Raw genomic sequence first — 115343 nt, forward strand, 5'->3', positions numbered from 1 at the left:
CGTGAACCGCTTATAGGGGTCCGGCAGCGGCTTGCCTTCGGAATCATTGTTCCCCCACCATTTGTCGAGGCTGAAGGGTGGGTTGGCGACCACCACGTCAAAACGCATCAGGTGGTCGCTCTCGATCAGGGTGGGCGAATTGAGCGTGTCACACCAGTCAATCCGCGCGCCGTCTTGCTTGTGCAGCAGCATGTTCAACCGGGCCAAAGAGCGCGTTTGACCGTTCGATTCTTGACCGAAAAGCTGAAAATTGCCATCGCTGACTTCCTCGCCGGCGCGCAGCAGCAGCGAACCTGAACCGCAAGCCGGATCGCAGATGCGTTCCCCGGATTTGGGGTTCGCGAGCTTGGCGACTACTTCGGAAACCTTGCGAGGCGTGAAGAACTCACCTGCCTTCTTGCCAGCGTCCGACGCGAAACGCTCGATCAGGAAGATATAGGCATCGCCGAGAATGTCTTCCGAGGTATCAGAGAGATCGAGGCCGGGTTTGGCAAAGTCTTCAAGAAGGGTTTTCAGCCTGCGGTTGCGGTCTTTTGTCTGACCAAGGTTCGTTTCGGAATTGAAGTCGATGGCGCGAAACAGCCCCCCGAGTTTGCCCTCGTTCGCCTTTTCAATCGCATCGAGCACGATGTTGATTAGCTCGCCGATGTTGTCACGCGAGCGCCGCTCATAAAGGCTGTAGAAATCGCCAAGGAAGCTCTCCTCGACTTCGTTCGTCTTGGTGTTTTTCAGCTCCACGGTGGGCAGCTTGAAGCGCTCACGATCAAGGCGGCGCTGAATGCGAAGCTCGTCACCGCCGTACTCGCGCCGAAACTCTTCCACATGCTTGCGGCGCACGTCGCTGATGTACTTCAGAAACAGAGCGGTAAGGATATAGTCCTTGTAGCCGGATGCATCGATTGCCCCGCGAAAGGTATCGCACGCACGCCATACCGCTGCGAGAATGTCGTCTTGCCGAAGGGCAGTCATTGGGCACTCCTTGAAAAATTGCGTCCTGTGTCCGCCGCTCGAATTGCGCGGCTGACAGCTTCACGGCTTAAAATTGTATTGAGGTCGGCAAGCTGCTTGAGCAGCGTCGCCTCGCGCTCAAACGACTGCGCAAGTCCGGCGATTAGCTGCTGCTGTTCCATCGGAGGCAGTGGAACCTCAGTCTTTTCCAGCGCCTCTTTTGCGAGGCGAGCGAGTCCAGTGCCTTGTTTACCGCCGGATAAAGCGGCCTGTGTCGTGGGCAGATCGAGAAAGGCCGCAAGGTACTGCGGATTTAAAAAGGCTCGATTAGGTCTGACCAGATAAAGGTCCAACGAGATAAAAGCCCCGAACACCGCCTCCGTGGCAACGCAGACATCCGTGGTCACACCGCGCGCTCCGACGATCAGGTCACCCTCTTCAATTGTCAGCGCGCGCGCCACCGCAGGCGTTTCACCGATGGCAAGAGCTGGCGATTTACCCGCCCTGATGTCGGAAAGGTCGGAAAGTCGTATGAATCGAGCAGCACCATGGGCGGCCTCGCGGACCGAGACCCCAGACAGTACGTTCGCGATTTCTCTGAGTTCGAGCATGCCTCAAACTACAGAAGACCTCTGGGGCGGTCAATATGAAACTTGAGAGATTCTCTAACAAAATTCCTTCCGCCAACACGTCATGCGGTTTTGGCCTTGCTGGCTAAACTGAACGTGCCGTTGCTCTTGTGCGTCTGATCGCGCGTGCGCAGGTGTTGGACAGCGCTTCATTGTGCCGGATCAGGCTGGCAAATGTTAGATAAGTATCTGATATTACTTGTATTTTCAAGTTGATTTGGTTAGTTTGAGTTGAGGCCAACAGGAGGTCTCAAATGCCTAACCTACGTCTTACCCGCCGCGCCATTGACGACATTCCGTTCTCGGCAAGCGGCCAAATCCTTTACCGCGATACGCTGCTTTCTGGTTTCGGCCTTCGGGTCGGCAGCCGCTCCAAGGTCTATTTCGCCGAGGGGCAGGTGAACCGCGATACCCGCCGCGTCACCATTGGTCGTGCAGACCTATTTGCGCCGGAGGTGGCCCGCAAGAAGGCGCTGGCGCTGCTGGGTGAAATGGCCGAGGGCCGCAACCCCAACGAGGAAAAGCGCAAGGAGACGGTGGAGCGCGTTACGCTGGCGGTGGCCTTCGAACGCTTCTTCGAGGCGCGCAATAAGCTATCACCGCACACCGTCAGCAACTACGGGCGCACCGCCAAGCTCTACCTCAAGGCATGGCGCAAGAAGCCCATGAACCAGATCAACCGACAAATGGTGCTGGCCAAGCATCAGGAGATTGCCAAGGCGCATGGCGAGGTGACGGCCAACAATGCGATGCGGCACCTCCGCTCCGTCTACAATTTCATTGCCGCCACCCAGGACGACTTCCCACCGAACCCGGTTCTGATCCTTTCGCAGGCGCGGGCATGGTATCGCGAGCGGCGTCGGCAGACCTTGGTCACGGCGTTGGACCTGCCCATGTGGTGGAAGGCGGTCATGGCTGAGCCTGACTATTCCCGCGACTTTCTACTAACGGCACTGTTCACGGGAATGCGCAGGGGCGAGCTGATGAGGCTGCGCTGGGACAACGTGTACCTCCAATCGCGAACCTTGCACCTGCCCACCACCAAGAACGGCGACCCGTTGAACCTGCCGCTGTCGGCGTTCCTGGCGGACCTGCTGACCAAGCGCAAGGAGCAGGCGGCCGACTCGCCTTGGGTGTTCCCCGGCCCCGGCAAGAACGGTCATCTCGTGGAGACCAAAAAGTTCCTGCTCCGCGTCACCACAGGGTCAGGCGTCAGCTTCACCCTGCACGATCTGCGCCGCACCTTTATCACCATCGCCGAAAGCCTTGACGTTCCCTACTACGCGCTCAAGCGGCTCCTGAACCACCGCGCCAACGGCGATGTCACGGGCGGCTATATCGTCGTCAATGCTGAACGCTTGCGCGTGCCGGTCGAATTGGTCGCGGCCCGGATATTGGAGTTGGCCAATGTCAGTCAGTGACTCCACATACCGGACGACCTTGGGCGATGGAACAAGCGTGCTGGAACGTGTTTTGCTCGGCATCATCAATGCCCACACGGATGCCGATACCGAGGGGCGGCAGTGGGAACGGCTGAACGCCGCGATGTCTGCACTGGTCGGGCCAACGACTGCAAAAGAACGCAACCTGGAAAAGGCTTTGCTATTCATCGTGCGCGAAAGACAGAGGGACGAATGTGATGTTGAGATGCAGGCGATGTGCTCGGGGCCAAGCGCCTCGCGCGCAGAGACACGCTCCGTGCCCACGCTTGCTAGGCTTGCGGCAGTAGAGATTTTAGGCTGCGCAATGCCAGTCGAGAAGGTGCCCGCCGTCCATGCGCTCTGTGCAATGTATCAGGACCGATTTGGATTGCATGCTCGGGACTATGATGAGGTCCGCGAAGCTCTCCAATCTGAAGCTGTGCAACACATCTGCGACGAACTGGCGGAATGGGGTATCGCCACCCGAGCATAGTAATCTCAATGGCCTGCTGGCTTTTTGTTTCATTGCCGATTGCCGCAATTGAACGACGGCCAACCTTATGCAATGAAATGTGTGCGGATGAGCTGACATCCATCGCCCGGAGAAGTCCGGTGGCGAGTAACCCCAGGATTGGCGGACATCGCTGAGGCCTGACGGACCATACTCTTGCGGGAGGTTCCTCCCGGCCATGTCAAGTAGCTGAGAACTGAGAACGGGACCGATTGCCTACTCCGGCGTCGTTTTCACCCGTGCGCGCTCAGTCGCGCCATTCAGAAAGCTACTGATATGCAATCAATCAGTCAGCATCGCGCTCGTAAGGGCGCGATCGTTTCTTCGGACCAGCAACCGCAACAGCAGATGGAGCGGTTCCTGACGACCGGGCAGGTGGCCACCCTTACGGGTGTCAGCGAATCCTATCTCGAAAAGGGCCGCATCTACGGCTATGGCCCGCCCTTTATCAGGCTTCGCCCCGGCTCCAAGAGCGGCGCGATTCGCTATCGTCTCAGCGCCGTAATGCACTGGCTTGAAGAACGGCAATGCGACCCGGAGGCGGGTCATGTCTGAATCGAGCCACAAGACTTTACTCGCCTTCCTTGTCTCCCTTGCCGGTCATGGGCGAACCGACTGCTACAGCCGGTTCAACGTCCGTACCGGCAAGGGGTATCTCTTGGCCGAGGAGGCCCTGAATCAAGATGTTGTCGCCGCTCACCAAAGCGGCGAACAGCCTATAGCCATCTATCTGTTTGCGGGCGAAACGACACGACTCGCCGCTCTGGACATCGACAATCATGGATCGGAACTGAACTGGCAGGATGTGGCCCAGCGCACCCGGCCGCTTGTCGAGGATTTGCGCTCGCGGGGCATCACGCCTCTCGTGGTGCGCTCGGGAGGCGGATCAGGCATTCATATTTGGCTGGTCTGGCGAGAGCCGCAGAATTGTCGAGATGTCCGCCGACTTCTGGCGCGGATAATGCGCAAGCACGGTTTCAAGCCGGGCACGGGCGGCATCGCCAACGACGAAATCGAGGTCTATCCGAAGCAGGATTCAGTTCCAGCAGGGAAGCTCGGGAATCCTATAGCACTGCCGTTCTCACGCCGCTCCGTTCCCCTCGACGGCGATCTTCAGCCGCTTTCCCTAGATGGCTATACGCCTGCGGCCATCGAGGATTTGCATGCGCCACCTCTTGCCTTGTTGCCGATGGACGATCTTCCCCATGACGAGCGGCCCCGGCCTCCCCGCTATCCTTCGCCGCCGGACGTGGTGCTCAAGGGCGACGAGTCGCAGGCGAACGCAGCCCTTCGGCATGTTTCCGCGAATGACTACGACAACTGGATTCGGATGGGTTTCGTGCTCAAGCACTCCTTCGGTGAAAACGGCTTCCAGCTTTGGGACGAATGGTCGAAGTCGTCGCCCAAGTATCCGGGCGAAAGTGAATGCCGAAAAGTCTGGGATAGCCTCGACCCCGACGGCGCGGTCGGCATCGGAAGCCTCTTTTATTTGGCCCAGCAAGGAGGGTGGAACGGACCCAGCGAGCCGCAAATCCGTGAAATGAACGCCAAGTACGGCATCGTCACCCAAGGCACGAAAACCATGATCGTTGAAAAGCAGATCGACCCGGACGAGGACAATGCGTTCGTGTGGATTTCAAAAGAGGTGCTACGGGATCGGCACAGGTCGGAGAGTGTTCTTGTCTCAACCGGCAAGACCGTCGAACAGGTGCCTTTGCCGGTCTATTGGCTCTCTAGTTCCGATGCCGACCACTATCGGCGTATCGACTTCAATCCGGGTCTGCCGCCCGGCCGCAATGGCGATACCTATAACATCTGGACCGGCTTTGCGATTAGACCGGAACCGGGCGACTGGAGCATCCTCAAGGAACACATTGCTGAGAATATCTGCGACGGTGATTCAGAACTGAACGAATGGATGCTGAATTGGCTTGCCCTTGGCGTTCAACGACCCGGAGATGTCCTTGGAACGGCCCCCGTGCTTTCGGGTCTACCCGGTGTTGGCAAGGGTGTTCTTGCCCATAGCTATGGAAGCCTCTGGGGTCGGCACTACACGACCATAACCCAGGAATCGCATGTGAGCGGTCGCTTCAACGCGCATCTGTTCGGACGGCGCTTCATCTTCATCGACGAAGGCATATGGGGTGGCAATCGGCAGGATGCCGGAACAATCAAGACACGCATAACGGAGCCCTACATGATGCTGGAAGCTAAGGGCATCGACCCGATGCGGATTCGGAACCGAACGATCTACATGGTGGCTTCGAACGCGGCATCCATTGTTCCGGCCGACCTTGCTGACCGCCGCTGGCAAATGTTTGAAGTGAGCGACAAGCGACGCGGTGACCGCGACTACTTTACGGCGCTCGCGCAGCAGTTCGAAGCCGGTGGGCGGGAAGGAATGCTATACGACCTGCTAAATCGCGATGTCACTGCCGGTCCCGATCCACGCCGCACGATCAAGACTGCGGGGTTGTTCGACCAGATCCTTCGGGCCCAAGGACCGGAGTTCCGCTACATCTTCCAATTTCTCGACGACGGCTTGCTTCCGCAACCCGACGCACCGGGCAATGGACCTGGAGCAACGACCGTGCAGGCCATGTTCAACGAGATGCGCGCCGCACATCCTGGCGGGCAGTACGTGAACAAGGGCGACTTCGGCAAACGCATGAGAGCGATCATTCCTGGCATCAAGGATGTGCAGAGCGGCTGGTTCATAGATGGTCACGGGCCGAATGCGACACGGTCGCGGTCAACGCGGTACACCTTCCCCCCGTTGTCCCAATGTCGGCGCGCGTTCGAGGCACATGCCGGCCAGAAAGTACCGTGGTCGAACGATCTCGAAGACTGGCAGGACGGGCGCACAAGCGACCCGTTCTGACCCCACGCAGCCAAAAATGGGCGATATGGGCAGCATGGTTGCTTTGCCCATCGCCAGCCCTTGTTGCCGCCGCCCCTAAATGCCCCCTTTGCCCATACTGACCATATCAACCATATCGGTTGCACTCACTCAGCCGTTGGCCCTGTACCGGGCTGCCACCCGTGGGGCGCAACCTTATAGCCACCAACACCTCGGATGGCCTCTGAGCGGCCTTCAGAGGCCCGCTGGCGCTGCTTATGCAGTGTGTGTGGGGGGGCAACAGCCCAAAGCGCAGGCGTGCTTAGCCTACCTCGGAGGCCATTTGCAGGTGGTGAAACGCTACCCCACAAACGCCTTCAGCATTTTGGCTGCCCGGCCAAGCTGCTCTTCGTTCATCCTCGAAAGGGTGCCGTTGATCTCAGTCAACAGCCGCGCTCTCTCGCCTGTTCCCGGTACAGTGTCGGCACCGAATAGGACTGGCGCGGGAACGTCGAGCACCATCGCTATTTTCTCCGCAGTCTCGAAAAGCGGCGCGGCTACGCCTCGTTCGATTTTGCCGATGGTCTCGCGGGAGACGCCAACCTGACCGGCAAGCTGCTCAAGGGTCCAGCCCTTGGCCTTTCGGTGATGGCGCACATTCGCACCGAATAGTCGCTGAAGCTCCATTGCGCACCTCTTCCTGACGAAAGCGGCAATCGGCTGCGCAAATCGAGAAATGAGAACTTTGCATTCTCACAAACGAGAACTATAACATCTCATATTGCTAAGGTGGATGTTGTGGTTCTGTATCATGGCGACATTCGATACTCTGGGATACGTCTTCAACTGGCTCTTGCTGATCTTCTTCGGCGGGCAGGCCTTCATCTTCGTGGGCCTCGTGCTGTGGATGGTCTGGACCGACGGCATAAAGCCAAGACTGATCCCCGTTGATGACATCGCGAGCGTGGCCGACGACATCATCGCCCGCTATCCCGACCCGGAGCTTGAGGCTTTCGCCCGCCATGAGCGCGCGTGGTACGATAGCGACGGCGCAGAGCAGACCTATTGGTATCGCGTGCGGAAAGCCGTCAGGCGGCGGTTGGAAGGGCGCTGAGGCGCCTCATCCGAACAGGGGGCCGTGACCACCAGCGGCCTTGCGGCGAACCTCGTGCTCGCGTGCCTCGCTGACTTCGCGCCAGATTTCGTAAGTCTCGCTGACCATCTGGTCGAGCTGGTCGAAGCCGAAAAGCTCGACGCCTTCGTCGGTGCTCATCTTCACTGGACGCTGGTCATCAGCGGCGTCGCCAAACTGAACAATGCCGAGCCGAGCGGCGGCGAAGTCGGGATTGGCGACCCGGATATGCTCATGCATCATCGAGAAGACGAAACGCCTCGCCTCAGCCGTCAGGCGCTTGCCGCGCCTGGGATCGATGAAGATCACCAGTGGCGCATCCTCCAGCGCCGTCACCATCGGCAACCAGTACTCTACCTTCTCGCCGACGCTCAGCGACAGGGCGAAGAAGGCTTGAGAGCGGCTGCGCAGGGCATGGGAGCGCGCGAAGTCATGCAGCCCTTTGGCGACGAGCAGGTTGGCGTCGCACTCATCCTCGGACGTCGCCTTCGCCCGTATCAGTCGTTTCAGAACCGGCCATGCGGTCGGATCGGCCGATGCGAACATATCGGGCTGGACATTGAAGATGTCTGCGAACCGGGAGCGTACTGGCTTGTAGGTGATCGTTGGATGCCCGAGCTTGAAATGCTCAAGGGCGCGGCGCTTCTGGTCAGTCGGCAGCGTTGCGACGCGGGCAAGGTCGATCTCAGGTAAGCGGCGTATCTTCATCCGGCTCTCCCGCGACCGGAGCCGCGCCAACGGAAACCTTGTGATTCTTGAATCGGTTAACGATTACATCATCGGGGATTCGCAATCCCAGCGCAACCGACGTTCGCCCTTTGTCCGCAATGTAGTGCCACGGCGCGTCCTTGGCGTGGGAGATGTCCACCAGCCGTCCCGGTGATAGACGACCATAGGACGATACGATACGCGCCAAATGTCGGCGAACGGATAGGTCTTCGGGCAGACTGAGTGTCGTACGCTCGCCCGTCATCACGTTCTGCCCAGTCGCGCGGAAGTCGATAGGGGAACTGCCAGCCGTCTTAAACGCGGCGTAGGCCGTGGGATGCACCGGCCCGTACTGCCAAGCCTCGAAATAGCCGCTGACCAGAGGTCGTTTGCCTTCGATCAGGAAAATGGAATGGGCGAAGTAGAGGAGTTTTTGAAGGGCGAGATTGGTGACCTTGATCCCCGACCTGTCAGCCTCGTCCAGCATGAGGTTGGCGACGGCTCTCGGATCGTATGGACCACCGGTCATCTGCGCACTTTGACTTCCTCGGGCTGGGAAGTGGTGCCGCTTAGGTGACTCGAACACCTGACCCCATCATTACGAATGATGTGCTCTACCAACTGAGCTAAAGCGGCTTAACCCTTCACACTGACCATACTATGGCCCTACTAACTTTCACTCACCAGCCCCAACCCACTGGCTTCGAACCACATTCTCTAGCGGACCCGCCAATTACGAATGATGCGCTCTACCAACTGAGCTAAAGCGGCATTTCCGGCGGCGCGACGCGCCGAGCGGTTTGGTGCGCGCCTGATAGCTTCATTGCGGCACAAATTCAAGCCGCCAGCCGACCGAAATGCCGGCATGGTTAGGCGGCAGGCTTAACAGCCACCAGCCGACCTCTCTGGTGCAATTCCCGGTTTTCACTGGTGCAATCGCATCTGCGGCCTTCACAAGGCCGATTGTCATCGTTAGGCTTGGACGATCCAAAGCGCTTTGGGAGAGAAAATTATGCCGATACGGACCGTCGTCTGGGGCGAGAATGTGCATGAGCAGAAGGACCCGATCGTGCAGTCCATCTATCCGGACGGCATGCATGCGGCGATCGCTGCCGCGCTGAACGAGAACACGGAGATCAACGCCACCACCGCGACGCTCCAGGGACCGGAGCACGGGCTGACCGAAAAGCGGCTTGCCGAAACGGATGTGCTGGTCTGGTGGGGGCACGCCGCGCACGGCAAGGTCGAAGACGCGATCGTCGAACGCGTGCAGCAGCGCGTCTGGGAAGGCATGGGTCTTATCGTTCTGCATTCCGGCCATTTCTCGAAGATCTTCAAGCGGCTGATGGGCACGCCCTGTTCGCTGAAATGGCGTGAGGCGGGCGAACGCGAGCGGCTCTGGGTGATCAACCGCAACCACCCGATCGCCCGCGGGCTCGGCGAACATTTCGAGCTTCCGATGGAAGAAATGTACGGCGAGGCCTTCACCGTGCCGGAGCCGCTCGAAACCGTCTTCATCTCCTGGTTCGAGGGTGGGGAGGTGTTTCGCTCGGGCATGACCTTCCAGCGCGGCGCGGGAAAAATCTTCTATTTCCGGCCGGGCCACGAAACCTATCCGACCTATCACGACAAGAATGTCCGCCAGGTTCTGCGCAACGCGGTCGAGTGGGCCTATAACCCCGCGCCGGCCTGGGCATCTGTCGCCAATGCGACGAACGTGCCGGTCGACAAGGCCTTGGAAAAACTGGTCGAAAAGGGGCCGAAGCTGCACGCCCATGGCGAAGAAGGCTTCAAATGACGCAGCGGCTGCTCCTGCTCGGCACTGGCGGCATCGCTACCCACCATATCGAGGAATTCGCGGCGATTCCCGAATGTGAATTCGTCGCCTGTGCCGACGCGGTGCCGGGCCGCGCCGCCGCCTTCGCGCAAAAGCATGGCATCCCCAAGGCTTTCGCCGGCCTCGACGAGGCGATCGCCTGGGGCGAGTTCGACGCAGCGGTGAACGCGACGCCGGACGGCGTCCATATGGAAACGACGCTAGCATTGCTTGCCGCCGGCAAGCATGTGTTCTGCGAGAAGCCGCTGGCGCAGAGTTATCCCGATGCGTTGCGGATGGTGGAAGCCGCCGAAGCGGCTGGGCTGATCAACATGGTCAACCTCACCTACCGCAACTCGCCGGCGCTTCAGAAGGCGCGTGAGATGGTGGCCGGAGGTGACATCGGCGACCTGCGCCATGTCAGCGCCGAATATCTGCAGAGCTGGCTGGTCGGCAAATATTGGGGCGACTGGCGCACCGACGAAAAATGGCTGTGGCGGCTCTCGAAGGGCCACGGCTCGACCGGTGTGCTGGGCGATGTCGGCGTTCACATCCTCGACTTCGCCACCTATTGCGCCGGCGAGAGCATGGCGAGCCTTTACGCCGATCTCGCCGTGTTCCCGAAGGCGGAAGGCGACCGCATTGGCGACTATCGCCTCGACGTCAACGACAGCATCGTCATCACCGGGCGCATGGTCTCGGGTGCCCTGGCGACGGTGACGGCAACGCGCTATGCCACCGGCCACGCCAACGACCTGGTGCTGACGCTTTCCGGCACGAGGGGCGCCGTCAGGGTCGAGACAGACGGCAAGATTTCGAAGCTTTCCGCTTGCCTCGGCAAGGATGTCGACGAGAATCGCTGGAGGGAGATCGAGACGCCGCCGCTGAAACGCAACGCCCGCCGCTTCGCCGATGCGCTGATTTCAGGCAGGACCGGCGATCCGTCGTTCCGCCGCGCCGCCGAGATCCAGAAGCTTATCGACGCGGCCTTCGAGAGCGGCGAGAAGGGTGGGCCGGTCAAGATCGGGTGAGGGCGGACGCGATTCCTCTCGTTACGCGGCCAGCTTGCGTTTGGCCGCCTCGTACTCGCCGGCCAGCCGGTCGACGAGTACGGTCGCCGGAACCACTTCGCTGACCGCGCCGATACCCTGGCCGCAGCCCCAGATGTGCTTCCAGGCCTTGGACTTGTCGCCGCCGAAATTCATCTTCGAGGGATCCGAGACCGGCAGATTGTCGGGATCCATTCCGGCGTTGCGGACCGAGCCTTTCAGATAGTTGCCGTGCACGCCGGTGAACAGGTTGGAATAGACGATGTCGGCGGCTTTCGATTCGACGATCATCTTTTTGTAGTCGTCGGTGGCGCGCGCCTCGGTGGTGGCGATGAACGGAGAACCGATATAGGCCATGTCGGCGCCCATCGCCTGCGCGGCAAGGATGGCGCCGCCATTGGCAATGGCGCCGGAAAGCAGCAGCGGCCCGTCGAACCACTGGCGGATTTCCTGCACCAGCGCGAAGGGTGACAGCGTGCCGGCGTGGCCGCCTGCGCCGGCGGCGACCGCGATAAGCCCGTCGGCGCCCTTCTTGATGGCGTTGCGGGCATGCCGGTCGTGGATGATGTCATGCAGCACGATGCCGCCATAGGAATGCACCGCCTGGTTGACCTCCTCGACCGCCCCGAGCGACGAAATGACGACCGGCACCTTGTATTTCACGCACATGCCGAGATCGTGCTCGAGCCGGCCGTTCGACTTGTGGACGATCTGGTTGACGGCGAAAGGGGCCGCAGGCCGATCCGGATTTTTTGCGTCATGGGCTGCGAGATCCTCGGTCACCTCGGCCAGCCACTCGTCGAGCTGCGCCTCGGGCCGGGCATTGAGGGCCGGAAACGAGCCGACGACGCCGGCCTTGCACTGCGCCAGCACCAGCGGCGGGTGCGAAATGATGAACAGCGGCGCCGCGACGACAGGCAGGCGAAGGTTTTTCTGGAGAATGTCGGGCAGCGCCATGAAACGCGTTTCCTCGCTGGCAATAATTGACGTTTCCGTAAACGTCGCTCGTTCTAGCAGATGCCGTGGCGACCGCAACGAGGAATAAGCCGGTACTTTCGGCGACATTTCCGGTTGGAAAGACCGATCGCGGAGCGGAAAGCGTCGCCGATGACGCCGCAGCCGTTGATTGATTGCGCTGCTACGGCTAACCATCAGTATTTTCTGCGCAACAACGAGCGGGGAAGACTGTTTGGACGCTATCGAAAAGGCGATCAGGGGCGCCTTCGAAAAGGGGGATGCGGAAGACAAGGCCTTCCGCGAAAAGGTCTATCGCTCCGCTTTCGCGGCGCTTGACCGCGCCTTGCAGGCCAATCCGAACGTCACCGTCGAGACGGCGATCGCCCGCCGCAAGTCGCTGCAGGCGAAAGTCACCGAGATCGAATCGGAGTTCATTCCGGCGGTACCGGAGATCGACCCCGCTATTTTCGACTTCTCCGACGACAGCGCGGCGCCACCCGCCGTCGAACCCGGGACACGGCCGGTACAATCCGCCCCGGCGGTCGAGCCGGTTGTGCCGCCGGTCGTACAGGTCGCCGAAGCTGCGGCCACGCGTGTTGATCCGGTGCCAACCGTCGATGTCTCGCCGCCATCGGCGCCCGTCTCGGCCCCAACTGTCGACGCGCCGGCGATCGAAGCAAGCAGCAAGACCCAAGTCCCGCCGGCACCGCCTGTGGGTGTTTCCTCGCGCACGGAACCGTCCTTTGCACCGGAGCCTTCCGTCGCACCGGAGCCTTCCATCGCGCCGGAGCCTTCCATCGCGCCGGAACCTTCCGTCGAGCCGGTTGCCGGCGAGCAGGGCGAAGACCCGACGGCTTTCACGGCGCCCGATGTCGCTGCGCTCGACATGGACCCGCCGCGCCAGCCGCCCACCGAGGAAGATACCTATGAGGTTTCGCCGGACCCGGACGCAGCGGTCGTGCGCGAGCGGCGGCGGCCCTATGCGGCGATGTTCATCGCCGTCACGCTGTTCGTCGCTGCCGCAATGGGCCTGTGGTGGGCCGCCCAGACCGGGCTGCTGAAGTCGCCGGCCGAGCGCGACACCTCGGTTCCCAATCCGCCAGCGACGGCGGAAGCCGAGGATTTCATCCCGGAGGACGATGAGCCCGTGCAGGCTCCGAAGAAACCCGGCGAGACCGATGAGTTCAAGAACTGGATCACCGTCTTCAGCCCGGCGGACGCCAGCCAGGTCAGCGCGCCGAGCGATACCAGCGCGGAAGTGGTGGAAGACGACGAGGGGCCGGTGCTGCGAATCCGCTCGGGCACATCCGGCTCGGCTATCCTTTTCGATGTCGGACAGGGCGTGCTCGAACAGATCGCCGGAAAGCGGGCGATCTTCGACATCGTCGCGCGGGCCGAGGAAGGCCAGGAGACGCAGATTTCGGTCAGCTGCAATTTCGGCGAACTCGGCGACTGCGGGCGCAAGCGTTATGCCGTCGGCCATGAACGCGGTGAATTCCTGTTCGAGATCGAACTGCCGGCCGGGCAGCCGGGCGCCGGCGGCACCATCGCGATCAGCTCGGATATCAGCAATCAGGGCAAGGCCGTCGACATTTCGGAAATCAAGGTATCGGTCGAGTGATGCTCTCGTCGGGAGCATCCGCGACGCATCAATTGACCTGAGATATCCATAAGCACGCCTCTCCGTTGCCACGCTCCGGTTTTTGCCGGCCTGGCCATTGGGAGGCTGTGGTGCCTCCCGTGTAAAAAGTGTGGGGGAGGCGGTGCGCGCCTGCCGGACGGACCGACAGCGCTGTTTTCAGTAACGATGCCCGAAAGACGCGCACCGCCGGCGTTGCTGCCCCGCCCGGCTCGCCCTGTGCCAGAAGGCCGTAGGCTCACCGTACGTCGAGGGCCGGAACCTTGGAGGCATTAACGCACCCAGCCTCGCACCCGGAGCGAGGCCAGTCCCGACGCCGCTGTTCTCCCTGGTCAACCCGGTGGCCACCCAGACCCCCACAAAGAACAACACGGTCATTATGCGGGAGGCGGCGAAGGGTGTGGACAGACGATTTTTGCAGAAATCGTACAAGTCATTGAAACTGCTCGAAAGAATCTTCAAGCGAGGTCGGAAATCGCTCCAAACGGGCGGAATCTATCCACACCCTTGCGGGGCAGCTTTCTCCATGGGTGTCTGCCGAAAGCCCCCCGGCGGCCTCTCCTCACGAGGCGAACCCTGTGCAGACGACAGGAATACCGTCAGATTTTTCTTGGCCAAATGTCGGAACCGCGGTTCCCGGTACGTCCTTTGCCGGACAGCAAAGCCACAGGAGGACAAAAATGGCTATCCGCACCCGCATCTCACCGAATCTCTGGTTCGATTTCAATGCGAAGGAGGCGGTCGACTTCTACGTGTCGATATTCCCGGATTCAAAGGTGCTGCGCACGTCGCATTACCTGAAGGACAGCCCCGGACCCGAAGGCGAGATCATGACCATCGAGTTCCAACTCGACGGCCTGGTCTTCACCGCCATCAATGGCGGGCCGCAGTTCAAGTTCAACGAGTCGGTGTCGTTCCTCGTCGAATGCAAGGATCAGGCCGAGGTCGACAGTTACTGGACTGCGCTACTGGCCGGCGGCGGTGAGCCGGGAGTCTGCGGCTGGCTGAAGGATCGCTTCGGCCTGTCATGGCAGGTCAACTGGACGCCGCTGATCGACATGCTGCTCGATACCGACCAGGAAAAGGCCGGCCGCGCGATGCAGGCGATGCTCAAGATGAGCAAGCTCGATGCTGCCGTCCTGCAAAAGGCCTATGACGGAAAGTAGGGCGAGCAGCGGGCATTCAGCACAAACGGTTATCAGTCGAGCATCGCCGTCAGCGTTTCAAGCCGGTCCGCTTCATGGGCCGGCTTGTCCCAGCGCAGCCTGGAAATGCGCGGGAACCGCATGGCGACCCCGGATTTGTGCCGTGTCGAGCGGTTCAGGCCTTCGAAGGCGACTTCCAGCACCAGGCCCTGCTTGGCATCGGCGCGTACCGAGCGCACCGGGCCGAACCGTTCGACCGTATTGTCGCGCACATATTTGTCGATCTGCTTCAGCTCTTCGTCGGTGAAGCCGAAATAGGCCTTGCCGACCGGCACCAGTTCGCTGGCCTCCGGCGGCCCGGACCAGACGCCGAACGTATAGTCGGAATAATAGCTCGAGCGCTTGCCGTGGCCGCGCTGCGCGTACATCAGGACAGCATCGACCGTGTGGGGATCGCGTTTCCATTTGAACCACGGCCCCTTCGGACGTCCGGCGACATAGGTCGAATCGCGCCGCTTGATCATTACGCCTTCGATGATCGGGGGGGGTGGCGCCTTGCGCAGCGCTTCAAGCTCCGGCCAATCGGAAAAGCGAATAGTCGGTGACAGGTCGAAGCGCGACGGCTCCAGCAATTCGACAAAATCCTCCAGTCGCTGCCGCCGTTCGGCGAAAGGCAACTGGCGCAAATCCTCGGTCTCGACCTGCATGACGTCGTAGCAGCGCACGAAGACGGGAAAGCGCTCGCGGATCTTCGGCGACACCGTCTTGCGGTTCAGCCGCTGCTGCAGGTCCGAGAATGTGCCGGTCCACTCCGGCGGCGTGCCGACCAGGAGTTCGCCGTCGAGTGCCGCCTCGAAATCCATGGCGTCGACCAGGTCGGGGAAAGCGCCGGAAATATCGTCGCCGGTCCGCGAATAAAGCCGCCGCGTGCCGCCGAGGGATACGGCCTGCACGCGGATGCCGTCCCATTTCCATTCGGCGACATAGTCGGCGGGATCGAGCCTGGCGAGGTCGCTGTCCTCGACCGGATGCGACAGCATTACCGGGCGGAACAGCGCCTTGGCCGACTGTTTCGGCTTGGGCGCCTTGCCCTCCAGCCAGGCGAACAGCGACACGTAGGGCGGCGAGAGGCCATGCCAGAGTTCCTCGATCTCGGCGACATCGACCTTGCCGAAATCGGCCAGCGCCTGTTTTGCCAGCCGCGCCGAGACGCCGATGCGCAGGCCGCCGGTAACCAGCTTGATGATGGCGAAGCGGGCCGAGATGCCGGCATTGTCAAGCAGGCCCGCGAGCACCTTAGGTCCGTCAGAGCGGCTCGCCGATTGCAATTTTTCGACCACGTCGCCGAGGGTGAGGTGATGGTCGCTGCTGCTTGATGAGGTATCCGGCGAGGTACCCCCACCCCTGACCCCTCCCCTCAAGGGGGAGGGGGACTTTGGCATTGTCGTCTCACCTACGTCTTCAGTGACCTGTTTGGACATGGCCAATTCCCCTCCCCCTTGAGGGGAGGGGTTAGGGGTAGGGGTATTTTTTCTTGCATCGGCATCCGGCCAGACCAGCGAGACGGTTTCGGCGAGGTCGCCGACATAGTCGTAGGAATAGCCGAACAGCACCGGATCCATGCGCTCGACGACCAGCGCGCGGAGCATGGCCGGTTTCACCGCGGCAATCGCCAGGTCGCCGGTGATGGCGGCGAGCGCATAGCCGCGGTCGGGATCCTCGACGCCGCGGAAATAATCGGTGAGCAGGGTGAGCTTGCCGTTGCGCGACGGGGTGAGCACGAGGCGGTCGAGGAGTTCGGCGAAGCGGTTCATCAATCCCCCTCGTCCTCGTAGCCGACGAGATGGAGCGGGCGGGCCGAAATGCCGTTGAGTTCGCACCAGCGTACCAGCGCCTCCTCGCGGCCATGCGTGACCCAGACTTCGCCGGCGCCGGTCTCCATGATGGTGTCGGTCAGTTCGTCCCAGTCGGAGTGGTCCGAGATGATCAGCGGCAGTTCGACGCCGATCTGCTTGGCGCGCTGGCGGATGCGCATCCAGCCGGACGCGTAGCAGGAGACCGGGTCGGGAAAACGCCGCGCCCAGCGGTCGACGAAGGCCGACGGCGTGCCGATCACCACCGCGCCGGCGAAATCCTTCTTCGTCCCGCTCTCCACGGTCGCCGGCTCCAGCCGGCCGAGCGCGATGCCCTGGCTTTCGTAATACTCGCTGAGCCGCGCCAGCGCGCCGTGGATGTAGATCGGTTCCTGGTAGCCGAGGTCGCGCAAAAGGCGGATGACGCGCTGCGCCTTGCCGAGCGCGTAGGCGCCGATGAGATGCGATCGCTCGGGAAACTGCGCCACCGATTTCAGCAGCCGGCCCATTTCCTCACGGTCCGGCGGATGCCGGAACACCGGCAGGCCGAAGGTCGCCTCGGTGATGAAGACATCGCATTTCACCGGCTCGAACGGGACGCATGTGGGATCGGGCTGGCGCTTGTAGTCGCCCGACGCGACGATGCGGGTGGCGTTGTGCTCGACGCAGATCTGCGCGGACCCGAGCACGTGGCCGGCCGGGTGAAAGGTGACCTTGACGCCGTTGAGGTCGACGGTCTCGCCGAAGCTTGCCGGTTGTGTCGAGCCAGCGAAATCGTCGCCGTAGCGGATGGCCATGATGTCGAGCGTCTGCTGCGTTGCCATGACATGGCGGTGTCCGGACCGCGCGTGGTCCGAATGGCCATGGGTGACCAGCGCCCGCTCGACCGGCCGGACGGGATCGATGAAAAAGTCGCCGGGCGGGCAGTAGAGGCCTTCGGGGCGGGGGCGGAGCAGGTCGCGGGCGCGCATCAGGCAAAACATAGTCTTTTGCGGCCGCCAGAAAAGCCGGTTGAAAGATGCTCCTGACTCGACGATATAGCGCCCACCGGCGACATGGCCGGGTGGGGCACACTCTTGAAACCGCTAGACCGTTCCTCGGGCGACCTTCTTGCCGACCGCCGCGCCGACTATGCAGAGATGCTGTTCGGCTCCGGAGACCACGCGGCGGCAGCCGAACTGATGCTCGGCGCGCTGGAGCTGGCGCCCGGCTGGGCGATGGGCTGGTTCCGCCTCGGCGAGATGCAGGAAACCGCCGGCGCGCCCGACCGGGCGGGCGAAGCCTGGCGCATGGCCTTGAAGCTCGACCCCGCCGACCGCGCGGGCGCGGCGCTGAAGCTGGAACTGATTGGCGAGGCCCCGTCTTCGGCCGCTCCGCCGAGCCCCTTCGTCGAGGCGCTGTTCGACCAGTATGCCAAAAATTTCGACGCATCGCTGGTGGAAAAGCTCGGCTACCGCGTGCCGGAACTGCTTGACGGCGCGATCCGTGCGCAACGCGACCGGTTCGACTACGCGATCGACCTTGGCTGCGGCACCGGGCTGATGGGCGAGCGGTTGCGGCCAATGGCAAAATTCCTCGAAGGCTACGACATCTCGGCCGCGATGCTGAAGAAGGCCGAGACCAAAAGGATCTACGACAAGCTCGCCAAGGCCGATTTGCAGACGATACGCCTCGCGCCCGAAAGCGCCGATCTCGTCACGGCCGCCGACGTGTTCATGTACGTCGGCGCGCTCGACGGGGTTTTTGCCACGGTCGCCGCCGTGCTCAAGGCCGGCGGGCTGTTCGCATTTTCCGTCGAGGCGCATGAGGGGCCGGAGGATGTCGTGTTGCGCACCTCGCGCCGCTACGCGCATTCGGAGGCGTATCTGCGCCGGCTTCTGGAAAATGCCGGGCTGTCGGTCGTTTCGCTCGACCGCGCCGATATCCGCATGGACCGGGGCGCGGCGATCGAGGGGCTGATCGTGGTGGCGCAGAGATTGTAATTTGGTGCGTCCTTCGAGGCTCGCCCGCGAAAATCCGCGCCTGATTTCGATCGTCTGTGCGGGCTCGCACCTCAGGATGAGGACGGTGGGTGCTCGTTAGTCCCTAGTTCTGAGACAATCTCTCCCAAAATTCGGAAACGCCTCAGCATAAACGAGGATCTAAAACGCCCGAACGTCTCAAAACGGGGGATAACGAGCACCCACCGTCCCTATCCTGAGGTGCGAGCGCAGCGAGCCTCGAAGGACGCACGATCAGGAACTTGAAACGAGGTGACCTCGACGGGATAACGCGGGGAGCGCTTCGTAAGCCAACGCAATCAACGCTTCTTTCTTTTTGCGAGACCAGCCCTTGAGCTGCCTTTCCCGTGCGCTGGCATCCGTGATGCGATCATAGGACTCGGTGAAGACGAGTACCGCTGGTCGACGCCTTGTGGTGTAGCCATCGATCGGCAGGTTGTTATGCTCCCAAACACGTGCCTCGATTTCCTGCTTCGTCGAACCTACATAATAGGAGCCATCGGAACAGCGGAGCATGTAGACGGTCATTTCGAACTGCATATCCCGGTACCGATGTTTGAATTGTGCGTCCTTCGAGGCTCGCCCTTTGAGGCAGCAACCCATTTTGCATCGTCCGTGCGGGCTCGCACCTCAGGATGAGGGAGCTTAGCGCTAGTCTTCCTCATCCTGAGGCGCGAGCGCAGCGAGCCTCGAAGGACGCACGATAGCACGTGATCCCGTTTTGTTCTAGATTTCGCTTGGCGTCCACCGCTCCCGGCGCTACTTCTGGGCCGTGACGCAACAAGCCCGCCTCGCACCCGAAACTGCCGCAGCACGGCTGCCCGAACCTTTTCTCACCTGGTTCGCGGAACGCGGCTGGTCGCCGCGCGCGCATCAGATCGAATTGCTCGGCCATGCCCAGGCGGGCAAATCGGTGCTTTTGATCGCGCCGACCGGCGCCGGCAAGACGCTGGCCGGGTTCCTGCCGTCGCTCACCGAGCTTGCCACGCGGCCGAAGCGCAGGCCGGGCGAGGCGCATCGCGGCATCCACACGCTCTACATCTCGCCGCTGAAGGCGCTCGCCGTCGACATCGAGCGCAACCTCGGCAAGCCGGTCGGCGAGATGGGGCTACCGATCTCGATGGAAACTCGCACCGGCGACACGCCGGTGCACAAGCGGCAGCGCCAGAAGCTGGTGCCGCCGGACATCCTCCTGACCACGCCCGAGCAGCTCGCGCTGCTGATCTCGACCGCGGATGCCGAACGCTTCTTCTCCGACCTGCGTTATGTGGTGCTCGACGAATTGCATTCGCTGGTGACGTCGAAGCGCGGCCATCTTCTGTCGCTCGGGCTGGCGCGGCTGCGCCGTTTCGTGCCCGGCCTGCAGACCATCGGCCTGTCTGCCACCGTTGCCGAACCGGACGAATTGCGGCGCTGGCTGGTGCCGCAGAACCCGCCCGGCGCACTTTCCGAACTGATCACCGTCGCTGGCGGCGCCAAGCCGAATATCTCGATCCTCGATTCCGAAGAGCGGGTGCCGTGGGCCGGCCATATGGCGCGCTATGCGATCCCGGAAATCTACGATGCGGTGCGCAGGCACCAGACCACGCTTCTGTTCGTCAATACGCGCAGCCAGGCCGAGATGCTGTTCCAGGAACTGTGGCGGATCAACGAGGCGACGCTGCCGATCGCGCTGCATCACGGTTCGCTCGATGTCGGCCAGCGCCGCCGCGTCGAGAAGGCGATGGAGAACAACAGCCTGCGCGCCATCGTCGCCACCTCTACGCTCGACCTCGGCATCGACTGGGGCGATGTCGACCTCGTCGTGCATGTCGGCGCACCGAAGGGGGCGAGCCGGCTGGCCCAGCGCATCGGCCGCTCCAACCACCGCATGGATGAGCCGTCGAAGGCGCTCCTGGTGCCGGCCAACCGCTTCGAGGTGCTGGAGTGCCGGGCAGCGCTCGAGGCCAATTATCTCGGCGCGCAGGATACGCCTCCGCTGATCGACGGCGCTCTCGACGTGCTTTCACAGCATGTGCTGGGCAGCGCGTGCGGCGCGCCGTTCGACGCCGACGAGCTTTATAACGAGGTGATCAGCGCCGCACCCTACGCCCGGGTCGACCGGCCGACCTTCGATCGTGTCGTCGATTTCGTCGCCACCGGCGGCTATGCGCTCAGGAGCTACGAACGCTACGCCAAGATCCGGCTGACCAAGGACGGCAAATGGCGCATCTCACATCCGCGTTTTGCCCAGCAATACCGGCTCAACGTCGGCACCATCATCGAATCGCCGATGCTCAACGTGCGTTATGTGCGGCAGGGCAAGGGGGCCAGTTCGCGCGGTGGGGCGCCGCTTGGCAAGATCGAGGAATATTTCCTGGAAACGATGTCGCCGGGCGACACGTTCCTGTTCGCCGGGCGCACGCTGCGTTTCGAAGGCATCCGCGAGAACGAGGCCTACGTCTCCAACGCCACCGGCGTCGATGCCAAGGTGCCGGTCTATGCCGGCGGCAAGTTTCCGCTGTCGACCTACCTCGCCGACCAAGTGCGCGGGCTGCTGGCCGATCCCGAGCAATGGAAGAAGCTGCCGGAACAGGTGTCGGACTGGCTGCGGCTGCAGCAGGAGAAATCGGTACTGCCGCGCAGGCAGGATCTTCTGATCGAGACGTTCCCGCGTGCCAACCGCTTCTACATGGTGGTCTATGCCTTCGAGGGCCGGCTGGCGCACCAGACGCTCGGCATGCTCTTGACCCGCCGGCTGGAACGCGCCGGAGCCCACCCAACCGGCTTTGTTGCCACCGAATATTCGCTGGCGATCTGGGGGCTGGAGGACATGGGCGCCATGTTCAGGAAGCGGAAGCCGTCACTGGCACAGCTGTTCGACGAAGACATGCTGGGCGACGATCTCGACGCCTGGCTTGCCGAGAGCTGGCTGCTCAAGCGCACCTTCCGCAACTGCGCGCTGATTTCCGGGCTGATCGAAAAGCGGCATCCGGGCCAGGAGAAGAGCGGCCGCCAGGTGACGGTCTCGGCCGACCTGATCTACGATGTGCTGCGCTCGCACGAGCCCGACCACATTCTGCTCCAGGCGACACGCATAGACGCGGCGTCGGGACTGCTCGATGTCAGCAGACTTGCCGAGATGCTGTCGCGCATCAAGGGTCGAATCATGCATAAGGATCTGGAGCGCATTTCGCCGCTCGCCGTGCCGGTGATGATGGAGATCGGCAAGGAGGCGGTGGCGGGCGAGGCGAACGAGATGCTGCTTTCCGAGGCGGCGGACGATCTGATCGAGGAAGCGATGGGCACGGCATGAGCCAACCCGCGGTGGGACAGGCGGCAAGACCGGAGGAAATCGAGATCGCCGGCGAGCGCGCCGTCTGCGACCAGAACGGCGTGCTGTACTTCCCCGAACTCGACCTGCTCGCCGTTTCCGACCTGCATCTGGAAAAGGGCGCCGCCTATGCGCGGCGCGGCTCCTTCGTGCCGCCTTACGACACCGCGGCGACCTTGCTTCGGCTGCAGGCGATGGTGGCGCATTACGATCCGCAGATGGTGATCAGCCTTGGCGACAGCTTTCATGACGGCAAGGGTGCCGCGCACATGCCGGATATCTTCCGCGACCGGCTCACCGCGCTGATGGCGGGACGCGACTGGTTCTGGGTTGCCGGCAACCATGATCCCGATGCGCCGGAAGGCCTGCCCGGCGAAACCGTGCAGGAACTCGCCATTGGCAATCTTGTGTTTCGCCACGAGCCGTCCGCCGTGCCTGTCCGGGGCGAGATTTCCGGGCACCTGCATCCATGCGCCCGCATCGTGCAGCGTGGCCGCTCGGTGAGGCGGCGCTGTTTCGCCAGCGATGGAAGCCGGCTGATCATGCCGGCCTTCGGCTCCTATACGGGTTCGCTCAACGTGCTCGATCGCGCCTATGCCGGCCTGTTCAGCTGGGATGCCTTCATGGCCTATCTGCTGGGCGCGCGCCGCATCTATGCCATCGCCGGCTCCATGCTGCAGCCGGGGTGATCCTTTAGGGCTGCCGTAGCTTTGGAGGTGGTTTGACGGTAGTCTGCAAGGTGACATAACCAAGGACCTTGGTTTCACTCCCGCCATGGACGACACGGCTGATACCGCTCAAGTCATTGTCCGGCCACCGCTTGCGTGGGGGCTTGCCGTCATCGCGGGGTTTGCGCTCGACTGGCTCGTGCCCTTGCCGTTTCTTCCGGCTGGCCTGGCTGCAGGTTGGTTCGGAGGGCTGGTGTTTGCCCTTGCACTGGCGCTGTTCGCCTGGGCCATCGTTACCATGACCAGGGCCGGTTCGAGCGTTCCCACCAACCTGCCGACCGCCACCATTGTCGAGAGCGGTCCGTATCGCTTCACGCGCAACCCCATCTATCTCGGCATGCTGCTGGGTCTGGTCGGCCTGGCCATAGCGTTCGACAATCTCTGGCTGCTGGTGATGCTGGTGCCTTTCGCGCTCGTCATCCGCTATGGCGTGGTGGCCCGCGAGGAGGCCTATCTCGAGCGCAAATTCGGCGATGCCTACCGCGGCTACCGATCGCGCGTGCGGCGCTGGCTGTAGCGCCCCGATTGCACGGTTCGATGCCGGGTGAGTTGCCCTTCTATCGAAGGAAAGGATCAATCCTTGCGGAAGATGATGCGGCCGAGCCAGCCGGTCAGCATCGCCAGCGCCACCGCGAAGACGCCGTACAGAAAACCATAGTCGCGCGAGGCAACGAAGATCGACTGTTCGAAGCCTGCCTTGAGGATGGCAAGCTGCGCCGAGGTTTCCTTGATGAAGAGGCCGTTGCGGAACAGGAAGGCGCGCGCCTTGTGGGTGCCGACGGGCACGTTGGGCGCAAGCTCCACCGTTGCGCGGAAAAGGTTCTGCGACAGGAACTGCACGCCGCCGATGCGATGGTTGTAGAGGCCGATGGCCTGCTTGCGATCGCGCAGCGCGTCGGTGAATTCCTGGATCGTTACCGGTCCCGCCCGCTTGTTTTCCGGCTCCATGTAGATGTTGGAGGCACCCAGCGAAAGCCGCCTGTAGTTGTTCGGGCTGGTCATGTCCTGGAAGGCGCGCGTCGTCGCCACCGAGTAGGAGATGGGTACGTTGAGGAAGGTTTCCGACCTGGTGTTGATCCACATGCCGAGAATGCGATCCTTGCGGCGTACCACGACGGGCCGCGCCGGGCCCTCCAGAACGACGATGACATCGTAGCGGCCCTGGCGGCTGATCAGCGGGTCGGGATTGCTGAGTGCGCCGAAGATCGTCAGGTCGGCGCCCGCGAAATCCGAGGTGATCGAAACGCGGTCGGTGGAAAGGCCGATCTCGATGCTTTCGGGATTGGCTTCCTGCGCCAGCGCGCTTCCGCTTGCCAGCAGCGCGGCGAGGCAGATCCAGGCGAGATGCCGGAAGGCCATCAGATGCCTCCCAGTGCGGTGAGCGAATAAAGGCTCGCCGGCCTGACGAAAAGATCGAAGGCAAGCCGCAGCGCGACCGCCAGCACCAGCGCCGCAAGCAGCGCCCGCAATTGCTCGCCGCGCAGCTTCTGCCCAGCCCGGGCGCCGTATTGCGCGCCGGCCACGCCGCCGACCATCAGCACGAAGGCAAGCACTACGTCGACCGTCTGGTTGGCGGTCGAATGGATCAGCGTCGTGTAGGCGGCGACGAAGATGATCTGGAACAGCGACGTGCCGACGACGACATTGGTCGGAACCTTGAGCAGGTAGATCAGCGCCGGCACCATGATGAAGCCGCCGCCGACGCCCATGATGGCGGCGAGGAAGCCGATGCCCGCGCCGAGCCCCAGCACGGGGATGACGCTGACGAACAGTTTCGACGTGCGAAACCGCATCTTCAACGGCAGCTTGTGGATCCAGTTGTGCTGGCCGGATTTCTTCATGGTCGGCGCCGCACCCGACCGTGTGCGCTGCATGGCGCGCACGCTCTCGACCATCATCAGGCCGCCGACGGTGCCGAGCAGCACGACGTAGAGCAGCGAGATGAACAGGTCGAGCTGGCCGACGGCGCGCAACAGCGCGAAGACGAAGGCGCCGATCGTCGAACCGAAGATACCGCCGGCAAGCAGCACGGTGCCCAGCTTGAAGTCGAGCGTCCCGCGCTTCATGTGCGCCAGCGCACCGGAGAAGGAAGCAGCGATGACCTGGTTGGCGCCGGTGGCGACGGCAATCGCCGGCGGGATATTGTAGAAGATCAGGAGAGGGGTGATGAGGAAGCCGCCGCCGACCCCGAACATGCCCGACAGAAATCCGACCGCTGCGCCCATGGCGAGCAGCACGAAAACATTGACAGACATTTCGGCAATCGGGAGATAGATGCCCACCCGTCAAACTCTGAAATTAGCGCCTGCTCTCGCCCCCTGACGAGATGTAACGAACGACTAATTCGTAGTTGCGCCGACATTGCGGCGAAGTCAAACTTTGTGGCTTACTTGGTTAAAAAAATTCGCAGCACTTCCAATGGGATGACGAGCCCGGCGTCCCGAGGCGCTGGGCCGCCGCAATCATTTCTTTTCGAGCAGGAGCTTGACCAGCTTCTCGTCGACAAGGCCGGTCGCGTCCATGCCGTTGTCGCCCTGGAAGGCGGCGATCGCTGCCTTGGTCTTGTCGCCCATGACGCCGTCGGCGCCACCGGCATCGTAGCCGTTCTTGTTGAGGATACGCTGGATGTTCTGCACCACCTGCTTCATGTCGATGCTGGCGGTCTTGGCGTCACTCTCCTGCCAGGAGTCGGGAATGTCGACCGTATTCGTCGCTGCGTCGACGGCTTTCGGCTTCCATAGTTCGGCAGCGGCGCGGGCCTTCTCCAACTGTTCGGGCCGCAGTGCCTTGGCGATTTCGTCGCGCTTGGCGGCGGCGTCGCGGTCGCCGGTCTTGGCGACCAGCGCGAACCATTTGTAGGATTCTTCCAGGTTCTGCTCGATGCCGACGCCCTTGGCGGCGAGGATGCCGAGATTGAACTGGCTGTCCTTGACGCCGAACTCGGCGGCCTGCGTGAACCAGCGTGCCGCTGAATCATTGTCGGCGACGCCGTCGGCTCCCATCGCGAACAGCACGGCCAGATTATGCATGGCGCTGGCGTTTCCTTGCGAGGCCGCCATCTGGTACCAGGTCTTGGCCTTTGCCACGTCGCGGGTAACGCCAAGGCCCTTCTCGTAGAAATTTCCGATGCGGTACTGCGCCGGGGCAAAACCCAGTTCCGCCGATTTCTCGTACCACTCCGCCGCCTTTTTCATGTCGGTCTTGACGCCGCGGCCGTCCGCATAACGCGAACCGATCTCGAAGATCGCCTTGGTGTCGCCGGCTTCGGCGGCTTCGCGCAATGGCACCGGACCGGCCTCGACCGGCACCGCAATGGCGCTGACCGCCGGGGCGGTGGCGAGCGGCGAGGCTGGAGGTTCGGTGCTCGCGGTCGGCTCCATGTCGGCGCCTTCGCTGTCCTCGTCCTGAAGTTCGGGCTTGAGGTCGGCAGCTTGTGGCAGGTCAGCAGCTTGCGGCGCCGAGTCGGCAGTGTCGGCCTGGGGCTCGGCTGCTTCCTCGCCGGCCATTTCCGGCTCGGAAGCGGCCTCGGGCGCCACAGTTGCCGTGTCGTCCGCCGCGGTCTCGGGCACAGCGGTCTCCAGCGGCGAGCGCTCGGCCGCATCCACCTTGCGCACCGCCGGCGCTTCCGGCTCGGTGGCCTGCGATGTCGCGGCCGGCTCCTGCGGCGCGGCAGTTTCAGGCGCGGCGGTCCCGGATGCGATGCCGGCCGGCGGCACGTCGACGCGGGCCACTTCCCTGTCGTCGGCGAGGAAGGCCTTGCCAAGCTGCATGCCGGCGAGAGCCAGCATGATCGCGGTCGCCGACAGGAGCATCGTCTTGCGCTTCGAGCGGAAAAGCGAGCCGAGTTTAACCCGGCCGCCGCCGCTGTCGGTTTCCGAATTCTTCTTCAGCATGTCGGCTTCGGCGGCCGCCGCCTGCGCTGCCCGCCGCGCCGCGGCGATGAAGTCGGACTTCGCGGCGTCGGTATCGCTGGCTCTCGCCGGCTGGCCGCGCTCGTCGCGCACGCGCTTCATGATGGCGCTGAGATCCGGCGCGCCCGATCCTGGCTCGAGCGGCCGGTTGGCGAGTTTCGGGTCGAGTGGTTCGTCGAGGTCGACGGTCGGCGCTTCCATCGCCGGTGCTTCGGAACCGGCGAGCGCAGGCTCTTCGCCTTCCTTCTTGCCGCCGAAGGCCCGAGACAATCCACCCAGCATCGAGCGCATGCGGCCGCCAGGTTCAGCCTCCACCGTATCGTCGGTGCTGAGCGCGGCTACGGCTGCTGCGGCGGCGGCTTCCGCCGGCGAACGCGTGACGGAAGGTTCGCCCCAGCCTCTCGCGGTCATTTCCGCGTCGATGCTGTCCGGCTCGGGCGAATCCGCGGTTTCGATCGACGGGGCATTGCCGAGCGACAGCTTTTGCGCCGGCGCGGCTGCCGGGCTGGTTTCCAGCGAACCCAGCCGGTCGACGATCTTGAGCAGCGTGTCGTGGATGGCCTCGAAGGTCTTCGAGTTGCGTTCGTCGGAGCGGCGGGTCAACCCCTCCAGCGCCTTAAGATCCTCGGCGAGGCCGGCGACCGCGGCGGCGTTGGTCTTCGAGCCGGCAAGCGACTGGACCGCGTCTTCGGCGGCTTTGCGCGCAGCGGCAAGAATGGTCTCGCGGCTTCCGGCGATCGACTTCTCGATGTCGACCAGGCGGGGCGCGATGTCCTCGAACTCCGGCATTGGCGAACTCGGCCGCGCCAGATGCGCCGACAGGCCGGAAACCTGCGCTTCCAGATTGCGGATCAGGTCGGGATCGATGCCTGCGACCTGCGAGGCCGAGGTGTCGAGACGGCCCGAAATGTCTTCGAGACGGGCTTCGAGACCACGAATGGCATCGTCGCTCGCCGTGCCGCCCCGGGTTTCGAGCTTGCGCGCGAAATCGGTGAAGCGCTGGTCGATGGCTTGCATGATGCCGGTGTTGTCGAGGCTGCCGGAAGCTGTGCGCTGGTCGAGCCGGTCCGCCACTTCGTCGAGGCGGCGCTCGAGATCGCGGAAAAGCGCCTGTCCGTGCTCGATCGCATCGCCCTGGCGGCGGTCGAGCATGTCGGACAGCATGTCGAAGCGCTGTTCGATGCCTTGCAGGAACTGGTCGGAGACCGCCGCGGCAGGCGCGCGATCGAGCTTTTCGCCGATCGTCGCGACTTGCCGCGCCAGCCGTTCGACCGCCTGTTCGGGCAGGTCGGCGCGCAGGGCGAGTTCGTCGACACGCTGCGACAACAGGTTCAGCCGGTCGATGACCTCGACGTTCGGCCGCTCGTCGACGAGTTCCTCCAGCTGCCTTGCCAGCGAGGTGATCCGCGCCTCGATGCGTTCGAAGGGTTGCGGATCGAGGGTTGGGAGGTGGGTGGAAACGGCGGATGCCACGATAGCGCGGGAAATCTCGTCGAGCCGCTCCTCGATCTGGGCGAAGGCGTCCGGCCCGCGGTGATCCTGCTGGCGCGCGAAATGATCGACGGCGCCGGCCAGCATGCGCACCTTTTCTTCCAGCGACTGCAGCGACAGCGATTCCGGCAGGTTGTTCACCGCCTCGTTGATCTGCTCGAGCCGGCTGTTGAGCGCGGCCATTTCCGGATCTTCGCCATGACGCAGCGCGCCGGTCGAGATGCGGTCCTCGAAAGCGCTCCAGCGCCGGTCGAAATCGTCCCAGCGCCGGTCCACCGATTGCACGGTCTCCTCGCGCGCCAGCATATCGAGCGCCGATTTCACCTGCTCCAGTTCGAGGCGCAGCAGGTTGATGCTCTTGTCGTCGCTGCGTTCGGAGAGTTCGTGGATTGCGCCCGACAGGCGTTCGAATTCGACGCCGAGTTCGGCTCCCGCTTTCGCAGAGGCCGGCGAGGAATAGGCGAGCGCGATCTCCTTGCGCAGGCTGTCGAATTCGCGGCGCAATCCGGACGTCATCTGGTGGCGGAGTTCTTCGCGCAGTCCCTTCAGTTCGCCGGCAATCTTGCCGACCGCGGCAACGCCGTCTTCCTGGCCGCGCACCCGGTCGAGGTCGCGGGCGAGGGACTGATAGGGCTTGTCGGCCATCTGCCGCGCTGCCGGCATCCGCGGCGGCCGGGCATAGGGATCGTCTCTCTGCGTACGCGGATCAGGTCGCGGATCGTGGTTTCGCTCCAGCCGCTGTTCCAGGTTTTCGAGGGAGCGGTTCAGGTCTTCCAGCGAAGTATATGGTCGGCGCTGCCGCCCGGCATTGAGAGAATCGAGATAGGATCGCTTGCTGTTCATCGAAACGCCCGTTTGCCAAAGGATGCCGGCCCCTTCCGGCTTTCCCAAATTCCCTGCCGGGAACGAACGCGGCCGCGCGGTTCTCGCAACGGCGGAAGATGGTCTTCCAGGGCTTGTCACCCTCGATCCGAAAAGCCGTGAAGAATTCGATACAGGATAACCACGGAACACCGACATGCGCACAATTCCCCAATCGTGGTAAACAAGCCGTTAACCAAAATTACCAAGCTGCAAAGAAAGCGTTAAAAGGTGCGACACAGTTGCCCTTTCCGGTCGCTTGCGTTGCGGAAGGCCACCCACTATATGATTTACGTAAACGTAAACGGCATGCAGATCGCGCCGCTTGCGATGAATTGTCGAAACCTTGAATGGAAGCCCTGAGCCCCACGGCTTCCCTTCGTGCGTCCCTGGCCAAGCCGGGCGCCACAACCGGGCAAAGCGAAAAATGATGAAACTGATGACGGCGGCCGACGCTGCGGCCAACACGAATGAAATCGCCATGGATGCGCAGGACGGCTTCATCCGTATCGGCGAAATGGCCAAGCGGCATGATGTGACGCTGCGCACCTTGCGCTTCTACGAAGACAAAGGCCTGCTCAATCCGAAGCGCGAAGGCGCGACGCGGCTCTATTCGCGCCGTGACAACGCCCGCCTGAAACTCATCCTGCTCGGTCGTAAGGTCGGCTTCTCGCTGCGCGAAGTGAAGCAGATGATCGATCTCTATGATCCGTCGGGCACCAACACCAAGCAGCTCAAGCTGGCTCTCGACAAGTCCGAAAAACAGCTCGGCCGCCTGCAGAAGCAGCGCCAGGCCATCGACGAGGCAATCGGCGAACTGACCGAAGCCATGTCGGTCGTGCGCCACATGCTCGCCGAGCGCCAGAAGGTCAGCGCCTCGGCCTGACGGCAGGCCTGTTACGACCTTCCTCGAATTGAACGCCGCGCTTTGCGCGGCGTTTTGTTGTTGGGGAGCTGAAACGGCCAGCCGATTCCCGCAGGAAAATTTGCGCTCACCAGAAATTGACGTTTACGCAAACGTCAATATTTGCTACATGCATATCAACGGTGGCCTCATGCCTTCGAAAAGGCGTGCGGGCCGACAATGCATGTTGGAGGATGACGCATGCCGATCTACAGGGCGCCGGTCCAGGATACGCTTTTTGTTCTGAACGATGTGCTGGGTTACGAGCGCTATTCGAATCTCCCCGGCTTTTCCGACGCGACACCCGATATTCTCGAAGCGATTCTCGCCGAAGGCGCCAAGCTGGCCGAAAACGTCATGCAGCCGACCAACCGTGTCGGCGACATGGAAGGCTGCTTGCGCCATGACGACGGCTCGGTGACGACGCCGAAGGGTTTCAAGGATGCCTACGACCAGTACCGCGAAGGCGGCTGGATGGGCCTCGCCGCTCCCACTGAGTTCGGCGGGCAGGGACTCCCCTACACCGTGCATTCGGCGGTCGGCGAATACATGTCCTCGGCCAACATGGCGCTGATGATGTATCCGGGTCTCACCCAGGGCGCCATCGCCGCGATCCTGACGCACGGCTCGGAAGAGCAGAAACAGAAATACCTGCCGAAGATGGTCGAGGGTGTCTGGACCGGCACCATGAACCTGACCGAGCCGCATTGCGGCACCGATCTCGGCCTGCTGCGTTCCAAGGCGGTGCCGAATGGTGATGGCAGCTACAAGATCTCCGGTCAGAAGATTTTCATCTCGGCCGGCGAGCACGACATGGCCGAAAACATCATCCATCTGGTGCTGGCCCGCATCGAGGGTGCGCCGGAAGGCGTCAAGGGCATCTCGCTGTTCATCGTGCCGAAGTTCAAGCTGAACGGCAGCGATGAACTGGGCGACCGCAACGCGGTCTCCTGCGGCTCGATCGAGGAGAAGATGGGCATCCACGGCAATTCGACCTGCGTCATGAATTATGACGAGGCCGAGGGCTATCTCATCGGCGAGGCCAATGGCGGCCTGAAGGCGATGTTCGTGATGATGAACGAGGCGCGCCTAGGCGTCGGCCTGCAGGGCCTTGCGGTGTCGGAGGTCGCTTACCAGAACGCCGTCAGCTACGCCAAGGAACGCATCCAGGGCCGTTCGCTGTCCGGCCCGAAGGCGCCGGACAAGAAGGCTGACCCGATCATCGTCCATCCCGACATCCGCCGCGCACTGATGACCATGCGGTCGTTCAACGAGGCCGGCCGCGCGCTGATCCTGTGGACGGCGATCAAGTCCGACGTTGCCCACCGCTCGGGCGACGAGAAGGAAAGCCAGGCGGCCGACGACTTGCTCGGACTGATGACGCCGATCATCAAGGGCGTGCTGACCGACAAGGGTTTCGACCATGCGGTGATGGCGCAGCAGGTGTTCGGCGGCCATGGCTATATCGAAGAGCACGGCATGAGCCAGTTCGTGCGCGATGCCCGCATCGCCATGATCTATGAAGGCGCCAACGGCATCCAGGCACTCGACCTCGTCGGCCGCAAGCTGGGCTTGAACGGCGGCCGCGCCGTGCAGGCCTTCTTCAAGGAAGTCGGCGAGTTCTGCGAGGAAAACCGTTCGGACGAGAATATGGCGCCCTATACCAAGGCGCTGAAGAAGGGCCTCAACGATTTGCAGGCGGCCACCATGTGGCTGATGCAGAACGCGATGGCGAAGCCCGACAATGCGGGCGCGGCCTCGACCGACTATCTGCATCTCTTCGGCCTTGTCGCGCTGGGCTACATGTGGGCGCAGATGGCGAAGAGCGCGCAAGGCAAGCTGGCCGAGGGCGCCAACGGAGAATCGTCGTTCTATGAAACCAAGCTGGTCACCGGCCGCTATTTCATGGAGCGTGTCATGCCGGAGACCGCGGCGCATCTCGCCCGCATCTCGACCGGCGCCGACACGCTGATGGCGCTGCCGGCGGAGGCGTTTTGAGCAGGATTGGCAGATAGCTGACGAGGATCGATAGGTGCCCTACGTTGCCCCCCTCTGTCCTGCCGGACATCTCCCCCACAAGGGGGGAGATTGGCTGTCATGTTCGCTCCCGCCAGACTTCAACGGTGCAAGATGTGCGCCAGGAATGCGGCCGGCCAATCTCCCCACCTGTGGGGGAGATGTCCGGCAGGACAGAGGGGGGCAACGTGAAGCGCTGACCTCTGGAACGAGAGGTTTCTGAGCATGGCAACCAATCCCGCCGACATACTCGAACTCCCCAAACCCGTATGGGCGGCCGACGAAGTCACCATGCTCTACGACATGGCGTCGCGTTTCCTGTCGGAAGAAATCGCGCCGCATTACGACACCTACGAGAAGAACGAGATCGTCGAACGCTCCGCCTGGGAAAAGGCTGGCGCGGCCGGCCTGCTCTGCGCCTCGATGCCGGAAGAATATGGCGGCGCCGGCGGCACCTATGCGCATGAGAGTGCAATTGCCGAGGCGATCGGCCATGTCGGCGTCGACGGTTTCGGCATCGCCCTGCACAATTCCATCGTCGCGCCCTACATCCTTCACTACGGCTCCGAGGAGCAGAAGAAGAAGTGGCTGCCCAGGATGGCAAGCGGCGAACTGATCGGCGCCATCGCGATGACCGAACCCGGCGCCGGCTCCGACCTGCAGGGCGTCAAGACCCGCGCCGAGAAGGACGGCAACCACTACCGCATCAACGGTTCGAAGACCTTCATCACCAATGGCCAGAACGCCAATCTGATCATCGTGGTGGCCAAGACCGATCCGACCAAGGGCGCCAAGGGCACCTCGCTGATCGTTATCGAGACCGACGAGGTCGAGGGCTTCGAGCGCGGCCGCAACCTCGACAAGATCGGCCTCAAGGCCAACGACACCTCGGAACTGTTCTTCAACGACGTGCGCGTGCCAACCGCCAACTTGCTCGGCCACGAGGAAGGCCAGGGTTTCGTCCAGCTGATGCAGCAACTGCCGCAGGAGCGCCTTCTGATCGCCGGCCAGGCCATCGGCATGATCGAGCGGGCGCTTGCTGTCACCGTGGACTACGTCAAGGAGCGCAAGGCGTTCGGCAAGGCCGTGGTCGAGTTCCAGAATACTCAGTTCAAGCTGGCCGAGCTGAAGACCGAGGCCACCATCGGCCGCGTGTTCTACAATGATTGCGTCAAGCGCCACCTGAATGGCGGGCTCGACCCGGTCACCGCGTCGATGGCGAAATACTGGCTGACCGACCTGCAGTGCAAGATCGTCGACGAATGCCTTCAATTGCACGGCGGCTATGGCTACATGAATGAATATCCGATCGCCCGCATGTACCGCGACGCCCGCGTCCAGCGCATCTATGGTGGCACCAACGAGATCATGAAGGTGCTGATCGCGCGCTCTCTCTGAGCCGCCGCACCGGAACCAAGGAGCAGAAAAATGGCTGACGTATTTGTCTATGACGCCGTGCGCACGCCGCGCGGACGCGGCAAGAAGGACGGTTCGCTGCACGAAGTGCCGGCGGTGCGTCTCGGCGCCAAGGTACTGGAAGCGGTGCGCGACCGCAACGGTCTCGACACGGGAACCGTCGACGACATCATCTTCGGTTGCGTCGACCCGGTCGGCGAGGCCGGTTCGGTGATCCCGCGCTCGGCAGCCTTCGAGGCCGGTTACGACAACAAAGCTCCGGGCATGCAGATCTCGCGCTTCTGCGCCTCGGGTCTCGACGCCATCAATTTCGGCGCCGCCAAGATCGCTCAAGGGGCGGACGAGATCGTGATTGCCGGCGGCGTCGAATCGATGTCGCGCGTCGGCATGGGCATGTCGGGTGGCGCCTGGTTCATGGACCCGTCGGTCGGCCTGCCGGGCTATTTCGTGCCGCAGGGCGTCTCCGCCGACCTGATCGCCACGAAATACGGTTTTTCGCGCGACGACGTCGATGCGTACGCCGTAGAGAGCCAGAAGCGCGCCGCAAAAGCCTGGGAAAAGGGGTACTTCAAGAACTCGGTCATCCCGGTGAAGGACCAGAACGGCCTGATCATCCTCGATCATGACGAGCACATGCGGCCGACCACCGACATGCAGGCGCTGGCGTCGCTCAATCCGTCCTTCACCATGCCGGGCGAGATGGGCGGCTTCTCCGCCGTCGCCATCCAGCGGCATCCGGAAGTGGAGGAGATCAACTACGTGCATCATGCCGGCAATTCGTCCGGCATCGTCGATGGCGCCGCTGCCGTGCTGCTCGGCTCCAAGAAGGCAGGCAAGACGCTCGATGCCAAGCCGCGCGCGCGCATCCGCGCCTTCTCCAACATCGGCTCGGAGCCGGCGATCATGCTGACCGGTCCGGTCGACGTGACCGAGAAGCTCCTGAAGCGCGCCAAGATGAAGCTCGAGGACATCGACCTGTTCGAGCTCAACGAGGCCTTCGCTTCCGTCGTGCTGCGCTATATGCAGGCGTTCGACATTCCGCACGACAAGATCAACGTCAACGGCGGGGCGATTGCCATGGGCCATCCGCTGGGCGCCACCGGCGCGATGATCTTTGGCACCGTGCTCGACGAACTGGAGCGGCGTGACCTCAACACCGCGCTGGTGACACTCTGCATCGGCGCCGGCATGGGGACCGCGACCATCATCGAGCGCGTCTGAAAACGATGAGCGACGGCCGCCAGCCCTTCATGCTCATCCTGACCCTGCGGGAGGATCTGCGCGATCCCGCCAGGTGGACGGATGCCGAGCGGCAGGCGGTCGGCGCGCATTTCGAGATGCTGCAGCGCGAGGCGGCGGCCGGCAACATGCTGCTGGCAGGCCGCTCGGACGAATACCAGGCGGACGGCCACATGCATCCGGACGTGATGGGCATTGGCATCTTCCTCGCCAATTCGCGCGAGGAAGCTGAAAAATTCATCGCCGCCGATCCGGCGGTCGTCGCCGGCGTGATGAGCGTGCGGCTGCACAAATTCAACCTTGCCGTTCACGCGGATGCCGCGACTTGGACAGCACTTTCCGAACAGGACGGGAGTTCCCGATGAGCTACAAGAATTTCACCCTCGACGTCGACGCCGACGGCATTGCGCTCGTCACCTGGGACATGCCGGAAAAATCGATGAACGTTTTCAACGAGAGCGTCATCGAGGAGCTTGACCAGATCGTCGGCAAGGTCGCTTCGGACCCCGCCATCAAGGGCGCCGTCATCACATCGGGCAAGGAGACGTTTTCGGGCGGCGCCGACCTCACCATGATGCGCCGCATGCTCGACCTGTTCGAGGCGGAGAAAGCAAAGGACGGCCAGAAGGCGGTGAAATTCCTGTTCGACAATGTCGGCCGCATGACCGGGCTGTTCCGCAAGCTGGAGACATCGGGCAAGCCGTGGGTTTCGGCGATCAACGGCACCTGCATGGGCGGCGCCTTCGAAATGTCATTGGCGTGCCATGGCCGTGTCGCGGCCGACAGCGAAAAGGTGAAGATGGGCCTGCCGGAAGTAAAGGTCGGCATCTTCCCAGGCGCCGGCGGCACCCAGCGCGTGCCGCGCCTGGCGCAGCCGCAGGAATCGCTGCAGATGCTGACCTCCGGCCAGAGCCTGACGCCGCAGAAGGCCAAGGCCATGGGCCTGATCCACGAGATCGCCGAGCCGGCGAAGCTGGTCGAGACCGCCAAGGCGATGATCAGGAACGGCCTCAAGCCTGTGCAGCCTTGGGATGAGAAGGGCTTCAAACTGCCCGGCGGCCCGATCTACTCGGCCGCGGGCGCCAATCTGTGGCCGCCGGCAATCGCCATCCTGCGCCGCGAGACCTCCGGCAACTACCCGGCTGCCAGCGCCATCCTGAAATGCGTCTATGAAGGCTTGCTGGTGCCGTTCGACACCGGGCTTCGCATCGAGCAGCGCTACTTCACCGAAATCCTGCAGACGAAGCAAGCAGCGGCGATGATCCGCTCGCTGTTCGTGTCGCTGCAGGAACTGAACAAGGGCGCGCGCCGTCCGGCCGGTGTGCTCGACAGCAAGTTCAAGAAGATCGGCGTGCTCGGCGCCGGCTTCATGGGTGCCGGCATCGCCTATGTGACGGCCAAGGCCGGCATCCCGGTGGTGCTGCTCGACCGCGACCAGGAATCGGCCGACAAGGGCAAGGCGCATTCGGACAATTTGATCTCGGAGCAGGTCAAGAAGGGCCGCGCCAAGCCGGAGGAGAAGGAGAAGCTTCTGTCGCTGATCACGCCGACCGCAGACTATGCGGCGCTCGATGGCTGCGACCTGGTCATCGAGGCGGTGTTCGAGGATTCCGAGGTCAAGAAGGTGGCGACCGAGAAGGCGGAAGCCGTGCTGAAGTCGTCGGCGACGTTCGCCTCCAACACCTCGACCATTCCGATCACAGGCCTGGCGAAGAACTCGGCGCGGCCGAAGAATTTCATCGGCATCCACTTCTTCTCGCCGGTGGACAGGATGATGCTGGTCGAGATCATTCTGGGCAAGAAGACTGGCGACAAGGCGCTTGCCGTCGCAATCGACTATGTCCGGGCCATCAAGAAGACGCCGATCGTCGTCAACGACACGCGCGGCTTCTACGTCAACCGCTGCGTGCTGCGCTATATGGCGGAAGCCTTCCAGATGCTGATCGAGGGCGTGCCGGCGGCGATGATCGAGAACGCCGCCAAGATGGCCGGCATGCCGGTCGGCCCACTGGCGCTGACCGACGAGACGGCGATCGACCTTGCCCAGAAGATCATGAAGCAGACCATCAGGGATCTCGGCGACAAGGCGGTTGACAAGGAGCAGTTTGCGCTGATCAACACGCTGGTCGACAAGCACGATCGCCGCGGCCGCAAGAACGGCAAGGGTTTTTACGATTATCCGGCGAAGCCCGCCAAGAAGCATCTGTGGGCGGGCCTGAAGGATCTCTACAAGCAGCAGGATCCCGACAGGGTCGACGTCAACGAACTGAAGCAGCGCTTCCTCGCAACCATCGCGCTGGAAGCGGCGCGCGTCATGGAAGAGGGCATCGTCACCGACCCGCGCGAGGCCGACGTCGGCTCGATCCTCGCCTTCGGCTTCGCGCCCTATACGGGCGGCACGCTGTCCTACATCGACGGCATCGGCGCCAAGGCCTTCGTCAAGATCGCCAAGGGCCTGCAGAAGAAATACGGCAGCCAGTTCAAGGCACCGAAGCTGCTCGTCGACCTGGCCGACAAGGGCGAGACGTTCTACGAGCGTTTCGATCCTTATGCGAAGCAAGAGGCGAAGAAGGCGGCGTAACCAGGATGAGTTTTCCTCTCCCCGTCTGCGGGGAGAGGATGCCGCCCGGCGACAGGCTCAGGAGGCAAGTGAGGGGCGGGCATACGCGCTGGAGATGTTCGCGCTGCCCTCATCCGGTCCTTCCGACCACCTTCTCCCCGTGAACGGGGAGAAGGAAGAACGGAGTTTCCCATGTATGTCTGGGCACGCCTCGCCAGGATGGCGCTCACCGCGAAACGCCGCGGCCGCTACCGTATGGGCGAAGAGAGCCGGCTGACCTTCCGCTGCCTGCCGACCGATATCGATACCAACCTGCACCTCAACAATGCGCGCTACATGATGCTGGCCGATGTCGGCCGCATCGACATCTTCATGCGCGCCGGGCTGCTTGGCCTCGCCCGCCAGAACGGCTGGGCGCCGATGATGGGCGGGCTGCAGGCGGTCTATGTCCGCGAGATCAGGCTGTGGAAGAAATTCGAGGTCGTCTCCACCGTCGAGACCTGGGAGGATACCCAGGTCATCGGCCGCCACCGTTTCGTGCTCGAGGACGGCCGGACCGCGGCGCTGGTGATGACCACCGCAGGTATCTACGACTTCGGCAACCGCAGTTTCATGCAGATCGACGAGGTGATCGGCAGGCTCGGTCACAGGATCACGCCGCGCCCGCCGACCGAGGCGGAAAAGATCTTCATGGCCTCGCATGGCAGATTGCGCGAATTGGCGAAGCAGGGCTGAATGGTGGCTGCGGTGCGGTATGGTGCCAAGATCGTCTTGATCCCATTCAGCGACTGCTTTGCCTTGCGCGGGTATTGCAAGTGAGGACGACAATGACATTGGAAGAGACTGTCGATCTCTATTGCTCGGCGTGGTCGGAACCTGACCGGGAAAAACGGTTGGCTGTCCTGCGGGAGGTTTTGACGCCTGAGGCGACCTATGTCGATCCGCGAACAGATGTGGAGGGTCATGAGGCACTTGCCGCTCATATCGAACAGGTATTGGCGACCAGGCCTGGAGCGCGGATTGCTCGCACCAGCGTGGTTGACGTGCACCACGATCGGGCCAGGTTTGCCTGGCACCTTGTCCAGAGCGACGGGACGACACTACCCGGGATCGACATCGTCGAAATCGATCTCGCGAGCGGCAAGCTCAGATCGATCCTTGGCTTCTTCGGCCCATTGGTGGAACTGGGCTAGGATGTGTCGATATTCAGGTGCAGGCCTGCAATCCGCGCCTTTCTTTCTGGACAAGTCATGTTGGCCGCGTTAGATAGTTAAAAAGGTATTTTTTCCTGTTTTCAGGGGGAGCACAGCCATGCTCTCGCATGAGCGCGTTTGGGCTGCGATCGACGCCTTGGCCGAACGTTATTCGCTGTCGGCATCTGGGCTCGCCAAGCGTGCCGGGCTCGATTCGACGGCCTTCAACAAGTCGAAGCGGCTGTCGTCGGACGGCCGTCCGCGCTGGCCGTCGACCGAGTCGCTCGCCAAGATCATCGAGGCGACGGGTGCATCGCTCGACGAATTCCTCGGTCTTGTCGAAGGCAAGCCCCAGCAGCCCTCGGGCGCATTGCCGCGCCAGGGCCAGTCGGTTCCCCTTTTGGGTTTCGCGCAGGCCGGCGCCGGCGGCTTCTTCGAGGATGGCGGCTTTCCGGTCGGGCAGGGTTTCGACATCGTCGAGCCGCCACTGCGGTCGGGTGACAATTCCTATGCGCTGAAAGTCCAGGGCGATTCCATGCTGCCGCTCTACCGCGACGGCGACGTGCTGATCGTCGAGCCGGGAGCCACCGTGCACAAGGGCGACAGGGTTGTCGTCAAGACGCTCGGCGGCGAGGTGATGGCCAAGATATTGGCGCGGCGGTCGCCGAAAGCGATCGAACTTCTGTCGCTCAACCCCGATCATCCGAACCGTGAAATCCCGGTTCCCGAGGTGGAGTGGGTTGCGCGCATCGTCTGGGCGAGCCAGTAGGCCAGGCATGCGACCAGCCATCGCCCTTGGCGCCGTGGCGTCGATCGCGCTTCTCTGTCTGGGCATCGTTGCCGGCGGACGCCACATTTCCGACGCTGAATCGGCGACGATATCCGTCGAAGAGATCGACCCAGCAATGATGGACATGCTGGAGCCCGATGCCGAGGCGCCGGCGGACGAATCCGGCTCCGGTGCCGCCGTCGAGCAGCCGGAGGCGCAAACGCAGCCGTCGCCCGAGACCACCGCCGGGTATCAGCGGGTCGGACCGCGCAAGCCGCTGAGCGAAATCAGCCAGCCGCCACCGCCGAAAAGGCCGGACGACTGGGAAGGCACCACGCTCTATCGCCCCGTCGCCGATACTGCCGGCACGTTCGAGGCGATGGGCTATGCAGTGACCATAGCCGGAACGGACACGGTCGGTGCCGGTGAGGTGTGCGATTTCAAGGGCGAGCGCTGGCCGTGCGGAGTGCGTGCCCGCGCCGCGTTCCGTGCTTTCCTGCGCGGTCGAGCCGTAACCTGTGCCGTACCGCCGGAAACAGCGAGCGGCGCCGTTACCGCCGAATGCCGTGTCGGCAAGCAGAATGTCGGCGAGTGGCTGGTCGAAAACGGCTGGGCCCGCGCCGCTCCGGGCGGCCCTTTTGCCGAACTCGGCCAGAAGACCCGGTCGGCGGCGAAAGGCATCTTCGGCCCGCCGCCGAGTACGGCCGGTTTGCCGCCAGCCGCCACGCTGGTTCCGGCCGAGCCTGCCGTCATTCCCGAGTTGCCGGCGCAGTAGCCCGCAACGAAACGCTCGGCCTGCCAGTTCGGATCAGGCCGCGAGCTTTCCCTCCACCGCCTTGTCGATCAGCGCGCGCGTCTCCTCGATGCCGTAGAGCGCGACGAAGGAGCCGAAGCGCGGCCCACGCTCCTGTCCGATCAGCACCTGGTAGATCATCTGAAAGAAGGCGCCCGAGACACCCGGCCCGCCTTCCGGGCTCTGCTTCGAGTGATCCTGATAGCGCGGGATGGCACGCGCTACATTCAGCAACGCGTTCTGGATCACCACGCCGTCGGCGTCGGCAGGAAGACCGCCGAGCGCTTCCGACATCTGCGCCAGCGCCTCGCGCTCCACGTCGTCCGCGGCGCGATAGACCTTCGTGGGCCGCACGAAATCCTCGAAGTAGCGGATCGCATAGCCCACCAGCCGGTCGAGTTCCGGATGCGTGGCAGGCGTCACGCCCGGCGCATGCCGCGTGATGAACCCCCACAGCACGGCGCTGTTCTGCGCGTTGGAGGCGCTCACAAGGTTGAGCAGGAGCGCGAAGCTCACCGGCAGGTCAATCACCGGCGGGTTTCCGTTGTGGATGTGCCAGACCGGATTGCCGAGGCGCTCCTTCCAGTCCTGACGCGGATAGGCGGCGAGGAAGGAATAGTATTCGTCCACCGCCTTCGGGATGACGTCGAAATATAGCTTCTTCGCCTGCCGCGGGCGCTGGAACATATAGAGCGCCAGGCTCTCGGTGGTCGCGTAGGTAAGCCACTCGTCGATGGTGAGGCCGTTGCCTTTCGACTTCGAAATCTTCTGGCCGTTCTCGTCGAGGAACAGTTCGAAGACGAAATGCTCCGGCGCGCGGCCGCCGAGGATCTCGCAGATGCGGTCGTAGACCGCCGCGTTGGTCTGGTGGTCCTTGCCGAACATTTCGAAGTCGACGCCGAGCGCTGCCCAGCGCATGCCGAAATCCGGCTTCCACTGCATCTTCACTGCACCGCCGGTGACCGGCAGCGTCGTCTCGGTTCCGTCCTCGTCCTCGAAGGTCACGGTGCCGGCCTTGGCGTCGACATGCTTCATCGGCACGTAGAGAACGCGGCCGGTGGTGGGCGAGATCGGCAGGAACGGGCTGTAGGTCGCCTGCCGTTCGGGGCCGAGCGTCGGCAGCATCACCTTCATGATGTCGTCGTAGCGCTCGGCTGCGCGCAGCAGCACTTCGTCGAAACGGCCCGACTTGTAATATTCGGTGGCGCTGGCGAACTCGTAATCGAAGCCGAAGGTGTCGAGGAAACGCCGCAGCCGCGCATTGTTGTGGTCGCCGAAGGACGGATATTCGTTCGAGAACGGGTCCGGCACGCTCGTCAGCGGCCTGTGCAGATGCGCGCTCAGCATGTCCCGGTTGGGCACGTTGTCCGGGATCTTGCGCATGCCGTCCATGTCGTCGGAAAAGCACAGGAGCCGCGTCTTCACCTTGTCTTCGGTCAGCACGCGAAAGGCATGGCGCACCATGGTGGTGCGTGCCACCTCGCCGAACGTGCCGATGTGCGGCAGGCCGGACGGACCGTAGCCGGTCTCGAAAAGGACTGTTTCGGGAAAGCCGGAGCGTTTGTAGCGGTCGACGATCTTCCGTGCTTCCTCGAACGGCCAGGCGCGGCTTTCCGCGGCTGCCGCGATCATCTCGGGCGTCAATTGGATCGTGTCGGAACCGGTTTGTGGCATTCCATTCGTCCTGTTTTCCTGCTGTAGCCGGGCAGGCGCGCCTGCTTTATGCGCCGCGGCCAAAAGCGTCAACGATCGCGGCGGTTTTTCCTTGCGGCTTAAGGGTCGCGTTCCTAACTTCGGTACTTCATCCACGGGAGAAGACATGCGTTCACTGACCGCCCACGAGGCGCTGATCTATGTGATGGTCATCACCTCGGCCTCCGATCGCGACATGACCGACGACGAACTGGCTCGGATCGGGCTGGTGACGAGGTCCTGGCCGGTGTTTGTCGATTTCGACGAAGGCAAGCTGATCGCCATTGCCAAGGACTGCCAGAAGCTGCTGCATGACGGGAAGAGCCTGGACGGAATTCTGGAACGGGCGCGCAAGGCCATCCCCGAACGCCTGCATGACACGGCTTATGCACTTGCCATGGAAGTCGCCAGCGTCGATCTCGAGATGCGCATGGAGGAAGTGCGCATCATGCAGCGGCTGCGCCAGCATCTAACTCTCGACGACGAGACGGCGGATGCGATCGAGCGGGCCTCCAAGGCGCGCCATCGCATGCTGACCTGAACGGCGTGGCGATGGCTGGCCTTGCCGTATCCGAGCCGGTCATCCGCATTGCCGCGTTCCTGCTGATCTTCGGCTCGCTTGCAGCCTTCGAATTGTGGTCGCCGCGCCTTGAACGGCTTGAGATGACCGGCGCGCTTAAGACCAGGCGCTGGCTGACCAATCTTTCCATGGTGCTGATCTCGTCGGCGATCCTGCGCATCGTCTTTCCCGCGGCGGCGGTCGGGGCGGCCGTCTGGGCCGAGGTCAACCAGTGGGGCCTGCTGCGATGGCTGGGCGTCGACGGTCTTGTTGCCGGTGTTCTCTCCTTCGTCGTCCTCGACTTCGCCGTCTGGCTGGAACATGTGGCGAGCCACAAGATACCGCTGCTGTGGCGTATCCACCGCATGCACCATGCCGACACCGGTTTCGACGTGACGACCGGACTGCGGTTCCACCCGCTGGAGATCCTGCTCTCGATGCTGTGGAAGGCGGCGATCGTCGTGGCGCTCGGCGCGCCGGTGCTGTCGGTCCTGGTTTTCGAGATCGTGCTGAACGCCACCTCGATGTTCAACCATTCGAATATCAGGCTGAGCGCAACGACCGATCGGACCTTGCGGCGAGTATTGGTGACGCCCGACATGCACCGGGTCCATCATTCCAGCGAGCGCGATGAGACCGATTCCAACTACGGCTTCAACTTCCCGTTCTGGGACCGGCTGTTCGGCACCTATGTGCCGCAGCCGAAACGCGGACATGAGGCCATCGACATCGGCCTTACCGCCTATCGCGGCGCCGGGCCGGCGCGGCTTTTCTGGGGCCTGATGCTGCCGTTCAGAAAAAGCTGACCGGGAAATAACGCAGGTAGAGTTCGGCGAAAATGCCCTTCACGTTGATCTGCTGAAGCGCGTAGTCGAATGCGTGCGCAAGCAGCGGATCGTCCTTGACCGTCGCGACGGCAAGCCCGGTGCCGAGATATTCCGGCGCCAGGTAAGGACCGCCCGCAAAGCGGCAGCAGGCACTCGAATCGGAGCCGGAAAGCCAGAAGGCGAGCCGCATTCCGTCGCCGAACGCAGCGTCGATCTTGCCGGCCTTGAGGTCGTCGAAGACCCATTCCTGCTTGATGTAGGTGACCACTTTGACGTCCGGGAAATAGTCGCGCAGCATGCGTTCATGCGCCGATCCGGCGATCACGCCGACGCGCTTGCCTGCCGATCGCTGATGGACGGGTTCGGAAATCGTGGAAGCCGACGGCACCACGAAACGCGCCGGAAATTGCAGGTAGGACCGTGAGAAGCCGTATTTGGCGCGCGTTTCGGCGGTGACGGAAATGCCGGCGACGATCGCTTCGCCTTGTTTGTCGGCCAGTGCGGTGTCGAGTTCGCCCCATGGCAGCGCCTGGATCTGGCACTTGTCGAGGATGTCGAGCTCGGCGCAGATCGCGCGCGCCAGGTCGATATGGAAGCCGGTGAGCCGCCCGGAACCGTCGAGGAAGTTGAAAGGCGGGAAATCCGTGGTGGTCAGGAAGCGCACCCGCTGCACGGCTGTCATATCGGGTTTGGCCAGCCTTTCCCGCGCATCCCAGAAAACCGGGATCGACGGCTCCTGCGCCTGTGCGCTGCCGGCGAGGATGCAGGCGATCCAAAGCGAGGCGAAGAGGGCCGCGATAGGCTTCACGAATTCGGTCTCCGGGACGGCGCCAAGGCCGCTGTGGCCGGAAATCAATACCGGCAGCGGTCCGCTGTCAATGCGATGAAACGATACGACGCAAAGTTGAATTCAACGCGGCGAAACAGCTTGACAGTGTTCCGGTCATTTTACAAAACTGTAATACAGAGGGTCGGATACAGAAGAAAATCCACCAAATAAAGTATAACAACATCTCGACTTGGCGATTGCCATCTAGATGCGAAGACGGCGGGTTTGAACTGATCGGACGGTTATGTCAGGCGGTTGGGGGGCTGCCTATCCACTAATCGGGAAGAACGCTTGCGGCGATTGTGCTGCTTGGGCGAAGCGGGAGGCATGCACCTTTTGTCGTGCCTGCGACCGTATCTCGAAATCCGTCCGCCAGCGTGAGGCGCGGTCGGACTGAACAAATGACAAACACGCGGACTGCTCGGGGCTCCACCTGATCTGGAATTTGCGCGATGAGCCTCGCGGAAACCCGCATGCCGTTCGACCGGCCGGAAGGTGCAGCAGACCGGAAGCCGGCGCTGTTGGGCGATTTGCAGCCTTCGACAGCCGGCAAGCGCGCCTCCGGCCTCGAGGCGGCGCTGCATTTTCCAGAACTGGACGACTGGGAGGGGATTTTCGATCGCCTGGCGATCTCCGGGCTGACGCGCACCCACATCGCAACGCGCGCCCGTGTCAACGGCGTGCCGCTGCTTCAGGAACTGCATGCTTCCGGCATGGTTTCGGAAGCCGCCCTCTTTCGCGCGCTGGCCGACGAACTCGGTGTCACTTACGTCGATCGCATCGACCCGGAAAAACTTGTCATGCGTGACAGCGACAGCGTGGCTCTGCTCGGCCGCCAGCCCGGCGCCGCGCCGGTCGGTCTGCGCGAAAACGTCGCCATGAATGTCGTCGCCGCGATCGAACGCCTGGACGTGCCAGCATTGAAACACCGGCTGCTGCGGGCGCCGGAGCTGAGGCAGCGGCTTAGAATCGCCTCGCCCTCCGCCTTGCGCAAAGCCCTCTTCGAACGGGCATGCGCGGCACTCTGCCAGCGCGCGGTAAATCGGCTTTGGGAAACGCAACCGGACTGTTCGGCGCGGTTCGTGCTCAACTTGTGGCAATGCTTCCTGCTCGGGGTCTTGGCGGTCGCCTTGCCTCTCGCTGTGGTTGCCCATCCGGCGAGCACATTCCTCGGCTTTCATCTGGTCTCGTCATTCATCTTCATCGCCTGCATAGGCTTGCGCTTTGCCGCCATTCCCGCGCTGGCTGGTTCGCCGCCATTCGTCGCCAGGCCCATGGCTGCCGAGGACATGCCTGTCTATTCGGTGCTGGTAGCGCTCTACAAGGAAACCGAAATCGTGCCGCAACTGCTGGTCGCTCTCGGCAATATCGTGTGGCCGCGCAGCAAGCTGGAGATCAAGCTGGTTTGCGAGGCGGACGATCACGGCACGCTCGCCGCGATCCGCGCGCAGCCGCTTCGCCCTTGGGTCGAGGTGATCGAAGTGCCGGTGTTCGGGCCGCGTACCAAGCCTAAGGCGCTGGCCTACGCGCTGCCGGCGGCGAGCGGCGATTATGTGGTCCTCTACGATGCTGAGGACCGTCCGGACCCGCTGCAACTGATCGAGGCCTGGCAGCGCTTCGAGGCAAGCGATGGCAGCCTGGCATGCGTGCAGGCGCCGCTGGAGGTGGCCAACGGACACAGGAGCATCACTGCCCGCATGTTCGCGTTCGAATATGCGGCGCTTTTCCGCGGGCTTCTGCCGTGGCTTGCCGGTCAGCGGTTGCTGCTGCCGTTGGGCGGCACTTCAAATCACTTTCGGCGATCGGTGCTCGAGGAGGTCGGCGGTTGGGATCCATACAACGTCACCGAGGATGCCGATCTCGGCCTTCGGCTTGCCCGCTTCGGCTACCGCACGGAAACAATCAACTCTCCCACCTATGAAGACGGTCCGGAAGATTTTGCGACTTGGGGGCGGCAACGCACACGCTGGTTCAAGGGCTGGGCGCAAACCTGGCTGGTGCATATGCGTAATCCGCTGCGGCTGAAGCGCGAACTCGGCTTTCGCTCTTTCGCGATCGCCCAGATTCTGTTCGCCGGCATGCTGGCCTCGGCTTTTCTGCATCCTCTTCTGGCCGCCAGCGCCGTATTCCTGGCCGTCAATCTGGTGCTGGAGCGCGTCAGCGGCACCGGCCAGTCGATCATGCTCGGACTGGATATCGCAAGCATCTGCCTCGGCTATCTGTCTTTCCTGTTGCTGGGTTGGAGAACCCTGTCGGACAAGGAACGGAGGGGCTTCTGGCGCGTCGTGGCGTTCATGCCCGTCTACTGGCTGATGATGTCGGTCGCTGCCTGGCGTGCGCTCTGGCAGCTTTACCGTGATCCGCATCATTGGGAAAAGACGCCCCATTATCGCTCCGCACGCCGCCGCGCGGCTCCTTAGACAAGCCGCAGTCAATCGATGGTTGCGCAGGTGCCGCTTCCGCTTTCGGGCGGAAGCGGGCTCACAGGTTCAGGAATTCCGGCCCTTCGCCGATGATCTTCGGATCGGCGGTGCCGATCACCTTGGCGTCACGCTTGTCATATGGGATCTTCGACAGGATACGCCGGATCAGTTCGATCCTGGCGCGGCGCTTGTCGTTGGCACGGATGATGATCCACGGCGCGTGGTCGCTGTGCGTATGTTCCAGCATCTCGTCGCGGCGCTTGGTGTAATCGTCCCATTTGTTCATGCCGGCGATGTCGATGGGCGAGAACTTCCAGTTCTTCAGCAGGCTGTGGCGCCGGTCGTGGAACCGCTTCAGCTGCATCTCCTGGCCGATGTCGAGCCAGAACTTGAAGAAATGGATACCGTCATTGACGATCATGCGCTCGAAATGCTCGGCCTCCATCAGGAAGCGCGCATTCTGCTCGGGTGTGCAGAAGCCCATCACCGGCTCGACACCGGCGCGGTTGTACCAGGAACGGTCGAAGGTGACGAACTCGCCCGACGTCGGGAACTGCGCCACGTAGCGCTGGAAATACCATTGCCCGGCCTCGGCCGGGGACGGTTTGGGCAATGCGACATTGCGCGCGTTCCTGGGGTTCATGTATGCGCGCGTCGCGTCGATCGCGCCACCCTTGCCGGCGGCGTCGCGTCCTTCGAAAAGCACCAGCACGCGTTCGCCGGTCGCCTGCTGCCAGGCCTGCAGCTTGACCAGCTCGATCTGCAGCTTTTCCAGCGTCTCGTCATATTCGTCGCGGTCGAGCTTCTTCTCGTAGGGATAGCCGCCCGAGGACAGCGCGTTCTTGTCGACCCAGTCCGGCAGTTTCGGATTGTCGATGTCGAAGATCCGTTCCTTCTTGCCGATCCTGACCGTGACCACTGACGAACCGGCCGCGCCGCCGGCGCCTTTTTCATTTTTCATCGCCACATGCCTTTCATGAAGGATGCGACATGCTATTGGGTGGCCCTGACCCGGTCCAGCCGGAATTGCGGACAGGGTTATCACTGGCAGGCGGCGGGAATTGCTGATGGACGAGGAAGCCAGGAACGGTCATCCAAGGCGGGCGACAACCGTCGTCTTCGAACGGCTGTTCGAGGCCCGCTGGACGCTGGTTGCCGCAGCGAGTGTCGTCTGTGCCCTGCATCTCGCCACACGCCCGCCACTGTGGATGAGCGTGCTTGCGCTGGCCGTCATCATTGCAGTCGCAGCCCTTGCGCCGCGCCGCACCATCAGCCAGCGCCGCGCCGACCATGCCGTGGGCTCGGGCGCGCCGGCGCTCGATAACCTGCCGGTTGCCGACCTCGCTGCAGCGGTTCCCGATCCGCTCTTCGTCTTCGACGAGAACGGTCTTGTCGTCCATGCCAACGCCGCCGCGGCGGTGTCGTTCGGCAGTATCGGGCAGGGCATGATCCTGCAGATGAAATTCCGTGCGCCGGAAATGCAGGAACTGATCCGCGGGGTTCTTGCCAGCGGCATGCCGGGCGCCATCGACTATGCCGAGCGCGTGCCCGTCGAGCGGGTCTTCCGCGTGGTTGCGACACCGGTCGGCAGCGACATCGGCCTGTTCGTGCTCATTTTCAGGGATCAGAGCGAAGCACGCCGCATCGATCGCATGCGTGCCGACTTCATCGCCAATGCGAGCCACGAACTGCGCACGCCGCTGGCGTCGATCGCCGGCTTCATCGAGACGCTGCGCGGTCCGGCCAAGAATGATGCCGTCGCGCGCGAAAACTTCCTGCAGATCATGCAGAAGCAGACCGGGCGGATGGCGCGGCTCATCGACGATCTCCTGTCGCTTTCGCGGCTGGAGATGAAACCGTATCTCGGCCCCGGCAGCAGGGTCGATGTGCGCGAGACGGTGGAAGGCGTCATCGACTCGCTCAACCCGCTGGCTAGGGAGTTCGGCGTCGCCATCGTCAAGGAAATGCCTGCATCGCCGGTCGAGATACCCGGCAATCGGGACGAGCTTTTCCAGGTGTTCGAGAACCTGCTCGAAAACGCCTGCAAATACGGCCAGTCGGGCGGCAAGGTCGTCGTGTCGATCGAAGAATCGAATGCCGGGCCACAGCCTGAAGTCACGGTGTCGTTCAGGGATTTCGGTCCCGGCATCGCCGAGGAGCATATTCCCCGCGTTACCGAACGTTTTTACCGCGTCGATGTCGACACCAGCCGCGCCCAGAAGGGTACCGGCCTCGGCCTTGCCATCGTCAAGCATATCCTGACCCGCCACAATGCGCGGCTTTCCATCAAGTCCAAGGTGGGCGAGGGCGCCACTTTCACGGTTCACCTGCCGGCGGGAAAGACAGACGCAGTCAGCCGTTGAGGGTGCCGGCTGCTTCCGCGTCCGGTTTCAGACCGTCCAGGAGCTGGTCCCAGTTCTCGCGCTGGTGGCCCTTGCCCCAGATGATTTCGAACGTCGCGCGGGAGGCGTTCGGGTGGTGCAATGCCGCCGCGAAGGCTTCGGCGACATCGGCGCGGCCGGTTCGTCGATTGAGTGAAAGCGGAAGCGCTCCCTGACTTACGTCTATCTGTCTCTGATTGGCCGGGGCGTTGGACAGGAAACCGACGCGGATGATGGTGTAGTCGACGCCGCTCGCCCGGATTTCTTCTTCGGCGCGTCGCCGCCAGACGAGCGTATTTCTCTTCAGCAGGTTGATCAGCATTGCACCCAGCGATGGCGTCGTGATGCCGATCGAGTTCATGTAGAGAAATCGGCCCTTGAAGCGCTTTAGTTGCGCGGCGGCGAGAGTGTTCAGCACGCCCTCGTAATCTGTTGCCTTGACCAGGCTTTCCGGCGCGTAGCGGCCACTGCGGGCGCCTGCGGTGAAGACGATTTGGTCGACATTGTCGACCGCAGCAGTGAGCGTTTCGGGCCTGGTGATGTCGCCGGCGATCACCTCGATCGCCGGATCCAGACGTGTCGCGGCAGCAACCGGATCGCGGGCAAGAACACGAACGCGCTGTCCGCGTTTAAGTAGCAATTGCGCGATCAGCAGACCGGTGCCTCTGGTACCGCCAACGACCAGCACGCGATCGTTCGTGGCCATTGCATGCCTCCTACGGTTTCGCCCCCAGTGATTGCCTCAACATCCGGCGCATCGCTGCCAGTGCCCGCTGTCGATCCTGACCTTCCGCCACGGCGTCGGCTGTTTCATGAATGACGGCAAAGAGCAGCCGAGCCGTCGGTTCGGGATCGACGGCGGCGAATGTTTCCGCCCGCTGACCCGCACGGATGAGGCCAGTCAGCCGGTTGACTGGGTGATCGGCCGCTGGAATTGCGCGCCGCTGGGCAAAATCGCTGTGGAAGATGGCATCGTGCATGCCGCCCATTTCGACGGTGGCGTCGACGAACGCGACGGCCAACTCCTCGAGCAACACCGACCAGTCAACCGCAACGTTGGCGGTGTCCGGCATCGGATGAGCCCGGTCGAAAGCTTCGAAAATGCGCTGCCGTATCGTGTCGAGGAGGTCATCCCAGGTGGGGAAGTAGAGATAGAAGGTGCCTTTGGCGGCACCGGCCCCACGCACGACATCCTCGACGCGGACATCCGCGCCGCGCTCAATCAGCAGCCGCTCGGCGGCCTCGATGATTTCCTGTCGCCTGGCATGGGGCTCCAGACGTCGGCGTTTTGGAAACGACATGATGACTCTACTGACCAGGAGTCAGTATCTAATGACTGCCGGTCAGTGTCAAGTCCGGAGCGGATCGGGGGCCTATTTCCGCTCCCGATAAAAGACCATGCCGCCATGGTGGAGAACATCGTCGATGAACTCTCCATCCGCGGTGAAGCCGGTGTCGTCCCAGTACTCGATGCGGGTGCCGGTGACCTCGTAGCGTCCCTGGTAGGCGCTTTTTCGGCTGCCTCGGGCTTCGTCGTACCGTCCGTCCGGCAGAAGCTCCTGCCGGACGTGACCGTCGGCCGTCACCCACATGCCGATATAGGGGTGGTGGTGCACGTTCTGCTCCATCGTGGCGGCGGGCTGTCTCGGTTGCGATCTCGCTTCGCCGATTCCGGCTGCAAGGGAGATCGCCGCAGCGGCGGCGGCCGCGCAGGCAAGGTTTCGGCTCTCGGAGTATCTCATCGGTAAATCTCCTGGTTTCCGGGTTCAGTGCGGGCTGGCTGTCGGGCGGACGATCATCTCGCTGACGTCGACATCCTGCGGCTGCTCGATGGCGAAACGCACCGCGCGGGCAATCGCCGCCGGCTCGATGGCTGTCTTGCGGAAGTCGCGCATCGCCGCGCGGGCGGTGTCGTCCGAGATCGTCTCGGCCAGTTCCGAGGTGACGACGCCGGGCGAGATGACGGTGACGCGCAGACGGTCGGTCTCCTGGCGCAGCCCGTCGGAGATTGCCCATACCGCGTATTTGGTCGCGCAATAGACCGCGGCCGTCGGGGAAACATGATGGGCGCCGATCGACGCGATGTTTATGACGTGGCCCGAACCCTGCTCTTCCATGATTGGCAGGACCGCCGCGATGCCGTGCAGGACGCCGCGGATATTGACGTCGATCATCTGGTCCCACTCGTCGACCTTGAGCGCGTTCAACGGCGACAGCGGCATGACGCCGGCATTGTTGACGATGGCGTCGATGCGACCGAATTCGCTGCGTGCGCTGTCGGCAAACGCGGCGACCGCATCCCGCGATGTGACGTCGAGGGTAGCGATGCGCACGGTGCCGCCCATGGCCGTGATCTCATCGGCCAGACGCTCGAGCCGGCCGGTGCGCCGTGCGCCGGCGATGACGATGGCGCCGGCCATTGCGAGTTCCCGGGCAATCGCCTCGCCGATGCCGCTGCTGGCGCCGGTGACGAGCACGACCTTGTTTTCTATGACTGACATTTCCGTCTCCGTGGTTTGGAAATTGCTGACGGGACGGAAGCTACCGGTTCTGGAGGATCGGGCAGTAGACCGATCATACGCGAAGATTGCCTATTCCTCCAGAATACTGTCGCATGGATTGGCGTCAGCCTTGCCATGAACCGCTGCCCATGGAATGAAAGTCGGAGAGGTGAAAGCGATGGACAATATGCGATTGCTGGCGGCCCTTGCGGCGCGGAACGCCCGGGAAGATGGCGTGCACGAGACTGCGGTTCCGGGACTTGCGCTCATCCGGCAAAGCCAGCTCACGGAGCCGCTGCATATCCTGCACCATCCCGCGGTCTGCATTATCGCGCAAGGTGCGAAGCAGGTGATGCTGGCCGACCTGGTCTATTCCTACGACCCGGCGAAGTATCTCGTCGTGTCGGTCGACCTGCCGATTTCCGGGCTGGTGACGAAGGCTTCTCCCGATTTTCCGTATCTCTGCGTGCGTATCGACCTCGATCCCGGGGTGCTCACCTCTGTGCTGACGGAGAAGGGCGCTGCGGTGGTCGCCAAGGGAAGCGTCGAGCGCGGACTTTTTGTCAGCGATGTCGCGCCGGAATTGATCGACGCGGTGATCCGCATGCTGCGCCTGCTCGATGAACCGGACCATATTCCGTTTCTTGCGCCGCTGGTGCAGCGGGAGATCTATTACCGGCTTCTCGACGGCGCCCAGAGCGGCGCCGTTCGGCACATCGCCACCGCCGAAAGCAAGATTTATCAGGTCGGGCGCGCAATCGCGTGGATCAAGGACCACTACGCGCAGCCCTTCAGCATCGAGGTGGTGGCCGCGCAGGCCCGTATGAGCCCGTCCGCGTTCCACCACTACTTCAAGGAAGTGACCGCGATGAGCCCGCTTCAGTACCAGAAGCAGATAAGGCTGCAGGAAGCGCGCCGCCTGATGGTCGGACAAGCCTTCGACGCGGCGGCGGCGGGCTACAAGGTCGGATATGAAAGCCCTTCGCAATTCACCCGCGAGTACCGGCGGCTGTTCGGCGCGCCGCCGGTGCGGGACGTGACCAGATTGCGCGAGGAGGGGCTCGAACTCGCGACGGGGTAATCGCCTCGGTGGTAGGCTTGCCTGTTGCCTAAAAAACCCTGGGTGGCGCGGTCGTTCCGCGCACTACGAGTTTCAGGTCGAGCATCTGGCGGTGCGCAGGGCCGCTTTCTTCAAGGATCGCCTGCACGGCGCGGCGTCCGATCTCGGCGATGGGTTGCTCGACGGTCGTCAGCGGCGGTCTGGAGAGTGCAGCTTCCGGGACGCCGTCGAAACCGGCCACCGAAACGTCCTGCGGCACCCGCAAGCCGCGTTCGCGCAACCATTCCAGCGCATCGAGCGCGATACGGTCCGACATTGCGAGAATCGCGGTTGGCGGAGCATCGCGTCCGAACAGGTACTCCAGCCCCGGACGGATCGTCTGCGTGTCATTCTGGGTTTCGAAGATGGGAACGTCCGCAGGGTCGATGCCGAAATCCGAAAGCCCCTCGATATAGCCGTAAATGCGGTCGCTCGAGGTGGAATAGACGGCACTGCGTACTTCATTCATGGAAGCCGGCCCGAACCGGTCGTCGACAAACGGCAGCGACAGGATCGCCACGCGGCGATGGCCCAGCTCGGCCAGATGCCGCGCCACCATTCCTGCGCCGAGCTTGTTATCGACACCGATCGCGGGGATGGATTCGTCTTCAAATCCCAGGGCCAGCGCGATGAACGGCAGCTTGCGTTCACGCGTCAGGTCGACGAGGCGGCTGTCGCCTTCGAGGCAGAACAGGATGAAGCCGTCGACGATCGCGCTGTTGATGTTCCAGACGAGTTCGTCGCCGCTTTGCGCCGATACCAGCGAAATGCCGGCGCCGCCGGCGTCGCAGGCTTCGGTAATGCCGGACATCAGAACGCGGGCATAAGGATCGTCGAAGAAATAGGAAAGAGGCTCGGCTGTCACCACGCCGATGGCATTGACCTTGCCGGCCCTGAGCAGCCGTCCTTTCGGATCGGGGCCATTGTAGCCCATCTCCCTTGCCTTTGCCTTGACGCGATCGCGCACCTCCTCGCGGACGAGATGCGGGCGGCTGAAGACATTCGAGGCGGTGCCTTGCGAGACACCCGCCGCCTTGGCGATATCGGCCAGTCTGATGGGTTTTTCCGACACGTATGTCTCGCAATCAGCCTCACTTGAGTCTGTCTGTAGCACCTTGCTTGTATCGGTTCAATTTTTGCTTGACCTCCAGCCCCGATAGTATAGGATTGTATCGGTTCAAGTCGGTGCTTAATTCCGAGCTTGAATCGATTCATTATAGCCAACAATGCTGAAACCATATCGACAGCGCGCGAACCCGCGGACTGAAAGGAGAACGTCATGCTTGATATGACCGTACTGATCAGCGAGCTACTCAAATTCGACCGGCGTAAACGCAAGGATCCACTGGCCGACCCGCTCGAGGGAGCGGAGTGGCAGGGTATGCTGTGGACGCTCCGGCTCTATGACAACACTCGCGGTGAAGGCCGGGGTCAGGTGGAAAAGCCGGATCGCAGCACAGGATCCGTCGACCAGCGCCGGGCGCAATGTTCAGTCGCCCGGTGAATTCGGCCAATGGCCAGGGCAGCGTCAGGCTGCCGATACGTGCTCATTCGGCGATATCGACATGATGCACGCCATGCGGCATCGGCAGCCGGCCGACGCGTTCGAGCCTAGGCCGTTCTCCTTGCACCACCCGAAAGACCTCGAGGCCGGCTCCGGCTTTCGCGCCGGTTCCCGCATGTCCCTGGAATATGGTTGCAAGGAAGTGGCTGCCCGTCAGGTCGAATGCGCCACCTTCCGGCAGGGCGCCCTCGAAGGCATAATCGCCGGCTTTTTCGAGCCTGCCGGTTGCCGGGTCGAAGCTCAGCAGCGTGACCGATCCTTCGCGCCGGAATCGGCCGCTCTCCTGCGGCAGCGCCGTGCCCCGCATGTTCACCGTGGCGACAAGCCGGCCATTGGGACTGACGGCGAGGCCTTCCGAGGAAAGATCGGTCTCGGCGCCGCCGATCCGTTCGTGTCGCGCATCGGGAGCGTCCTGGTCGCCGAGCCGCACCACACTGATAGATGAAGGTTTTTGCGGAATGCGCCCGGCCAGCGTCGTCGCGCCGAAATCGCGGCCCCAGTCGGATGTGAGGTAATAGCTTCCGTCCGGCGTGAAACGGCCGACGAACGGATCGGCGCCAACCGTGACGATGTTGCCCCACGGGCGCAACGAGATCGCGTCGCCCATTCCCGAAATCTCGAAAAACGCCACCCGGTTCTGCGTGTTGATGTTGACCGCGATGAAGCGGCCGGACGGATGCCATTGCACGTTCGTCGCCGTCACGCCGCCGCGCGGTGCCTCCGCCTGGCCGGTCACGCCAAGTTCGGCAAGATCGAAGCTGGCGGTGCCGCCGAATCGGCCACCCGAGTAAGGCACGATCTGTACGATACTGGCGTCGGGCGTATTGGAGACGACCGCCGCGCGCTGTCCATCCGGACTGACGGCCAGGCCTTCGGGGAATGATGCGATTTCCGCCGTATCCGCCAGCTGCGGACTGGCCTTGTCGCTGAGGTCGACGGCAAACAGGCGGTTGCCGGGCGGCAGGTCGCGCACCGTCTCGGCTGTCGGCGACCGCTGCCCCAGCCGTTCGGTAACGAAAGCCGTGCTGCCGTCCGGGGTCAGTACAAGAATTTCGGGAGCCGCAGTGACCGAATTCGAGACGGGCAGCGAACCGATGGTGATCTTTTCGCCGTTCAGGGAAAGGACGGTCAGCACGTCCTGATGGCCCGCTTCGCGCGGTGCAAGGCGGCTGTCGGCGTAGCTTTCGGCGACGAAGTCGCCATCCGAGATCACCGCGATCGTGCCGGCCGAAAGCTCGCTTACGAAACCGGGCAGTTCGGCCGCCCGTGCTGTTATGCAGAGCATGGCGGTCAGGGCGACGCTGGATGTCCAGATTCGAGATTTCGTTGTCATGGTCTTCGCTCCGTTGATGTGCGCGGAGATCGCGCTTGTCGGAGCCAAGAATCCATGCATTTTTGATTGGCGTCCAATTTCAATATTGGACGCTGTGATAATCAAATTGGATCAGGTCGCTTGGATATCCGTTCCCTCGATTGTTTCATCGTGGTTGCCGAGGAGCTGCATTTTCGCCGCGCCGCGCAGCGGCTGAACCTGACGCAGCCGGCGCTGAGCCAGCGCATCCGCGTCCTGGAAGACGAGGTCGGCACGCCGCTCTTCGAACGCGACCGCAGGCATGTGGCACTGACGCCTGCGGGCGCGGCGTTCCTCGGTCCGGCGCGTTCCGCCGTCGCCGGGGCGAGCCTTGCGAAGGCACAAGCCTTGCGCGCGCTGCACGGCGAGGTCGGCAGGCTGCGGCTTGGGTTTACGGTCATTGCCTTCTACGGCCTGTTGCCGGAAGCGCTCCGGGTGTTTCGCGCGCGTTATCCCGACGTCACAGTCGAACTGGCCGAGATGAACTCACCGTTGCTGGAGGCCGCGCTCGACGGCGGCAGGCTCGATCTTGGAGTGTTGCACCCGCCGCTGTCGACGCCATCGCTTGAAGTGCGGCCGCTGCCGGACGAGAAGCTGGTCCTGGCATTGCCGGCGGCGCACCCGCTTGCCCGCGCGGTGACGGTGATGACGTCCGACCTTGAGGGCGAACCTATGCTTATCGCGCCGAGAACCGTTGGACCAAGCATCTACGATCGCATGATCGCGTTCTTCCGCAATCAGGGGTTCAGCCCCGACATCGTGCAGGAGGCGACGCCGATGACGACGCTTGCCGGGCTCGTGGCGGCGGGTGTCGGCGTGGGATTTGTCACCGAAGGCATCGCCACCGCCGTCCGGCCGGGGCTGGTCTTCCGGCCGGTTGAGCCCGAGCCGCCAAAATTGCCGCTGGCCGCAGCCTGGCGCGGGCCGGCTCTCTCGAAGAGCGGTGAGCTCTTCCTGGAGGTCGTCGCGGAACTTGCCGGCAAATGAATTGTTTTCCCGCAATCCACCGGCACAGTCTGGTTATTCCGAGCCGGTTTCTTTTTTCCGTCATCCGGCTAGCTTATGGAGTGATGAACGGCAGCGTCCCGTCTGCCGGTCAGGAGGAATGAAAGACCGCAATGCAATCGCAGCACATCGTCCGCTCCTTCGACGAGGATCTGAAGTACCTCGCCAACCGTATCGCCGGCATGGGTGGCCACGCCGAACGCATGGTCGACCAGGCCGTGTCGGCCCTCGTCAATTCCGATGCTGGCCTCGCGCGCAAGGTAATCGACGACGATCTGTTCCTGGATGAAGGCCAGCGCGAGATCGACGACAAGGCGATCGTCTTCATCGCCAAGCGCCAGCCGATGGCCGACGATCTGCGCGAGGTCATCGGCGCCATCCGCATTTCCGCCGACCTCGAACGCGTCGGTGATCTCGGCAAGAACATCGCCAAGCGTGTCGTCGCCGTCAGCGACGCCCGCCATCCGTTCAGCCTGTTTCGCGGCCTGCAGGCACTGACCGAACTGGCGCTGACGCAGCTCAAGGACGTGCTCGACGCCTATGCCTCGCGCTCGGTCGAGCGCCTCGGCTTCGTGCGCGACCGCGACGACCAGATCGACGCCATGTACACGTCGCTGTTTCGCGAACTCCTGACCTACATGATGGAAGACCCGCGCAACATCACCGCCTGCACGCATCTCCTGTTCTGCGCCAAGAACATCGAACGCATCGGCGACCATGCCACCAACATCGCCGAGACGGTGTATTACGTCGTCACAGGGGACCAGATGCCGCCCGACCGGCCCAAGGAAGACAAGAGCCACCGGGTGGTGCTGCCGACCGAAACCGCCAACTGATTGCTGCGGGCTCGAATGGCCCGCCGGAATGCGCTAGTGTGGGTCCGGTTCCGGGTCGAAGGCACCGTCTTCGGGAGGCTGCAATGGAACTTGCGCGCGACATCAAGGCATCCGGAGAAGCCGAGGCCGGCATCGTCGCGTCCAGCGTCTACGCCGCCGGGCATCGCGTCGCCGACATTCCTATCGAGGAGGCTGGCGCGTGGTCGGCGAAGGAAGGGCATTTCGTCTGGATCGGGCTGCTCGAACCCGACCGCGAACTTCTCCTGCGCGTCCAGCGGCAGTTTCACCTGCATGATCTCGCCATCGAGGATGCCGAACATCCGCATCAGCGGCCGAAGCTCGAGCAATATGGCGACGCGCTGTTCATCGTGGCCCGCACCGCACAGTTGTTCGAGGGCCGCGTCACATTCGGAGAGACCCATCTCTTCGTCGGCGCCGGCTATATCGTCAGCGTCCGCCACGGTCCTTCGACGTCCTACACATCGGTGCGCCAGCATTGGGAAAGCTGCCCCTCGGCGCTGTCGAAAGGCGAGGATTTCATCCTCTACGCCATCCTCGATTTCATCGTCGACAACTACATGCCGGTGCTTGAGCAGATCGAGGCCGAGGTCGACGCCATTGAGGACCGGGTTCTGGTCAAGCCGATGACGACGGCCGACATCGAGCGGCTCTACATGCTGCGCCGCGATCTTCTGCGCTTGCGCAACGCCGCAGGTCCGCTGGTCGAAGTCTGCCGCCGGCTGACCAGCGCCGAACTGCCGCAGATCCGCGCCGCGATGCATCCACTGTTCCGCGACGTCACCGACCACATCCGCACCGTGCAGGAGAAGATCGACAATCTGCGCGAAGTCCTGGCATTTGCCTTCGAGGCGAGCCTGCTTGTCGGCCAGAGCCAGGAAACGGCAATCGCCAAGAAACTCGCCTCGTGGGCGGCCATCCTCGCCGTGCCGACAGCCGTTGCAGGCATTTACGGCATGAACTTCGAGGATATGCCCGAGCTGAAGATGGCGTTCGGCTACCAGACCGTGCTGATATTCATCATCGCGGCCTGTTCGTTCCTCTATTGGCGCTTCCGAAAAAACGGCTGGCTATGATGCCAGCCGGAGTTTCCCGTCCAGGGAGGATTTGACGGGGTAGGCTAGCGGTTGCGCCGGCGCTCCGAGGCCGGCTGGAATGCGATGCGCGAGTGATACGTGCAATATGGGCCGGTATCGGCGGAATCATTGCCGCAGAAGCTGAAATCCTCCGACAGCGGATCGCCGTTCGGCCATTTGCAGGTGCGCTCGCTGAGCTGCACCAGCTGCAGGCGGCGCGAGATCGGCACCACGACGTTTTCCACCGGCCGGATGTAGTGGCGGGCGACAGGCTCGGCATCGAACTGCGCCTGCAGGGCGTTGTTGCCCACCGAGACCGGCATCGAACGGACCGAGGTCGAACTGCGGGTGACAGTCTTGGTCCCGGTCGATCCTTGCGAGGTCTTCTTCTGCCGTGCCGGTGCAGCGGTCGCCCGGCCGCGGCTCGACAACTTGAGCCGGTGAACCTTACCGATGACCGCATTGCGGCTGACACCGCCGAGTTGCGCCGCGATCTGGCTTGCGCTCAGGCCCTCGGCCCAGAGTTTCCTGAGAAGTTCGACGCGTTCGTCATTCCAGTTCATGAGACCTTGCTCCTGATCTAGCGTGCGACGCCGGAATCCCTTCACGACCCGGCTCTAGCCGGGGCCGTACCACATATGCTCCTGTGATTAGGTCCGCCGCACGAAATCTAGTCTTTTGTTACCCTTAAACTACCTTATTGGCTGACTCCGTGACAAGAGTCCGCCTCGCGGCATGAATCGGTTTTTTCGGTTTTCAACAACTTGCCGTCGAAACCGGGCAAATATGTCGAAACCTGTCGTGGCGAATTAGCGTTGCACGACGTTTTCGTTGACTTCATGGCCAAAAAAACTGATATAACCTCGAAAGCCGCCGCTTGAGGCGGCTTTTTTGATTTTTGGCCGGCGAAGGGATCGGCGGTATGTCGCGCCGCGCGGTCCCTGCTTTTTTCCGGAGTTATATAATGAGCGGATCGGCGCTTTACGAGACCTTCGCGCGCGCGCCCCTGGCCTTCGACCGGGGCGAGGGCAGCTGGCTGATCACCGAGGACGGCAAGCGATATCTCGACTTCGCCGGCGGCATCGCTGTCAATTCGCTGGGCCACAGCCATCCGCATCTCGTTGCCGCCATCACAGAGCAGGCAGCGAAGCTGTGGCACGTCTCCAATCTTTACGAGATCCCGAACCAGCGCCGGCTCGGCGAGCGCCTTGCCGCCGCCACCTTCGCCGACAAGGTGTTCTTCACCAATTCGGGCGCCGAGGCGCTGGAATGCGCCATCAAGACGGCGCGCCGCTACCATTTCGTCAACGGCAATCCGGAGCGCTACCGCACCATCACCTTTGAAGGCGCTTTCCACGGCCGCACCCTGGCGACCATTGCCGCCGGCGGCCAGCAGAAATACCTCGAGGGCTTCGGCCCGAAGGTCGAAGGCTTCGACCAGGTCGCCTTCGACGATATCGATGCCGCCGAGAAGCTGATCGGACCGGAAACGGCGGCGATCCTGCTGGAGCCGGTGCAGGGCGAGGGTGGCATCCGCCAGTTTCCGACCGCGTCGTTGAAGCGCGTGCGCGAGCTTTGCGACAAGCATGGCCTGCTGCTGATCTTCGACGAGGTCCAGTGCGGTATCGGCCGTACGGGAAAACTCTTCGCCCATGAGTGGTCGGGCGTCACCCCGGATCTGATGGCGATCGCCAAGGGCATCGGCGGCGGCTTCCCGATGGGCGCCTGCCTGTCGACCGACGAAGCCGCGGTCGGCATGACCGCCGGCGTCCACGGCACGACGTTTGGCGGCAACCCGCTTGCGATGGCGGTTGGCAATGCCGTGCTCGATGTCGTTCTGGAAGATGGTTTCCTCGACGAGGTCAACCGCAAGGCACTGGTCATGAAACAGGGCCTCGCCGCAATCGCCGACGAATATCCGGACGTCATCGAGGATATACGCGGCATCGGCCTGATGCTCGGCCTCAAGTGCAAGCAGCTGAACAGCAAGGTCAACGGCGCGCTGCGGGAGCACGAACTGCTCGCTGTGCCGGCCGGCGACAACGTCATTCGGCTGCTGCCGCCGCTCAACGTGACCGACGAGGATATCCGGGTCGGGCTTGAGCGTGTCCGCGCCGGTGCTGCGAGCCTCTCGCAGCATGCTCCCGAAGCCGCGCGGAAGCAGAGCGCATGAGTGCGCCCCGGCATTTCACCGACCTCTCCGCAGTCCCGGCCGCCGAACTCCGTGGCATCCTTGACGATGCCGTCGCCCGCAAGGGCCGGCTGAAGGCGGGCGAGAGGAGCCGGCCGCTCGACGGCAAGGTGCTCGCGATGATTTTCGACAAGCCGTCGACGCGGACCCGGGTGTCATTCGACGTCGGCATGCGCCAGCTCGGTGGCGAAACCATCATGCTGACCGGCACCGAGATGCAGCTCGGCCGCTCGGAAACCATCGCCGACACGGCGAAGGTGCTGTCGCGCTACGTCGACGCCATCATGATCCGCACGACTTCGCACGACCGGCTGCTCGAGCTTACCGAGCACGCCACCGTGCCGGTCATCAACGGGCTCACCGACGATACCCATCCCTGCCAGCTGATGGCTGACGTGATGACCTATGAGGAGCATCGCGGCCCGGTGAAGGGCAAGACGTTTGCGTGGACCGGCGATGGCAACAATGTGCTGCATTCGCTGCTGGAAGCCTCGGCGCGCTTCAGTTTCAACCTGAACGTCGCGGTTCCCGAGGGCAGCGAGCCGGCCGAAAAGTTCATCGACTGGTCGAGGAAGAACGGCGGTGCCATCTCGTTCACCCGCTCCGCCGAAGAAGCGGTAACGGACGCGGACTGCATCGTCACCGACTGCTGGGTCTCGATGGGCCAGGAGCACCGCGCCCGCGGCCATAACGTCTTCCTGCCCTATCAGGTCAATTCGGCGCTGATGAAGCACGCCAAGCCGGACGCGCTATTCATGCACTGCCTGCCGGCGCATCGCGGCGAGGAAGTGACCGACGAGGTGATCGACGGGCCGCATTCGGTGGTGTTCGACGAAGCGGAAAACCGCTTGCACGCGCAGAAGGCCGTGCTTGCATGGTGTCTCGGCGCCCAGGTGTAGCGACAAGCCCGGAGGGGGATTGCGACAAGCGATCTCGCCCCGGCCGCCGCTTGATCCGGACGCAGGGCGTTCCTATCTCTGCGGCATCACCTTAATCTCCATTTGACACGCGCGTTTTGGGACGCATCCTGAGACGCGGGCTGCGGGAATGATCCATTGGCTGAAACAGAACGCAAACTTGGCGAATTCGGCTTTGCCGGCGACGATCACGTCGTGCCTTTCGAGGTGGCGCCGCTCGACATGCGTGGCCGGAGCGTCCAGCTCGGGCCGTTGCTCGACCAGATTCTCGAACGCCACGCCTACCCCGAGCCCGTCGCGCGCCTGCTCGCCGAAGCCATCGTGCTGACGGTGCTGCTTGGCACCTCGCTGAAATTCGAGGGCAAGTTCATCCTGCAGACCCGTTCCGACGGGCCGGTGGATATGCTGGTTGCCGATTTCTCGACGCCGAAATCGCTGCGCGCCTATGCCCGCTACGATGACGAGCGGCTGGCCGCGGCGGTCGCGGCCGGCGACGCCTCGCCGGAAAAGCTTCTGGGCAACGGCGTTCTTGCTCTCACCATCGACCAGGGCGCCCACACGCAGCGCTATCAGGGGATCGTCCAGCTTGACGGTACCTCGATGGAAGAGCTTGCGCGTATCTATTTCCGCCAGTCGGAACAAATCCCGACCGAGGTGCGCCTTGCGGTGGCCAAGATGGTGGTGCCGGGCAAGGGTGGCGGCAAGGAGCATTGGCGCGCCGGCGGCGTGATGGCGCAGTTCCTGCCCGAAGCGCCGGAGCGGTTGCGGCTGCCCGACCTGCCGGGCGGCGACGGTGAAGGACCCGACCACGACCCGACAGACAGCACCTGGCAGGAGGTGCTGGCGCTGATGGCGACGATCGAGCCTTCCGAACTGATCGACCCGACCGTCGGTTCGGAACGGCTGCTCTACCGCCTGTTCCACGAACATGGCGTGCGGGTGTTCGAAGGCGTGGAAGTCCTCGACCAGTGCTCGTGCTCGCGCGACAAGATACGCGGCATCCTCGAAGGTTTTTCGGCCGAGGAGATCGTCGAAAGCACCGAAAACGGCGCCATCAAGGTCAATTGCGAGTTCTGCTCGAAGGAATACGAATTCGATCCGGCGGAATTCGAGGCGGCGAAGTAGGTGCCTCTTTCTTCTCCCCCTTGAACGGGAAGGAGAGAGCTAATTCACCGTCCGCGTCCGGTCCGGAATGTCGAGCGAGAACGTGGGGATGGCGATGTCGAATGTCTCGCCATGCTCGTTGCGCATCGTATAGCGTCCGCTCATGATCCCCGACGGCGTCGTCAGGGGACAGCCTGATGTGTACTGGTAGCTGTCGCCCGGATTTAGCTCGGGCTGCTCACCGACCACGCCATCACCCTGCACCTCTTCGACACGTCCGGCGGCGTCGGTGATGCGCCAGTGGCGCGACAGGAGCTGCACGAAATCGTCGGACTGGTTGTCGATGGTGATCCGGTAGGCCCAGACATAGCGGTTTTCGGCCGGTTCTGAACGGTCGTCGAGATAGAAGGGCTCGACCCTCACGGCGATCTGGCGTGTCACGGTACGGTACATAGGCGACTCGCTTCGACTTTCCCGCGATTCTCCGCCCGTATGCATGCGGCGGTCAACCACCTCCATCACTATGCGCGCGATTGTGATTTCCGCGTGGCGCGATTTCGCGTCTAATCCCGGCAAGAATCCCGAGGATATCGCATGCTGGATGGCTGGACACGCGCCCGTATAGATCCGTTTCTCGACCGCCTCGCCGGCGGGCTGGCCACCACCGGCGTCTCCGCGAATTTTATCACCCTGGCTGCCTGCGGCACCGGTCTGCTTGCCGCGCTGGCGATTGCCGGCGGACATTTCTGGCTCGGGCTTGTGCTCATGCTGGCCAGCCGGCTTGGCGACGGGCTCGATGGCGCCGTAGCCAGGATCAACGGCAAGACCGATCTTGGCGGCTATCTCGACATCGTGCTCGATTTTGTCTTTTACGGCGCCATTCCGCTTGGCTTCGTGCTTGCCGATCCTGCCGCCAATGCAGTCGCGGGAGCGGTGCTGGTCTTCTCTTTCTACGTCAACGGTTCGAGTTTCCTCGCTTATGCCGTCATGGCCGAGAAGCGGAAAATGGAGACCGCCGCCCGTGGCGCGAAGTCGCTGTTTTTCACCACGGGGCTGGCGGAAGCGTCGGAAACGATCGCGGTTTTTGCGATTTTCTGCATTTTTCCGGGGTATTTTTCGGAAATCGCGTACGTTTTTTCGGCAGTTTGCCTCTATACGGCGCTGTCCCGCATGGTCCTTGCGGCTCGGACATTCGGTTGAGGCCATGGTGACGCAGGCAGAGTTCCGCGATCTTGCTTTGAGCTTCCCTGAAAGCCAGCAAAGCGGCCATTTCGACGTGATGGATTTCCGTGTCGCCAGGAAAATCTTCGCCACGCTGCGTGAAGCCGACAGCCGCGCGGTGTTGAAGCTCTCGCCGGACGAACAGCAATTACTGATGCAGACAGCGCCCGGGATGTTCGAACCGGTCAAGGGCGCTTGGGGCCTGAAGGGGTGGACACGGGTTCTTCTGGATCGGGCGGATGCGCCAACGGTTCGCCATGCCATGGCCATGGCATGGAAATCCGTGGCGCCGAAGAAGCTTTGGTGAACCAGCGGCCCACCAGAAACTTTGCCCTCAAGAGAGATGGCCGCTAGGCTAGGCCCGGGCAGTCGTCATTGTGCCGTCATGGCAATCGGCGAGTTTCGGGGCTTCCGCAAGAGGACAACTCCGATGAAACGCATCCTGGCCGCATGTCTCTTTTCGCTGTCCCTGCCTGCCGGAGCAAGTGCCCAGGAAGGGCTGACACACCGCATCGAAGCGCTGACCCGCGGAACGCAATGGCAATTGGTGGAATCGCCTGAACTGGCGTTCGACACATTCCATCCGCAAGGCTTCGCACGCGTCGGCAATTCGCTGTTCATGTCGTCGGTCGAAATCATCGAACCCACCAAGAAATTCCCGGCCCTCCAGGACGGCTTCGATCGTGATACCGGCAAGGGGGCAGGGCACCTGTTCAAGCTCGATGGAGACGGCAAGCTCGTCGGCCAGGTGAAACTCGGTGAAGGAACCGTCTATCACCCCGGCGGCATCGATTACGACGGCCGCTGGCTCTGGGTACCCGTGGCCGAATACCGGCCGAACAGCGCCTCGATCATCTATCGGGTCGACCCGGAGACGCTGGAAGCCACCGAGGTCTTCCGCTTTCCCGATCACATAGGCGGCCTCGTCTACGATCCGCAGTCGCACACCCTGCACGGGGTCAGCTGGGGGTCGCGACGCTTCTACACCTGGAAGGTCAATGAGGACGGCAGCGTTGCGGATGCGGCACGCAAGCCCGAAGACCTGCGCACCCTCAATCCCTCGCACTATGTCGACTATCAGGACTGCGCGCTGCTGGAGCCGGGCAAGGCGGCTTGCACGGGCATCACGGAATTCCGGCTGACGCCGGAGGCCGCGCCGTTTGGCCTCGGTGGCATCGACGTCGTCGACCTGAAACAGGGCAAGCCCGAATTCCAGGTCCCGGTCCAGCTATGGACTGACAAGGGCGTCGCCATCACCCGCAATCCGGTTCTCATCGAGACGACCGAAACGGGGATACGGCTGACAGCGGCGCCTGAGGACGGCCAGACCCGCCTCTTCGTCTACGAGGCAAAAGTGCCGTAGGACGAGATCCGCTAGTCAGACCGCTGCCTTGAGCGCGGCGTCGATATCCTCGATCAGGTCGTCGACGTCCTCCAGACCGACCGAAAGCCGCAGCGTACCGGGATCGATGCCGAGCTCGGCGCGCGCCTCGTCTGTCAGATTCTTGTGGGTGGTCGTCGCCGGATGGGTGATCAGGCTCTTGGCGTCTCCGAGATTGTTGGAAATGAGGATCACGTCCAGCGCGTTCGAGAAGGCGAAAGCCGATTTCTTGCCGCCCTTCAGGTCGAAGCAGATCAGGGTCGAGCCACCCTTCATCTGCCGCTTGATCACATCGGCCTGCGGATGGTCGGCGCGGCCCGGATAGATGACCCGCCCGACCGCCGAATGGTCGGCGAGGAAATCGGCGATGCGCGCGGAGCTTTCGGCCTGCTGGCGCACCCGGACCGGCAAGGTCTCGAGACCTTTCAGCAGCGTCCACGCGTTGAACGGCGAGAGGCTCGGGCCGGTATGGCGGAAATAATCGTGCAGGTTCTCGTCGATCCACTTCTTGTCCGACAGGATGACGCCGCCGAGGCAGCGGCCCTGGCCGTCGATGTGCTTGGTAGCCGAATAGACGACGACATGCGCGCCGAGTTCGAGCGGCCTCTGCTGCAGGGGTGTTGCGAACACGTTGTCGACGACAAGCCGCGCGCCGGCCTGGTTGGCGAGTTTTGCAACTGCGGCTATGTCGATCACTTCGAGTGTCGGATTGGTCGGACTTTCGAGGAAAAACAGCTTGGTGTTGGGACGGATCGCCTTTTCCCAGTTCTCGATGCGGGTGCCGTCGACCAGTGTTGCCTCAATGCCGTAGCGCGGCGCCAGCGTCTCAACCACCCAGCGGCAGGAACCGAACAGCGCGCGCGCCGCCACGATATGGTCGCCCGCTTTCAGGCTGCACAGGATCGCTGCCGTTACCGCTGCCATGCCGGACGCCGTGGCGCGGGCATCCTCGGCGCCTTCCAGCGCGCACATGCGCTTCTCGAACATGTCGACCGTCGGATTTGCGTAACGTGAATAGATGAAGCCCGGTTCATCACCCTTGAAGCGTGCTTCGGCGGCCTCGGCGCTGTCATAGACATAGCCCTGGGTGAGATACATCGCTTCCGACGTCTCGCCGAAGCCGGACCGCAGGGTGCCGGCATGGACCAGCGTGGTTTGAGGCTTCCAGTTGCGCTTCTTCTCGGTCATAGGCACCATCCAGACACAAAAAAACCGGCCGCGAAGTCGCAACCGGTCCATATGGCCTTGCGGCCCGACGGTCCTTTAGCGACTTGTTTAACGTGGCTGCAAGCCGACCGGCCAAATCACCACGGGATAACGACCCTTTAGACCCTGCACCGACTTGCGTCAATCGGGGGCATCATTAAACCTCCACGATCAAAATCGCGGAGCACCGATTGCGCAAGACCGGCATTCTTCCCGACCACGAGATCGCGGCGCTGTTCGAGGCCGGCGCGCTGACCGCCGCGCGTCCGCTCGACGGCGACCAGATCCAGCCTGCCAGCCTCGACCTGCGTCTTGGCCAGAAGGCGTGGCGGGTGCGGGCAAGTTTTCTGCCCGGGCCCGACAAGCTCGTCTCCGACAAGCTCGACCGGCTGAAGCTGCATGAGATCGACCTGACCAACGGCGCGGTGCTGGAAACCGGCTGCGTCTACATCGTGCCGCTTCTGGAGGCGCTCGCCCTGCCGGCGGAGATTTCGGCGTCCGCAAATCCGAAGAGCTCGACCGGCCGGCTCGACATCTTCACCCGCGTCATGACCGACCATGGCCACGAGTTCGACAAGATTCCGGCCGGCTACACCGGGCCGCTCTATCTGGAGGTTAGCCCGCGCACCTTTCCGATCGTCGCCCGCACCGGTTCGCGCCTGTCGCAGATACGGTTCCGCAAGGGCAATGCGCTGCTCTCCGAAAGCGAGTTGCAGGATCTGCACCGGGCCGAGATGCTGGTCGCCACCGAGCCGCCGAACATTTCCGGCGGCGGCATCGCACTGTCGATCGACCTCGGCGGCGAGAAGGGCAGCCTGGTCGGCTATCGCGGCAAGCATCACACCGGGCTCGTCGATGTCGACAAGCGCGCCGCCCACGACGTGCTCGATTTCTGGGAACCGCTCTACAACCATGGCGCTGGCGACCTGGTGCTCGATCCCGACGAATTCTACATTCTGGTCAGCCGGGAGGCGGTGCATGTGCCGCCGCTGCATGCGGCCGAGATGACGCCGTTCGACCCGCTGGTCGGCGAATTCCGCGTCCACTACGCCGGTTTCTTCGATCCGGGTTTCGGCCATTCGGCGGCCGGCGGCACCGGCAGCCGCGCCGTCCTCGAGGTGCGCAGCCATGAAGTGCCGTTCATCCTCGAGCATGGCCAGATCGTCGGCCGGCTGGTCTACGAACATATGTTGTCGCGGCCGAAGGCACTTTACGGTGCCGACCTGAAGTCGAACTACCAGGCGCAGGGTCTCAAGCTGTCGAAACACTTCCGCGCCGCCGACTGAATCTTTTCTTCGCTCGCTTGCCGGGAAAAGCCCGCCGTGCTTGGCTGTGCGGCAGAAAAGGGGCGCCAGTGCCCGGGAGAATCCGATGCAAATTTCCAAGAAACTAGTCCGGTTTGCCGCAGCAACGGCATTCGCGCTTATCGCGGGTTCAGCTTCCGCGCAGGATGCCATGAAGCTGAAGATCGGCACCGAGGGGGCCTATCCACCCTTCAACAGCCTCACCGCCGACGGCAAGCTCGTCGGTTTCGACATCGATATCGCCAATGCGCTCTGCGCGCAGATGAAGGCCGATTGCGAACTCGTCACCCAGGACTGGGACGGCATCATTCCCGCCCTGCAGGCCGGCAAGTTCGACGCCATCATAGATCGTCGCCAAATATTTCGACTTCGACATCTACGGCAGCGACTGAGATCGGCCGGTCGTCCATAATTCAACGAGGCGGGCGCCATGGTGCCCGCCTCGTTGCCATAAAGATCAGTCCGGCAGGTTTTCCATCAGGAAGCGGATCTGGTTACCGCCCATCGCCTTGCCGACATTCCCGTTGCTGAAGCCTGCGCCGAGCAGCGCCTCGGTCACCAAGACCAGGCCTGTGGCATCGAAGGGGGTCGCCACCGAGCCATCGAAATCCGAGCCGAGCGCGAGATGGTCGATGCCGATCAGGTCGGCCACGTAACGCTGCGCCCGCGCGATCGCCGTGGCGTCGGTGCCGCACACGGCCGTCTCCCAGAACCCGATGCCGATCAGCCCGCCCTTCGCCGCGATGGCGCGGAGCTGGTCGTCGTCGAGGTTGCGATTGTTGTCGCAGGTGCCCTTGACCCCGGTGTGCGACACCACCACGGGCCGCGTCACCATGGCAAGTACGTCGTTCAGTTGGGTGGCCGAGCCGTGCGACAGGTCGACGATCATCCTCCTGGCTTCCATGCGGCGGATCATCTCGCGGCCGCTCTCGGTCAGCCCGCCCTTCTCGATGCCATGCGCCGAGCCGCCCATCTCGTTGTCGAAGAAATGGGCGACAGACATCATGCGGAAACCCGCATCGAACAGCACGTCGACATTGGCGGGATCACCTTCCAGCACCTGGGCGCCTTCGATGGCGAGCAGGCCCGCGACGATGCCCGGCTCGGCCTTGCGGCGCTGCATGAAGCGCGCCAGGTCGCGTTTCGTCTTGATCAGCATGAATTTGTTTTCCGATGCCGCCGCCATCCGGTGCAGCCGCTGGGACTGGTAGAGCGCCCGCTCCTTGAGGCTGAACCACGTGCGAAACGGCCAGCGTTGCCCGATCGCCAGCAGCGTGATGTCGTCGGACTGGTCGTCATTGCGCTCGATGTTGAGGTTCGACGGCGACTTGCTGACCACCGAGAATACCTGCAGCGCGACATTGCCCTCGTCGAGGCGCGGGATATCGACATGGCCGCGCGTGCCGCGCTCAAGCAGGTCGCGTCCCCAGAGCAGCGGGTCGGCGTGCAGGTCCGCCACCTGGATGGATCGGTGCAGGTCCGCGGCGGCCCTGGAAGCGGCATAGGGCGGCGGCTGTAGCACGCCGTTCAGCGCCGCCTCAACCTGCGCCGGCAGCACGAAGAAGAAGATTCCAAGTCCCGCCACGGCCAGCAGCGCGACCACCCAAAGTCCGATTTTGACCGCCCGCCTCATACGCCCCCACTTCCGCAAGCTCTCCCGATGGAGAGCCTGTCCGGCGAAGCGATTCGCCCAAGGAAATCATGGCTGAAAGAGCGTGGAGCGGGTAGCGAACCCGCGCGATCAGTTTGGGAAGCTGACTTTATCCGTTATGTTTCAACCGCTTAGTTGTAAAACTGATACTCGATCCGATAGAAATTTATAAACGAAATCAGTGACGCTGTAAAACTCTGAAGCATCGTTTTTGGCCTCTCGATGGGAATTGGTGAACCGATCGGCCGAACTTTAGGGATGCACGTCTCACAGCTCGCTCAATCATCCTACACCGCTCGCCAAAGGTCATTTTGATCTGAGGTGAATAGCGGTGACGCCAGGGCGCTGAAAACGACATCACCAAGCATTCGGTCAAATTCGTCGAAAGGAGTTTTCCAACGTTCTCCCTGCGCCATGGCGAAGATCAAAGCGCAGGGTTGGACACCAATGTGTGCCAGCAGCCGCAGAACAGCTATCATTGAAGCACCGGAACTGATGACATCGTCCACGACTACCACGCGGCGGCCTTCGAGCAGGGGCAGGACGCGCGGATCGAGAAAGATGCGCTTGCCGTGGGCGGGGCTGGTGATCGACGATATGGATTCGGACAGCTCGTCGCGATACCAGAACTTTCGCGACGTCCCGAGCGCCACCATCCGCTTGTGCCCAAGCCGCCGCGCAACGCCGTTAGCAAGCGGTAGTCCGAGCGTCGGCACGCCGATGACGACTTCCGGCGCGAAGGGCCGCGCCAACCCGACCATCGTATCGACGAGCGCGTCCTCGACAGCAAAGCTTGCCTGGTTGATGATAAGCGACGCCACCGCCTTGCCGCCCTCGGGCAGGACGCGGATCGGCAGCGCGATCTGTCGGCCGTCTGGCAGTTGCGCGGGGTAGAGGCCGCGAAAACCATCGGCTGGGCGGGTGTCGAAAGTTCCGGCGGGATAAATCTCCTGCCAGAATTCGTGCGGAGCGAGTGGCAATGCTGGTCTCTCTGTTGCAAAAGATCGTTTCCGAGGCCGATCCGGAATCGGCTGGAATTACCATAGCCGAGTTGCAGACGGAGATCAGGAACCATGGCATCAGTCGATAACGGCATGACGGCCGGCGAACTTGAACTGCTGACAGCGCTACGGCGCGACCTCCATGCCCATCCCGAACTGGGTTTCGAGGAGGAGCGCACCAGTGCCATCGTGCGCGACACGCTTTCCGCGGCTGGGCTGGAGGTGCATTCGGGGTTAGGCAAGACTGGCGTGGTCGGCACGCTGAAGGCCGGCAACGGGCCACGCTGCATTGCGCTGCGCGCCGACATGGACGCTCTGGCAATGCCGGAACTGGCGCAAGAGCGGCCTTACAAGTCGACTGTCGACGGCAAGATGCATGCCTGCGGCCATGACGGACATACGGTGATGCTTCTGGGGGCGGCACGACGGCTTGCCCGGACCTGCAACTTTTCCGGCACGGTGCATTTTGTCTTCCAGCCAGCCGAGGAGGGCAGGGGCGGCGCCAAGGCGATGATAGACGATGGGTTCTTCCAGCGCTTTCCGGTCGACGCCGCCTATGGCCTGCACAACATGCCGGGCCTTGATCCCGACCAGATGGCGGTGGTGGCAGGTCCGCAACTTGCCTCGTCCGACCGCTGGCAGGCGGTTTTTCGAGGTATCGGCACGCACGGCGCAAAACCGCATCTCGGCCGAGACGCGGTGACGGCGGCGGGGCAGTTCCTGACCGCCATCCATACGATCGTTGCCCGCCGCGTCGATCCGCTGCAGCCGGCGGTGGTCAGCGCCTGCGCCATCCAGGCCGGCAGCTTCGAGGCGCTCAACGTCATACCGGACGAAGTGCGCGTCGGCGGCACCGCGCGCGCCTATACACTAGACGTGCGCGACCAGATTGAGACGGAGATCGGCGAGCTTGCCCGTGGCACCGCGACGATGTTCGGTATCGGCTGCGACTATCGCTATTTCCGCAATATCCCACCGGTGGTGAACGATGCGGATGCAGCGTCGCGTGCGTTGAAGGCGGCGCGTGGCGCCTTGGGTGAGGGCCGTGTGCTCACGGCTTTTCCGCCATCAACCGCAGGCGACGATTTTGCCTATTTCAGCGCTGAGGTTCCCGGGGCTTATGTGTGGCTCGGCAACGGACCGGCGGTGGACGGCGCGCTGCACCACAACAGCCACTACGACTTTAACGACGCGGCGATTGCCTCGGGCGTGGCCTTCTGGACGACGCTGGTCGAGCAGGAATTAGCGGCCGGCTGATTTCAGGCGATCAGGCGTTTGCGGAGTAGGTCGAGCGCGGCAGGCGAATTGACGGTCATGGCGACGGAGATCTCACCGGCATTCGTGTCGAAGAGCAACGCGCCGGCATCGCCGCTGTTGCCGGTGTCGACGCCGAGGCCGAATCGCTCGCAGCCGAAAAGGTCGGGCTGAAGCGCATAAAGCATCACGCATGGATCGTGCAGAGGCCGGCTTTCGCCGCCCGTCGTCGACTGAAAATAGGCGTCGATCAGTTCGGCTGATATGGTCGCTGCAGGCTTGGCGGCCGCTCGCAACGCCGAGAGATAGGCACGGTCTGCCCGCACCTTGCGCGTCACGTCGAGCGGGATCAGCGTGACCGGCTGGCCAGACGCGAAGACGATTTCCGCTGCCTCCGGGTCGGCGGCGATGTTGAATTCTGCCTTCAGCCCGATGTTGCCAGGTTCGCGTATCGCGCCGCCCATGGCGATCAACCGGCCGATTCGGCTGGCGGAGGTGGGATGCTCGGTGAGCAGGCGGGCGACGTTGGTGAGCGGCCCAAGCGCCAGAATGTCGACGGTGCCGGCAGCCTCTTCGTCGAGCAGTTGCGCCAGCCAGGCCACCGCGTCGTGCCCGGCGGGCTGGGCGATTGGCTCCGGAAAGGAAACGCCGCCCAGCCCATCGTTGCCATGAATATCGGCGGTGTCGAAACCCTTGCGCGACAACGGCGCGTTGGCGCCCGCTATAACGGGGATGTCGCTGCGGCCGGCGAGCACGAGTATGCGGCCGGCGTTGCGAGTCGTGGTGGCAATGCCGATGTTGCCGGCCACCGTGGTGATGCCGCGAATGTCGAATTCCGGCGAGTTGAGCGCAAGGAGGATCGCTACCGCGTCGTCGATGCCTGGATCGGTGTCGATGACGGTGATGCGGGATGGCTGGTGGGGCATGTCGGCGGATTCCTGATGGCGCGTCAATTCGGCTCTGGCCTCGCTTGCCATTTTCGGGTGAGAACGGGCAACCCTAAAACGGATGGAACGACTTGACCGAATCTCAGCGACTGCCCGACGACCTTCTCATCCATGCGAGCGACGAGGTGGCAATCCGCCAAGATCTCGTCCTCGTGGCGCTTGGAAAACGCGCAGCAGACCGACTGGTCAAGGTAAGGCGTCTGCTCGATGTCCACACCCGCACCTGGCACGACGATTGGGAGATCGCGATTCGTGGGCGGCGGATAGCCTGGATCGGCCCGGCAGGACAGTTTCCGGGTGAGGCGGGCGAACGCGTCGACCTCTCGCATCTGTCGGCAGTCCCAGGTTTCGGTGAGGTGCACAAGCACATCGAAAGCTCGCATCTGACGCCGGAACACGAGGCGGCTTTGGTGCTGCCGCACGGCAACACCTGGACCTGCGAGGCGAGCCACGAATTCTCCAACGTCAACGGCCCTCGCAATCTCGAATTCTGGCTGACCGCGCGCCGCCACGGCTCGCCGCTGAAGATCTTTCCGCTGCCGGGATCGGCTGTGCCGCCGACCGCCTATGAATGGGGCGGCGGCTACTACGGCTATGAGGAACAGGCGAACTTTCTCGACACCAGCGCCATGGTCCCCGGTCTTGACGAGGTCATGGACTGGCCGGCGGTGTGGAACCCTGAGAACCCGTCGCACGGGCGGCTCTGGGGCATGATCCGTGCCACCATCGAAAAGCGCGGCGTGGTCGAAGGCCATGGCGCGGGCCTGCGCGACCTTCCCTCGATCAACGGTTTCGCCGCCGCAGGGCTTGCCGCGGACCACGAGGCATGGACGCCGGAAGAGGCGTGGCACAAGCTCAGCCGCGGCATCTTCATCGAGATCCGGCCGCACACGATGCCCGAGATCATTCGCGGGCTGATGGAACGCGGCCTTGCCGACTGGTCGCAAATCGCCTTCGCCACCGATGATCGCGGCGCTAGCGACACGCTGAAGCTCGGCGCCACCGATTACAATGTGCGGCTTGCGGTCGAGAGCGGACTTGCGCCCGAAATCGCCCTCCAGTGCGTGACCATCAACCCGGCCCGCCACATGCGGCTGACGCCTTATGTCGGCAGCCTGGCGCCGGGACGTTATGCCGACATCGTGCTGCTCGACGACGTGACAACGCTGTCGATCGCCGAAGTATGGGCCGACGGAAGCTGCGTCTCTTTGGGCAAGAAATATCTAGGCGCGCTGCCGAAGATCGACTGGCCGGACTGGGCGACGAAGACGGTCAACATAGCCCGCGATCTGACCGCTGACGATTTCGCGATCAACGCCGCACCCGGCCGCTCCACAATGAAGGCCGCGCTTCTGCGGCCGTTCCATTGGGACGACTCGTTCATCGAGACGGAACTGCCGGTGGAGGATGGCGCAGTGCAGCGGGATGCCGCCCGCAACATCACCAAATTCGCCGTGGTCGACCGTTTTTCCGGCGAAGGGAAGGTGGCGAAGATGTTCTGGCTGGGATGCGGCCCGGCGACGCCGGACACCGCGGTCGGCTGCACGGTAGCACACGACAAGCACAACATCTGGGTCGTCGGCTCATCGGATGCGGCGATGGCGAAGGTCGTCAACAGCATCCGCGACAACCAGGGCGGCTGGGTGCTGGTGCGCGGCGGCGAGATTGCGGCGGAAGTGGTCTATGAGGTCGGCGGCCTGATGACGTGCCGTTCGGCCGAGCAATACGATGCCGACATGCAGAGGCTTTATGCCGAGGCGGCCAAAGTCGACTGGCTCTACGAGCCGACCTTCTCGCCGCGCTGGTTCCCCGGTTTCCCCGAACGACTGCAATTCGCGACGCTGACCTGCGCGCCATGGCGCTGGGTCCTGGTCGCACCGACCGAGGCGATCCCGCAGGGCTTTGTCAATGTGCAGACCGGGCAAAGCCACCCGGTGGTGTGGTGAGATTCGTTATCCAGCCGCGTCGATGCGGGCCATTTCGGCCTTGAACTGGCCGGCGATCTGAAGTGCGTCGCGCATCACCTTCCTGCGTTCGAGGCTCAGCACCTCGCGGCCACGCATCAGCCACTTGCCGGCCACCATGACGTCGCGCACGTCCACGGGCATCGCCGAGAACATCAGCGAGGCGTAGATGTCGTAGACCGGCTGCATGCGCGGCGCCGAAAGATCGATGCGGATCAAGTCGGCCTTCTTGCCTGGCTCCAGCGAGCCGAGCTTGCGGTCGAGGCCGAGCACGCGCGCCCCTTCGATGGTCGCCATGCGGATGACGTCCACCGCCGGCATCGGCTTGCGGCTGTGACCGAGAAGCTTCTGGAACATGGTCACCGGCGCGAACTGCGAAAACAGGTCGAGCGTGTTGCCGCTCATCGGCCCGTCGGTGGCGATGCCGACAGGGATGCCGGCCTTGCGCATCGCTTCAACCGGAGCGATGCCGCGTCCGGCCTTGGCGTTGGAGCGGGCATTGTGGGCAACGCAAACCTGAGCGTGCGCCATCTTCGCGATATCGCTCTCGTTGACATGCAGGCAGTGGGCGCAGATCAGCCCCTTGCGCAGCAGTCCGGCCTTGTCGACAACCTCGACTGGCCGCATGCCATGGTTTTTGGCGCACCACTCCATTTCCGAATCCATCTCGGCCAGATGGATCTGCACCGGCACGTCGGGATGATCTTCGGCCCAGCGGGCGACGCGGTTCATCACCGCGATGTCGGTGGAGTAGGGGGCGTGCGGGGCGATCGAAGGGATGACGCGGTCGTGGCCGGCGAATTCCGCCACCAGTTGCTCGGCCAGCGCAAAACCTTCGTCGATCGTCTTGTGGTCGGGCGGGTTGAAGTCGGCGATTGTCTGGCCGACGACGCCGCGGAAACCGGCCCTGTCGACCACCCGGCCCACCTCGGTTTCGAAATAATACATGTCGGCGACGGTGGTGACGCCGGCCTCGATCAGTTCCAGCGCGGCAAGCTCGGTCCCGACGCGCACCATTTCCGGCGTGACGAACTTGCGCTCCATGGGCAGGACGTAACGGTAGAGCCGGTCGTCGACGTCTTCGCCCAGGCCGCGGAACAGCGTCATCGCCATGTGGCAATGCGGGTTGACCATGCCGGGCATGACCAGATCGCCATCGGCATCGATAATTTCGGCGTTGGGGATTTCGGGCGCCGCTCCGGCCCCCGCCGCGACGATCGTGTCACCGTCGATGTGGACGTAGCCGTTGTCGATGACGCTCATTGCGTCGTCGATCGGCAGGATCAGGGCATTCTTGATCAGCACAAGCATCATGGATGCTCCGGCTTCAGCACGCAGCACTGGTCGGGCACCGGAACGAGTTTGGCGCCGGCGCCGATGTCGAGCGGCGGCGACAACTGTCCGTTGGCGATCAGAGCGCCGGCTTCCGTCTCGCATTGATACTGGTAAGCGCGGCCGAGATAGGTCCTGAGCCCGAGTGTCGCCGGCAAGCCCTCGACGTTCGGATCGGAGGTCACGGCGAGGCCGTCCGGCCGCGTTGCCAGCACGAAATCGTCAGGGATCGGGCCGAATTTGTCCTGGCTGAACTGCAGCGCGACGCCGCCCGGCGCTTCGGCCGTCACTTCGGCACCGGTGCGCCTGGAGACGCGCATCGGGATCAGGTTTTCGAATCCGACGAAACGGGCGACGAAGGCATTGGCCGGCCGCTGGTAGAGCACTTCCGGCGTGTCGAACTGCATGATGCGGCCGGCATTCATGATGGCGACGCGGTCGGAAATGGAAAAGGCTTCCTCCTGGTCGTGGGTGACGTAGACCGAGGTGGTGCCGTTGGCGCGCTGCAACTGCCGGATTTCGACCCGCATATCGACCCGGAGCTTGGCGTCGAGGTTTGAAAGCGGCTCGTCGAACATCAAAAGTGGCGGCTCGATCACCAGCGCACGCGCCAGCGCGACACGCTGCTTCTGGCCGCCGGACAGCGCGCCGGGTAGCCTTTCGGCAAGCTGCGCCAGGCCGACCCGATCCAGCATCTGCCTTGCGCGCTTCTCGCGCTCGGCTGCCGCCACGCCGCGCTGTTTCAGGCCGAACGCCACGTTGTCGAGCACCGAAAGATGCGGAAACAGCGCATAGTTCTGGAAGACCAGCCCGATGTCGCGCTTGTAGGCTGGCAGTTTAGTCAGGTCCTTGCCGCCGAGCCTTATCGTGCCGGCGGTCGGCTCCAGGAAACCGGCGACCAGCCTCAGCGTCGTCGTCTTGCCGCAACCGCTCGCGCCGAGCAGCGAGACCAGTTCGCCGGCGCCGACTGACAGCGACAGGTCTTCCAGAACCCTGGTGGTTCCGTAATGGGCGGTCAGGTTTTCGATGGTCAGGGGAAGCGTCATTGTTCTTGTTCTATTTGGCGAGGAAGGTGAGGCCGAGGGTGCGCTCCACGATCGCCATCACCATGATGGTCAGCAGCATCAGAAGCACGGAGACGGAAGCGATGGTGGGATCGAAGAACTGCTCGACATGGGCGAGGATCTGGATCGGCAGCGTCGATACGCCAGGACCGGTGAGGAACAGCGACGTCGAGACATCGTTGATCGAGGTGATGAAGGCCAGGATGAAGGCGGCGATGACGCCGGAGCGCACATTCGGCAGGACAATGGTGAAGAAGGTTTTGACTGGCGGGCTGCCGAGGCTGATCGCCGCTTCCTCGACGGAAAAGTCGAACGAGGCGAGGCTCGCCGAGATCACCCGCACGCAATAGGGCAGGACGATCAGTGTGTGGCCAATCAGCAAGGCAAGGAAGATCGGGGCGGAAGCGCCGACGGCAACCGACTTCAGCAGCGAGAAGCCGAAGACGATTTCCGGCACGAGGATAGGCAGCACGAACACGGTCGACAGCCAGGTGGGGAGTTGGATGCGGTAGCGGTTCAGCGCATAGGCTGCGGGAATGCCGATCAGCAGCGCAAGGCCGGTCGCCAGGAAGGCAAGTTCGAGGCTAGTGACAATGGTCCGTCGGAAGGCGCTGATCTCAAATATGTTTTCAAACCAGCGCAGGGAAAGCCCTTGCGGGGGAAAGGTCAGATACGTCGTATCGCTGACCGAGGCGCCGAAGACGATGATCAGCGGCCCGGCCAGGAAGATGTAGACCAGCACGGTGAACAGGATGAGCAGGGGATGGGTGCGGGTTGTCATGGTCAGGTCGCCATCGGGTTCAGGCGCCTGGCGATGCGGCTCATCGCCAGCACCACGCTGATGGTGATGACCACCATGATGGCGGCAATCGTCGAGGCGCCGACCCAGTCGAACGACACCATGGCGCGCTGATACATCAATGTGCCCATCACCATCTGCCGCTCGCCGCCGACCAGTTGCGGCGTCGCGTAAGAAGTGAAGGAGCCGGTGAAGACAAGCACGGCACCAACGATCAGACCCGGCACGGCAAGCGGAAAGATCACTTGACGGAAGGTTGCCGCGGGCGAGGCGCCCAGGGAAGCGGATGCCTGGACGACGTCCTCGGGGATGTTCTCCAGGACCCCGACCAGCGTCAGGATCATCAGCGGCACGAAGAGATAGACCATCGCGGCGATCACGGCGCCCTGGGTGTAGAGCATAGAGAACGGCTGGTCGGTTATCCCGACGCCGACGAGGAAATTGTTGAGGATACCGTTCTTGCCGAGCAGGATGAGGAACGCGAAGGATCGCACCACGACACCGGTCAAAAGCGGAAACACGGCTGCGATGATCAGGATGCTCTTGAGGCGGCCCGGCGACTTCGCCACCACATAGGCCGTGAGAAAGCCGACCACCAGCGAGATGGCCGTCGTGGCCAGCGAGATTTCCAGTGTCCGCCACAAGACACCGCGCCGGAAGCCGCTGTTGAAAAAGGCGTAATAGGGCGCAAGCAGGCCCTTTTCGTCGCCGAAGGTGGAGGCAATCGTTGCCGCGACTGGCAGGATGAGAAAGAGGCCGATCGCGATGGTCGCCGGCGAGGCCAGAATCCATCCGGCGTAACGTTTCTTCATTGGCAATTCCGGACGCTCATTGCGAGGTCACGGCCTTTAGCTGGAAGCCGCTGCCCTGGCAGGGCAGCGGCGCTTCTGGACGAAGCATGCGGCTTTTGGATATCACATGCCGAAGATTTCGTTCCAGCGGTCGAGCCAGTCGCTCTTGGCGGCGTTCATCTTCGAATAGTCGACCCGCTTCAGCCCGGCAACCATATCGGCGCCGTAGGTCCATTGCTTCGCCTGTTCCGGCGTGAGCTTGACCGCCGTGGCGATCGGCGCGTCGACGCCGTTCTCGGCCAGCGTCTGCTGCAGTTTCGGGTCGAGGATGAAATTGATGAACTCGTGCGCCAGTTCGACATTGGCGGCGCCCTTGGGGATATTCACCGTGTTGAGGGTGGCGATGGCGCCGTCCTTCAGGTCGGCCCAGGCGGCAGTCGGCACGGCTGCCTGAATCTGCGCGAGGGTAAAATCCTGTGCGATCGAGGTGGTGATTTCTCCGGTCGAGAACAGATTCACCAGTTCCGAGCCGGTGTTGTAATTCTTCACCACGCTGTCCTTGAGCTTGGCGATCTCCGCGAAGGCCGGCTCGGCATCTTCGAACGCATCTTTGCCGGCCTTGTCGCCGGCCACCATGACAACCATCGGTCCGGCGGTCGTGGTGATACCCGGCAGTGAAAGCTGGCCCTTCAGGTCCTCGCGCCACAGATCGGCCCATGAGGCGATCGGCGGGTTGACCTTGGCCGAATCGTAGATGATGCCGACACGACCGATCGTGTAGGCCGGCCCGAATTCACCCTGCGGTGCGCGTCCCAGTTCATAGATGCCTTCGAGATTGGGCAGCTTGGAGCGATCGACCGCCTGGAACAGGCCTTCCTCGATGCCAATCTGGGAATAGGCGTCGGTGAAATAGGCGACGTCGACACCTTCGCCGTTGCGGATCTTGATTTTATTGAGACGGTCGGCATTGTTGCCGGTTTCGAATACCAGCTTGCAGCTGCATTTTTCCTCGAAAGGCTTGACGACGAACTGATCGAGCTTGTCGCCGTTGAAACCCCACCAGGAGATGGTCAGCGTCTTTTCCTGGGCAAGGGAAGGGGTCGCGGCTGTCGCCGCGGCCAGCAAGGATGCCCCGGCAAGGGCAAGCGTCAGTTTGTTCATGTTCGCCTCTGGTAGTTTCTGGTTGGACGATTGTGGCGGCTCGACATGCGCGAGCAGCTAGTTTTAAGCAGACTATTTTTGTGCAGTGCTAGCCGCAAGCCCAAAGATTGTGCATCGCAGCGCAAGTTCGTCGCGGCTGAGCGCTGCCTGCGAACTGACACGAGATATGCCATGCCTATGGCGCTACTTTTCAAGTTCCGCCTTTAACTTCGTAACATCATCCGCGCTCATTTCGCCGATCGTCTTCACCTCTCCGGATTGGATCCGCCACAGCCGGAACGGGCCGGTGATGTCGCCATACTCGTCGAAGCTGACAGGACCGATGACGCCCTCATACTTGACCGGCTTGCCTTCCTTGATAAGTGCCAACCCCTTGGCGAACTCTTCCTTGCCGGCATGGATCGGCTCGCCTCCTTCGGCAACGACTTGCGGAATAGCCGCCTTGATTGCCGCCGCGTCGCCCTTGCCAGCCTTGGCAACGGCAAGGGCTACGATCGCACCGGCGTCGTAGGAGCGGTCAGCGGCTGGAGCGTCCGGCTTGATGCCGCTGGAGAAGCTTTCGAAATTCGCGTTGAAATATTCCGTTGAAGCCGTCTGGCTGGTGCCCGAAGACGTGCCGAAAGCGTTTTCCAGATATTGGGCGCCGACCGCCGCCACGAAATCGGACGAGTTCATGCCGTCGTTGAGCAGGAACTTCTGCGGACCACCATTGGAAATCCAGGCGCGCGCAATCGTTGCCCCGTCGACGGGATAGCTGACAAGATAAAGCGCCTCGGGTTCACCTGCCATCGCAGACGTCGCCTCCGCCGAATAGCTGGCCTGCTTTTCATTGTAGGGCGTGACCGACGTGATGACGCCGCCCAGCTTTTCATAAGCTGCCTTGAATTCACGCACCATGTTGACGCCGAAGTCGTTGTTGACATGGACGATGGCGATCTTCTTCAGGCCCTGGTCGAGTGCGAACTTTGCAGCCGCGGTTCCCTGCAGCGCGTCGGAGGTGATGGTGCGGAAGAAGACTCCGTTGGTCTTGCCGTCGCGGCCGAGTTCGGTCAGCGTCGGCGAGGACGAGGCCGGCGAGACCTGGACGACACCCGCCGGCGCGGTGACCGAGGTGAGGATGGGGATCGACACCGAGGATATGATGCCGCCAATGATGACCGGCACCTTCTTGATGTTGACGAGCTGTGTCGCCTGGTCGACCGCGACGGTGCCTTGGCTCTGGCTGTCGCGCGTGTCGGTGACAAGCTTGCAGCCGCCGACGCCGCCGGCTTCGTTGAAATCGCGGAACGCCATATCCACGGCCTTCGCGCCGGCCTGTCCGTAGGCGCCGGCCGGGCCGGTCAGTTCCATCACCATGCCGATGGTGATGTCGCAATCCGCAGCTTTGGCCGGTCCGATGGCGCCGAGCGCCAAAGCCGTAAGTGCGGTGGTCAGAAGCAAAGTCGTTTTCATTTCCATTCCCCTTTCTTGTTGTTTTGGCCGGTTCCCTGCCGGCCGGTCGTTCATGCGGATTGCGTCGAAGCCGTTTCAGGCAGCTCCCTTGTTGAGATTGTATTTCATGATCGAGCCGTGACGGCCGGTGCGGTCGCGCTCGAGGGCATAGACGTCGCGCGAAAGCGGCGTCGCCGAAGTAAGCACTGCATCGATCCGGGCCATGTCCTCCGGTGTCAGCGGGATATCTGATATTGCGAGATTTGACGGCAGGTGCGCTCGATTGCGCGCACCGACGATGACGGCCGCAACCCCCGCGCGCCGCAGCACGGCAGCGCTTGCGACCGTCGCAATATCAGTCTCGTGACGGTTCGCGATTTCCCTCAAGGTCCCGAGCAGCGACTGGAACAGGTCCCAGCCGCCGAAATCATCGATGATGAGCTTGTATTTGGTGAGAGAACGGTTTTCCAACGGCTCCCTGGGCTCGGCGACGCCCAGCCAGCGGTCGCTGAGGAAGCCGCCAGCGACGCTTCCGTAACAGAGCAGCGAAACGCCGCGCGCGGCAATCGCCGGAACCATCGTTGTTTGCGGCCGGGTGTCGAGCAGGGAGTATTGCACCTGCATCGAAACAAGCGGCACGCCGCCGTCGATAATGGCGGTCATGTGTTCGGTGTCGAAATTGGTGCCGCCGATGTTGCGGATCTTGCCGGCGCGGCGAAGCTCTTCCAGCCAATGCGCCGTATCGAACCATAGCGGCTGATCATAATCCCACCAGTGGAACTGGACGAGGTCCAACCGATCCGTCTTCAGCCGCCGCAGCGACTGGTCGATGACGCTTTCGACATTCTGCTTCCTGATGTGCGGCAGGATATCGAGGTCGGGCACGAACTTGGTGTGGACGTGGATGCGTTCAAGCGCTTCCTGGCCGCGCAGGTTGCGGTAATGCACGCGAAAGCGGCCGATCAACTCTTCGACGCCGGTGTAGATATCGGCGCAGTCAAACGTAGTTATGCCGGCGTCGGCGAACGCCGTCATGTCGGCCATGGCTTCGTCGGAGCGAATTTCACCGTGACCGCCGGCCATCTGCCAGCCGCCGCGAATGACTCGCGATATTTCATAGTCCGGCGTCAGTCGAAAATTCTCCATGTCTTTTCTCAAGCACCGGGAAGGAGAACGGCGGTGGTATCGGAATGATTGAAACGGCGCAGGCCGGTGCGGGTGATGCGCAACCGCGTCGAACAATTGGGATCGGGACAGGCGACTTCCGCATCCGTCGTCATCCAGTCGTTCTCGTGGGTGGGACGCTGCTTTGCCGCCAGCAGCGGCAGCACCGAAGCCAGCGAGTAGATGGAAAAACCCTGGCCTTCGGGCAGGAAGAGCATCTCGCCGCGCAGTTCGAAATGGTCGCCGGGTTTGGCGCCGCAATAGATAGGCCCGCCCTCGGGCGCGGTTACTTCGACCCGCAGATCGTAAAGTTCGAAGGTCTCGTCCTTGCCGTCAGCCATGGTCTACTCCTGCCCGTCGCTGTTGCCGGCGGCGGCAAGGCGGTTGCGGACGAGATCGAAGGAACGGGTGATGTCGTCGGTGAGTGCGCGCTTGGCGCCGTCCTTGTCGCCACGTTCGAGCGCCTCGATCAGCGCCCAGTGATGATGCACGGCCGGTATGCCGCGGTTCTCGTCATGGATATGGGCCGCGGCCCTGACATAGGGGCCTGACTGCAGCCACAGGCTCTCGACGATCGGGATGAGCACCGCCGACCGCGCTGCCTGGTAGATGTAGAAATGGAAAGCGTGGTTGAGCTCCGAGGTCGTGCGCGCCTTGTCGGGATCCTCGCTCTTGAACGCCGCTTCGCAGGCAAGCGTCAGCCGTCGCAATTCCTTGAAATCGTCCTTGTTGAGGTTGGGCAGCGCCAGCGCCACCAGCTGCTCCTCGATCAGCGGCCGCGCCAGCGCCAGGTCGTCCAGCCGCTCGCGGGTGACCAGCGGGACGCGCACGGAACGGTTGGGCAGCGCTTCGAGCGCCTGCTCCGAGACGAGCCGCGCAAGCGCCTCGCGCACCGGCATCGTGCTGGTCTGCAGGGTTTCCGCGAGTTCAACGATCCGCAGAACCTGGCCTGCTTCGAACACGCCGTGGATCAGCGAGCGCCGCAATTCGGCATAAACACGTTCATGCAGGGTTTCGCGCCCGACAGGTGCCAAGGCACTGCGTCGGCCTGGCATGCCTTCGTTCGACGCGGCGGCGCTGGAGCCGCGCTGGTCGGCCGATTGGAGATTGTTGGCGTTCAACGTGCAGTCCTTCGATCGCAGCCGACCCTGTTTTTCTACTTGCCATGCGCGGAAGTGTCAATGTAGTTTGATCAAACATCAATGATCACAAATGATCTTGTCGGTTTCCAATGCAGGCTGGCTTCGCGACCAACGATTTAGTCAACGGCAGTGCGCCCCTGATCCAGGTAAGCGGCCTAGTGAAGCATTTTGGCGGTCTGCGCGCCGTCGACGGCATGTCAATGGCACTGCGCCGCGGCGAGATGGTCGGACTGATCGGACCGAACGGTGCCGGCAAGACGACGCTGTTCAACCTGATCGCCGGCGCCCTGAAGCCTACCTCTGGCGAGATCAGGATTGCTGACATTGAAATATCGGATGAAGGGCCGGAAAAGCGCATCGGGCGTGGCGTCGGTCGGACGTTCCAGATTCCTCGTCCCTTCCCAGAGATGACGGTCCTAGAAAATGTGCTGACCGGCGCGCAGAACCAGTCGGGCGAACGTTTCTGGATGAATTTTGTCGGCACCGGCCGGGTTGCTGCCGAGGAACGTGCGGCGCTCGAAAAGGCGCGCGCGCTGCTCGATTTCGTGCTTCTGGCAAAGCTGCAGAATGAACCTGCGCGGGTGTTGTCTGGCGGCCAGCGCAAGCTTCTCGAACTGGCACGGATCCTGATGGCAGATCCCGAGGTCGTCCTGCTCGACGAGCCCGCGGCCGGGGTCAACCCGACCTTGCTAGAATTCATCATCGACCGCGTCCGCACGCTGAATGGACAGGGCAAGACTATCCTGCTGATCGAGCACAACATGGAGATGGTGGCGCGGCTTTGCGGCCGGGTGGTCGTCATGGCCGCCGGCAAGCTGCTGACCGAAGGAACGCCCGCCGAGGTTTCCCGCCATCCCGCTGTCGTCAGCGCCTATCTGGGAGGCGTAGCGTGACTGCGGCCGGATCGAACTCTCCGGTGTTGTCCACGCAAGCGCTCGTTGCCGGCTACGAACGCGATCTGCCGATCGTGCGCGGCGTCGATTTTTCGGTGCAAACCGGCGATTTCGTCGTGTTGCTCGGTCCCAACGGCGCCGGCAAGTCGACCCTCGTCAAGACGATCGCCGGGCTGGTTCCCGTCCATTCGGGAACGGTTCTGCTTGGCGGCGCCGATATCACCGCCATGCCGAGCCACGAGAAGATCCGGCATGGGTTGGCATTCGTGCCGCAGACCGAGAATATCTTCGCCACGCTCACCATCCATGAAAATCTTCAGATCGCCGCCAACGTCCTGCCGAAGGAGAGGCGAAACGACAGAATTGGGGCACTTTACGCGATGTTTCCCGATCTTGGTTCGCGACCCTCGCATCGCGCCGGCCAGCTCTCGGGCGGCCAGCGCCAGATGCTGGCCGTGGCGCGAGCGCTGGTGGTCGAGCCGTCTGTCCTGATCCTCGACGAACCATCGGCCGGCCTGTCACCGAAAATCGTATCGGAGGTTTTCGACCGCATTGCCGCCATCAACGATGCCGGCGTGACAACCGTGCTCGTCGAGCAGAACGTCAAGGCCGCACTCGCCATCGCAGACCGGGCGGTTATTCTCGTCGAAGGCCTGGTCGCGCATGAGGGCGTGGCGTCGCAGCTCGCCGACGATCCCATCGTCGCCGAGCTCTATCTCGGCGTGCGCCACACCAAAAATCCGGTGTCGTCATGAACCCGCAAGCGCTGATGGACGGCCTCATCACTGGCTCGATGATTGGGCTTGGCGCGATTGGCGTCACCCTCACCTATTCCATCCTGCGCTTTGCCAATTTCGCGCATGGCGAGTTTGTCGCCTGGGGCGCCTATCTGGCTCTCGTCGTGAGCGGAGCGCTCGGCTATCTCTCGGGCTCCCTGCTCACTCCTATCGGGCCGTTTTCGTTTGGCTGGTCGCTGCCGATGGCAGCTGTGATCGCCGCCGCGCTAACCGCAGGCTTGGCGCTGCTTGTCGATGCCGTGCTTTTCGGCCCGCTGCGCGAGCGACGAAGCGCGGTGATCATTCTGGTGATGGCGAGTTTTGGCGCCGCGCTTACCTTGCGCAACCTTCTCGAATTCATCTTCACCTCGCAGCCGGCCTATTACACGAAAGCGCTGCAGATCGCGTTTCCGCTCGGTGGTGGCTTGCGTGCAACGCCGGACCAGTTGCTGACCCTCGGCGTCGCGGCGGTGCTGGTGGCGTCCGTCCATATTCTGCTCACGCGCACTGCAATCGGCCGCTCGATGCGCGCCGTCAGCGAAAACCAGCAGCTTTCCGGCGTCGTCGGCATCGATGTGCGCAAGGTGATCCGCATGGTGTGGATGCTAGGCGCGGGGCTTGCCTGCATCGCCGGCGTGATGGCCGGATTGCTGGTGCAGATACGCCCGCAGATGGGCCTCGACCTGTTGCTGCCGCTGTTTGCCGCCGCGATCCTCGGAGGCATCGGCAGCGTGCCCGGCGCCATGCTTGCCGGACTGATCGTTGGCCTCGCCGAGGCACTGGCCGTGCAACTGATCGGCGCGGAATGGCGCTCGGCGATTGCCTTCGTTATTCTCGTGATGATCCTGCTCTTGAGGCCCCAGGGCCTGTTCGGGAGGCCCGAATGATCCTCGACCTGATGGCCTATGGCGCATTCTTCCTCACGATGGCGCTGACCTACGCCATCATCTGCCTCGGCCTCAACGTCCAGTGGGGACAGACTGGCCTCTTCAACGTGGGTATCGCCGGCTTCGTTGCGATCGGCGCCTATGTCTCGGCACTTCTCACCACGCCCGATGCCCCTGGCCGCTTCGGTGGCTTCGACATGCCGATCGCCATCGGCTGGCTGGGCGGCGCGCTGGCGACGGGTTTCGCGACCTTCCTGGTCGGGGCGCTGACGATCAGGCTGCGCGCCGACTATCTGGCTATCGCGACCTTCGGCGTTGCCGTCGCGGTGCAACTGTGCGTGCTCAATCTGGAGCCGGTGACCGGCGGTCCGTTCGGCATCAGCTTCATTCCACGGCCGTTCGCGAGTGTTGCCGGAAACCCTTCGCTTTTCAGCGCCCTCAATCTGGCGGTGCTCGCCGCAATCGTCATCTTGCTCTATCTCGCACTGGAGCGTCTGGCGCGCAGCCCGTGGGGCAGAGTGCTCCGCGCCATCCGCGAGGACGAGACGGCGGCCCTTGCGCTCGGCAAGAATGCCGTCCGCTTGCGGCTCCAGGCCTTTGCGATAGGTGGTGCCATCATGGGGCTCGCCGGTGCGACGCAGGCGCATTTCATCGGCTTCATCGCCCCGGACAACTACATGCCGACGCTGACATTCCAAGTCTGGGCGATGTTGATCGTCGGCGGGTCCGGCAACAACCGCGGAGCCATATTGGGCGCAGTCGTCGTATGGGGCATCTGGGCCGTTTCGGCCAGCGCGGTCTCCACGGTCTTTCCAACAGAACAGCAGGCCCGCGCCGCGTCGCTGCAGATCGTCATGATTGGGGCAGCACTTTGCGCCATCCTGCTTTTGCGCCCGCGCGGCATTCTGGGTGAGGTTCGGATGTTCCACCGCGTCGGACCTGCCACAGGCAACGACCAGCCTCCCGATCCTCCCGTAAACGAGCCGTTGCATGCCGAAAAACCCTGATCGCTTCCAACTGGCGGAAGGCTTGAACGCGAGCCGTCTGATCTGCGGCCTTTGGCAGGTTGCCGATCTCGAACGAGGCGACACGCCGCTCGACTCCGAGCGCGCGGCCGATGCACTTCAAGCCTATGTCGACGCCGGCTTCGACACCTTCGACATGGCCGATCACTACGGCAGCGCGGAGCTGATCACCGGCCGCCTGCTGACGCGTTACCCGCGTGATGGCCGGCGACCGCTGGCCTTCACCAAATGGTGCCCGGAACCCGGCCCGATGACCGTCGACGTGGTGCGCCGCGGCGTCCAGGAGCGACTTGACCGGCTCGGCGTCGAGAAAGTCGACCTCCTCCAATTCCACTGGTGGACGTTCGATCACCCGGCCTGGCTCGACGCTTTGCACGAGATGAACCGGCTGCGCGAGGAGGGGCTGATCGGTGCGCTGGGCGTCACCAATTTCGACGCCGCGCATCTCGCGCTGGCGCTTGCTGACGGCATTCCCCTTGCCAGCAACCAGATATCGTTTTCGCTGCTCGACCGGCGAGCCGCTGGACCGCTTTCCGAAGTGTGCGCCAGATCGGGTGTGAAGTTGCTGGCCTATGGCACGCTTTGCGGCGGCTTTCTTTCCGACAAATGGCTAGGCAAGCCGGCACCCACATCGATAGCCGACTGGAGCCGCTCCAAATACAAACGTTTCATCGACGCGGCCGGGGGCTGGACGGCGTTCCAGGCGATCCTGTCGGCGGCCGGCGAGATCGCCCGCAAGCATTCCGTCTCGATATCGAATGTCGCGACAGCTTGGGTTCTCGGCCATCCGGCGGTTGGCGCCGCGATCATCGGCGCGCGGGTCACCGAGAGCGAGCATCGCGCCGACAATCGCAAGCTGCTCGACCTGCAACTCGACGCCGAGGACAAAGCGCGGCTGGAGGCCGCCTTTGCCGAAAGCCTGCCGATCCCTGGCGACTGTGGTGATGAATACCGGCGGCCGCCCTATCTCACCGCATCGGGCGATCTCAGCCACCACCTCGATGCAATACCCTCCGTGTTCAAGGCTGAACCTGCCCCGGGCAAGCTCGGCCGCTTGCGCGCATCGTCGGGCAGCGTCTGGGAGCCAATCGCCGGGTATAGCCGCGCCGTGAGGGTGGGTGACAGCATCTGCGTCTCCGGCACCACCGCGACGCACGGGGCAGACCGCTGCGTGGCACCTGGCGACGCCGGTGCGCAGACCACCTACATCCTCGACAAGATTTCAGCCTCGATCGCATCGCTGGGTGGCAAGATGGACGACGTCATTCGCACCCGCATCTACGTTCGCGACGCCACCAAGTGGGAGCCGGTATCGCGGGCGCATGGCCGGGTCTTCGGTGAAATATTGCCCGCCAACACGCTGGTCGAAGTCGGCAACCTCATTGGCGATTATGAGGTCGAGATCGAAGCCGATGCCGTCGTTCTGTCCGGTGATTAGATGTTCTCGGTGTGCGCGGTTATTTCGCCGTGGTCCTGCTCAGTGCGATAGACCGCCGACGCCCCGCCGGGTGTGCCCCAGCCGGTGACGTCCGGACCGAAGAACTCTTCGTTGATCTCCCGGAACCGCTGTTCGTGCTTCGGAAGCTCGTCCTCGGACCAGATTGCATCGACCGGGCAGACCGACAGGCACAGGCCGCAGCTGATGCATTCCTGAGGCTGGATATACATCATCCGCCCGCCTTCATAGATGCATTCCACCGGGCAGACGTCCTGGCAGGCGCCGTCCTTCACGTCGATGCAGGTTGAGGCGATGACGTAGACCATATTGTGCTAGCGTCCCGTCCAATTCGGTGTCCGTTTCTCCTGAAAGGCCTTCACCCCTTCGTTCTGATCCTCCGACTGCAGCGCCTCGACCAGTTGCGGCAGGCGCAGCATCTGTGCCTCCCTCGGGCTCATGCCCTCGCCGGCGCGCACCATCGCCTTGATAGCGCGAACGGAAAGCGGCGCGCAGGCGAGGATGCTTTCCACCCAGCGCTCCACCGCCGCGTCCAGCGCATCGGGTGCAACCACCTCGTTGACGAGGCCAAGCGCGTGCGCTTCCGCCGCCGGAATCCGCCGGCCGGAAAGCAGCAGGCCCATGGCGTGAACGTGCGGGATACGCCGGGTGAGCAGGGCAATGCCACCGTCGAGCGCCAGCCGGCCGACGCGCGGCTCGGGCAGGCCAAAGGTCGCCTTCTCGGATGCCACGACGATGTCGCAGCCAAGCACCATCTCCATCCCGCCGCCCAGCGCATGGCCGTTGACGCGGGCGATCACCGGCACGTCGAGCGTGTCGCGCAACGCAATGCCGCCGAAGCCGCCAGGCCGGGACGCCGCCCAGTATTCCAGGCCGGAAAGGCCTGAGTCACCGCCCTTCATGTCGGCACCCGTGCAGAAGGCGCGGTCGCCGGCGCCGGTCAGCACGACGACGCGAACGTCGCGGTCCTTTTCGATTGCTTCCCAGATGCCGATCAGCTCGGTCTCGGTGGCAAGGTCGACCGCGTTCATGCGGTCCGGACGATCGATGGTGATGCGGGCAACGTGGTTCTCGACGGCAAATGCGACACTCATGCGGCTTCACCACGGCGCTCGCCCGAAAGAATGCCGGAGGCGATAAGTGTGTCGATCCGGTCCGGCGAGTAGCCGGCTTCGGCGAGAACGGCAGCCCCGTCGGCGCCGAGGCCGGGCGGCGCATGGCGGACTCGGAACGCGCTGTTGTCCATGGTCAGCGGCGAACCGAGAAGCTGCATCGACGTGCGTCCCGCGACGTCGATGACGCTGCCGTTGGCTTGCGTCTGGCCGTGGTCGAGCGCCTGAGGCAGGGTCAGCACCGGGGCGCAGAGCAGATCCTGCTCTTCCAGCTTGCCAAGCCAGTGCTCCGTGCTGGCGGATGCGAAACGCTCGCGGAACATCACATGCAGCTCCGCCTTGTTTTCCATCTGCCGGTCGAAGGTCGAAAAACGCTCTTCCAGCGAGAGGTCGGCAAGGCCGAGTGCCGCCGAAATGTCACGCAGCGGATTGGTCTTGAAGGCGCCGACCAGCACGACGGCGCCGTCGGTCGTCTCGAACACGCCGGTCAGCGGGAAGGCCGCCCAGTTCAGGTCCTTCTTCCGCTGCAGCCACATGGCGGCTTCCTGCATCTGCATGGCCAGCATGGATTCGAACAGAGAGACGGATACCGACTGTCCTCGCCCGGTCTTTTCCCGCTGCAGCAGCGCCAGCAGAACCGCCTGGACCAGGTGCATGCCCGCGGAATAGTCGGCCAGCGCGGTTGGATAGATGGTCATCGGCGTCGCCTCGTCGGCCCGGCGTGCCATGACGCCCGAGAGCGCTTGGGCAAGGATGTCCTGGCCGCCCTTGTGCGACAGCGGGCCGGAAGGTCCGAAGCCGGAGCCGAAGGCGCAGATGATCCGCGGGTTGATCTGGGACAGCTTCTCGTAGCCGAAACCCATCCGCTCCATCACTCCAGCGCGGAAGTTGTTGACCACCACGTCGGCATTGCGGACCAGATCGTAGATCACCTCCTTGGCCTCGTCCTTGCGCAGGTCGAGCGCGACGGAGCGCTTGTTGCGGTTGAGGCTGCGGAATACCGGATTGTCCTGGCCGTCAGGATCGTTGGCGATCGACGAGCGGGACAGGTCGCCGGCGCCCGGTCGCTCGATCTTGATGACATCGGCGCCATAGTCGGCCAGCACCTGCGTGCAGCATGGGCCGAGCATCACCTGCGTGAAGTCGAGGACCCTGACCCCTGAGAGAGGCTGTGTTTCGGTTGCCGTCATGAGGTAGTCTCCTGTCATTCCGCCGCGATCGAAAAGGAAGCGTTGGCCGCCGGCTGGTCGCCCGGATCGGCGCCCTGCTCACGCAGAAGCCGCTGCACCCTGGCGATGTCAACCTTGTCGACCGTCACGCCCTGATCAAGCGCCACCGCGGCGGCGATGCCGGTTGCCTCGCCCATCGCCATGCAGGGCGGGATCTCGCGCGAGATGCGCTGCGCGGCGGCGGTAGACGAATAATGACGTCCGGCGACGAGCAACTGGGACACATCCTTGGGCAGCAGCGAACGGTAGGGATAATAGTAGTCGCGGCCGCGGGCGACGCTGTCGGAGAAATGCCGGCGCGAGGCAACGTCTTCCTTGCTCATCACATAGGCACCTTCAAGCAGGCGCGAGGTGCGAACACCGATCTGAGGGGCGACATCGACGACGAACGCGTTTTCGAAGCCGGGCACTTTCCCGCGGATATAGGCAACCAGCGCAGCGATGCGCTCGCGGCCCTTGAAGTCGGCCTTGGTCAGGTCTTCCACCGAGGTGCCATCAAGCCCTGCCATGTGCGGGCAGTTGCACCAGACTATGCCGGGCAGCGGCGTCTTCAACCACCAGCGCTCCCATGAGCCGCCCATGATGCGCTTGGCCTCGCGATCGACAATGGCGAAGGCGTCGGGCTCCTCATATTCGAAACGTTCAGCGGCGTCCGTATCGACGCCGCCGAGCCGGAAGACGGTGGTGACGATGAAGTTGCCGTGGCTGTAAGCCGCGCCGGCCGAGGCTGCGACATCAAGGTCGCCGGTCGCGTCGATGGTTATCTTGCCCAGCACGGCCTGGCGGCCGGCCTTGGTATCGCAGATCACGCCCTTGACCGCGCCGTCCTCGACGATCGCCCTGGAGAACCAGCTGTGCATTCGCAAATTGACGCCGGCTTCCGCGATCATGTCGTTGGAAGCGCGCTTGAAGCCGTCCGGATCGAAGGCTGAGGCGTAGCAGATCGGCTGCGGCTTCTCGTGGGAATGGAAGTTGTATACGCCCCAGCGGGCCCATTGCTGGAATTTCACATCGTCGGAGATCCAGTCGGCCTCCGGTGGCGTGACGCAGAGCCCCATCTTCGTCATGCGGTCGATGAGTTCGGTGCAGAGACCGCGAACGGTGACCTCCGGGCCATTGCACATGTCGTCCAGCACCAACACCATGCCGCCGGAGGCGAGGCCGCCCAGATAGGCATAGCGCTCGAGCAGAATTACCGACAGGCCATTGCGCGCGCCGGCCACCGCCGCCGAAATGCCGGCCGGCCCGCCGCCGACCACGACAAGGTCGGCCTCCGCCGCCACCGGCACCTTGCCGCCGGGTTCGTCGATCGTCTGCGAAGTCGTCATCTCAAAATCTCCTGATCTCTCTTTTGCGGCAGCGCTCAGCGCACGCCGCCAACGTTCCATGTGAGGAAATACCGCTCGGCCCACGAGATCGCGCCGAAGAAGCTGGCCGAGAAGACCGAGCCGACGACGATGGTGGCGTAGAGCAGCGGTGAGTCGAAATTGTAGGTCGCCTGGATGATGAGCGCGCCGATACCAACGGTGGAGCCAATCCATTCTCCGACGATGGCGCCGATGACGGCGGTGGAGGCGGCGATCTTCAGGGCCGAAAACAGATATGGCAGCGAGTTCTTAAGGCGGACCTTCAGAAAGATCTCACTCGGCGAGGCCGACAGCACATGCATCAGTTCGAGCTGTTGCGGGTTCACGTCGCGCAGGCCGCGCGTCATGTTGACCAGCGTCGGGAAGAAGCAGATCAGCGCGGCAATGGCGATCTTCGGCTCCATGCCGTTACCGAGCAGCAGCACGAGGATGGGAGCCTTGGCGACAACGGGGATGGTGTTGACCATCACCGCTATCGGGAAGAAGGCCTCCTCCAGGCTGTCCTTGTAGGCGAACGCCGTGGCGATGGTGATGGCGGCGATGTTGCCAATGAGAAAACCCGAGATCGCCTCGATGGCGGTCGGCAGTAGGTTCTGCATCAGCATCGGGAATTTGGCGACGAGCACATGGAAGACTGCACTCGGTGCCGGCGCGATGAAGGGCCTGATGCCGAACACCTTGACCGAGATTTCCCAGGCCACCAGCAGGGCCAGAAACGTGATCAGCGGCAGTAGCCTGCGGCGCCAGAGCAGGCGGCGCTTGGCGGCGAGATAAACGGCCTGGGCTTCGCCGTCGTCGACGAAGGCGCCCATGGTGGCGGTGTTGGTGGACATGTCAGCAGGTCTCCAGGACGCGGCGCAGATGCGACACGAGGGCGACGAATTCCGGGGTTTCGCGCATCGCGATGCGGCGCGGCGATGGCAGGTTGACGGGCACCCGTTCACGCACGCGGCCGGGGCGCGCCGCCAGGAGCAGCACCTCCTGGCCGAGAAAGGCTGCCTCGTAGATCGAGTGCGTGACGAAGAGGATGGTCGTGTGTGTCCGCTCCCAGACGGCGAGCAGTTCTTCGTTCAGGCGGTCGCGCGTGATCTCGTCCAGGGCCCCGAAGGGCTCGTCCATGAACAGCAGCTTCGGACTGGAGACCAGCGCGCGTGCGATAGAGACGCGCTGGCGCATGCCACCGGAGAGTTCATGCGGAAAAGCCTTTTCCCAACCGGAGAGGCCGACAAGCTCGATCAACTCGTGCGGATCGCTGGCCTTGCCCAAGGGTGCGCCGCCACCCACTTCCAGCGGCAGCGTCACATTCTCGAGAACCGTGCGCCAGGGCAGCAAGGCGGCATCCTGGAAGACGAAGCCGATGTCACGTCGCGATCGCGCCGCCGAGGCCGACCCGCCGAGCACGCGGGCGGTTCCGGTGCTCGGCTGGATGATGTCGGCGACAACGCGCAGCAGTGTGGACTTGCCGCAGCCCGATGGCCCGAGAAGCGTGAGGAAGCCCCCCTTCGGGACGGTCAGGTCGATGCCGTCGAGCGCGGTGATGGTCCCGCGCTCGGTTGTGAAGCGGACGGAGACCTTGTGAAGTTCGACCGCGAGGTCGCTCGTCTCGGGGCTCTCTGGTGGATCGCGTTCGACCAGGGCAAGTGCCATCGCGCGTTACCCCGTCAACCGAGTTTGGGACGGTCGCCCGCCGTCGCTTCCAGCGGCGCCATCGAGATGACGCTGTCGAGAGCCGGGGCACCGGCGGAAAACTGCTCCAGTTCATCGTAGAGCGTGATCTGGGCTTGCCAGATGGCCGGGTCCATCGTGCCCCACCCGCCAGCCGCGGTAGCGGGGGTGAAGATGTGTGCGAGCATGACCTGGGCGGCCGCGATCTCGTCGGCCTTGACGAGGTTCGGGAATTCCTTCAGCAGCATGTCGACTGCGGCTTCGGGGTTGGCTTTGGCATATTCCCAGCCCTTTCCCGATGCCCTGAGGAATCCGTTGACCGCCTCCGCATTGTTGGCGAGCACGTCGGTGGTCGTATAATAGGGATTGCCGTAGAGCTGCACACCCTGATCCCACAGCTTCATGACGACCGGATCGGGGCCGAGCACAGAAAGCGCGGTGGTGTTGGTAGTCCAGCCGGTCACGGCGTGGACCTGGCCGCTGAGCAGGGGTGTCATATCGGCGCCGATCATGACGGCCTCGACGTCGCCTTCCGGAATGCCGTGCTTTTTCAGCAACGCCGACAGCAGGACTTTTCCCGTCGCCTGGATGCCAATCTTCTTGCCAACCATATCCTTGGCTTCACGGATCGGGTTGGCGGGCAGCGAGAAAAAGGCATACGGGTGCTGCTGTGCGCTGACGGCGATGGCCTTGACAGGAATTCCCTGCGAGGCTGCGAGCATGAGCGATGGGCTGGACGATACCTGGCCGATCTCGTGGCGGCCGGACGCCACGATGGCGACACCGTCGATGCTTGGGCCACCGGGCTGGATGGCAAGCTCAAGCCCCTGCTCCTCGAAATAACCGAGCTGCTTGGCTGCCACTTCGCCGAGCTGGTTGCCACCACCGAGCCAGCCTAGCTGCATGTTGATCGTCTTGGTGCCGGACTGCGCAAGAACGCGATTGGAAACGATCGCCGGCATTGCGAGGGCTCCTGCCAACCCGGCTCCTGCCTTGAGCAGGGTTCGCCTTGAAACGCTTATTTTCGTCATGGAAGTTCCCCTTGTTGTCGGCCCTTGTCGGGCCGGATGCTTCGATGCTCGGTGCCGCGCCTGATGACGTTCATGCACCGGCTGTCATTCCGGAAGCCGAATAGACTTTAGAGGTGGCAGAGCGCTCCAAGGAAGCATAAAGATTCGAGAGAGGTGATGCCGTTTCGGCATCACTTGTTACGGCGGAGGTGGCAATGCACGCTGTGGTATTGCGCTACATCGATCAGGTCGCGCGACTGGGCTCGATCAGGCGTGCGGCAGGCGTGCTGAATGTCGCCTCGTCGGCGGTGAATCGCCAGATCCTCAAGCTGGAAGCAGAGATCGGCACGTCGCTCTTCGAACGTGTCGGCAACGGCGTCCGACCAACCGCAGCCGGCGAATATGTCATCCGGCATGCGCGAGAGACGATCGCCCGCTGGAACAATGTCCGCAGTGAGATCTCGACGTTGTCCGGTGACATTCACGGCGAAGTTCGCATTGTATCGATCCCGGCACCGATGGTGCGCATCTTGCCGCGCGCCATTGAAGAAACCTCCCGGCATCATCCTCATATCGCCTTCCGGGTGATCGACGCCGCTCCCAAGGAGCATAGTGAGGAGATGCGTGCCCGCCGCCCCGACATTGCGATCCTGTTTATCGATCGGAGGCATCGCGGCTACGAGGTGGCGGCGCGGATCAGAATGCGCATCGGCGCGATCATGCGGCCAGGGCATGCGTTGGCTGGGAAGAAAGAGGTTACGCTGACCGAATGCGCGGCCTATCCTGTGTGCATGCTTTCAGATCCGTGGATCCTGAATGCGACTGCGGAAGCCGAATTTACGCACAGCGGAGCACAGTTCAGATCGGTCCTGCTCACGAATTCGCTGCCTATGACAAAAGAGGTCATGCTCGCAGGATTGGGCATTGGCTTCTTCACGCCGACGGGATTCGTCGATGAATTGAAGGCGGGAGAGCTAATTCATGTTCCGCTCGCCGAGCCGGATCTTTCCGCGAGCGAGATCGGGCTGCTGATTCATCGTGATCGTCAGTCTTCGCCGGCAGTTAGCGCTCTCGCCAAAAGGCTGGTCGACAAATTTGCTGAGCTCGAACGGGATATCAGTGCTCTCTGAGAGGTTGAACAGCAGCGGATCAAGCATGAGTCGAAGAAGTTGAACGAAAAACGGCGAAAGATGGATCAGCCTGAGGTCTTCTTTCGGCTGCGGCCGGTGATCGACCCCGATGATGGAACATAACCGTCCTGCCGACCATCGCCAACTGATCTTCTTGCTCGCTTGCCTTCCGTCCCATGCTGTAACCCTACCGCAACACCTGGTTGAAAAAGAGGTTTTCCATACCCCGCGGCCTAGTTTGCACGGGCGAGAGCGGTGACGACAGCCCTGGGTTGCGTTAACGTGTCGTAATGCGGGAGACGGGCTGGCGCGGATGGCGATTTGATTGCCGCCGCGCCTCCGGGTGGTCTTGGGGACGACAAGGCTCTCGGGGCCGGCCTTCATCGGGTCGGATAAAACCGAAGCCGGACATGATGGAGGGTATGTCCCCGGACCGGTCCTGGCGCTCTGCGCTGTTCAATTCCACTGCGCTTTTGGGCCTATCGGCTCTAGCCGGCACCACGCTCTTGGCTGGCGGTTTCGCGGTGCCAGCGCAGGCGCAAAACTGGACCGGCTCGGCGTCGAATGACTGGTTCACAGGCGCCAACTGGGACAATGGCCAGCCGCCCCCTTCCGCCTTCGACGGCGTCCTCAATACGGTCACACCCAATGCAACGGTCATTAACGGTGGCGATGCGAGTGTCCGGAGCCTGACGCTTGGCGGCGGGCCGGGCCTTATCGGCGACCTTTCGATCGTCAACGGCGGCACTTTGGCTGCAGGTAGTCTAGGTGTAGGATCTGGCGGTGGTGGTGGGGTCGCCGGCGGGGAGGGCACGATCACCGTCAGCGGTGTCGGCTCGCGCCTCATCACGAGCAGCGTCGCCGGCTTCGGCAACCAATCGGGCACCGGGCGCCTGTTCGTGCTCGACGGTGGCGTCGTGGAGTTCGGCATCGCGGTTCAGAACGCGATCATCTTCAGCTTCACTCCCGACAGCGCCGCGAGCGCGACCGTCAGTGGCAACGGCTCGATGCTCTCCACGCTCGGCGGACTGACAGTGGCGCGGCAGGGCAACGCCACGCTGAGCATCGACGGCGGCGGAGCGGTGAGCGCCGTGACAGTGATGCTGGGCGAGTTCGCTGGCGCTCTGGGCGAGGCCACAGTCAACGACAGCGACAGCAGCCTGGATGTTGGAAACACGCTGACTGTCGGCGGCGCCGGCAACGCAAATCTGGAGATAACTGGCGGCGGCGCGGCAACCGCCGGCGCCGTCACCCTCGGCCAGGACGCGGGCGCGCAGGGCACGCTGGAGGTCAGCGGCGCCGGGTCGACCTTGACGCACACCGGCACCTTTGGCGAGTTCGTCGTCGGCTTCTCCGGCAATGGCACCTTCACGGTCGGTGCTGGTGCAGTCGCGACCAGCGGCAACAACGTCCATCTGGGCCTGCAATCGGGCGCGCAAGGCAGCGCCACTGTCACCGGTGCCGGATCGCAATTGCTGGTGGATGAGGGGCTGTTCGTCGGACGCACTGGCGCCGGCATGCTGTCGGTCGGCGATGGCGGTCGCGTCGAGGCGGGCGGGGTCGTCATCGGGGTAATTGCGGGCGGCACGGGCGCTGTTACGGTCGCTGGCGCCGGTTCGGTGCTGGACGTGGACGGATTGACTGTCGCCGAAGGCGGCGGCGGCGGCCTCATCGTGGAGGACGGCGGCCTGGTCGATAGCGCGAACGGCTCCTCCATCGGCGTTGGGGGCACCGGCGCGGTCACCGTGACCGGCGCCGGCTCGGTCTGGAACGCCGGTGAGCTGTCGTTCGTGGGCTTCATTTCCAGCGGCTCGCTGGAGGTGCTGGAGGGCGGTGTCGTCAACGGCGTCGATGCGCGGATCGGCAACGTCTCAGGCAGCCAAGGCGCGGCGAACATCAACGGCGCGGGGTCGGCCTGGAACCTGACCGGCGACCTCATCGTTGGCGTCGCCGGCAACGGCGCGCTCACCATCGCGGATGGCGGCGCGGTGAGCAATAGGAGCGCAGTTATCGGGAACAGTGGCACCGGGACCGTGACGGTGACCGGCCCAACCTCGACCTGGACCAGCAACGGCGGGCTCCTTGTCGGCCAGAGTGCCGGCGGGAACGGAACGCTGGTGATCTCCGCCGGCGGCGCGGTGACCACGGGAGGTCAGGGCGTCATCGGCCTCCAGGCCGGCTCGCAGGGTACCGCGACCGTGACCGGCGCTGGCTCGAGCTGGACGATTTCTGGCGACCCTCTGTTTGTCGGGGCTTCTGGCAACGGCGCGCTCACCATCGCCGATGGCGGCGCGGTGAGCAATAGCGACGCAGCTATCGGTTTGGTTGCCACTGGGACCGTGATGGTGACCGGCCCAACCTCGACCTGGACCAGCAGCGGCACCGTCGAGGTCGGCCAGATTGCTGGCGGGATCGGCACGCTCACCCTGGCGGACGGCGCCACGGCAAGCGCCGCCTCGGTCAGCATCGCCACGTTCACAGGCTCCACCGGCACGCTCAACATCGGCGGGGGGCCGGCCGATGTCCCCGGCACGCTCAATACCGGCACCGTGACGTTCGGCGCCGGCACCGGCACGATAAATTTCAACCATACCGGAACCGGCTATGAGTTCGCGTCGGCGATCAGCGGCGCCGGCACGGTGAACGTGTTGGCCGGCACGACGATCTTTACTGCCGACAACAGCTACACCGGTGCGACCACGATCGACGCCGGGGCCACGCTGCAGGTCGGCAATGGCGGCGCATCCGGCAGTATCGCCAGCGATGTCGCCAATGACGGGGCGCTGATCTTCGACCGCGCCGGAACGCTCACCTATCACGGCGACATCTCGGGCAGCGGCGCCCTTACCAAGACCGGCGCCGGCAGGCTGACGCTGACGGGAAACAACACCTACGCCGGCGATACGACGATTAGGGCTGGCGCGCTTGAAGTGTCGCCAGGCGTTATTAACAACCCAAATAGCGACATGGTGGTCGGCGCCCAATCCGGCGACAATGGTGCGCTGCGCATCGTCAACGGCGGATCGGTGAGCAACCGGTTCGGCTTTGTCGGCTCCGTGGCCGGTTCCCAGGGCACGGTGACGGTGAGCGGTGCCAATTCCACTTGGGTCAACAGTCGCGTCCTCTTCGTCGGAGATGTCGGCATCGGCACGCTGACCATCGAAGATGGCGGGGCGGTGAGCGACAGGTCCGGCAATGTCGGCACTAACATCGGCTCCCAGGGCACGGTGACGGTGACCGGACCGGGCTCGAGCTGGACAAATTCCGCTGATCTCGTCGTCGGCGGTGCCGGCATCGGTACGCTGACCATTGCGGATGGCGGCACGGTGAGCGACGAGTTTGGCGTTGTCGGCGCCGGCTTCCAGGGTACGGTGACGGTGAGTGGCCAAGACTCCACCTGGACCAACAACGGTGGCCTCTTCGTCGGCGGTTCCGGCGCCGGCACGCTGACTATCGAAGAGGGCGGGACAGTGAGCAGTGTGTTCGGCCGTATCGGCACTGGCCCCTTCGCCGACGGCGCGGTGACAGTAACTGGCCAAGGCTCCACCTGGACCAGCAGTGGCCCCCTCGTTGTCGGGGTCGAAGGCACGGGAGTGCTTACCGTCGCGGACGGCGGGGTGGTGGGCGCGGCAGGTGCGTTTGTGCTGGCTGATCAGGGCGGGTCGCAGGGCACGCTTAACTTCGGCGCCGTCGTAGGTGAGACGGCGGTGGCACCGGGCACGCTCGCTGCCACGACGGTCGAGTTCGGTGCAGGCACCGGGACGATCAATTTCAACCATACGGGGACCGCCTACGAATTCGCTTCGGCGATCCGCGGCGACGGCAGCGTCAACGTGTTCTCCGGCACCACTCTCCTCACCGGCGCCAGCAGCAACACCGGCGCGACCAACGTCAATGGTGGCACGCTGCTGGTCAATGGCTTGTTGGGCAACACCGCGACGACGGTAGCAAACGGCGCCATACTGGGCGGCACCGGTTCGATCGCCGGCGATGTAACCGTGCTGGATGGCGGCATTTTGGCGCCTGGCGCCAGCGCCGGCACGCTGACGCTCGGCTCGCTCACCCTCAGCGGCGGTTCGATCCTCGACTATGAGCTCGGCCAGGCCGGCGTGATCGGCGGCGGCATCAACGACCTGACGGTGGTGACTGGCGACCTGGTGCTCGATGGAACGCTGAACATCACCGACATCGGCGGGTTCGGGCCTGGCGTCTACCGGCTGATGAACTATGGCGGCGCGCTGACCGACAACGCGCTCGAACTTGGTAGTCTGCCCGCCGGCGTCAATGCCGGCGACCTGTTCGTGCAGACCCGCATCAGTGGCCAGGTGAACCTGATCAACAATGTCGGCGCGGTGCTGGGCTTCTGGGACGGCGGCAATGCCGCGCTGCACGACAACGGCGCCAATGACGGCGGCGACGGCGTCTGGGATGCGGCCAATCGCAACTGGACCGAAGCCGACGGCACGCCCAACGGCCGGTGGAACCAGGATTTTGCGATCTTCGGCGGCAGCGCCGGAACCGTTGCGGTCAATAATTCTGCTGGCAATGTTTCCTTCACCGGCATGCAGTTCATGACCGACGGCTACGTCATCGATGGCGACGCGCTGACGACGACGACCGACGAAACCATCATCCGCGTCGATCTCGGCGTGACCGCCGAGATCGGCGCAGCGATTACCGGCAGCGGCGGCCTGGTCAAGCAGGACACCGGCACGCTGGTGCTCTCCGGCGCCAACGGCTACGCGGGCGGCACCTCCATCCTGAACGGCACGCTGCAGGTCTCGTCCGATGCCAACCTGGGCGCCGCGTCGGGCAATCTGGTGCTGGCCGGCGGCACGCTGCGGAACACGGCCGCCTTCGCGACGGCACGGGACATCACGCTTGGCGCCGGCGGCGGCACCTTCCAGACCGATGCCGAGCTGACCGCCTCTGGCGTCCTCTCCGGCGCCGGTGCCCTCACCAAGACCGGCGGCGGAGTGCTCACGCTGACCGGCTCGAACAGCTATGCCGGCGGCACGACGGTTTCCGATGGGAGGCTCATCGCGTCTGTGACCGGGGCGATCGGCACCGGCCCGGTGACGATCGGCGAGGCAAGCGGAACTAGTGGCGTCCTGGATTTTACAGGCTCAGCGCAGGCCGGAACGTTGGCGATCAAGGTTGCCGACCTCACCAGCTCACTGATTTTTGTCCAAAATGCATCCGCCGGCGCGGCGACGATCGACAATAGCGGCCAGATCTTTTTCTTCGATACGAGTTCGGCGGGAACCGCGACCATCGTCAGCGATGCCGGCATTCCCGACGGCAATGGCCCCATCCCCGGCAACGGGGGCGGTGTCATCTTCCGTGACAGCGCCACGGCCGGCAGCGCTACGATTACCAATTTGGCCGACAGCAACGTCGTTTTCTCCGGCAACAGCACGGCCGACGGCGCAACGATCATCAACGGTGGCCTGGTCGACATTTCAAACCTCGAAGCCGACGGCATCGGCATCGGGTCGCTCTCGGGTGCAGGCACGGCTTATCTCGGTTCAAAGAGCCTGACGCTCGGCGGGCTCGGGAAAGACGACACGATCAGCGGCGTCATGCTCGACGGCGGCGACGGTGGCGGCACTAGCGGTTCGCTAGTCAAGGTCGGAACCGGCACGTTGACGCTGACCGGCGCCAACGCCTACACCGGCGGCACGACGGTGAATGCTGGAAGGCTGGACATCGGCGGCGGCAGCGCCACCGGCTTGATCGCCGGCGATGTCGAGATCATGGCCGGCGGCACGCTCGCCTTCAACCGCAGTGACGACCTCACCTTCGACGGGCTGATCGGCGGCGACGGGACGGTCGAGAAGCTGGCCGGCGGCACACTCATTCTCACCGGCGACTCCAATGCCTTTGCGGGATCGACAACCGTCAATGCGGGCACGCTTGCCGTCAACGGCACGCTCGGCGGCGCGCTGGATGTTTTGTCCGGCGGTCGCCTGGAAGGCACCGGCACGATCGGCACGACGACCGTCACCTCGGGTGGCACGATTGCGCCGGGCAATTCGATCGACACGCTTTCCGTTGCCGGCGACATCACCTTCGCCGCCGGCTCCACCTACGAGGTCGAGATCGAACCCGGCCTCGACGGTGACCTGATCGACGCATCGGGAGCGGCCAGCATCGACGGCGGCACGGTGCGTGTGCTGAAGACGGCGGGAACCTATACGCCCGGCAGCCGCTGGACGATCGTCAGCGCCGACGGCGGCGTTGCCGGAGAATTCGGCGACCTGACCCAGAACATGCCGTTCGTCGACCTGGCACTCGCCTACGACCCCAACAACGTCTATCTCGACGTCACCCGAAACGACGTCTCGTTCTGCGATGTGGCGCTGACCTTCAACCAATGCTCTACCGGCACCGGCGTGGAAGGCACCGGACCGGGCAATCCCATCTACGACGCGGTCGCCGCCATTCCCGACGAGGAGAGCGCCCGGCAAGCGCTCGACGCGCTGTCCGGAGAGATGCATGCCAGCCTCAGGGGGGCTTTCCTGGAGGACAGCCGCTTCGTGCGCGAGGCAATGCTCGACCGGACGCGCTCTTCCCTCGGCGGCATAGCGGCGCCGGCGCTGCCGGTAATGGGGTATGGGTCGGAGGGCCTGACACCCGAGCAGCAAGAGGCGCTGGTCAAGGAAGGCAAGAGCGCGAGGGTCTTTTCACCCGCCCCTGCCGATAGCGACCGTTTCGCCGTCTGGGCGCGCGGCTTCGGCTCGTGGGGGACATGGGACAGCAATGGCAATGCCGCCGATTTTGATCGCTCGATAGGCGGCCTGTTCGTCGGCGCCGACGCGGCTGTCGCGGAGACCTGGCGCGTTGGCCTCGTCACCGGCTACAGCCGCTCGAGTTTCCACGTCGACGACCGCGCCTCGTCCAGCGACAGCGACAATTATCATCTCGGTCTGTTCGGAGGCACGCGCTGGGGTAATCTCGGCCTCAGCCTCGGCGCCGCCCACACCTGGCACGACATCGAGACTGGCCGGGGCATCGCCTTTCCCGGCTTTGCCGGCAGCGCTGAAGCCTCATACGATGCCCGCACGGCACAGGTGTTCGGCGAACTCGGCTACCAGGTCGACCGCGGTTCCTTCGCCCTCGAGCCCTTCGCCAATCTCGCTTATGTCAACGTCCACACCGACGGTTTTGCCGAGGACGGCGGCGCCGCCGCACTCACCAGCGCGAGCGGCACCACCGACGCCACCTTCACGACGCTCGGATTGCGTGCCTCGACCGATATCAACCTCGGCAGTATGCTCGCCGCGGCGCGCGGCATGCTCGGCTGGCGCCATACCTTCGGCGATGTTACGCCGTTCTCCGACCTGGCCTTCGCTGGCGGCGAGGCCTTTACCATCGCCGGCACTCCGATCGCCGAGGATGCCCTTGTCCTCGAAGCGGGGTTCGATGTCGGCCTTTCGGAAAAGACCTCGCTTGGCGTCTCCTATTCCGGCCAGATCGCCAGCGATGCAAGCGACCACGGGTTCAGGGCGGATTTGACAGTGAAGTTCTGACCCGTTGCACCAAACTGACGCCCGGCGTTGCGCAACCAGCACGCCACCCATAGAGCCGGTCACAACCTCGTTTCTGGTATTTTGCCGGTCTGTGGCTCCGCCGTGTCGGCGTGCCCTCCGAACACGCGCCACCGGGTCTCGATTTCATTCCAGAGATCTTCGGCAGTAACCGACAGGATATCGTGATGGATCGCGAACTGCACCCAGTCGCCATCTGGGATGAAATAGTCTCGCCATAGCGGACCGCGGGCCCACCATGATTTGATGGGAACGTTGGCGTCGAAGAATTGCCGCGACATCAGCACCGCGGGAACATTGTGGAGGTCGGGTCCCTTGCTCACCGTGATGTCGACGCGCCGCAGGCTATGCACCTCGGTCCACGGGATTCGGAACTCCCCCGTCCGGCCAAGGCGATAGAGAATCCCCCTGCTCGACAATTCGAGCACGGGAATGCCCGGAGAACCACGGCGACGCAGCGCACGGCCGAGATACACAAGACTGCCGACAACTGCGATCAACCCGAGCACGATGACTTCCGCGTCAGGGTTGTCATCTTGCAATGCATGCCAGAGCACGAACAAACCAAGCGCCAGGAAGCCCGCGAAAACTGGCCATTGCCTGCCGACGAACTGCTCGACACCGAAGGTTCTTGTCGCCTGGACGTCGATCGTGCCGGAATTCACGCGGGCGCTCCCTCGACCGCAACGCGAAACTGTGGATCTCGCGCTATTCAGCGCCGCGGCAACGACCAGGTCAATCGGAATATTGGTTACAACGTGGATCTCACGGAAATGAAGCCTCCAAGTTTTCCAGGCCGGCCAGTCGGTGACGATGCCCACATCGGCCTAAATGTTCACTCCTGCAACGCCTCATAGGCGCACGCGCTTCCCATAATACCCCCGACACGCAGTCCTAATCGCGATCGCTATAACTGAATTAAGCAGCGCAATGACACGCGATTTCAGAAGGACGATCGACAGATGAAGCAGAGAACCGGCAGGCCCTACGCCGATACCCGCCTGGTCAAATTTCTCGAAAGGCGGATTTCGGACCTCAGGCCAACAAAGACCCAGATCGCTATCGCCACGGAGGCGGGATTTCGAAGTCCGAACATGCTCCCGATGATCAAAAACGGCTCTGCCAAGCTTCCACTCGATCGGGTGCCCGGTCTGGCGAAGGCCTTGGACTGCGATCCAGCATTGTTGTTCCGGATGGCTGTCGAGCAGCTGGCCACCGACACAACATCATTAACCATCGGCCAGATTTTCGGTGCCCTCATTACCGAGAACGAGAGAGCCTGGATCCTGACAATCAGGGAAGCCTCGGGAAACTCCGATCCGAGCCTGACAGCAAGGGCGCAGAAGGCGATTTGGGCAATTTTTGGAAAATGATGGGCACATCTGGCAGGAACGAAACTCGATCTCCGGCAGGAAACGTTATGAATATCACCGAGAACGAGCGGGCGTGGATCCAATTCATCAGGCTGCTGTCTGACTCTACTGATCCGGGGCCGACACTCGCTCGTATTCAGGGGCTGCGTCAGATCTTGGCACCCAGCGGCCGATTCGACGTGCAATCCGGGAAGACGCACGATGCAAGGTAACGACGACAGCCCGGAGGAAGGCGAACTGCCGATTGGCGACCGGCGCAAACGCATCGCCGTCCTTATCGACGCCGACAACATTGCCGCAAAGTCCATCGGTCGAGTGTTTGCGGAACTCGTGAAATACGGCGATGCGGTGGTCAAGCGGGCCTACGGAGACTTCAACGGCCCTCAGGGCTCGATCTGGGAGGAGGCGCTCGCTCGGCACGCGATCGTCCCTCACCACCAGTTTTCCTATGGACGCGGCAAGAACGCGGCCGACATCGCACTTGTGATCGACGCGATGGACCTGTTGCATGCCGGCGGGTTGGATGCATTCTCGATCGTGTCGGCCGACAGTGACTTCATGCCGCTCGCAACGCGTATCCGCGAGCAGGTCGACTGCTATGTGTTTGGCCACGCGCAGACGCCGGAACGGTTTCGGCGTTCGGCCACGCGGTTCGTCTATATCGAGAACCTCAAATTCGACTCCCACAGCACCACTACCAATCCAGCCCTCAAGCCCCTCTGTGCGCCGGCAGAGGCGCTGCCTTTGATCAAACAGGTCATGGCCAGCCTTCAGAGCAGTCCTGCCGATTGGGTTGACGTCGACCTGCTCGAACGGGAACTTGAGCACAGGTTCAACGATTTCGATCCGAGAACCTTCGGCTTTGTCCGCCTGTGCGATCTTTTGATCGCGCTCGAGCGTCGGCTCGTCGTCGACCAGTCCCACGGCCAGAGCTATCGCGTCCGCTTGAAGGTCAAGAACAACAGGTTGAAGGGAAAGGCGACGACTTCCACTGGGAACGTGGCGGAACCCGTTGACCAGGAAAAGTAAGCCGGAGACTGGCTGCCAAAGCCGATCTGGCTGAGTGTGCAGTCGACGAGCGGTTTCGCCACTGAGAACCAAGGATTGTCTCCTGTGTCTTCACAAACACCAGGAACCGGTGAACTCCGATCTCGAGATGTTTCCCCGGAGGGGTCGAAGTCCTAGGGAAAAATCGCTCGAGCCGAAGGTAATGCCTTATGCGGGGAAGCCGTCCGGCATCCAAACCACCTCCAGCGATGGGGTGGCTCCCCCGCGAGCAGAACGACAGCTGATACCCTAACATTGCCGCCGTAGGCTTTGGCGTCGACAGCAGTCTCCAGCCTCACATTGAGGTCTGCTCAATCTGCCAGCGGATTGATCAGGCCAAACGGCGGCCGGGACGGCAACGATAGAGCCTCAACCGGCCTTCATTCAACCTTGTCGGAATAGGACATTCTCATGAGCCGTTTTATGAAAAAACATTGTCCAAACCCAACATGAACCCGACATTAAGTGGGCCATAACCCCAAAAAAGCCCAAAAACTTGTTCCCCAAGCTGAGCTCTCCGCAAGAACCATCAAGCTGCAAGGCAGTGACCTGCTAAACCTGCACTGCGCGCGAGCAACTTGGACGCCCGATATCCCGAAAATGCGCAGGAGGCGCTCCCGGAGCTCAAGGAGGTGTTGGTCTGCCGTCAAATGTTCGAAGCAACCAATTCGAAATAGACGCTAGCTCGGGCAAATCTCTCAATCTGCGCCTGCACTGGAAAATCCTGTCCACCTTGATCGTGAGTGGCTCACGAGCAATCCGCTGGCCAAGTGCAACGGGTGCGGTAGATTCATCTATCCTACGAGACCGTCGTCACCGACCCGGGCGATATTGGCTCTGTCAAATATGCCGGTTAACTTCGAGCCACTTCTCCAGCTTTAAGGCGACATCCGGCTTTATCCGTCCATCCCTACGAACGGCGAGGCCCAACGAGCCGTCGAGCGGATTCAAGCCCATCTCGTCCATCACTTCGCCCATTTTGACGTTTCTGCTCGCCATGATCGTCTTGATTCTTCCCTTCGCCCACGACATCAGGCGAAGGTCTGGAGACACGACCGGTGCAATTGTGGGTGTGCTCGGCGCAGGCGGAGCTCGCCCTCCGATCCATGCCCGGAAGGTGGCCTGCTCATGAGGGGAAGCCTTACGCCATTCGCGTTGGAGTATCATGAGCGGGGTGGGCTTCGTCTGGTAGCCGGCCTTGTAGATTGCCTCCCGTGCGGACAGGTTCCCGGCGGTATACTTGGCATGAACAGCCGGATGCTCAACCTTCATTCGGTTGAGATAGTAGTCGTTGCCACGCTTCCGCATATCGACATCCTCAGCACCACGCGCGGGGACTTTAACGAACATCCGTCTTGCCTGAGGTAACCACTGTAGGTCCTCGGCACTGCGTCGTTCTGAACATCTTTAGGAAGAATGCGCAACGCCGGCTCATGAACGCTATAAAGCGGGCAGGCCCACTGACCACGATCTCTAACGCAAAACGACGGAGCCGCTTCGGCGCCGAAGGAGTCCCCATGTCGGAAAAAATGTCATCGCAGCAGCTGCGAATTAATTCCCTTTTCGAGGCCGCAACCTCGTTTACCAGCGAGTCACTCACCGTTGAGAGTGATCTCGTTTCGCTAAAGTGGTTCGATTATCGATTCATGTCCCCCCTTGATGCCACGAAACATTTTCTCGCGGTTTACCAGGACGTCTTTCGCCGCAAGTTCCGTCAGGAGGTAGACGCGGCGGGTGCCAGTTCAGTAAGTGGAGCGCATCGATTGCATTTCGATCGTGATCGACGCGAGCGGACCCAGATGTGGGTGGCTCGTCAGCGTGCTGACGTCACCGGTATGCGCTACCAGGAGTATATTGAAGCAGCCTTTGATTTCGCGCTCCAGCGCAAACGGGAGCGCTTTCCCAGGCCCAATCAGCTGCATTTTCCGGGAGATGCCAACCAGTATTGGCAGACCTTCCGGGTCAATTTTTGGAATGATCGGCTCGATAGTGGTCTCGCGCGCGTCGAACATCCAGCCTTCCGAATTGAGAATTATTGCGGCTTGCCCGCGCAGGACGATTATCGGGCCTTCGTGCTTAACCAGGTCAAGAAGGGCGCGTCACAGCTCCGCCATGCGATGCTTATCTACGGTGTGACAAGGCGTCAGGTGCCTCTTAAGGCATTTGCCTCGCTTGTTCCTGATGACACCTTCCAGCAGGAGATCGAAGCGCTGAAGTCTGATCTGGGTCGGCTTCGTGTTGAACGCGAGGCGCTGGCTCCTGTTACCCCTGACCGTTTGTGGCTTAGCTGCTTTGGACTGCCCCACGCCCCGAACCGGAGCAAGCCGGCATGCGCGACTTGTCCACGTTTTGCACGGTGCGATCGAGTTGCGGAGAAGCTGAAATCCAAGATGGGCTGCGAGAGCCCGGTCGACGACCGGAGACGCGCCCAGGCACGCGACCGGAAGCGTCGGCAGCGGGAGCGCGACAAGCATGCACAGCAGATGCTGCCTGTAACCACTGCTGTGTGACCGAGCCGCGTGCGGATCTCCTGTATCCGGATGTCTCCAACGTCTCCTTGGGCACACAAATATGCCGGGGAGCATCATCATGGAGTCGCGATGTCACGCTCTCCGGCAGCCCTGCGGATCCCCAGAGACTATCAGTCAACTGGTAGCGTTTTGAAGCTGATCCTCGTCGGCTGCTACGGCGCTGTCGTTGAGCTCCCGGATCTTCCCCACGAGATGCACCACGCGGCCCTCCTCAAACACCTGCTCCGGCCCGGTCGGAGCGACATCTGTGAATGGCGGCTCGTAGAGCAGCGACGGGTCCATCAGGCCCTGATCGGTCAGATGCTCGACGATCATGCCGACGAACTCGATCTGGGAGGCTGTCGCAGTTCCGGATGAAAGGAATTCTCCGAAGGCCTCACTGACTGCGGCTCGCTCAAGGCCCACCAGCGAGCGCACAAAGCGGCCGAAGCCATGGCTGGTCTCGCGGGCGCGCTCGATATCCCCGGCTTCGCCGATGCCGGCGTCGAGCAGCATCTTCTCGAGTTCCACCAGATCGGTGGCCGTCAGCGGCTTCCCCTGTCGGAGCCTGTGCAGGACGATATGATCCTCGTGCTTCTTCAGAAAATGCCGGGCCTTCTGCTTGAAGCGGGCGAAATCCGCTTCGCCGACCTGCGGAAGCTCTACTTCGGTGCCCTCGCCGATCTCGTCGGCGAAATCGGAATAGACGATGGCCTTACGGCCTTTCTCGATGTGCTGAACCAGATCCCGGAGCCTCAACCGAACCAGCTCAAGCAGTGGCACGGTGACGCCCTCCCACCACGCATCGGTCTGGATCTCCTCTATCAGCACCGCCTGATGGGCGATCGACGGAATGCCGGTCTGGCCCTCCAACGCCGAGGCGATCTCCCGCAGCTGCTTTCGCAGCGTATCAAATCGCTTCGAGCCTTTTAGCAGGGCCAGTTCGAGCGAGAACATGAGGAGGTCGAAACGCTTAGCTTCCTCGGTGCCGAGGCTTCTGGCGGAGGGTAGCGGCGCGATCTCCTCGACGAGTTCCTTGCGCCTCTCGTCGTCGATGGCGATCCAGGCTTCCGGTCGCGCATACTTCTCGACTACCCGGCGATGTGGGCGCACGATGAAATTGTCGAGTGTCAGCCCCGCCACTGTGCCACGTAGAACTCCCAGCGCGTCGGCGCGAATTTCATCCTCGTCCGGTGCGCCGCCCTTAGTGCCTGACGGCGCCGTGTAGGGCTCCTGGTCGCCCGCGGAGAAACCGTCGGCCCTGCCCTGCTTCTCGTCGAGCGCCCGCACCAGGTCGAGCCGTGCCGCAAAGAGCCGTTCCGACAGTGACTTTGCTGCACCGGCTTCCTTGAACTCCGGGTTCGCACCGAAGAACTCGAGGTTCTGGCAGTAGTCGAAGACGCGAAAAAACTCCTTGTCCTGGCCAGGGCCGAACAGATCTGGGCACAGCCGCGTGCCACGTCCCATCATCTGCCAGAATTTGGTCTTCGATCGCACCTGTTTGAAGAAGACGAGGTTGACCACCTCCGGCACGTCGATACCGGTGTCGAGCATGTCAACCGAGATGGCGATATGCGGCGGCTTTGTCTTCTTGGAGAAGTCATCGATCAGCGTTTGCGCATATGCACCGCTCTCGTAGGTGATGACGCGCGCGAAATGCCCAGCGAGGTTCGGATAGGCAGCGTTGAAACGCGCTTCGATGAATACCGCATGCGCCTGATTCTTTGCAAAGATGATCGTCTTGCCGATCCGGTCGCCGCCCTCAACCTTGATGCCATTGGTAATCAGATGGGCGATGACCAGGTCGACGGTGTCGGTGTTGAACAGCCGTTTGTTCACCTCGGCGGCGTCGATGCTGTCGGGGATCTCGTCCTCGCCCCATTCCAGCATGTCCCAGCGGTCTTTCTCTTCGTCGGTAAGATCGTCGTAGCGCAGGCCGGAGCGCACGATCTTCAGCGGCACGCTGATCGCCTTAGGGGGCACAAGGTGGCCGTCCGCCACCGCCTCATCGAGCGTATAGGCGTCGGTCGGCACACCGTCCTCGAGGTCGAACAGCGAATAAGTGTTGTGGTCGATCTCATCCTTGGGCGTCGCGGTCAGACCGACGAGGAAGGAGTCGAAATATTCGAAGATGGCACCGTAGCGCTGATAGACCGAGCGGTGCGCCTCGTCGATCACGATGAGATCGAAATGGCCCGGCCCGAACTTCCGCTTCTCGTCGGCCTTGCCGTCGATCAAGTTCATCATCGTCGGATAGGTCGACAGGAACACCCGGCCCTCGCTCGTGCGCTCGGTCACCAGGTTGACAGGCGCAGAGTCCGGCAGGTGCGCCTTGAAGGCGCCGGCGGCCTGGTTCACCAGTGCGACCCGGTCGGCGAGGAAGAGCACGCGCTTCACCCAGCCGGCGCGCATCAACAGGTCGACCAGCGCTATGACCGTGCGTGTCTTGCCTGAACCTGTCGCCATCACCAGCAGCGCCTTGCGCTCACCCTGCTCCTCGAAGGTTCTGGCAATGGCCCGGATGGCGCGTTGCTGATAGGGCCGCTTGTCGCCGGCGATCTTCGTGTTCAGCCTGGTTTCGGAAAGTTTTTTGCGGCTGGTGCGACGCTGGATCAGCAACTCCAGCTCGTCCCGCTTGTAGAAGCCGCCGGTCTGGCGTGGCGGATATCGTGCGTCGTCCCAGATCCAGTGCTCGTAACCGTTCGAATAGAAAATCACCGGCCGCTGGCCAAAGCGAGTCTCCAGGCAATCTGCATAAAGCTTCGCCTGCTGCTGGCCTTGGCGCGCATCCTTGCGCGTGCGCTTGGCCTCGACCAAGCCGAGCGGTTTGCCGTCCGCACCCCACAGCACATAGTCGACGAAGCCGATGCCCTCATTGTTGGGCATACCTTCGACGCGGAACTCGAGATCCTCTGGTCTGTCCAGCGCCCACCCCGCTTCGCGCAGCAGAAGGTCGATGTAGCGGTCGCGGGTTTCAGCCTCGTCGTAATCGTGCGCCGAGGGCATCGCCTCGGCCGCCTTGCGCGCGGCCGCCACTTCGGCACGCAGACGCTGCAATTCGGCATCGAGGTTCTGCTTGTCGGCCAGCAGGCTGGTCAACTCGCCGTCCCTGGCGTCGAGTTCTGCCTGCTGGGCTTTCAGATGCGCAAAGGCCTTCTTCAGCGTCTCGTCACGGCGCGACAGCACCGAGGCGTCAAATGCCAGGCCGTCGGCCGGCTTGGAGCGGCGGCCGTAGGTGCGCGCCAGCCAGAAGCAGACATGAAAGAGCTCCTTCACCGCGCCGGCGGCATCCTGCGGGCGGATCGTCCGTTCCTCGTGCACGGCGCGATTGCGCAGCGTGTTGATCAGTTTGGCCTTGGCGAACACGGCCTCGCCGGCCGCACGACGGAAGCTCGGCTCGTGCAGAAGGGCGGCGATATTGTCCTGGTAGGGCAGCTTCAGGCCGGGATCGTTGCGGAACGCCCATTTGACCGCGAGCTCTACCGTCTTGCCGGCGAAGAACGCCGCCGCCGTGGGCGACACGCTCGCCTGCCGCTCGGCCTCCATCGCCGCCTCGTGGACAGTCGGGAATTCGGCGGCGAGGAAGGCGAAATTGGACACTAGCTCAACCGGCCAAGCTCAGGAAAATCGTCGACGAATGCCTTGCGAACCGGCAACCACTTCGTATCATCAACGTCATACTTCCACTTTACGTTGTTCAGCACCTTATATCCAACATCAGAAAGCTCTTTCGCAAGCCGCTTCTCCATCGCCCCGACTTCATCACGCAGTGGCAAGTGCAATTTCATCAATTCTTCGCGCATTGTCTTGTCGGCATGATCGAAGTCTTCCGGCCGCACGACTTCAGGGTGGATGGGACCGTGCGCGACCAGGTCAAAGCTTTTGCAGGACAGTGGATCAACGCCGACTGCCAGGAGGTTCCGCCGGAGCGCGTTCTGGTTCTTCACCGATCCGAGATGCTGCCCCATTCGAATGTAGGGCGGCGAGGCATTCGGGCTTGAGTTGTCGCCAGTTCGCCCAACATAGAGGAGGTCCCGCCCGTCGGCGGTTAGGACTTTCCAGACATAGAGCCAAAAGCCGCGCCTCAGCATGGGACCGGGGAGCGTGAGGCGGAATGTGCCGATGTCCGTCATCTTCCTCCCCCAGGACCGCCTACGCCTGGCAAATCGCGGAACCGGTCATCGGTCGCCGACGAGCACGAGGAAAAGCGTGAAGAAAATTCCACCCCAGAAGAACAGCGAAAAGCCAACCTCCATGACCGGTTTGCCCTTCTGGCGAGCCGACAATGCGATGTTGCCGGGCTTGGCGAAATAGTATCGCCACCAGAGGATAAGCGCTCCCGGCGTCCGGAACAGAAGCCAGGCAAGACCGCGGGTCGGCCTCAGCTCTTTCCCGACTGCCGATGGCGCCGACTTTACCTGCCTGCCTTCGCGGACACTTCGCCCCAACACGGATTCTCCCATCCAGCCTCCGCCTATTCATGCCTTGTCGAACAGGGTATTTGCAAGATGGCGGAGGCTGGCGACAATCTCCGTGTGCAGTCGCCTAAGGGGGGCGGGATGATTGTTCAGTTTCGCCGGATCGTGGCGCTCGTGACCGCAGGATCCCTGGCGCTTTCCGCCGGCGCCGTCCTGCCGCAAGCGTGGTTGGCGGGACGCATGCTGTTGGATCGGCCCGATGCCTATGAGATCGCAGTTTACGAGCTTTCGCGGCTGAGCGCTGCCGACTACGAACCGGCAATCGAGAATGCCCTAGAAGATGGAGACGTCGACCTTGCCGACAGTATGGTCGATCTCGCCCGGCAACATCAGGTCGTGTTGCCTCCGGGCTTGACTGGCCGCGTCGAGGCGGAGGCCGCCAGCACGGCCTTGGAGTCGGCGTCGGATGCCTGGGACGGCTTCATATCGGGCGAGGCATCGAACGAAGCGGCTCTTAGCGGTGCGATTACAGCTGATCTCGTAGGCTATGGAGACGTTCGGGATCTCTCTGCCCAAGCGGGTGCTTATCTGAACGGCGAGCCGGTGGACCATGTCACCGTCGCGGTAGCCTCAGCTGGCCTAGCGCTGACGGGAACGACGCTTCTCTCCCTCGGCAGCGCCTCGCCGGCGACTGTCCCGGCCAAGGTCGGGCTCAGCACGATCAAGCTTGCGCGACGAGCGGGGAAAATGTCGATGGGTCTGGTCGATGATGTCGCCAAAATGGCTCGCCGATCGATCAATGACGCAGCGCTTGCGGATCTCGGGCGGGCGGCAAAGAGCCTCGATCCGCGCGCGATGCTCTCGGCGGCCAGAAGCCTCGTGAAGCAAGATGCGGTCAAGACATTCGCCGACCTCGGAGACGATGTCTCCGCGATCGGCCGGAACAGCGGCCATCGCGGTGTCATGGACGTCCTGGCCCGGGCCGAAAACGTCGATGACGTGCGCCAGGCGGCGCGTGTTTCGAACAACTATGGCAAAGGCACTCGCGGCGCCTTCCACTTCATCGGCAGGATGACGCTCAAGCTGAGCGCATTTCTGTATCACATGTTCGGCTGGCTGCTGACTGCCGCTATCTGGCTAGCTGGTGCGCTTTGGCTACTGTTTCGGTTCATATCATGGGCGAGCCGCCCCTTCAGAACTGTGCCCGCCAGGTAGTCGCGCGAAGCAACACCGCCTTGTCGAGTGGCGGTGACAGCTCGAAGGCGCGGGGCTGGCGGGCGAAGTCATAGAGCCGCACCAGCCGGAACGCATCCGACCGCTCTTCCGAGAACGCTCGCTCGTTCTCGGAAAGAAGGAAGGGCGTCGTCCTGTGCCCGGTCGTCGTCTTCACTTCGATTAGCCGCTCCCGCCCGGCGCCGTCGAAGGAGCGGATGTCGTAGCCCGCGCCGTCGCCGTCCTCCACCGAGACCCAGCGCACCTTTCGCGCCAGGTCGGTCCGGCCGGCCGAACGCAGCGACGCCTGCTCGCTGAAGAAAACGCGCTCCTCGCCGTCGCGCCCGAGCCGGCGGTCACGTGCATCCCGCAAGGCCGGATCGAAGCGGCGCACGATCCGCTCCAGCGCCTGCGGCACGGGATCGAGATCGACGGGCGGCGGCGGCTCGAAGAACAGTCCTTCGGGCTCGCGCAGGCCGTCGTCCAGCAATGCCGGGAATGGGTTCTCGAACACGGCTGGGCTGGCCGCCACGCGGCGTTCGACGCCGTCGACCAGCGCGCGCTGAAAGTTCGCCATCGGCTTGTAACCTTCGATCCACGGCATGCCTAGCCGCAGGAGGACGGCGCTGATGTTCTGGTGCTTGAACTCGATGGAGCCGCGGCTGCGGCCGGTCAGTTCTTGCAGCGCCGCGTTGCGCTGTGCCTTTACGAAGGACTGGCCTCGCAGCTCCAAGCCAAGCATGTCGAAATAGTCGGCAACGACTAGGTCGATTTCATTGTCGGTCCAGTCGGTTCCGGCTATCGGGTCAGACATCAGAGCTGGCCGGAAAAGGCGCGATGCTGGAGGGAAGAGAATAAGGACAGGGCTTCTGCAAGCGCCTTTCGAGCTCCGAGACGCATTCCATCCACTTTGGAAATCGCCGCAGAAAAACTCGCTCGCTCCCGCTCAGATGCAATCGGAGTTGCATAATGCCGAATTTCAATCGGAGATATGTGCGGCACGGTTGTTTCGGTGGGCTTCAAATGCTGCGAAAATTCTCTGCTGGTTACGATCGCTAGCAAATACGCTCGATCGGTTTCCTGTTTTGCGCGAAGTCTTGCTACCCGTTGAACCAGCAGGGATGGCACATCTGATTCAGTCAGTTGCGCAACCTTGAATCCCGATGAAATCCATGGACGATCCATCGCGACGACCACATCGCCCACTCGAAGTTCGAAGGAAGAGAACTCGCTGACACGCGTCTTAGGCCACCTTGCTAAATCGGACCAATCGATTTTGCCCGGCAGCACATTGGTGCCACGACAGAGCTTCACTCCATCGCTAGCGTCAGTGTATTCAGAACTCTTGAATGCAAAGCCAATTTGAAGGTCCGCCAATTCCGTTATCGGTGCGTAGGTGTGCCGTGATCGGTCCCCGAACATCTCCTGAAAGATCGATTGTGTGAGGCTGTCCAGGAGATCGATGGCGCGCTGGCGCTTGCGGCGCAGCCCATCTGCCTTGTCGAGGATCGCGGCGATCCGTCGCTGTTCGGCAAGCGGCGGGAGAGGGATTTCAAGGTTGCGCAGATTGTCGATCGAAAAATTGTCAGCGGTGGTGGCTCGCACCCATCTCAGAACCACCGGTTCGGACGCTTTCACGATATGAGCGATATATCC

General features: G+C 63.0%; 101 protein-coding genes, 1 tRNA gene, 3 pseudogenes and 1 riboswitch (2 of these 106 cut by a window edge). Of the genes and pseudogenes, 54 read left to right on the top strand and 51 right to left on the bottom strand.

The window, feature by feature from the left end; all coding sequences use genetic code 11:
- Together OHD58_RS25195 and OHD58_RS25200 are read right to left on the bottom strand one after the other, a co-directional pair.
- Window positions 1–969, bottom strand: partial view of a type I restriction-modification system subunit M gene (locus tag OHD58_RS25195; protein WP_263806418.1) — the 5' portion only. Its footprint begins 600 nt before the window's first position; only the first 969 of its 1569 coding nucleotides appear in the window; it begins with the start codon at window positions 967–969; its stop codon lies beyond the left edge, outside the window.
- Window positions 966–1559, bottom strand: coding sequence for a restriction endonuclease subunit S (locus tag OHD58_RS25200; protein ID WP_263806419.1), 594 nt, complete (start codon window positions 1557–1559; stop codon window positions 966–968). The genes OHD58_RS25195 and OHD58_RS25200 overlap by 4 nt, the downstream gene beginning before the upstream one ends.
- Window positions 1560–1906: 347 nt before the next feature.
- Here OHD58_RS25200 and OHD58_RS30790 point away from each other — a divergent pair.
- From OHD58_RS30790 to OHD58_RS25220, 5 genes and pseudogenes are all read left to right on the top strand, one after another.
- Window positions 1907–2050, top strand: a pseudogene (locus tag OHD58_RS30790) (hypothetical protein); the annotation flags it as partial.
- 18 nt (window positions 2051–2068) lie between these two features.
- A complete protein-coding gene (locus tag OHD58_RS30795; protein ID WP_412177291.1) occupies window positions 2069–2998 on the top strand; it encodes a tyrosine-type recombinase/integrase in 930 nt (309 codons plus the stop codon).
- Window positions 2985–3491, top strand: a complete 507-nt coding sequence (locus tag OHD58_RS25210) for a hypothetical protein (RefSeq protein WP_263806421.1) — start codon at window positions 2985–2987, stop codon at window positions 3489–3491. Before OHD58_RS30795 ends, OHD58_RS25210 begins: the two co-directional genes overlap by 14 nt.
- A 294-nt stretch (window positions 3492–3785) precedes the next feature.
- The gene (locus OHD58_RS25215) at window positions 3786–4064 is read left to right on the top strand and encodes a helix-turn-helix transcriptional regulator (RefSeq protein WP_263806423.1); all 279 of its coding nucleotides are present in this window, start codon (window positions 3786–3788) and stop codon (window positions 4062–4064) included.
- Window positions 4057–6390, top strand: a complete 2334-nt coding sequence (locus OHD58_RS25220) for a PriCT-2 domain-containing protein (protein ID WP_263806425.1) — start codon at window positions 4057–4059, stop codon at window positions 6388–6390. The genes OHD58_RS25215 and OHD58_RS25220 overlap by 8 nt, the downstream gene beginning before the upstream one ends.
- A gap of 318 nt (window positions 6391–6708) precedes the next feature.
- Here OHD58_RS25220 and OHD58_RS25225 read toward each other — a convergent pair whose 3' ends face one another.
- Window positions 6709–7035, bottom strand: coding sequence for a helix-turn-helix domain-containing protein (locus OHD58_RS25225; RefSeq protein WP_056114623.1), 327 nt, complete (start codon window positions 7033–7035; stop codon window positions 6709–6711).
- Between the two features lie 93 nt (window positions 7036–7128).
- On the opposite strand from OHD58_RS25225, the pseudogene OHD58_RS25230 reads away from it, so the two are divergent.
- Window positions 7129–7462: pseudogene (locus OHD58_RS25230) on the top strand (hypothetical protein).
- 6 nt (window positions 7463–7468) lie between these two features.
- Here the strand turns inward: OHD58_RS25230 and socB are convergent.
- The 3 genes from socB to OHD58_RS25245 form a co-directional block, all read right to left on the bottom strand.
- Complete coding sequence (gene socB / locus OHD58_RS25235) at window positions 7469–8188, bottom strand: type VI toxin-antitoxin system SocB family DNA replication inhibitor toxin (protein ID WP_263806430.1); 720 nt, start codon at window positions 8186–8188, stop codon at window positions 7469–7471.
- Window positions 8166–8717, bottom strand: coding sequence for a type VI toxin-antitoxin system SocA family antitoxin (gene socA, locus OHD58_RS25240; protein ID WP_263806431.1), 552 nt, complete (start codon window positions 8715–8717; stop codon window positions 8166–8168). The genes socB and socA overlap by 23 nt, the downstream gene beginning before the upstream one ends.
- Before the next feature lie 31 nt (window positions 8718–8748).
- Window positions 8749–8824, bottom strand: a tRNA-Thr gene (locus OHD58_RS25245).
- Between the two features lie 376 nt (window positions 8825–9200).
- Between OHD58_RS25245 and OHD58_RS25250 the strand changes: the two genes are divergently transcribed.
- Complete coding sequence (locus tag OHD58_RS25250) at window positions 9201–9986, top strand: ThuA domain-containing protein (protein WP_263806432.1); 786 nt, start codon at window positions 9201–9203, stop codon at window positions 9984–9986.
- Window positions 9983–11035 (top strand): Gfo/Idh/MocA family protein, encoded by a 1053-nt coding sequence (locus OHD58_RS25255; RefSeq protein WP_263806433.1) that lies wholly within the window; start codon window positions 9983–9985, stop codon window positions 11033–11035. Before OHD58_RS25250 ends, OHD58_RS25255 begins: the two co-directional genes overlap by 4 nt.
- 21 nt (window positions 11036–11056) lie before the next feature.
- Here the strand turns inward: OHD58_RS25255 and OHD58_RS25260 are convergent, their stop codons facing one another.
- The gene (locus tag OHD58_RS25260; RefSeq protein ID WP_263806434.1) at window positions 11057–12010 is read right to left on the bottom strand and encodes an NAD(P)H-dependent flavin oxidoreductase; all 954 of its coding nucleotides are present in this window, start codon (window positions 12008–12010) and stop codon (window positions 11057–11059) included.
- A 232-nt stretch (window positions 12011–12242) separates the two neighbouring features.
- Here OHD58_RS25260 and OHD58_RS25265 point away from each other — a divergent pair, with 232 nt between their 5' ends.
- Window positions 12243–13631 carry a hypothetical protein gene (locus OHD58_RS25265; protein ID WP_263806435.1) on the top strand — a complete coding sequence of 463 codons (1389 nt, stop codon included), beginning with the start codon at window positions 12243–12245 and terminating at the stop codon, window positions 13629–13631.
- Between the two features lie 698 nt (window positions 13632–14329).
- The gene (locus tag OHD58_RS25270; protein WP_263806436.1) at window positions 14330–14815 is read left to right on the top strand and encodes a VOC family protein; all 486 of its coding nucleotides are present in this window, start codon (window positions 14330–14332) and stop codon (window positions 14813–14815) included.
- Between the two features lie 32 nt (window positions 14816–14847).
- Here OHD58_RS25270 and OHD58_RS25275 read toward each other — a convergent pair whose 3' ends face one another.
- Together OHD58_RS25275 and OHD58_RS25280 are read right to left on the bottom strand one after the other, a co-directional pair.
- On the bottom strand, window positions 14848–16608 hold the full coding sequence (locus OHD58_RS25275; protein WP_263806437.1) for a cisplatin damage response ATP-dependent DNA ligase: 1761 nt from the start codon (window positions 16606–16608) through the stop codon (window positions 14848–14850).
- Window positions 16608–17618, bottom strand: a complete 1011-nt coding sequence (locus OHD58_RS25280) for a ligase-associated DNA damage response exonuclease (RefSeq protein WP_263806538.1) — start codon at window positions 17616–17618, stop codon at window positions 16608–16610. Before OHD58_RS25280 ends, OHD58_RS25275 begins: the two co-directional genes overlap by 1 nt.
- A 105-nt stretch (window positions 17619–17723) precedes the next feature.
- On the opposite strand from OHD58_RS25280, the gene OHD58_RS25285 reads away from it, so the two are divergent.
- Window positions 17724–18629 (top strand): class I SAM-dependent DNA methyltransferase, encoded by a 906-nt coding sequence (locus OHD58_RS25285; RefSeq protein WP_263806439.1) that lies wholly within the window; start codon window positions 17724–17726, stop codon window positions 18627–18629.
- A 252-nt stretch (window positions 18630–18881) separates the two neighbouring features.
- Here the strand turns inward: OHD58_RS25285 and OHD58_RS25290 are convergent, their stop codons facing one another.
- Window positions 18882–19175, bottom strand: coding sequence for a GIY-YIG nuclease family protein (locus OHD58_RS25290; protein WP_263806440.1), 294 nt, complete (start codon window positions 19173–19175; stop codon window positions 18882–18884).
- A gap of 244 nt (window positions 19176–19419) precedes the next feature.
- On the opposite strand from OHD58_RS25290, the gene OHD58_RS25295 reads away from it, so the two are divergent.
- From OHD58_RS25295 to OHD58_RS25305, 3 genes are all read left to right on the top strand, one after another.
- Complete coding sequence (locus OHD58_RS25295; protein WP_263806441.1) at window positions 19420–21942, top strand: ligase-associated DNA damage response DEXH box helicase; 2523 nt, start codon at window positions 19420–19422, stop codon at window positions 21940–21942.
- A complete protein-coding gene (pdeM, locus tag OHD58_RS25300) occupies window positions 21939–22649 on the top strand; it encodes a ligase-associated DNA damage response endonuclease PdeM (RefSeq protein ID WP_263806442.1) in 711 nt (236 codons plus the stop codon). Before OHD58_RS25295 ends, pdeM begins: the two co-directional genes overlap by 4 nt.
- 85 nt (window positions 22650–22734) lie before the next feature.
- Window positions 22735–23205, top strand: a complete 471-nt coding sequence (locus OHD58_RS25305; RefSeq protein ID WP_263806444.1) for a methyltransferase family protein — start codon at window positions 22735–22737, stop codon at window positions 23203–23205.
- 56 nt (window positions 23206–23261) lie between these two features.
- Here the strand turns inward: OHD58_RS25305 and OHD58_RS25310 are convergent, their stop codons facing one another.
- From OHD58_RS25310 to OHD58_RS25320, 3 genes are all read right to left on the bottom strand, one after another.
- Window positions 23262–24047: a TIGR02186 family protein gene (locus OHD58_RS25310; RefSeq protein ID WP_263806445.1), complete on the bottom strand. Its 786-nt coding sequence runs from the start codon at window positions 24045–24047 to the stop codon at window positions 23262–23264.
- Window positions 24047–24970 carry a sulfite exporter TauE/SafE family protein gene (locus OHD58_RS25315; protein WP_263806446.1) on the bottom strand — a complete coding sequence of 308 codons (924 nt, stop codon included), beginning with the start codon at window positions 24968–24970 and terminating at the stop codon, window positions 24047–24049. Before OHD58_RS25315 ends, OHD58_RS25310 begins: the two co-directional genes overlap by 1 nt.
- Window positions 24971–25150: 180 nt before the next feature.
- Window positions 25151–28933, bottom strand: coding sequence for a peptidoglycan-binding protein (locus OHD58_RS25320; protein ID WP_263806447.1), 3783 nt, complete (start codon window positions 28931–28933; stop codon window positions 25151–25153).
- Window positions 28934–29381: 448 nt separating this feature from the next.
- On the opposite strand from OHD58_RS25320, the gene OHD58_RS25325 reads away from it, so the two are divergent.
- The 10 genes from OHD58_RS25325 (at window position 29382) to OHD58_RS25370 (ending at window position 39823) form a co-directional block, all read left to right on the top strand.
- The gene (locus OHD58_RS25325) at window positions 29382–29837 is read left to right on the top strand and encodes a MerR family transcriptional regulator (protein WP_263806448.1); all 456 of its coding nucleotides are present in this window, start codon (window positions 29382–29384) and stop codon (window positions 29835–29837) included.
- 219 nt (window positions 29838–30056) lie between these two features.
- Complete coding sequence (locus OHD58_RS25330; protein WP_263806449.1) at window positions 30057–31853, top strand: acyl-CoA dehydrogenase C-terminal domain-containing protein; 1797 nt, start codon at window positions 30057–30059, stop codon at window positions 31851–31853.
- A 243-nt stretch (window positions 31854–32096) separates the two neighbouring features.
- Complete coding sequence (locus OHD58_RS25335; protein WP_263806450.1) at window positions 32097–33269, top strand: acyl-CoA dehydrogenase family protein; 1173 nt, start codon at window positions 32097–32099, stop codon at window positions 33267–33269.
- 30 nt (window positions 33270–33299) lie between these two features.
- Window positions 33300–34508, top strand: a complete 1209-nt coding sequence (locus tag OHD58_RS25340) for an acetyl-CoA C-acetyltransferase (RefSeq protein WP_263806452.1) — start codon at window positions 33300–33302, stop codon at window positions 34506–34508.
- Window positions 34509–34513: 5 nt separating this feature from the next.
- The gene (locus tag OHD58_RS25345) at window positions 34514–34891 is read left to right on the top strand and encodes a YciI family protein (RefSeq protein WP_263806454.1); all 378 of its coding nucleotides are present in this window, start codon (window positions 34514–34516) and stop codon (window positions 34889–34891) included.
- On the top strand, window positions 34888–37107 hold the full coding sequence (locus tag OHD58_RS25350) for a 3-hydroxyacyl-CoA dehydrogenase NAD-binding domain-containing protein (RefSeq protein WP_263806455.1): 2220 nt from the start codon (window positions 34888–34890) through the stop codon (window positions 37105–37107). The genes OHD58_RS25345 and OHD58_RS25350 overlap by 4 nt, the downstream gene beginning before the upstream one ends.
- Window positions 37108–37278: 171 nt before the next feature.
- Window positions 37279–37821, top strand: coding sequence for a thioesterase family protein (locus OHD58_RS25355; protein ID WP_263806456.1), 543 nt, complete (start codon window positions 37279–37281; stop codon window positions 37819–37821).
- Between the two features lie 92 nt (window positions 37822–37913).
- Window positions 37914–38279, top strand: coding sequence for a nuclear transport factor 2 family protein (locus OHD58_RS25360; protein ID WP_263806457.1), 366 nt, complete (start codon window positions 37914–37916; stop codon window positions 38277–38279).
- 118 nt (window positions 38280–38397) lie between these two features.
- Window positions 38398–39048 carry a helix-turn-helix transcriptional regulator gene (locus OHD58_RS25365; protein ID WP_263806458.1) on the top strand — a complete coding sequence of 217 codons (651 nt, stop codon included), beginning with the start codon at window positions 38398–38400 and terminating at the stop codon, window positions 39046–39048.
- Window positions 39049–39055: 7 nt separating this feature from the next.
- Window positions 39056–39823, top strand: a complete 768-nt coding sequence (locus tag OHD58_RS25370; protein WP_263806459.1) for a thermonuclease family protein — start codon at window positions 39056–39058, stop codon at window positions 39821–39823.
- A gap of 33 nt (window positions 39824–39856) precedes the next feature.
- On the opposite strand, the gene OHD58_RS25375 is transcribed toward OHD58_RS25370, so the two are convergent.
- Complete coding sequence (locus tag OHD58_RS25375; RefSeq protein WP_263806460.1) at window positions 39857–41515, bottom strand: lysine--tRNA ligase; 1659 nt, start codon at window positions 41513–41515, stop codon at window positions 39857–39859.
- A 145-nt stretch (window positions 41516–41660) separates the two neighbouring features.
- Here OHD58_RS25375 and OHD58_RS25380 point away from each other — a divergent pair, with 145 nt between their 5' ends.
- Window positions 41661–42074 (top strand): tellurite resistance TerB family protein, encoded by a 414-nt coding sequence (locus OHD58_RS25380; protein WP_263806461.1) that lies wholly within the window; start codon window positions 41661–41663, stop codon window positions 42072–42074.
- 11 nt (window positions 42075–42085) lie between these two features.
- Complete coding sequence (locus OHD58_RS25385; RefSeq protein ID WP_263806462.1) at window positions 42086–42898, top strand: sterol desaturase family protein; 813 nt, start codon at window positions 42086–42088, stop codon at window positions 42896–42898.
- On the opposite strand, the gene OHD58_RS25390 is transcribed toward OHD58_RS25385, so the two are convergent.
- Window positions 42885–43727 carry a transporter substrate-binding domain-containing protein gene (locus OHD58_RS25390; RefSeq protein WP_263806463.1) on the bottom strand — a complete coding sequence of 281 codons (843 nt, stop codon included), beginning with the start codon at window positions 43725–43727 and terminating at the stop codon, window positions 42885–42887. The genes OHD58_RS25385 and OHD58_RS25390 overlap by 14 nt on opposite strands.
- A gap of 473 nt (window positions 43728–44200) precedes the next feature.
- On the opposite strand from OHD58_RS25390, the gene OHD58_RS25395 reads away from it, so the two are divergent.
- Window positions 44201–46168, top strand: a complete 1968-nt coding sequence (locus OHD58_RS25395) for a glycosyltransferase family 2 protein (protein ID WP_263806464.1) — start codon at window positions 44201–44203, stop codon at window positions 46166–46168.
- A gap of 61 nt (window positions 46169–46229) precedes the next feature.
- Here the strand turns inward: OHD58_RS25395 and ppk2 are convergent, their stop codons facing one another.
- Window positions 46230–47132, bottom strand: coding sequence for a polyphosphate kinase 2 (ppk2, locus tag OHD58_RS25400; protein WP_263806465.1), 903 nt, complete (start codon window positions 47130–47132; stop codon window positions 46230–46232).
- 103 nt (window positions 47133–47235) lie between these two features.
- Here ppk2 and OHD58_RS25405 point away from each other — a divergent pair, with 103 nt between their 5' ends.
- Window positions 47236–48534, top strand: a complete 1299-nt coding sequence (locus tag OHD58_RS25405) for a sensor histidine kinase (RefSeq protein WP_412177292.1) — start codon at window positions 47236–47238, stop codon at window positions 48532–48534.
- Here the strand turns inward: OHD58_RS25405 and OHD58_RS25410 are convergent.
- From OHD58_RS25410 to OHD58_RS25425, 4 genes are all read right to left on the bottom strand, one after another.
- Window positions 48524–49258 carry an NAD(P)H-binding protein gene (locus OHD58_RS25410; protein WP_263806467.1) on the bottom strand — a complete coding sequence of 245 codons (735 nt, stop codon included), beginning with the start codon at window positions 49256–49258 and terminating at the stop codon, window positions 48524–48526. The two genes, OHD58_RS25405 and OHD58_RS25410, sit on opposite strands and share 11 nt — an antisense overlap.
- Window positions 49259–49268: 10 nt before the next feature.
- Window positions 49269–49853, bottom strand: coding sequence for a TetR/AcrR family transcriptional regulator (locus tag OHD58_RS25415; protein ID WP_263806468.1), 585 nt, complete (start codon window positions 49851–49853; stop codon window positions 49269–49271).
- A gap of 72 nt (window positions 49854–49925) precedes the next feature.
- A complete protein-coding gene (locus OHD58_RS25420; RefSeq protein WP_263806469.1) occupies window positions 49926–50294 on the bottom strand; it encodes an Atu4866 domain-containing protein in 369 nt (122 codons plus the stop codon).
- A gap of 24 nt (window positions 50295–50318) precedes the next feature.
- On the bottom strand, window positions 50319–51053 hold the full coding sequence (locus OHD58_RS25425; protein ID WP_263806470.1) for an SDR family oxidoreductase: 735 nt from the start codon (window positions 51051–51053) through the stop codon (window positions 50319–50321).
- Window positions 51054–51231: 178 nt separating this feature from the next.
- Between OHD58_RS25425 and OHD58_RS25430 the strand changes: the two genes are divergently transcribed.
- Complete coding sequence (locus OHD58_RS25430) at window positions 51232–52134, top strand: AraC family transcriptional regulator (RefSeq protein ID WP_263806472.1); 903 nt, start codon at window positions 51232–51234, stop codon at window positions 52132–52134.
- A 28-nt stretch (window positions 52135–52162) separates the two neighbouring features.
- Here OHD58_RS25430 and OHD58_RS25435 read toward each other — a convergent pair whose 3' ends face one another.
- Window positions 52163–53224, bottom strand: coding sequence for a LacI family DNA-binding transcriptional regulator (locus tag OHD58_RS25435; protein WP_263806473.1), 1062 nt, complete (start codon window positions 53222–53224; stop codon window positions 52163–52165).
- Between the two features lie 207 nt (window positions 53225–53431).
- On the opposite strand from OHD58_RS25435, the gene OHD58_RS25440 reads away from it, so the two are divergent.
- Window positions 53432–53656 (top strand): hypothetical protein, encoded by a 225-nt coding sequence (locus OHD58_RS25440; RefSeq protein ID WP_263806474.1) that lies wholly within the window; start codon window positions 53432–53434, stop codon window positions 53654–53656.
- Window positions 53657–53699: 43 nt separating this feature from the next.
- Here OHD58_RS25440 and OHD58_RS25445 read toward each other — a convergent pair whose 3' ends face one another.
- Window positions 53700–55049, bottom strand: coding sequence for a lactonase family protein (locus OHD58_RS25445; protein WP_263806475.1), 1350 nt, complete (start codon window positions 55047–55049; stop codon window positions 53700–53702).
- A gap of 120 nt (window positions 55050–55169) precedes the next feature.
- Between OHD58_RS25445 and OHD58_RS25450 the strand changes: the two genes are divergently transcribed.
- From OHD58_RS25450 to OHD58_RS25460, 3 genes are all read left to right on the top strand, one after another.
- A complete protein-coding gene (locus tag OHD58_RS25450) occupies window positions 55170–56054 on the top strand; it encodes a LysR family transcriptional regulator (RefSeq protein WP_263806476.1) in 885 nt (294 codons plus the stop codon).
- A gap of 131 nt (window positions 56055–56185) precedes the next feature.
- Window positions 56186–56908, top strand: coding sequence for a phosphate signaling complex protein PhoU (phoU, locus tag OHD58_RS25455; protein WP_263806478.1), 723 nt, complete (start codon window positions 56186–56188; stop codon window positions 56906–56908).
- Window positions 56909–56991: 83 nt separating this feature from the next.
- Window positions 56992–58002, top strand: a complete 1011-nt coding sequence (locus tag OHD58_RS25460) for a magnesium and cobalt transport protein CorA (protein ID WP_263806480.1) — start codon at window positions 56992–56994, stop codon at window positions 58000–58002.
- Window positions 58003–58046: 44 nt separating this feature from the next.
- On the opposite strand, the gene OHD58_RS25465 is transcribed toward OHD58_RS25460, so the two are convergent.
- Window positions 58047–58565, bottom strand: a complete 519-nt coding sequence (locus tag OHD58_RS25465; protein ID WP_263806482.1) for a GcrA family cell cycle regulator — start codon at window positions 58563–58565, stop codon at window positions 58047–58049.
- A gap of 401 nt (window positions 58566–58966) precedes the next feature.
- Between OHD58_RS25465 and OHD58_RS25470 the strand changes: the two genes are divergently transcribed.
- The 3 genes from OHD58_RS25470 (at window position 58967) to OHD58_RS25480 (ending at window position 62235) form a co-directional block, all read left to right on the top strand.
- Window positions 58967–60175, top strand: a complete 1209-nt coding sequence (locus OHD58_RS25470; RefSeq protein ID WP_263806483.1) for an aspartate aminotransferase family protein — start codon at window positions 58967–58969, stop codon at window positions 60173–60175.
- On the top strand, window positions 60172–61092 hold the full coding sequence (argF, locus tag OHD58_RS25475; RefSeq protein ID WP_263806484.1) for an ornithine carbamoyltransferase: 921 nt from the start codon (window positions 60172–60174) through the stop codon (window positions 61090–61092). Before OHD58_RS25470 ends, argF begins: the two co-directional genes overlap by 4 nt.
- 156 nt (window positions 61093–61248) lie before the next feature.
- Window positions 61249–62235 (top strand): Hsp33 family molecular chaperone, encoded by a 987-nt coding sequence (locus OHD58_RS25480; RefSeq protein WP_263806486.1) that lies wholly within the window; start codon window positions 61249–61251, stop codon window positions 62233–62235.
- Window positions 62236–62274: 39 nt separating this feature from the next.
- Here the strand turns inward: OHD58_RS25480 and apaG are convergent, their stop codons facing one another.
- Window positions 62275–62667, bottom strand: coding sequence for a Co2+/Mg2+ efflux protein ApaG (apaG, locus tag OHD58_RS25485; protein ID WP_263806487.1), 393 nt, complete (start codon window positions 62665–62667; stop codon window positions 62275–62277).
- Window positions 62668–62808: 141 nt separating this feature from the next.
- On the opposite strand from apaG, the gene OHD58_RS25490 reads away from it, so the two are divergent.
- From OHD58_RS25490 to OHD58_RS25500, 3 genes are all read left to right on the top strand, one after another.
- Complete coding sequence (locus tag OHD58_RS25490; RefSeq protein ID WP_263806488.1) at window positions 62809–63414, top strand: CDP-alcohol phosphatidyltransferase family protein; 606 nt, start codon at window positions 62809–62811, stop codon at window positions 63412–63414.
- Window positions 63415–63418: 4 nt separating this feature from the next.
- Window positions 63419–63742 carry an MmcQ/YjbR family DNA-binding protein gene (locus OHD58_RS25495; RefSeq protein WP_263806489.1) on the top strand — a complete coding sequence of 108 codons (324 nt, stop codon included), beginning with the start codon at window positions 63419–63421 and terminating at the stop codon, window positions 63740–63742.
- Between the two features lie 123 nt (window positions 63743–63865).
- The gene (locus OHD58_RS25500; RefSeq protein WP_263806491.1) at window positions 63866–64798 is read left to right on the top strand and encodes a DUF6454 family protein; all 933 of its coding nucleotides are present in this window, start codon (window positions 63866–63868) and stop codon (window positions 64796–64798) included.
- Between the two features lie 15 nt (window positions 64799–64813).
- On the opposite strand, the gene OHD58_RS25505 is transcribed toward OHD58_RS25500, so the two are convergent.
- Window positions 64814–66004, bottom strand: a complete 1191-nt coding sequence (locus tag OHD58_RS25505; protein WP_263806492.1) for an O-succinylhomoserine sulfhydrylase — start codon at window positions 66002–66004, stop codon at window positions 64814–64816.
- 55 nt (window positions 66005–66059) lie between these two features.
- A riboswitch (SAM riboswitch) is annotated at window positions 66060–66137 on the bottom strand.
- A 76-nt stretch (window positions 66138–66213) separates the two neighbouring features.
- On the opposite strand from OHD58_RS25505, the gene OHD58_RS25510 reads away from it, so the two are divergent.
- Entirely contained in the window at window positions 66214–67308 is a 1095-nt protein-coding gene (locus OHD58_RS25510) for a 2'-deoxycytidine 5'-triphosphate deaminase (protein ID WP_263806493.1), read from the top strand.
- 85 nt (window positions 67309–67393) lie between these two features.
- Window positions 67394–67672: pseudogene (locus OHD58_RS25515) on the top strand (transporter substrate-binding domain-containing protein); the annotation flags it as partial.
- Window positions 67673–67783: 111 nt separating this feature from the next.
- Here the strand turns inward: OHD58_RS25515 and OHD58_RS25520 are convergent.
- Both OHD58_RS25520 and OHD58_RS25525 read right to left on the bottom strand, forming a co-directional pair.
- Window positions 67784–68959, bottom strand: coding sequence for a dipeptidase (locus tag OHD58_RS25520; protein ID WP_263806494.1), 1176 nt, complete (start codon window positions 68957–68959; stop codon window positions 67784–67786).
- A gap of 305 nt (window positions 68960–69264) precedes the next feature.
- Complete coding sequence (locus OHD58_RS25525; RefSeq protein ID WP_263806495.1) at window positions 69265–69957, bottom strand: phosphoribosyltransferase; 693 nt, start codon at window positions 69955–69957, stop codon at window positions 69265–69267.
- A 93-nt stretch (window positions 69958–70050) separates the two neighbouring features.
- Between OHD58_RS25525 and OHD58_RS25530 the strand changes: the two genes are divergently transcribed.
- A complete protein-coding gene (locus tag OHD58_RS25530; protein WP_263806496.1) occupies window positions 70051–71235 on the top strand; it encodes a M20 aminoacylase family protein in 1185 nt (394 codons plus the stop codon).
- A 2-nt stretch (window positions 71236–71237) separates the two neighbouring features.
- Here the strand turns inward: OHD58_RS25530 and OHD58_RS25535 are convergent, their stop codons facing one another.
- Window positions 71238–72158, bottom strand: a complete 921-nt coding sequence (locus OHD58_RS25535) for a nucleoside hydrolase (RefSeq protein ID WP_263806497.1) — start codon at window positions 72156–72158, stop codon at window positions 71238–71240.
- 92 nt (window positions 72159–72250) lie between these two features.
- Here OHD58_RS25535 and OHD58_RS25540 point away from each other — a divergent pair, with 92 nt between their 5' ends.
- Window positions 72251–74125, top strand: a complete 1875-nt coding sequence (locus OHD58_RS25540) for an adenine deaminase (RefSeq protein ID WP_263806498.1) — start codon at window positions 72251–72253, stop codon at window positions 74123–74125.
- Between the two features lie 6 nt (window positions 74126–74131).
- Here the strand turns inward: OHD58_RS25540 and OHD58_RS25545 are convergent, their stop codons facing one another.
- From OHD58_RS25545 to OHD58_RS25585, 9 genes are all read right to left on the bottom strand, one after another.
- Window positions 74132–75454, bottom strand: coding sequence for an amidohydrolase (locus OHD58_RS25545; RefSeq protein ID WP_263806499.1), 1323 nt, complete (start codon window positions 75452–75454; stop codon window positions 74132–74134).
- Window positions 75454–76521, bottom strand: a complete 1068-nt coding sequence (locus OHD58_RS25550; protein WP_263806500.1) for an ABC transporter ATP-binding protein — start codon at window positions 76519–76521, stop codon at window positions 75454–75456. Before OHD58_RS25550 ends, OHD58_RS25545 begins: the two co-directional genes overlap by 1 nt.
- A gap of 10 nt (window positions 76522–76531) precedes the next feature.
- A complete protein-coding gene (locus tag OHD58_RS25555) occupies window positions 76532–77320 on the bottom strand; it encodes an ABC transporter permease (RefSeq protein WP_263806501.1) in 789 nt (262 codons plus the stop codon).
- Window positions 77321–77322: 2 nt separating this feature from the next.
- Window positions 77323–78150, bottom strand: coding sequence for an ABC transporter permease (locus tag OHD58_RS25560; RefSeq protein ID WP_263806503.1), 828 nt, complete (start codon window positions 78148–78150; stop codon window positions 77323–77325).
- A 102-nt stretch (window positions 78151–78252) separates the two neighbouring features.
- Complete coding sequence (locus OHD58_RS25565; protein ID WP_263806505.1) at window positions 78253–79290, bottom strand: ABC transporter substrate-binding protein; 1038 nt, start codon at window positions 79288–79290, stop codon at window positions 78253–78255.
- A gap of 183 nt (window positions 79291–79473) precedes the next feature.
- Window positions 79474–80742 (bottom strand): ABC transporter substrate-binding protein, encoded by a 1269-nt coding sequence (locus OHD58_RS25570; protein WP_263806506.1) that lies wholly within the window; start codon window positions 80740–80742, stop codon window positions 79474–79476.
- A gap of 75 nt (window positions 80743–80817) precedes the next feature.
- A complete protein-coding gene (locus OHD58_RS25575; RefSeq protein ID WP_263806507.1) occupies window positions 80818–81867 on the bottom strand; it encodes an aldo/keto reductase in 1050 nt (349 codons plus the stop codon).
- Window positions 81868–81875: 8 nt separating this feature from the next.
- Complete coding sequence (locus tag OHD58_RS25580) at window positions 81876–82226, bottom strand: TIGR04076 family protein (protein WP_263806508.1); 351 nt, start codon at window positions 82224–82226, stop codon at window positions 81876–81878.
- Window positions 82227–82229: 3 nt separating this feature from the next.
- Window positions 82230–82940 carry a GntR family transcriptional regulator gene (locus tag OHD58_RS25585; protein WP_263806539.1) on the bottom strand — a complete coding sequence of 237 codons (711 nt, stop codon included), beginning with the start codon at window positions 82938–82940 and terminating at the stop codon, window positions 82230–82232.
- A gap of 176 nt (window positions 82941–83116) precedes the next feature.
- On the opposite strand from OHD58_RS25585, the gene OHD58_RS25590 reads away from it, so the two are divergent.
- The 5 genes from OHD58_RS25590 to OHD58_RS25610 are packed head-to-tail and all read left to right on the top strand — an operon-like array spanning window position 83117 to window position 88046.
- Entirely contained in the window at window positions 83117–83920 is an 804-nt protein-coding gene (locus OHD58_RS25590; RefSeq protein ID WP_263806509.1) for an ABC transporter ATP-binding protein, read from the top strand.
- Window positions 83917–84675 (top strand): ABC transporter ATP-binding protein, encoded by a 759-nt coding sequence (locus OHD58_RS25595; RefSeq protein WP_263806510.1) that lies wholly within the window; start codon window positions 83917–83919, stop codon window positions 84673–84675. Before OHD58_RS25590 ends, OHD58_RS25595 begins: the two co-directional genes overlap by 4 nt.
- Window positions 84672–85583: a branched-chain amino acid ABC transporter permease gene (locus tag OHD58_RS25600; protein ID WP_263806511.1), complete on the top strand. Its 912-nt coding sequence runs from the start codon at window positions 84672–84674 to the stop codon at window positions 85581–85583. Before OHD58_RS25595 ends, OHD58_RS25600 begins: the two co-directional genes overlap by 4 nt.
- The gene (locus OHD58_RS25605) at window positions 85580–86590 is read left to right on the top strand and encodes a branched-chain amino acid ABC transporter permease (RefSeq protein ID WP_263806512.1); all 1011 of its coding nucleotides are present in this window, start codon (window positions 85580–85582) and stop codon (window positions 86588–86590) included. Before OHD58_RS25600 ends, OHD58_RS25605 begins: the two co-directional genes overlap by 4 nt.
- Window positions 86574–88046: an aldo/keto reductase gene (locus tag OHD58_RS25610; RefSeq protein WP_263806513.1), complete on the top strand. Its 1473-nt coding sequence runs from the start codon at window positions 86574–86576 to the stop codon at window positions 88044–88046. Before OHD58_RS25605 ends, OHD58_RS25610 begins: the two co-directional genes overlap by 17 nt.
- Here the strand turns inward: OHD58_RS25610 and fdxA are convergent.
- Genes fdxA through OHD58_RS25645 form a run of 7 tightly spaced genes read right to left on the bottom strand, consistent with a single transcriptional unit; the run spans window position 88043 to window position 94468 of the window.
- Window positions 88043–88372, bottom strand: a complete 330-nt coding sequence (gene fdxA / locus OHD58_RS25615) for a ferredoxin (RefSeq protein WP_263806514.1) — start codon at window positions 88370–88372, stop codon at window positions 88043–88045. The genes OHD58_RS25610 and fdxA overlap by 4 nt on opposite strands.
- A gap of 6 nt (window positions 88373–88378) precedes the next feature.
- Window positions 88379–89158: an enoyl-CoA hydratase-related protein gene (locus tag OHD58_RS25620; RefSeq protein ID WP_263806515.1), complete on the bottom strand. Its 780-nt coding sequence runs from the start codon at window positions 89156–89158 to the stop codon at window positions 88379–88381.
- The gene (locus OHD58_RS25625) at window positions 89155–90366 is read right to left on the bottom strand and encodes a CaiB/BaiF CoA transferase family protein (protein WP_263806516.1); all 1212 of its coding nucleotides are present in this window, start codon (window positions 90364–90366) and stop codon (window positions 89155–89157) included. The genes OHD58_RS25620 and OHD58_RS25625 overlap by 4 nt, the downstream gene beginning before the upstream one ends.
- A gap of 14 nt (window positions 90367–90380) precedes the next feature.
- Window positions 90381–91733 (bottom strand): FAD-dependent oxidoreductase, encoded by a 1353-nt coding sequence (locus OHD58_RS25630; protein ID WP_263806517.1) that lies wholly within the window; start codon window positions 91731–91733, stop codon window positions 90381–90383.
- Between the two features lie 35 nt (window positions 91734–91768).
- A complete protein-coding gene (locus OHD58_RS25635) occupies window positions 91769–92605 on the bottom strand; it encodes an ABC transporter permease (protein WP_263806519.1) in 837 nt (278 codons plus the stop codon).
- Window position 92606: 1 nt separating this feature from the next.
- A complete protein-coding gene (locus OHD58_RS25640; protein WP_263806520.1) occupies window positions 92607–93419 on the bottom strand; it encodes an ABC transporter ATP-binding protein in 813 nt (270 codons plus the stop codon).
- A gap of 14 nt (window positions 93420–93433) precedes the next feature.
- A complete protein-coding gene (locus OHD58_RS25645; RefSeq protein WP_263806521.1) occupies window positions 93434–94468 on the bottom strand; it encodes an ABC transporter substrate-binding protein in 1035 nt (344 codons plus the stop codon).
- 194 nt (window positions 94469–94662) lie between these two features.
- Here OHD58_RS25645 and OHD58_RS25650 point away from each other — a divergent pair, with 194 nt between their 5' ends.
- Window positions 94663–95577 carry a LysR family transcriptional regulator gene (locus OHD58_RS25650; RefSeq protein ID WP_263806522.1) on the top strand — a complete coding sequence of 305 codons (915 nt, stop codon included), beginning with the start codon at window positions 94663–94665 and terminating at the stop codon, window positions 95575–95577.
- Between the two features lie 422 nt (window positions 95578–95999).
- The gene (locus OHD58_RS25655; RefSeq protein ID WP_263806523.1) at window positions 96000–103109 is read left to right on the top strand and encodes an autotransporter domain-containing protein; all 7110 of its coding nucleotides are present in this window, start codon (window positions 96000–96002) and stop codon (window positions 103107–103109) included.
- Between the two features lie 59 nt (window positions 103110–103168).
- Here OHD58_RS25655 and OHD58_RS25660 read toward each other — a convergent pair whose 3' ends face one another.
- The gene (locus OHD58_RS25660; RefSeq protein ID WP_263806524.1) at window positions 103169–103792 is read right to left on the bottom strand and encodes a hypothetical protein; all 624 of its coding nucleotides are present in this window, start codon (window positions 103790–103792) and stop codon (window positions 103169–103171) included.
- Window positions 103793–104089: 297 nt separating this feature from the next.
- Between OHD58_RS25660 and OHD58_RS25665 the strand changes: the two genes are divergently transcribed.
- On the top strand, window positions 104090–104500 hold the full coding sequence (locus OHD58_RS25665) for an XRE family transcriptional regulator (protein ID WP_263806525.1): 411 nt from the start codon (window positions 104090–104092) through the stop codon (window positions 104498–104500).
- Between the two features lie 201 nt (window positions 104501–104701).
- Window positions 104702–105529: an NYN domain-containing protein gene (locus OHD58_RS25670; protein WP_263806527.1), complete on the top strand. Its 828-nt coding sequence runs from the start codon at window positions 104702–104704 to the stop codon at window positions 105527–105529.
- Between the two features lie 858 nt (window positions 105530–106387).
- Here OHD58_RS25670 and OHD58_RS25675 read toward each other — a convergent pair.
- Entirely contained in the window at window positions 106388–106897 is a 510-nt protein-coding gene (locus OHD58_RS25675; protein ID WP_263806528.1) for a hypothetical protein, read from the bottom strand.
- Window positions 106898–107064: 167 nt separating this feature from the next.
- Between OHD58_RS25675 and OHD58_RS25680 the strand changes: the two genes are divergently transcribed.
- Entirely contained in the window at window positions 107065–108057 is a 993-nt protein-coding gene (locus OHD58_RS25680) for a hypothetical protein (protein WP_263806529.1), read from the top strand.
- A 135-nt stretch (window positions 108058–108192) separates the two neighbouring features.
- Here OHD58_RS25680 and OHD58_RS25685 read toward each other — a convergent pair whose 3' ends face one another.
- The 3 genes from OHD58_RS25685 to OHD58_RS25695 are packed head-to-tail and all read right to left on the bottom strand — an operon-like array spanning window position 108193 to window position 112505.
- Complete coding sequence (locus tag OHD58_RS25685; RefSeq protein ID WP_263806530.1) at window positions 108193–111657, bottom strand: DEAD/DEAH box helicase family protein; 3465 nt, start codon at window positions 111655–111657, stop codon at window positions 108193–108195.
- Entirely contained in the window at window positions 111657–112190 is a 534-nt protein-coding gene (locus OHD58_RS25690; protein ID WP_263806531.1) for a hypothetical protein, read from the bottom strand. Before OHD58_RS25690 ends, OHD58_RS25685 begins: the two co-directional genes overlap by 1 nt.
- Before the next feature lie 45 nt (window positions 112191–112235).
- Window positions 112236–112505: a hypothetical protein gene (locus OHD58_RS25695; RefSeq protein WP_263806532.1), complete on the bottom strand. Its 270-nt coding sequence runs from the start codon at window positions 112503–112505 to the stop codon at window positions 112236–112238.
- A gap of 60 nt (window positions 112506–112565) precedes the next feature.
- On the opposite strand from OHD58_RS25695, the gene OHD58_RS25700 reads away from it, so the two are divergent.
- Window positions 112566–113690, top strand: coding sequence for a hypothetical protein (locus OHD58_RS25700; RefSeq protein ID WP_263806533.1), 1125 nt, complete (start codon window positions 112566–112568; stop codon window positions 113688–113690).
- On the opposite strand, the gene OHD58_RS25705 is transcribed toward OHD58_RS25700, so the two are convergent.
- Complete coding sequence (locus OHD58_RS25705) at window positions 113668–114501, bottom strand: DUF3883 domain-containing protein (RefSeq protein WP_263806534.1); 834 nt, start codon at window positions 114499–114501, stop codon at window positions 113668–113670. The genes OHD58_RS25700 and OHD58_RS25705 overlap by 23 nt on opposite strands.
- Window positions 114501–115343, bottom strand: the 3' portion of a protein-coding gene (locus tag OHD58_RS25710; RefSeq protein WP_263806535.1) for a restriction endonuclease subunit S. Its footprint extends 327 nt past the window's final position; only the last 843 of its 1170 coding nucleotides appear in the window; the start codon falls outside the window, past its right edge; its stop codon occupies window positions 114501–114503. The genes OHD58_RS25705 and OHD58_RS25710 overlap by 1 nt, the downstream gene beginning before the upstream one ends.

Source organism: Mesorhizobium sp. ZC-5 (assembly GCF_025753855.1).
Classification (GTDB): domain Bacteria; phylum Pseudomonadota; class Alphaproteobacteria; order Rhizobiales; family Rhizobiaceae; genus Neomesorhizobium.

Coding starts and splice junctions, on each gene's coding strand:
- OHD58_RS25200 (WP_263806419.1), bottom strand. CDS start 1,559: ATGCTCGAACTCAGAGAAATCGCGAACGTACTGTCTGGGGTCTCGGTC.
- OHD58_RS30795 (WP_412177291.1), top strand. CDS start 2,069: ATGGCCGAGGGCCGCAACCCCAACGAGGAAAAGCGCAAGGAGACGGTG.
- OHD58_RS25210 (WP_263806421.1), top strand. CDS start 2,985: ATGTCAGTCAGTGACTCCACATACCGGACGACCTTGGGCGATGGAACA.
- OHD58_RS25215 (WP_263806423.1), top strand. CDS start 3,786: ATGCAATCAATCAGTCAGCATCGCGCTCGTAAGGGCGCGATCGTTTCT.
- OHD58_RS25220 (WP_263806425.1), top strand. CDS start 4,057: ATGTCTGAATCGAGCCACAAGACTTTACTCGCCTTCCTTGTCTCCCTT.
- OHD58_RS25225 (WP_056114623.1), bottom strand. CDS start 7,035: ATGGAGCTTCAGCGACTATTCGGTGCGAATGTGCGCCATCACCGAAAG.
- socB (WP_263806430.1), bottom strand. CDS start 8,188: ATGAAGATACGCCGCTTACCTGAGATCGACCTTGCCCGCGTCGCAACG.
- socA (WP_263806431.1), bottom strand. CDS start 8,717: ATGACCGGTGGTCCATACGATCCGAGAGCCGTCGCCAACCTCATGCTG.
- OHD58_RS25250 (WP_263806432.1), top strand. CDS start 9,201: ATGCCGATACGGACCGTCGTCTGGGGCGAGAATGTGCATGAGCAGAAG.
- OHD58_RS25255 (WP_263806433.1), top strand. CDS start 9,983: ATGACGCAGCGGCTGCTCCTGCTCGGCACTGGCGGCATCGCTACCCAC.
- OHD58_RS25260 (WP_263806434.1), bottom strand. CDS start 12,010: ATGGCGCTGCCCGACATTCTCCAGAAAAACCTTCGCCTGCCTGTCGTC.
- OHD58_RS25270 (WP_263806436.1), top strand. CDS start 14,330: ATGGCTATCCGCACCCGCATCTCACCGAATCTCTGGTTCGATTTCAAT.
- OHD58_RS25275 (WP_263806437.1), bottom strand. CDS start 16,608: ATGAACCGCTTCGCCGAACTCCTCGACCGCCTCGTGCTCACCCCGTCG.
- OHD58_RS25280 (WP_263806538.1), bottom strand. CDS start 17,618: ATGCGCGCCCGCGACCTGCTCCGCCCCCGCCCCGAAGGCCTCTACTGC.
- OHD58_RS25290 (WP_263806440.1), bottom strand. CDS start 19,175: ATGACCGTCTACATGCTCCGCTGTTCCGATGGCTCCTATTATGTAGGT.
- pdeM (WP_263806442.1), top strand. CDS start 21,939: ATGAGCCAACCCGCGGTGGGACAGGCGGCAAGACCGGAGGAAATCGAG.
- OHD58_RS25305 (WP_263806444.1), top strand. CDS start 22,735: ATGGACGACACGGCTGATACCGCTCAAGTCATTGTCCGGCCACCGCTT.
- OHD58_RS25310 (WP_263806445.1), bottom strand. CDS start 24,047: ATGGCCTTCCGGCATCTCGCCTGGATCTGCCTCGCCGCGCTGCTGGCA.
- OHD58_RS25320 (WP_263806447.1), bottom strand. CDS start 28,933: ATGAACAGCAAGCGATCCTATCTCGATTCTCTCAATGCCGGGCGGCAG.
- OHD58_RS25325 (WP_263806448.1), top strand. CDS start 29,382: ATGAAACTGATGACGGCGGCCGACGCTGCGGCCAACACGAATGAAATC.
- OHD58_RS25330 (WP_263806449.1), top strand. CDS start 30,057: ATGCCGATCTACAGGGCGCCGGTCCAGGATACGCTTTTTGTTCTGAAC.
- OHD58_RS25335 (WP_263806450.1), top strand. CDS start 32,097: ATGGCAACCAATCCCGCCGACATACTCGAACTCCCCAAACCCGTATGG.
- OHD58_RS25340 (WP_263806452.1), top strand. CDS start 33,300: ATGGCTGACGTATTTGTCTATGACGCCGTGCGCACGCCGCGCGGACGC.
- OHD58_RS25345 (WP_263806454.1), top strand. CDS start 34,514: ATGAGCGACGGCCGCCAGCCCTTCATGCTCATCCTGACCCTGCGGGAG.
- OHD58_RS25350 (WP_263806455.1), top strand. CDS start 34,888: ATGAGCTACAAGAATTTCACCCTCGACGTCGACGCCGACGGCATTGCG.
- OHD58_RS25355 (WP_263806456.1), top strand. CDS start 37,279: ATGTATGTCTGGGCACGCCTCGCCAGGATGGCGCTCACCGCGAAACGC.
- OHD58_RS25360 (WP_263806457.1), top strand. CDS start 37,914: ATGACATTGGAAGAGACTGTCGATCTCTATTGCTCGGCGTGGTCGGAA.
- OHD58_RS25365 (WP_263806458.1), top strand. CDS start 38,398: ATGCTCTCGCATGAGCGCGTTTGGGCTGCGATCGACGCCTTGGCCGAA.
- OHD58_RS25370 (WP_263806459.1), top strand. CDS start 39,056: ATGCGACCAGCCATCGCCCTTGGCGCCGTGGCGTCGATCGCGCTTCTC.
- OHD58_RS25375 (WP_263806460.1), bottom strand. CDS start 41,515: ATGCCACAAACCGGTTCCGACACGATCCAATTGACGCCCGAGATGATC.
- OHD58_RS25380 (WP_263806461.1), top strand. CDS start 41,661: ATGCGTTCACTGACCGCCCACGAGGCGCTGATCTATGTGATGGTCATC.
- OHD58_RS25385 (WP_263806462.1), top strand. CDS start 42,086: ATGGCTGGCCTTGCCGTATCCGAGCCGGTCATCCGCATTGCCGCGTTC.
- OHD58_RS25395 (WP_263806464.1), top strand. CDS start 44,201: ATGAGCCTCGCGGAAACCCGCATGCCGTTCGACCGGCCGGAAGGTGCA.
- ppk2 (WP_263806465.1), bottom strand. CDS start 47,132: ATGAAAAATGAAAAAGGCGCCGGCGGCGCGGCCGGTTCGTCAGTGGTC.
- OHD58_RS25410 (WP_263806467.1), bottom strand. CDS start 49,258: ATGGCCACGAACGATCGCGTGCTGGTCGTTGGCGGTACCAGAGGCACC.
- OHD58_RS25415 (WP_263806468.1), bottom strand. CDS start 49,853: ATGTCGTTTCCAAAACGCCGACGTCTGGAGCCCCATGCCAGGCGACAG.
- OHD58_RS25420 (WP_263806469.1), bottom strand. CDS start 50,294: ATGAGATACTCCGAGAGCCGAAACCTTGCCTGCGCGGCCGCCGCCGCT.
- OHD58_RS25425 (WP_263806470.1), bottom strand. CDS start 51,053: ATGTCAGTCATAGAAAACAAGGTCGTGCTCGTCACCGGCGCCAGCAGC.
- OHD58_RS25430 (WP_263806472.1), top strand. CDS start 51,232: ATGGACAATATGCGATTGCTGGCGGCCCTTGCGGCGCGGAACGCCCGG.
- OHD58_RS25440 (WP_263806474.1), top strand. CDS start 53,432: ATGCTTGATATGACCGTACTGATCAGCGAGCTACTCAAATTCGACCGG.
- OHD58_RS25445 (WP_263806475.1), bottom strand. CDS start 55,049: ATGACAACGAAATCTCGAATCTGGACATCCAGCGTCGCCCTGACCGCC.
- phoU (WP_263806478.1), top strand. CDS start 56,186: ATGCAATCGCAGCACATCGTCCGCTCCTTCGACGAGGATCTGAAGTAC.
- OHD58_RS25460 (WP_263806480.1), top strand. CDS start 56,992: ATGGAACTTGCGCGCGACATCAAGGCATCCGGAGAAGCCGAGGCCGGC.
- OHD58_RS25465 (WP_263806482.1), bottom strand. CDS start 58,565: ATGAACTGGAATGACGAACGCGTCGAACTTCTCAGGAAACTCTGGGCC.
- OHD58_RS25470 (WP_263806483.1), top strand. CDS start 58,967: ATGAGCGGATCGGCGCTTTACGAGACCTTCGCGCGCGCGCCCCTGGCC.
- argF (WP_263806484.1), top strand. CDS start 60,172: ATGAGTGCGCCCCGGCATTTCACCGACCTCTCCGCAGTCCCGGCCGCC.
- apaG (WP_263806487.1), bottom strand. CDS start 62,667: ATGTACCGTACCGTGACACGCCAGATCGCCGTGAGGGTCGAGCCCTTC.
- OHD58_RS25490 (WP_263806488.1), top strand. CDS start 62,809: ATGCTGGATGGCTGGACACGCGCCCGTATAGATCCGTTTCTCGACCGC.
- OHD58_RS25495 (WP_263806489.1), top strand. CDS start 63,419: ATGGTGACGCAGGCAGAGTTCCGCGATCTTGCTTTGAGCTTCCCTGAA.
- OHD58_RS25500 (WP_263806491.1), top strand. CDS start 63,866: ATGAAACGCATCCTGGCCGCATGTCTCTTTTCGCTGTCCCTGCCTGCC.
- OHD58_RS25505 (WP_263806492.1), bottom strand. CDS start 66,004: ATGACCGAGAAGAAGCGCAACTGGAAGCCTCAAACCACGCTGGTCCAT.
- OHD58_RS25520 (WP_263806494.1), bottom strand. CDS start 68,959: ATGAGGCGGGCGGTCAAAATCGGACTTTGGGTGGTCGCGCTGCTGGCC.
- OHD58_RS25530 (WP_263806496.1), top strand. CDS start 70,051: ATGGCATCAGTCGATAACGGCATGACGGCCGGCGAACTTGAACTGCTG.
- OHD58_RS25535 (WP_263806497.1), bottom strand. CDS start 72,158: ATGCCCCACCAGCCATCCCGCATCACCGTCATCGACACCGATCCAGGC.
- OHD58_RS25545 (WP_263806499.1), bottom strand. CDS start 75,454: ATGCTTGTGCTGATCAAGAATGCCCTGATCCTGCCGATCGACGACGCA.
- OHD58_RS25550 (WP_263806500.1), bottom strand. CDS start 76,521: ATGACGCTTCCCCTGACCATCGAAAACCTGACCGCCCATTACGGAACC.
- OHD58_RS25555 (WP_263806501.1), bottom strand. CDS start 77,320: ATGACAACCCGCACCCATCCCCTGCTCATCCTGTTCACCGTGCTGGTC.
- OHD58_RS25560 (WP_263806503.1), bottom strand. CDS start 78,150: ATGAAGAAACGTTACGCCGGATGGATTCTGGCCTCGCCGGCGACCATC.
- OHD58_RS25565 (WP_263806505.1), bottom strand. CDS start 79,290: ATGAACAAACTGACGCTTGCCCTTGCCGGGGCATCCTTGCTGGCCGCG.
- OHD58_RS25570 (WP_263806506.1), bottom strand. CDS start 80,742: ATGAAAACGACTTTGCTTCTGACCACCGCACTTACGGCTTTGGCGCTC.
- OHD58_RS25575 (WP_263806507.1), bottom strand. CDS start 81,867: ATGGAGAATTTTCGACTGACGCCGGACTATGAAATATCGCGAGTCATT.
- OHD58_RS25580 (WP_263806508.1), bottom strand. CDS start 82,226: ATGGCTGACGGCAAGGACGAGACCTTCGAACTTTACGATCTGCGGGTC.
- OHD58_RS25585 (WP_263806539.1), bottom strand. CDS start 82,940: ATGCCAGGCCGACGCAGTGCCTTGGCACCTGTCGGGCGCGAAACCCTG.
- OHD58_RS25590 (WP_263806509.1), top strand. CDS start 83,117: ATGCAGGCTGGCTTCGCGACCAACGATTTAGTCAACGGCAGTGCGCCC.
- OHD58_RS25600 (WP_263806511.1), top strand. CDS start 84,672: ATGAACCCGCAAGCGCTGATGGACGGCCTCATCACTGGCTCGATGATT.
- OHD58_RS25605 (WP_263806512.1), top strand. CDS start 85,580: ATGATCCTCGACCTGATGGCCTATGGCGCATTCTTCCTCACGATGGCG.
- OHD58_RS25610 (WP_263806513.1), top strand. CDS start 86,574: ATGCCGAAAAACCCTGATCGCTTCCAACTGGCGGAAGGCTTGAACGCG.
- fdxA (WP_263806514.1), bottom strand. CDS start 88,372: ATGGTCTACGTCATCGCCTCAACCTGCATCGACGTGAAGGACGGCGCC.
- OHD58_RS25620 (WP_263806515.1), bottom strand. CDS start 89,158: ATGAGTGTCGCATTTGCCGTCGAGAACCACGTTGCCCGCATCACCATC.
- OHD58_RS25625 (WP_263806516.1), bottom strand. CDS start 90,366: ATGACGGCAACCGAAACACAGCCTCTCTCAGGGGTCAGGGTCCTCGAC.
- OHD58_RS25630 (WP_263806517.1), bottom strand. CDS start 91,733: ATGACGACTTCGCAGACGATCGACGAACCCGGCGGCAAGGTGCCGGTG.
- OHD58_RS25635 (WP_263806519.1), bottom strand. CDS start 92,605: ATGTCCACCAACACCGCCACCATGGGCGCCTTCGTCGACGACGGCGAA.
- OHD58_RS25640 (WP_263806520.1), bottom strand. CDS start 93,419: ATGGCACTTGCCCTGGTCGAACGCGATCCACCAGAGAGCCCCGAGACG.
- OHD58_RS25645 (WP_263806521.1), bottom strand. CDS start 94,468: ATGACGAAAATAAGCGTTTCAAGGCGAACCCTGCTCAAGGCAGGAGCC.
- OHD58_RS25650 (WP_263806522.1), top strand. CDS start 94,663: ATGCACGCTGTGGTATTGCGCTACATCGATCAGGTCGCGCGACTGGGC.
- OHD58_RS25655 (WP_263806523.1), top strand. CDS start 96,000: ATGTCCCCGGACCGGTCCTGGCGCTCTGCGCTGTTCAATTCCACTGCG.
- OHD58_RS25665 (WP_263806525.1), top strand. CDS start 104,090: ATGAAGCAGAGAACCGGCAGGCCCTACGCCGATACCCGCCTGGTCAAA.
- OHD58_RS25670 (WP_263806527.1), top strand. CDS start 104,702: ATGCAAGGTAACGACGACAGCCCGGAGGAAGGCGAACTGCCGATTGGC.
- OHD58_RS25675 (WP_263806528.1), bottom strand. CDS start 106,897: ATGTTCGTTAAAGTCCCCGCGCGTGGTGCTGAGGATGTCGATATGCGG.
- OHD58_RS25680 (WP_263806529.1), top strand. CDS start 107,065: ATGTCGGAAAAAATGTCATCGCAGCAGCTGCGAATTAATTCCCTTTTC.
- OHD58_RS25690 (WP_263806531.1), bottom strand. CDS start 112,190: ATGACGGACATCGGCACATTCCGCCTCACGCTCCCCGGTCCCATGCTG.
- OHD58_RS25700 (WP_263806533.1), top strand. CDS start 112,566: ATGGCGGAGGCTGGCGACAATCTCCGTGTGCAGTCGCCTAAGGGGGGC.
- OHD58_RS25705 (WP_263806534.1), bottom strand. CDS start 114,501: ATGTCTGACCCGATAGCCGGAACCGACTGGACCGACAATGAAATCGAC.